The organism is Prevotella sp. S7-1-8, from assembly GCF_000758925.1.
In the GTDB taxonomy this organism is placed as follows: Bacteria; Bacteroidota; Bacteroidia; order Bacteroidales; family Bacteroidaceae; genus Prevotella.
This window is the reverse complement of sequence record NZ_JRNC01000032.1, coordinates 1-108,126: the sequence shown is the minus strand read 5'-3', so window position 1 is coordinate 108,126 and position 108,126 is coordinate 1. Positions and strand designations below refer to the sequence as shown.

Sequence of the window (108,126 nt, the reverse complement as noted above, 5' to 3'; positions counted from 1 at the left end):
CAACCTTTGGACAGCAGAGATTGGTAGGCTGCTTGGACGGATAGCAGCAGACTTTCCAATCTGGCATTCACTTCCACTGCTTCACGACTCTTTCCGTCCATTCTGCTTTCACGGGGATTCCACAAATCGGGGTTGCAAGACAGTTTGCAACTGAACTGTGCAATACTCCTTCCAAGCGTGATACGTCCCATAATGGGAGCCTTACCCGACTTGTCAATGCTGCTCTTTTTGAGGTAGAGCAACACCTTCATCTTTTCTGTTTTCATACGCTTTAATTTTTATGGGCAAAGTTACCCGAATTAAAGCGTTCTTTACTTATGCAGAAAACTGCCGACCAAAGCAACAAACACACGAACCACATAATTTCAGTTACCTATATCTGCATTTCGTTACCTATTCCCAATCTTGGTAATGATTTAGTAACTGAACTTCTGCTTAAATCCGCACTTTCCTGCCTTTTATAAATAGAGCAGTTTTATGCAAATTATTTCGTTTCCTCCTTATTATCAGTAAGTTTGCACAAACTTAGATTTATCTTCATTTTCTTTAATTAGTTGGAGCGCGATTAGGTTCTAAACGGTGCGCCAATGAGTATTAATGGTACGCCGACCGGAAAATAACGCGATCTCCTGCCCTGCCTTTCCGCCCAAAAATCGGAAATCCTGTCGTGGAGCGGTCAATGTTGACGGTTCTTTTTTTATGATTTTTATAATACACCCATGCGTTTGTGGAGCGGTGATATCACGCTTGGTCTTGGCATTTTTTCATGTTTTGCCGCAAAGCGTGGCATGCCCCAACGCAACGCGGAAAAGTTGCGTTGGGTGCGCTTGTGACAAACCAAACATCAGGGCCGCCGAGCCCTATCCATTGTTATTTTTCCATTTTAAGGCCATAAGCTCTTTACTTTTTCGTAACTTTGCGGTATGGATTTAAACGCTAAGGATTTTGAAATCATGGCTCCTGTCGGCTCGCGCGAGTCGCTTGCCGCCGCCATGCAGGCTGGCGCTGGCGCTGTGTATTTTGGCATTGGTCGCCTCAACATGCGGTCGCACAGCGCCAATCATTTTGACATAAACGATTTGCGGGAGATAGCCGACGCTTGTAACGCTCGCGACATCAAGACATATCTCACGGTGAACACCGTGATATACGATGAGGATATCGATTTGATGCGCGAGATAGTGGACGCTGCCAAGTCGGCCGGTATAAGTGCGATCATTGCCTCAGACGTGGCGGTGATGAGCTATTGCCGTGAGGTGGGCGTGGAGGTTCACCTCTCCACCCAGCTCAATATCAGCAATATCGAGGCGCTGAAGTTTTACGCTCAGTTTGCCGACGTGAGCGTGTTGGCGCGCGAGCTGAACCTTGATCAAGTGAAAAAGATACACCAGCAGATAGAGCGGCAGCGCGTTTGCGGACCTATGGGCGGACTGATGCGCATAGAGATGTTTTGCCATGGCGCGCTGTGCATGGCGGTATCGGGCAAGTGTTACCTCAGTTTGCACGCTCAAAACCGATCGGCCAACCGGGGGGCTTGCACGCAGATATGCCGCAGGTCGTACACCGTGACCGACAATGAGACCGACAACCAGCTTGAGATAGACAACAAATATATCATGAGTCCGAGAGACTTGAAGACCATTCGTTTTGTGGATCGCATGATGGACGCTGGCGTGAGGGTGTTCAAGATAGAGGGCAGGGCGCGCGGGCCCGAGTATGTCCATACCGTGGTGACGTGTTACAAGGAGGCCATACAGGCCGTGCTCGACGGCTCGTTCACCGAGGAGAGAAAGGCCGAGTGGGACGAGCGGCTGTCCAAGGTGTTCAACCGTGGCTTTTGGGATGGCTACTATCTCGGGCAGACCATGGGCGAGTGGAACAGGGGCTACGGCTCCATGGCCACGGAGAAAAAGGTGCAAGTGGGCAAGGTGGTGAACTATTTTGCCAAGCTTGGCGTGGCTGAGGTGGCCGTGGAGGCCGCCGATTTCAAGCTCGGAGACCGTTTGCTCATCACCGGCAACACCACTGGCGTGATGTATCTCGACGCCACGGAGATACGTTACGACCTCAAACCGGTGGAGCGCGCGGAGCAAGGTACTCGCGTCTCCATTCCTGTGACAGGCAAGGTGAGACGCAACGACAAATTGTTCAAGCTCGTGAGCGTGACGCCATAAAGACGAGACTATAAGTTTTCCATTATTAATTATACCAAAAATGATGACAAGCAAAAATATTTCAAGCCATGAGACGCCTCGCGCTCGTTCCATCAACGAGATACAAGACGAGGTTGTTGATGAGTTCGCCGATTTGGACGACTGGATGGACAAATACCAAATGCTTATTGACCTTGGAAACGACCTTGAGGCCTTGGACGAGAAGTACAAGAACGAGCAAAATCTCATAGATGGTTGCCAAAGCCGTGTATGGCTGCAATGCGACTACCGAGATGGCGCGCTTTGGTTCACCGCTGACAGCGACGCGCTCATCGTCAAGGGCATCATCGCCTTGCTGCTCAGGGTGGTAAGCGGCCATACGCCGAAGGAAATCATCGACGCCGACCTCTATTTCATTGAGCGCATCGGACTGCGCGAGCACCTGTCGCCCACGCGCAGCAACGGCCTGTTGGCTATGGTCAAGCAGGTGAAAGCCTACGCGTTGGCATACATGGCTAAGGAAAACAACGGATAGACATGCGTAAACTCAAGACCATAGAGATGTCAAGGCTCACCGTGGAGGAGTTTAAGGAGGCCCCAAAACTGCCTTTGGTGGTGGTGCTGGACGATGTAAGAAGCCTTTACAACGTGGGCTCGGTGTTTCGCACGTGCGACGCCTTTCGCGTGGAGGCGGTCTATCTGTGCGGTATCACGGCCACCCCACCCAACGCGGAGATACACAAGACGGCGCTCGGCGGCGAGGATTCAGTGGATTGGAGGTATTTTGAGCATACGGAGAACGCGGTGCGAGAATTGCGCAATCGTGGCTATTTCGTGTATGGTGTGGAGCAAGTGGAAGGCTCGACGAAACTGCAAGATATTCAAAATTCGCAATTGGCTGGCATGAGAGAAGATAGCCATGACGTAAATGGCATAAGCCCATCAAAATTGGAGTGTTCAGCTTTTCGGCCTCATGCAGTGGTCTTTGGCAACGAGGTGAAGGGGGTGAAACAGAGCGTTGTCGACATGTGCGACGGCTGCTTGGAAATACCTCAATTTGGCACCAAGCACTCGTTGAATGTCAGCGTCACCGCGGGCATCGTGATTTGGGAGTTTGCCAAGCAATTCATAAAAGAAGCCTGACCGTTAAAAGTCAGGCTTCTTGTCACTTGTATTTTTGTCAAGTCAATACATATTTTTCTTGTTTTCCCTTGTCGTTTCAAGGCAAGAATTACCGAGATGTGGCTATTTCTATATGTTGGCTCATTTGCCCAACGCCTTTTTCAGCATCTCCGGAATTTCGATTGTCTCCTTGGCCACGGGCACGCCTACGGCCTCAAACGCGGCTACCTTGCCCTCCGCGGAGCCTGAACCGCCCGATATGATTGCTCCGGCGTGGCCCATCTGCTTGCCCTGGGGAGCCTGACGGCCTGAAATAAACACGGCCACTGGCTTGGTGACATGCTCCTTGATGTATTTTGCGGCGCGCTCCTCGGCGTCGCCACCAATCTCGCCAATCAACGCGATGGAATCGGTATCAGGGTCGTCTTGGAACATCTTGAGCAAGTCCTCGAAGTACAATCCAACCACGGGGTCGCCACCGACGCCTACCGCCGTGGATTGGCCAAGGCCCGCCTGCGTGAGGTTGTAAACCACCTCGTAGGTCAGTGTGCCGCTCCTACTGATAACGCCTGTGTGCCCTTTCTTGAACACGTTGGTAGGCATGATGCCCACCATGCTCTCTTCTGGCGAGATAAGTCCAGGGCAGTTGGGGCCAATCACCTGCACGCCCTTTATGCGAGCGTAGCGTTGTGCCTCCACGGCATCTATCGTGGGCACGCCCTCGGTGATGCAAATGAGCAGTTTGATGCCACCGTCTATGGCTTCAAGCATGGCATCTTTGGCAAAGGCAGCGGGCACGAAGATAATAGAAGTGTTGGCTCCGGTGGCCGCCACGGCGTCTTTCACGGTGTTGAACACGGGAATGCCGCCAACTTCTTGGCCGGCCTTGCCGGGCGATGTTCCACCCACTACATTGGTCCCATACTTTTTCATCTTGGAAGCGTGGAAACTTCCATCTCGTCCAGTGATGCCCTGAACGATCAGTTTGGTGTCTTTATTGATTAGAATACTCATCTTTTAATTCACGATTTATAATTCAAAATTTATGATTGATAATACACGAGTTCGCAGCCCACAATTTACGATTGATCAAATCGCTATGGTTTCTTCATGTGGATTGGCCATTATGAATGGCGCGTTACGCATTGTGCTTTAAACTCAGTTCCACGGCGCGATGGCCTGCGTCTGCCATGCTTGATCCCACCTTAAACTGTGTGCCCTCGAGCAGTTTACGACCTTCGGCCTCGTTCGTTCCGGTGAGACGGATGACGATTGGGATGTCTGTCTTCACTATCTTGAACGCTTCTATCAATCCTTTGGCCACGTCGTCGCAACGGGTGATGCCGCCAAATATGTTGATTAGAACCGTGTTGACGTGCTTGTCAGAGAGCAACAGCTTCATGGCTTCCACTATCTTCTCCGGGTTTGAGCTGCCGCCAATGTCAAGGAAATTGGCCGGTTCGCCGCCGTAAAGTTTAATCATGTCCATGGTGGCCATGGCTAATCCGGCTCCGTTCACCATGCATCCTATCTTTCCTCCGAGGTTCACGTAGCTGAAACCTTTGTCCTTGGCTTCGCGCTCCTTGCGCTCCTCCTCGGTAGGTTCGAACAGGGCTGCCACATCAGGATGGCGGAACAGCGCGTTGTCGTCAAACGTCATTTTGGCGTCAATAGCTTTCAACGTGCCGTCCTTGAGTTTTACCAATGGGTTGATCTCGGCCAAAGAGGCATCTTTCTCGATAAAAAGACGGTACAAATTTTTGAACAATGGCACGGCTTGTTTCACCTGGGCCATGTTGTCAAAGAGCTTGAAGGCAGCCTCGCGAGCCAAGAAATCGGTCATGCCTATAACGGGGTCGATGACAATTTTTTCTATTTTCTCTGGCGTTTCCTTGGCCACTTGCTCGATGTCCATGCCACCTTCGCGGCTCAACATCATAAGCGGGCATTTCGATTTGCGGTCTACGAGGATGCTCACGTAGTACTCCGAGTCAATGTCTACGGCCTCGCTCACCAGCACGCGGTTAACAGTAAAACCTTTAATGTCCATGCCAAGTATGGCCTCAGCGTGGCTCTTGATTTCGGCCTCGGAGCCGCCAAGTTTCACGCCGCCGGCCTTGCCACGACCTCCGGTGTGCACTTGAGCCTTGACCACAGCACGATCCACACCCAATTTCTTGTAAGCTTCCACGGCCTCGTCAGGTGTGCTGCACACGATATTGCGATCCACAGGGACACCATAGTCGGCAAAGAAAGCTTTTGCTTGATACTCATGTACCTTCATAGTAAAAATATTTTAAGGGTTTGATAATTGATTGTTTATATTTTACAAATGTACGAATTAATTGAGTACTAAGAAAGAAAACGCTCTTTTTTTTATTTCGTTTTCATATCTATTATTTGTTTTTTTTGTCTCAAGAACAAATAAAACCATACTTTTGCACTATCTTTTTCACGATAAATAGTTACCTTTGCATGTAATACACGCTAATGATTATGGAACAGAATTTATTGATTTACAATACGCTTACACGCAGTAAGGAGCTTTTTAAGCCCCTGCACGCGCCACATGTGGGCATGTATGTGTGCGGTCCTACGGTTTATGGCGACCCGCATCTCGGCCACGCACGGCCAGCCATCACGTTCGATGTGCTCTTCCGCTACCTCAGACATTTGGGTTATAAGGTGCGCTATGTGCGCAATATCACTGACGTGGGCCATCTCGAGCATGACGCGGACGACGGCGACGACAAGATAGAGAAGAAAGCGCGGTTGGAGCAATTGGAGCCCATGGAGATAGCCCAGCATTATACCAACCGTTACCACAAGGCCATGGAAGCCCTCAACGTGCTGCCGCCGAGCATCGAGCCGCATGCCACTGGGCATATCATCGAGCAAGAACAACTGGTCAAGCAGATTATGGATAACGGCTATGCCTACGAGAGCAACGGCTCCATTTATTTTGACGTGGCCAAGTATGACAAGGATCACAAGTACGGCATCCTGTCCGGTAGAAACCTCACTGATATCATCAATAACAGCCGGCAGTTGGCCGGCACGACTGAAAAGAGAAACCAAGCCGACTTCGCGCTGTGGAAAAAAGCCATGCCCGAGCATATCATGCGATGGCCCAGTGAGTGGAGCGAGGGTTTTCCCGGTTGGCACTGCGAGTGCACCGCGATGGGGCGTAAGTATTTGGGCAGCCACTTTGACATACACGGTGGCGGCATGGATTTGGTGTTTCCGCACCACGAGTGTGAGATAGCGCAGGCCGTGGCAAGCCAAGGTGACCAGATGGTTCGTTACTGGATGCACAACAACATGATTACCATCAATGGCCAGAAGATGGGTAAATCGCTCGGGAACTTCATCACATTGGAACAGTTTTTCAATGGATCGCACGCATCGTTGGACAGCGCGTACTCGCCCATGACCATCAGGTTTTTCATTTTGTCGGCCCATTACAGGGGCACGGTAGATTTTTCAAATGATGCGCTCAAGGCCGCTAAAAAAGGCTATGACCGTCTGATGAATGGCATGGCCGATCTTTCTCGTGTACAGGCCGCTAAGGAAAGTTCGTCTGAAATATCAGAGTTCGTGGGGGCTTTGCGCCAACGTCTCTACGACGCCATGAACGATGACTTGCAAACACCACTTGTCATCGGCGCGCTATTTGAGGCTTGCCACATGGTGAACATGCTTGTGGACCACAAGGCCAATATATCCGCGGCAGACCTTCAGGAGTTGGGCGATGCCATGCGTCTATTCGCGTTTGACCTGCTCGGACTGAGAGACGAGAAAGGACAGAGCGACGAGGCTCGCGAGGAGGCTTACGGCAAGGTGGTGGAGATGGTGCTCAAGTTGCGCCAGCAAGCCAAGCAAACCAAGGATTGGGCTACCAGCGACCAGATCCGTGACGCTCTCGCCGAGGCAGGTTTTGAGATAAAAGATACCAAGGATGGGGCCACGTGGAAGCTCAACATATAAGTTGAGTTTCTGGATTGCAGGTCAGTACGGCAAACGCCCAACGCGAACTTCGCGTTGGGCGTCATAGTCAAACAGCAACAATAAATTTTCGAAATAAGTTCATAAAACACATGTATTTGATGTTTTCGAACTTTTGTTTTTCCTTTCGTAGCCTCAAATCAAGAAGAAAAGAGACACGCCTACCACGGAGATAATGGCTCCGACAATGCCCTTGAGCGTGATTTTCTCATGAAAGAAATAGTGGGCTGGAAGCAATATCATGATAGGGCTTGTGGCCATTAGCGTGCTCGCGATGCCTGCCGCGGTGTATTGCACGGCCATGAGCGAGAAGCCCACGCCAATCACCGGACCAGAGAATACGGCGATGAGCAGTGCCCACAGTGCCTTGGTGTCGTGTGCGCTTTGTCTCAATTTTTGTCCTTGCCCAGTCACTACGAGAAACACTCCCCAGCAAATTAGGCCGGAGACGCACCTGATAAGGTTGGCGCTGAAGGGCAGATAGCTTTCCATATCGGCCACCATCGTTTGTGGAATGTCGGCCGTGTAGTTGTCCAAGCCTATCTTGCTGAGCACCAATCCCAATCCCTGTCCTAACCCTGCGCCGATGCCAAAGAGTACGCCTTTGACTGGCAATTGCAGCGAAAGAAAACGCCCTTTGTTCTCACCCTTGCTCAGTACGGATATGGCTATGCCAAGCATGGTCACCATCATGGCTATCAAACTGCCCACGCTCATCACTTGTCCGAGCATGGCCCAAGCCGAGATGGCGGTGAACATGGGCGCAAGTGTCATAAAGAGTTGGCCGTAGCGCGACCCAATGCTTATATAGCTGTTGAACAAACACCAGTCGCCGAGAAAATATCCCACCATGCCCGAGGCCATGAGCCACGCCCAACTGGTCGCACTTGCATGCGTGGGCCATGCCTCGCCCGTAAACCACCACATCATGAGCAGCGAGAAAATGAGTGCCAACGCCATGCGCCACACATTGGTGACGGTGACGCCTATGCGCTTGCTGGCCACCTCGCATGTCATGGCAGCGATGGTCCATGAGAAGGCTACGCCCAAGGAAATGATTTCGCCTAAATATTGTATGTGCATGATATATGTTATGTTGTGCCCTGTTGTGAGTTGTCAAATTGCAACGTCGGCTATTGGTACGCGTGCCAATGATGGTGATGTCAAGTGGAAGCGCAGCCCATTTTAAGATTTTGCAAAATTACAACAAATAAGCGTAATAAAATCTCTTTCTACTTATTTTTTTGACCTTGGTTTACCGCGCTATCGACCTGCCGCACGCGGATTGTTTCTGTGCGACACCCCGGCCCCTTTTCATGGCAAGCTTGCGGTTTTATTTTCCGTAATCGCGGAATGTGAGGCAGGGATGCTATTTGGTAAACGTTGGTAGGCGATCATTTCATGCCGAGGCCATACCCAAATAGAGAACGCAGTTTTGACATTAAAGCAAAAAACGTATTGTGTGCGTACACAAACCGTTGATTTAGGTCAAGAAAAGGTTTGTTTCGTGGATTATGGGTTTAAAATATTTGTGGCGTCCCATATTTCGGCCTACCTTTGCAATGTCAAAAGGAGACAAGGTCTCTGTGAAGAGATGTTCCTTCGGCAATTTATTCAATAGGTTTAAAGTTAGTAGATTGTTTCATATAGGTTTTTAGTTTTTAGGTTTAAGATTAGATTTTTAGGTTTTTCAATTAGGTTGTTAGTTATTTGAGGTAATTTTAAAGATTAGTTTTTAGGTTAGCACAAATCCCCATCTCCGCATAGGAGAGTTGGGAATTTGTGTTTTTATATACCCCATGTTCTTTGTGAGCCAAACACGAACAAAGGTGGCATGCGCAAAAATAGAGCTATCGTGCCGCTCGCCGCGGGGTGTCGTTTCCGATTGTTTTGGCGGGCTATGGTGGCTCCACGCGTTGCCATGTGGATTATTTCGCGTTGCCATGTGGCTTATTTTTCTTTGGCTATGACAAAGTCGAGCTGCCTTTTTTGCATGTTTGCGCTGGCCACTTGTATGCGAATGGGGTCGCCAAGTTGGTACTTGTGGCGATGCCTTCTTCCACGCAGCACAAAGTTTTTCTCGTCGAAGTCGTAGTAGTCGTCATCAAGATCGCGCATTGGCACCATGCCCTCGCAGTGATTTTCGTCTATCTCGGTGTAAATGCCATAGCTGGTAATGCCGCTGATGTGCGCGTCATAACATTCGCCTATCTTGTCGCCCATAAACTCCACCATCTTGTATTTGATAGAGTCGCGTTCGGCGTTTTGCGCTATTTGTTCCATGTCAGAGCAGTGCTCGCACAATTCTTCGTATCGTTTCTCGTTGGCAGAGCGTCCCCCGGCTTGGTATCTTGTGAGCAAACGGTGCACCATGGTGTCTGGATAGCGACGTATGGGCGATGTGAAATGCGTGTAGTAATCAAACGCAAGTCCAAAGTGCCCAATATTATGTACGCTGTATTTAGCTTTCATCATGGCGCGTAGAGCCACGCTTTGGATGACCTTTTCCTCTCGCTTGCCTTCGCAACTGTCCATCAGTTTGTTAATGCTTCGAGCCATGGCGGCTTTGGTGCCATCGGTTTTCACCTTGTAGCCAAACTTGGCTATAAACTCGCGAAGGTTTTCCATCTTCTGTGGGTCGGGGTTGTCGTGCACGCGATAAGGTAGCGTTTTGGCAGCTTTGCCTTTTGTTTTTTTGCCAAAAGTCTCCGCCACGGTCTTATTGGCCAATAGCATGAACTCCTCGACGAGCTTGTTGGCGTCTTTAGAACGCTTATAGTAAGCGCGGGTGGGATGTCCCGCTTGGTCAATGTCGAAATGCAGTTCCTCAGAGTCGAACTTCACCGATCCGTTCTTGAAACGGCGTTCTCGCAGTTGCTTGGCCAATCTGTCAAGCATGCACAATTGCCATCCGTTTTCGCCTTTGTAGCCTCGGTTTTTAGGGTCTGGAGCTGGCTTGCCAGTGCCATCCACCACACCGTTGTCTTCTAAGATTTGTTGTACTTCTTCGTAGGCATAACGTCTATTGGAGCGAATGATAGCGTGCACCAATCGAAAATTTCGCACGTATGCGTCCTCGTCAAGGTCAAACACGGCGCTATAGGTGAGTTTGTCCTCTTCCGGGCGTAGTGAGCAGATGAAATTGCACAGTCGCTCGGGCAGCATGGGGATAGTGCGGTCTACGAGATAAACCGACGTGCCTCGGTTAGCGGCTTCTTTGTCAATGACACTTCCCTCCTTCACATAGTGCGAGACATCGGCGATATGCACGCCCACCTCCCATAACCCATTGTCCAATTTTTTGATGGACAGCGCGTCGTCAAAGTCTTTGGCGTCGGCCGGGTCTATGGTGCAAGTCCACGTTTCACGAAAATCCTCGCGCTCGGCCACGTCTTGAGGCGTGATTTCCGCCTTGATTTGCTCGGCCGCCCGCTCTACTTTCTTGGGGTATTTGTAGGGCAATCCGAATTGGGCGAGGATGGTGTTCATCTCCACATCGTTGTCACCGCTCGCGCCGAGCACGTCTATCACCTCACCCACGATATTGCGATGATCCTCGTCTGGCCATTGCGTTATCTTCACCATAGCCTTGTCATTGGTCTTGCCTCCCTTGAGCTTGTTTTTGGGAATAAGTATGTCGTGCACGAAAACCCCACTTTGAGGATTGAGAAACGCGATATCCTTGCTCACGGTCAGTTTGCCCACGAATACGTCCTTGGCGCGTTCGAGTATCTCGATCACCTGCGCCTCCTTGATGTGTTTCTGCCTTCGGGCATTGAACGATACGCGCACACGGTCGCCCGTGAGAGCCGACATCGAGTTGCGCTCGGCCACGAAGATAGGTTCCTCGTCGCCATCAGGTATGAACGAGTTCTTGCCGTTGGCCTTGCGTATAAACTTGCCTTCCTGCACCTGCCCTTTGGTATTGAGCGTGTAAGAGTTTTCTGACACTTTATTGATATAGTCGTCCCATGCCATCTCCTCCATGATATCAATGGCCAGCATCTTCATGGGGTGAGTGGAAAGATGCAGGCTACGAAATATCTCTTTGAACGATAGCGTCTTTCCCGGTCGCGCCGAGAAAAACTCTTCGAGCATGGCAGCCAATTGCTTCTTGGACAATCTCTTGATGTTTTTTTTTCCTTTTGCCATAGTTTGCCTTTTTAAAATTGTCATGGGTTTAGGCCGTATGGGGTATCTGCTAATACGCTTGGCTTCACGTCTCAAAATCTTTTGGGAGGCACCGATATCCTCAATTCTTGGCGTAAAGCGTCAAATTGATAGGCCTCAAATCGTAAACGGCTGCTGTATTAGCGTCTACACTGTCAGTGTGCCTGACAAAACCTCGTTATTATATATGCAAATTAACAAAAAATAATTGAGGAAACCTAATTTCATTTTGATTATTTTGCAAATCATTCGATTTGTATTAACTTTGTAACCTGATAATTATGAAAATATTAATAACTGGTGCCAGTGGGTTCATTGGCAGTTTTATTGTGGAAGAAGCGCTGCGCCAGGGCTTTGAAACATGGGTTGGCGTTCGCCCTACCAGCTCGCGCCAATATCTGCAAGACGCGCGCATCCACTTCTTGGAGCTTGACTTTAGCTCGGAAGATATGCTCGTGCGGCAGCTTGATGGGTATGCGTTCGACTATATAGTGCATGCCGCCGGAATCACCAAATGTCTGCATGCCGATGATTTTTTCAAGATAAACTATGAGGGGACGGCCAATTTCGTGCATGCCATCTTGAGGTCTCGCATGCCTCTCAAACGTTTTGTCTATATCAGTACGCTCGGTGTTTATGGAGCCATTCATGAGGAGATGCCTTATCAGGAAATAAAAGAAGATGATACTCCCAAGCCCAATACGGCTTATGGCAAGAGCAAACTGATGGCCGAGCGTTTCTTGGACAGCATAGGCAACGATTTCAATTATATCATCCTCAGGCCCACTGGCGTGTACGGGCCGCGCGAGAAGGATTATTATTTAATGGCCAAAACCATCAAGAGGCACTTGGATTTCAGTGTTGGTTATAAGCGACAGGATATCACGTTCGTGTATGTCAAGGATGTGGTCCAGGCCGTTTTCTTGGCGCTGGACCGTGGCATGTCGGGGCGAAAATATTTCCTTGCCGATGGCAAGGTATATCAAAGCAGCACTTTCAGCGACTATCTGCGCGAGGAGCTCGGCAACCATTGGTGGGTCAGGATAAGGGTTCCGGTATGGGCGCTCAGGCTCGTCACGGCTTGTGGCGAGTGGATAGGTCGCATGACTGGTACGGTATCGACTTTGAACAACGACAAGTACAATATAATGAAACAACGTAATTGGCGTTGCGACATCGAGCCCGCGTGCGACGAGTTGGGCTATCATCCGCATTATGACTTGAGCAAGGGAGTCAAGGAGACGGTGGCTTGGTATAAAAAAAATAAATGGCTATAACAGCCTTTACATAGCATGAAACTAAAAAAATACTTTATATTGGAGAAGAAACCCGCCCGTGGGTTAATGCCGTTAGAGTGGGTAGTGCTCACCTACATGGCGTTCACGTTGCTCGTGGTGCTCTTTGGCAGGACAAGCCTTGAAAATCCAGACGCTGCCATTTGGAGCCGCATGCGTGTGGGAGCCACTACCGTGGGTATATGGATGGTTTACAGGCTCATTCCTTGCAGGGCCACTCGCCTGCTCCGTGTGGCGGTGCAGATGGCGTTGTTGAGCTGGTGGTACACAGACACTTACCTGCTCAATTGCCTCTTTCCCAATCTCGACCACGTCTTTATTCGTGCCGAGCAGGCGGTCTTCGGGTGCCAACCGGCTCTCCTCTTTGCCCAGCTTTACCCGCAACTGTTTTTCAGTGAGCTCATGGACATGGCCTACGTGAGCTATTTTCCCATCATAACCACGGTCATTTTATATTATTTTTTTAAGCGGTACAACGATTTCGAGCATGCCTCGTTTGTCATTCTTGCTTCGTTCTTCGCTTTCTATGTCATTTACGACTTGGTTCCCGTCACTGGGCCAATGTATTATTACCACGCCGTCGGGCTTGACCAAATCGCCAAGGGGGTATTCCCCAATTTAGGCTATTATTTCCGCACCCATCTCGACATGATGCAGTCGCCGGGATACAAAAATGGCATATTCTACAACCTTCTCACCATGGCCCACGATTCGGGCGAGCGGCCCACGGCCGCCTTCCCCAGCTCGCATGTGGGTATTTCGGTGGTTTGTATGTTGTTGGCTTGGCGCACGGGCAGTCGCAAGTTGTTTTTCACGCTCCTGCCTTTCGCCATGCTCATTTGCCTTGCCACGATGTATGTGCGTGCCCATTATGCCATCGACGTGCTGGCTGGGCTGGTGGTCGGTTTGGCGTTTTATTGTGGGTGGTCGCGTGTGTCCAAACGTTTTCACGCCATTCGCGGATGATTACCCACGGTTTTGAGGGTAAAAAAACGTCACGCTATTCTATTTTGGCGCAAGGTTGCGAATAAGAATGATATTATTCGTAACTTTGCACACCATAACGTTTTACGATAATGACAAAGAAACTATATATCGAAACTTACGGCTGTCAGATGAACGTGGCCGACTCGGAGGTTGTGGCCTCGGTGATGCAAATGGCCGGTTACACTCTCACTGACAACGAGGCAGAGGCAGACGCCATCTTCCTGAATACATGCTCTATACGCGAGAACGCGGAGAACAAAATTTATCATCGTCTCGACGCCTTGCACGCCGAGCAGCGCAAGCATGCGGCCGCCCAGCCCGACACATTGGCGCCGCGCCCCATTCTTGGCGTGTTGGGCTGCATGGCGGAGCGCGTCAAGGACGATTTGATGAAGAACCACCACGCCAATTTGGTGTGTGGGCCAGACGCTTACCTCAACCTTCCGGAGATGATCGCGGCCGTGGAGGTGGGCCAACCGGCCATAGACGTGCAGCTATCCACCACCGAGACGTATCGCGACGTGATGCCCCGACGTATCGGTGGCAACCGAGTAAGCGCCTTCGTGAGCATCATGCGAGGTTGCAACAACTTTTGCCATTACTGCATCGTGCCCTTTACACGGGGGCGAGAGCGCAGCCGTGATGTGGATAGCATACTGCGCGAGGTCAGCGACTTGCGCGACAAGGGGTTCAAAGAAGTGACACTGTTGGGACAAAATGTGAACAGTTATGGCCTGCTTCCTAATGGCAAGCGACCGGACAACGGCACGTCTTTTGCGCAATTGCTGCGACAAGTGGCGCGCGAGGTGCCCGACATGCGAGTGCGTTTCACCACCTCAAACCCGGAAGACATGACCGAGGACATACTCCATGCCGTGGCCGATGAGCCAAATCTGTGCAACCATATACATTTCCCGGCACAGAGTGGGAGCAGCAAGGTGCTCAAGCTCATGAACCGCAAGTACACACGAGAAGACTATTTGGAAAAGGTAGCGGCTATCAAGCGCGTCATACCCGACTGCGGACTGACTACGGATATTTTCGTGGGCTACCACGACGAGACGGAGGACGACTACCAGCAGACGCTCAGTTTGGTGCGCGAGGTGGGCTTCGACTCGGCCTTCATGTTCAAGTATAGCGAGCGGCCGGGCACATATGCGGCCAAGCATTTGCCAGACAATGTGCCCGAGGAGGAGAAGGTGAGACGCTTGAACGAGCTTATCAAGCTGCAAACAGAGATCAGCGCCGAGCAGAACAAGAAAGACGAGGGCAAAGAGTTTGAGATACTCGTTGAGCGTTTCGGTAAGCGCAGCCATGACCAGCTCATGGGTCGCACGCCGCAAAACAAGGCCGTCATCATACCTCGGGGCCGTCACCACATAGGCCAACGAGTGCGTGTGCGCGTCACACGCTCAACCTCTGCCACGCTCATTGGTGAGCCGTTGGAGTGACCCATGCTTGGGCATCGGTGTCATCAGCCGCGCGCGCCACGTCGTTTAGCTCATAGCCGCGCGCCACGGTTGAGTGCGTTTCTCACTCTTGAAAACTTTTGACAAAGTATCGCTCATGGCTCGCGTTTTTGCAAACGAATGCCCCTTTGGCAGCAAATACGCGAATTATGAGCGTTTTTTATAATAAGCTAAAATACAACATTTTATACCTTTATAGTATTTTTTTGCATCCAAAAAAATGCCATATAGTTTGCCATTGTTACCTATTCGTATGGCGATTAGGCCTTCATCGCGCTCCCATTGACAACCCATCGCGTTGCCTTTACGACCTAAAGGCACAGCCATTAGCTACTCATCGCGTTGTGTTGCCCAAATAAATCGCCGGGCGTAATGGGGCGAAGCCAAAATCATCTGTATTTTCTCTCTGTAACGACACTTTCCGAAGGCCCTGTTTTTGTGATTTTTTCCCGACAATATTTGTTTTCTGTCATATCATAGCGGCTTGTTGGTTATATCCAAGTATTTTTGCAACACCAACAACGATATGATGCGCTCGCGTCGCCCATCCTTGAATTGCGCTACAAATTCGTGCGCGTGCTCTATGATGCGTTGGGCCTCGTCAGGGTGCGCTATGTAGTGGTTGAGCTGTTCTGTCAGGTCTGAGAAGTCGGCTTTCACCTCAATGTAGTGATAGTTTGGGATGAGCTTGCCCTCCATGAACCATGTCTCACACGTTGGGCGCGGCATCACGGCGATGGAGTTTGACGACATAATCCATTTCAGGTTGGTGGCCACGTCGTTGCCCTCGAGGGCCATGACAAATTTATAGTCCAAGTGTTTGCGCAAGCTAATCTTGGGCTTGTGCCACTCCTTGAAGCGCACATCCACCACGCCCGCGTCCACCATGGGATGCCCAAAGTATTTTCGTATGAAATCGTATCGGTTTTGCTTGATGCAGTCTCCCTCTTTCTGCCCTATCTCTCCACGAAATATCACCATGTCTTTTTTTTCCTCAAAACGCTTGCTGTCGTTCACGAAGATGAAATGGCGCACCCTGTCCAGTTTCATGAGCACGGAGTTGGCGTTGTCGCCTCCAATGGGCCTACTTTTGGTGATGGAGGGCAACGTGGGCACGTTGGTGATGTCGCCGGGCAACAATAGCCATTTGAGCGCAGGGTCGAAAGCCTTGGCGTATCGGTAGGAGTCAAGGTAATACACTTTGGGTCGCACCACGGGCTGCCGGCCGATGGGCGTGGCCTGCCGGCTGAAAGCCTGATGGTCTATGGGCGTTAGGTTGGTGAGCCGGTTATAATAGCTCACTCTCTCGTGGATATAGGTTTGGTCCTTGCGCTTGGCCAAAGCTTTCATGTCGCGTGCCAAGAGCTGTCGCAGCACGGCGTGTGGCATGGCTATCTGTGAGTATGCCGTGGCGTAATAGGCCAACTTGGAGTTTTTGTCACGATGAAACAATCCGTTGATATTTTGCCGCAAATGGGTCATGGTGGGTTGTTTGTGTTATGATGTGAGTGTGTCGTAGAAGCGCAGATAGTCTCGCGCTATCTTTTGGGGGGAGAAACGGCGTGTCACGTCTTGCCTGAGCGCGGTCCTGTCGTATGATTTTTGCATGGCTTGCCCAATGCCCTCGATTAGCGCCTCTGTGCTGAAATCGGCGTATCTGACGCCATTCTCAGGGGTGATTAGCTCGTCTGAGCCGCTACATGGGCTCATGATGACGGGTGTGCCGCATGCCAACGCCTCGAGTGGGGCCTGTGCAAAATCCTCTTTTAGGCTGGGCAGGCAGAAGAAATCGGCTGCTGATAGTATTTGCGATATTTTTCCCGGGTCGGTGTGAAAGCCCATCTCCATGACGTTTGGCCACGACTTTTTGCCACGATTTTTGCCAATGGCCAATATGCGATATTGTGGGTTCATGCGCGTGAGGGCCTCTGACAATTGTCCCAAACCCTTGCGCGGGTCGCCGATGGCGTAGGCGCAAAAGCCGAACAGCTTGGTGTCGGGCAGTGTCAACGCCCGTCGAGCGTAGGCTCGGTCGTATGGCTTGAATAGCGAGCAATCCACCAAGTTGTGTATGATGGTTTTGTGGGCGCGCGCCAGCATCTCGTGGTCGTGATACTCATCGTAGATGGCTTTTGACAAGAACACCACACCCAATCGCTCTATATCTCGCGTGTATGACAGTTTGAGACGGTAGTATTTTTGTTCGAGCGGATGGTCTCGCAGGCATTGGTCTTTCACGCTCGCGATGCCATGAAGCATGCTCTCGTCGTGCAGCGTGAAGACGATGGTTTTGTGGCTGTATGCCTTGAAAAACGAGGGATAGTCTATCAATCCGCCTATCCAGTGCAGGTGTATCACGTCGGCCGACGCTATCAGTGGGTTGTGGGTTAGGTCTATGGGCGATATGGGCAGGGTATAAGTGGCTTGGCGCTGCCGTCCCAATTCTCTGCAGGTGTTGATCTCGTCAGGCATTCCGAGCAGTTTTTTCACCTTTCGGCGGGCGCTTTGCAAGAAATATGCCACGGCACCAACCTGATGCACGAAGTTGTCAGTGTGCGTTCGGTGCGTCACTATGAGGTGAGCGTCCATGCCCAAGTCGCGTTGTGCCTTGCAGATGCGATAGGCGCAAAGCCCTGCCCCACCCGTGTCGGCTGTGCTGATGTGCACTATTTTTTTCATGTTGGATAGGTGTTAAGAGTTTTTCGGGTTATTTTCCTCGTAGCTTGCATAGCAAGTAGACGAAGCACAAGCGCGGTAACAGCCTGATTTGTGTTTGTATGTCGTCCACTTCGGCTATCACTCGCATGTTGTCTTTGAGGCCCATGGAGCGTTTGCGGTTGGATATACCTCCGGTGTCGAACACCGCGATGGGGAAATGTAGTTGTTTGAACCGTTTGCGCTCGCGATACATTTGCTTGAAAAATTTGAAGTCGGCGGATAGTTTGTGTGTCGTGTCGAAGGGTGTTTGCAGCAGGCACGAGCGGCGGGTGAGGCAGCTTTGGTGGCAAAAGAACATGCGGTGCGCGACGTGCGGTGGCTCGGCCTCCTTGACGATGCCGTCTTTTACCACGTCTCCATAGACGATGTCTGCCTGAATGTCATGCTCGAAAATACGCCGCAACACGTCTTCGTTGGCAAACTCGTCGCCAGCGTTCAAAAACATGACCCATTCTCCTGAGGCTTGGCGCGCGCCTTTGTTCATGGCGTCGTATATGCCATTGTCTGGCTCTGAGACCCAATGGTCCACCTTGTTTGCGCTCTGTTTGATTAGCTCCACGCTGCCATCTGTGGACGCGCCGTCCACGATGACATATTCCAAGGCATCGTATCGTTGCGCGAAGACGCTGCGCATGGTGGTCTTGAGCGCTTCTTTGGCGTTGTAGCACACGGTGATGACCGTAACCGTGGGTAATGAATGATGGTTCATGGGTGATATGATCTTTAGCAGTGTATGCCGGCTTGGCGTAAAGAGCGGTAGGCCTCCAACACTTGGTTGGCCACGTCAGCGTTCTCGAAACGGCGCACGTAGGCTTGGCTTTGGGCTATGCGCTCGTCTCTTCCGGGGCTGCCTTGGAGCGATGCCGCTATGGCTTGGGCCAAGGCTTCCTCATCGTCAGGGTGCACGTATAGGCTGTTAGGGCCTCCCGCCTCTTCCAAGCACGACCCTGTGCAAGCCACCACGGGCAATCCGCTCTGTATGGCCTCAATGATGGGAATGCCGAAACCCTCGTACCGTGAGGGGTATACGAAGCATTCCGCTTGCTGGTAAATGGCCGGCAACTCATCGTTGCCCACGTCGTGAAGCATGCGGACGCGAGGCTCAAGCCCGTGGGCATGGATGTATTTTCTCACTTTTTGAAGATATGGCGTGGCCCTACCCACGGCTACGAGCGACACGTCTGTCGGTAGGTGTCGCACGGCCTTGACGGCCAAGAGCAGGTTTTTCCGTTCCTCGATGGAGCCAACGTAGAGTACGTATCGTTGGGGCAAGTGGTGCGTTTGCCGAGCGCTTTGCAGGTGGTCGGCGCTGGCTGGTTGTTTGAAATGGGTTCCGCAGGCTTGGTATATTACCTTGATTTGACGCTCCGGATAGTTGGAGAAGGCCATGATGTCGCGCTTGGTGCATTCGCTGATGGCTATGATTTGGTCAGCCTCGCGGCATGTGGCGAGAAATTTTCGTTTGTAGAGATAAGCGTCTATGCGCTTGTAATATTCTGGATGGCGCATGAAGATGAGGTCGTGTATGGTCACGACGCTTTTGATGCCGCTATTTTTGATGCCTACGGGCAGTTCGCCGGAGAGGCCATGGAAGATGCCCACGCCGTCGGATACGAGTTGCTTCGTGATGCCACGATGTCGCCACCAGTCTTTTTGCAGGCGGCAACGCGCGTTTTCTGGATAGCAAAACGTGACGTTGTCGGCCTTGCTTAGCTGTGCTCGCAGGTCTTCATGTCCACTGTCGGGGGCATACAACTTGAGGTTAAGGTGTGGGTTACCGTCGGCGAGCGCATTGACAAGCGTGCGCCCATAGTTGCCCAGGCCCGTGTAGTTGCTCACGATGCGCTTGGCGTCAAAACCAATGGTGGTATGGTTTGGGTTGTCGGTCATGTTGGTGGGTGGTGTTTGTTGATGATCCATCTTCTATGAATGGCGAGAAGAAAATCGTTGGCCGGCTATTCGGGCGCGATGCCATATCGCCGGTTATACTCCTCGCGTGTGCGTTTCCAACGATTGTGACTCCACAGCCATAGTGCCGGTTGGCGGCGTATGGTTTGTTCCAAGAGGGCAAAATAGCGGTTGGTGAGTTCCCACCGCGCGCAGTCTTTGGGGTGGCGGGAGATGAGCTGCATGCGGCAAACGTAGTGCCCGCGCCCCACTCTACGCAAGTCGCCGTAGAAGCACGCTTGGTCCATGTGCCTGATGATGCGCTCGGTACCGGTAAGGACGGGCGTGTCGTGGTTCAGAAAATCTACCCAATGGTGAATGTTGTTCCACATTGGCACTTGGTCGGCTATGTAGCCCACCACCACCGTTTGGTGCTTGCGTTGCAGGTCTATAATCTTTCTGATAGACTCCTGCATGGGTATGCATCGGGCGTCGCGCAGCTCTCTGACATGCTTGAAGAGCCGGTCGAAGCTCTCGTTTTCCAAAGGATGGTATAGCTGGCAACATTGTGCCGAGGAGTCTATCCAATAGGGCAAGGATGTTATCCACTCCCAATTGCAGTAGTGCCCGAGGTAAATGCCACATGATTGGCCTTCGGCAAGCACTTTGTTAAACTCGTCCATGCCCTCAAACTGGATGTGCTTCTTGAGTTGCTGTTGGCTCATGGTCATCAGTTTGATGGTCTCCACGATGTAGTCGCAGAACCAATGGTAAAACTCCTTGGCTATCGCTTGTATCTCGGGTGCGGTTTTCTCAGGGAAACTTGAGGTTAGGTTTTGGAGAATAATGTCGCGTCTGTATCTCACCACGTGGGTGATGAGCCAATATAAAATGTCTGACAACACGTACAGCGCCCGTAGTGGTAACAGTGACAAGGCGTACCATAATGCGTAGCCCAGGGCGTACGCGGTGTTGCGTAACAGTTTTTTCATGGCTGCGGTTTGTGGGTTGAGTTGGCTTGGTGGCCCTGTGGTTGGAGTTTGTCGTTCGCCATGCGGTACATGTATTGGTAGATAATGGCTTTCAGCTCGCGCTCCATTTGGGCTTGCTGGCCTATTTTTCCTATCAGGTTATGTTGCATCAAGCGGTCGTCCAAAGCGTAGATGGCACGCGTGCGCTGTCCGTCAAACTGCAACACATAGCCGTATTTGCAATATTGATAGATACCGTTGAGATAGTTCACGGCGTAAGTTTGGTTTGTCGGAGTGGTTAGCAAGTCGCAACCAAACGAGAGGAATGGCTTGTCGTAACCCAGCGCGCTGAGCACCGTGGGCAACACGTCTATTTGCTGTGCGATGCCGTCGCGCATGCCCGGTTTGATCTCTCCGCTTGGGTCGAAGAGGATGAACGGCGAGGAAAAGCCACCTATGTCTGTTTGATATTCGGCGTGGTCACTTTGGTTGGTGTGGTCACTGAGGATGACGAAGATGGTGTTTTTGTACCAAGGTTGTTTGCTGGCGGTTTCAAAAAATCGGCCTATGGCCATGTCGGTGTACCTGATGCACTTGTGTATGGGGAGTTTTTCCTCTGGATAGACGGCTTTGTATTTGTCTGGAATGACAAACGGCGTGTGGCTCGACACCGTGAAACATGCGGTCATGAAAGGCTGCCGCATCTCGCCTATCTTGGTGGCCCAGTACTGCAAGAATGGCTCGTCCCAAATTCCCCAATGGCCATCGAAATCGGCGTCGCCCCCAAAACGCGGGTCTTGGGCATAGTCTTGCCGGCCATAGTAGTGCTCGAACCCTATCTTGTTGGCCAACGCGAGAAATCCCATGCTTCCCCTGTTGGCCCCATGGAAGAAAGCCGTGGAGTAGCCCTCGGCGCGCAACAGTCCGGCTATCCCTGTGTAATCGTTCATGGAGGCCGACGTGAGGACGAATGGTTCCTTGAACATTGGAATGCCGCATAACACCGATGGCATGCCGTCTATGCTCTTACGGCCGTTGCAAAACGAGTGTTTGAACACCATGCTTTTACCGATGAGGCTGTCCACATGGGGAGTGTAGCCCTTGTATTGCCCATTCTCCAACCAATGGTTGAAAGCGCCGATATATTCCCGTCCGAAACTCTCCACGATGAGTATCACCACGTTTTTGCGTTTAAAAGCGTGCGTGGGCTTGGGCTGATGGATGGGTGAGAACACGCGCTCGGCGGACGACAAGCTCGCGTAATAGTTAGGAATGTCAAACACATTCTTGCCAATGGTCCGGATAAGCGAGAACGGGGTGTTGAGCACCAAGGCGCACTCGGTGGGATGTTGCACGTATTGGTTGGCGTTGTTGATTGTGATGGGCCTGATGCCTGAGCTGAGACCACCCCGGCAAGCGCCTATGCACAGTGGCGCAATGAGCGCCAATATCACTATCTGCGAGACAGCGAACCGCACGCGATGGCGCGTGGAGCTAAACTGCTCGTGGCTCAAACGGGGTATGCGATACAACCTGCACGTCAAGCCGATTACCACGATGGCCAAGAGCAGCAAATACCAATGGTTTAGTGTCTGGGTGAGGAATATGTCGGCTAAATTACTCTCATGGCTGAACTCGCTGAACACATTCGTGGTGGTGCGGCGCAGGGTGAATGGGAAATAAACGGCGTCACAGAGATTAATGACCAATGCCAAGCCGTTAACAATGACAAACAACCACTTGCAGAATAAATGGTAACCCCTCCGCTCTTTCAACCATAACGGAAAGAGCATGAGCACGATGTACAGTGCGTTTGTGTAGACGATGGCCGATCGGTCGAAGATGTAGCCACCGTAAAAAAGGGTGGATAGGTGTCTGAAAGACAGGTCGTGGGCAAAGTAATCCCAGTTTTCGAGGAGAAAAGCGAGGCGTGCGATGGCGTAGATGGCAAAGGCCACGCAGATGTTGATGAGCGTGGTCCATGCCGGCTCGAGGTATCTCGCGAGTGAATTACGGTAAATTTTCATCAGTCTTTAAGATTTCCTTAGTCCCTCTTGGTTTCTTTTTCTCATGGATATCATACCTCTTGCATGTCGTGAAGTCTCTTGTAATAGCCGTCCAAGGCCAACAGTTGGTCGTGCGTGCCGCTCTCCACTATTTTGCCTTCATGCAGCACGAATATCTCGTCGGCGTGCTTGATGGTGGAAAGGCGGTGCGCTATGGCCACGGTGGTGCGTGTGCTCATCAGTCGTTCCAAGGCGTCTTGTACCAATCGCTCGCTCTCCGTGTCAAGGGCGCTGGTGGCCTCGTCGAGTATCAGTATGGGCGGATTTTTGAGAATGGCGCGCGCTATCGACACGCGTTGACGCTGCCCGCCGCTTAGTCTGCCGCCCCGGTCGCCAATGCAGGTGTCCATGCCACGCTCCGATTCCATGATGAAGTCGTAGGCGTTGGCTATCTTCATGGCGCGCTCCACTTGCTCGTTGGTGGCTCGCTCCACCCCGAAGGTGATGTTGTTGAAGAAGGTGTCGTTGAACAAGATGGCTTCTTGGTTGACGTTTCCTATCAGCTGTCGCAGGTCGTGGATGCCTATTTGGCGCACGTCCACGCCGTCCACGAGCACCGCTCCCTCCTGAACGTCGTAATATCTCGGTATGAGGTCGACCAAAGTAGACTTGCCGCTGCCGCTCTGTCCCACAAGGGCGATGGTTTTTCCCTTGGGTATTGTCAGGTTGATATGGCGCAATACCCACTGGTCCTTGTACTTGAACGACACGTCCTTGAACTCTATTTGGTGCTCGAACGACTTGATATGGACGGGCGAGGAGCTCTCCTTGATATTGTTCTCGGCATTTAATATCATGTCCACGCGCTCTATGGAGGCCAACCCTTTCATAATGCTGTACCCGGCCTTGGACAGCTCTTTGAGCGGGTTGATGATGCTGTAGAGTATCACCAAGTAATAGATAAAAGTGGGGCCGCTTAGCGCTTGGCCGTTCAGCACCAACGATCCGCCGAACCACAGCACGATAACAATCATGACGGTACCGAGAAATTCGCTCATCGGATGGGCCATCTGCTGCCTCATGTTAACTTTTAGGATGATGTCTCGGTAGTCGTCGTTAATCTTGCTAAAGCGCTTGTTCATCTTCTCCTCGGCACAAAAGGCCTTGATAATGCGCAGCCCACCCAATGTCTCCTCTACTTGGCTCATCGTGTCGCTCCATGTGCTTTGCGCTTTTATGCTGCCCCGTTTCAGGTTCTTTCCTACCAATCCCATGATCCATCCGAACAGGGGCACGAAGAGAATGGTGAACAATGTAAGCTCCCAAGAGATGCAAAGCAGCGTGATGAAATAGACAATGACCAATATTGGGTTCTTGAACAGCATGTCTATGGATGCCATGATAGATCCCTCTATCTCCTGCACGTCGCCGCTCATACGCGCGATGATGTCGCCTTTGCGCTCCTCGGAGAAGAAACTCAGCGGCAAACTTGTTATCTTATGGTACAATTGGTTGCGCATGTCGCGCACGATACCTGTGCGTATGGGTATGATGCTGGCTGACCCCAAGAAATAAGCGGATATCTTAAAAAAGGTCATCACGGCTAAAAACAAGCCGATAAGTAGCAGCGACACGCTCTCTCCATATTGCGCTATCATCTCTTGTACATAATAATTGGCGTTGTTTGCCAGCATGTTCGGCACGTCTTTTAGCGAAGCCGGCCATGGCATGAGCGTCTTTACCGTGGCGGTACTGACATTGAAAAGGATGTTAAGAATGGGGATGATGGCCGCGAATGAGAATATATTTAGTAGCGATGACAGCAAATTGAATATCACCGCAAAGCCGATATAACGCTTATATGGAGGAATATAGCGCCGCAATACTTGTAGAAACTCTTTCATTTTATGATTATTGTGTGACGCAAGCCAAGAATTGATGTTATATGTACGCTATGCTTGTTATTCCTTTCTTACGCTCGTTACATATCTATTGCAAAGGTAATTCGAATTATTAAGAAATGGTCATCTTGGCTATATATTTTTTGTTCTCTTAATGTTCATATTACGAAAATATATATACTTTATATCCAATAGGTCAAAAAAAGGTGTTAATTTTGCAACACCCATGAAAAGTTTAATACATATATTCACACGATTAGCATGATAAAAGTTTCGGTTTTGGTACCTGTATATGGGGTAGAGACATATATAAAAGAGTGCGCGGAGAGTTTGTTCGCGCAGACTTATCCATGCGTTGAGTTTATATTTGTGGACGATTGTAGTCCTGACTGCAGCATGGAGATATTGCAACGGTGCGTTGACGCGCATCCGTTGGTGGCCTCGAAAGTGAGGATTGTGCGCCATGAGGTTAACCGTGGGCTTGGCGCCGCGCGGCAAACAGGGCTTGACGCCGCTACGGGCGATGCCGTTTGTTTCGTGGACAGTGACGATCTCATGCCATCGGATGCCATCGAGGCATTGGTGGAAAAGATGGAAGAGACGGGCGCTTGTATTGTGTCAGGTGCCAGCGAACATATCTTTGACGACCGGACGGTGGTGTCACCGCCACGGCATTGGTCCAATGAACTGTTGATAAAACATATTCTTTGGCATAAGGCGGCAGGTCATATTTGGGCTAAACTGTATCGTCGCGAGTTGTTTACAAGCTATGGAATAAGGTTTAAGGAGGGCGTTGACTACGGTGAGGACTATGCCACGACACCTCGTTTGTTGCTTGTGGGCAGGCGCGTGTGGACAGACAGGGTTGTTTATTCGTACAGGGCCATAAGGCCAGAGTCGTACTGTGCGAGCATATCTTTGAAATCGTTGAGGTCGCTGACAAAGGCAAACAAGGTGTTGGAAAAGTTTTTTCAAGAGCGCGACACCAAGGGTGTCTATGCCAAATACCGCAACTTGGGCATGCTTGACGCGCTTACCTATGGCTATAAATTCAAGCTGCCGCGTGAGCAAATGGCTGAGATAGACGCACTGTTGGACTATCATCCCATCAACTTGATGGCCGCGTTGATATACCGTTTGTACCAAAAAGACTATCAATCCAAATGGGCGACGAAGCTGTATAATCTGTATAGGCGCTCCGTGCTACGCAAGGACAAGATAAAATATGCTTTAGCCCAATGGCTGTAATTGTTCGGAAGACGCTTTTGCTATCAAGAAAAGGCATAGCCATTGTGTTTTTTAGGGATTGGCAGAGGGCTATTTGGCGATGGCCTGAATGTCTCTCAGCGTGAGGTCTCCGGTAATACTGATGATTTGCAGCTCGCCTTTCTCTGTGGTGTAAAGAGCGTATTCGTATTTGCCATTGCCTATCGTTCGCATATATATATAGGTGTTACCGCTGTTCTCCCGATAGCTCATCACTTCCTCCCATGGCTTTTTGCCGTATATATAGACGGCGTCTTTGTTGATTTTCGCGTTCAGAACTTGTCGTTCGCAAGACAATATTTGCAGGTGGTCTATTTTGGATGCTATCTTCTTGAGATTCTTGTTGCCCACTTTCATGGTTGGCATCATGCGAAACATTGCCTTTGAAACGGTCACGATGCTCACGCCTTGGGTGTTCTCATACTTTTTGAACAGTGTGCTTTGAGCGTGTCCGAGGGTGGTCATGGCCACCATGATGGCTACGAGAAAATATTTTTTCATTGCCTTAATATTTTTTTGTGTTGTCTATTTTACGCAATCCTTTGTTAATGGCTGTAGAGAATTTGGTGAGCGCTCGCTCCGTCTCCGCGGCTGCGTCATCCACGTTTTCGTAGGTCTCCATCAAGTTGCCTGCGTATGGTTGAGGCTTCATTTTCGGCTGATTATAGTAATTGCCTATACCGAACAGTAACAACAGGCCAGCCGCCACGCCAACAGTCCATCGCATATTCATTGTTCGAGCTTTGTGCGCTACTGCTGCCTCTAAGGTGTTCCAGCGGTCCATGTCTCGTTCAATGCGTTTGCTCATGTCTTGTGGAACTGCTGGGACGGTGGCATTTAGAGTGTCGAACAGTGCCCTATCCACTTCAAATCCTTCGGGCACGGCGTTATCCTTGAAGAGCTTTTTCAGTTTGGACTCTTCTTCCGCTGTGCTTTCAGCGTTATAAAATTTATCCAGCAATTCTTTGAAATCATTTGTTGTCATGGCAAAATGGTCATTCTTTATTGTTGTCTGATGGCTTGTAGCTTTTCTCTAACAGCCTTTCTGGCTCTACTCAGTGTAACCCTGATATTGACCGCGTTGAGGCCCGTTTGTTTTTCTATTTCCTCGTAACTCAGTTCGTCTATATCGTGAAGTGTGATAATGAGCCGTTGATTTTCGGGCAAATCATTAATGCACTGTTGCGTCATCATCATTTCTTGCTTCACGGCTAATGCGTCGCTGGCATCGTGTTCTGTGCGCAACTGATGGTCTTTAGGCTCTTCATCGTTCTGCTTCAGCTGTTTCTTGCGGTGTTGATCATAAAAAAGATTGCGAAGTGTTGTTACTGCAAAGGCTTCTGCATTATCGGGCTTTTCTATGTTTTTGCGTTTTATCCATAGTCGCGTCATAGCGTCTTGAACGAGGTCTTCAGCCTCTTGCTGATTGCCTGTCAGTCGCCACGCCGCGGTGTACATTCGGCGGTGGCAGGGAAGAAAAATCTGTTTGAAATCGGAGGCATTCATCCTTGTTCTATTCGTTAGACGTGGCTTTTAGGGTTTTGTTACAATGTTTTTTACTATTTTGCCAGGTTTTTGTCGCTAAAAGAGTATGGTTGGGATGGCACAAACACAAACCGTCTCTAACCCATAACCCATGTAGATGTGAGCGGAACTTGGTTTTTTCTTTTCACCGCCAAACTCTATCTACTATGTTAAAATGGTTTGGCCTACGCGCATTTCATGTTTTTTCCAACTGCCCTACACCGTTGGCGCCCACCCAAACACTTGTGACGCCAGCTTGGTGGAGTGTCCATGCCAATGCCATTTCGGCCACTGTCTCGCCCCTGTAGGCCGCCTCCTTGTTCAGTTCGGGCGGTTGTGCCAAAAGCTCTGGTGTGAGTTTGTCATGTGTCAAGCTCTTGTTTTTTGGCCATTCTCGAGTGTTTTGGTATGCTGTCGAGATATGTCAATGTAGAGACCCTTGCCGTGTCGCACTATGTCGGCCAATGTTTATAACGTCTCTTCCAAGGGTATGTCTGGATCGAAACGGTGCCCATAAAACAAGTCCACGTAGTCCAAGTGTATGCGTCGAAGGCTTTGCTCGATGCTGGCCATGAGATATTTTTTGAGCCCTAATTGCCACAGGCCTCAGGGCGCATGTCGTATCTGGCTTTCGTCGATATGAAGAAAGGCTCTCGAGCGTTCGTATGGGTCAATGCCTCCAAAGTTATGCCAAAATCCTAAACTCACTTTCGGGAGCATTACGCCAGATTTACCGCAGCGTGTGTACAAGTTGTCGGCATCGTCGTACCTATTTGTCGAGGGCGAATAAACGCCTTTGAAATCCGTTTGCTTGATAGTAAGTCTTTGCATGATTTCAATTATTTAGAGTTGTGTTGGTTGGTGACCGAAGAATGCTTGAGAACAAACTGGTATACGATGGGGTTTGCTGGCCAATGCTATCCATTCCGCGACCTATCCGCATTGATAAGTTGAAGCAGTTTTTCCACGGCTTGTTCCTCTGGAATGTTGTGTTCCACACATATTTGCTTGCGATAGAGTGACACCTTGTTGGGCCCCGCCCCTACGTATCCATAATCTGCGTCGTTCATCTCTCCGGGTCCGTTTACGATGCATCCCATGATACCTATCTTCAGTCCTTTGAGGTCTTGGGTGGCGGCTTTGATTTTCGCGATGGTCTCGCGCAAGTCGTAGAGCGTTCGCCCACACCCCGGGCAGCTGATATATTCTGTCTTGGTGGTGCGTAGCCGCGCGGCCTGCAAGATGCCGAAAGCGGTATCCTCGATGTCGTCAAAGGCAATGGCTCCCTCGTTCATGAGCCACACGCCGTCGGTCAATCCGTCCATCATCAGCGCGCCCATATCAGCCGCCGCTCTGAGCTGGAACTCCGCCTTGTCGTCGAGTTGGTACATTTGGGCGAAGACCAAGGGATTTTTCAGCCCTGCCGCCATCATCTCGTGCGCCAACGCTCGCTGTTCACCCAGTCGGTTTTGATGGTTGGAGGTGCATACCACCACCACTTCTGGATGATGCTTCAAGCATGCGATGTATTCCTCAGCGGGAGTTCCAAACTTCAAGACCAAGAATTTCACGTCGGCCTTGATCATGGCGATGAATGGCATGGCCGACACTGGGAAGATGGGGTAAACGTTCTCGTTGCCACTCCCCTGCCCTGTTTTTTTGTCAGCTTGAAGCTGTGCGTAAACTTGAAAGTCAACGATATACCCTTGGTCTTGCTCCCTGTTTGGAGGCAGCTTGCCACCTATGTATATATAGTCGGCCTTGGGTTTGTCCGTCCTATGTTTGCCCGAAGCTGGGGCGTCGGTGTTGGGGTGAGTTTTGGGGGAGAGTGCTTCTCCCTTTTCGGCCGCATCTTTTTGTGTCGCGATGACCACCGGTGGGCGTTCGCCGCCAATGTTTCCAGCTGGCGTGGTCTCCCTTCTCGTGGGGTGAAGCCAGTCGAAACCGTCGAACGGCTCTCCCGGAATGACGAGTTGTCCCGCTTTCGTGCCTATGTAATCCACCAAATGTCGTGCCACGGGTATCTCGTCTTCGGGTGCTTCAGACAGCGAGACTCTGATGGTGTCGCCTATTCCATCGGCAAGCAGCGAGCCTATGCCGACGGCGCTTTTGATACGCCCATCCTCTCCCTCTCCGGCTTCTGTAACGCCGAGGTGCAACGGATAGCGCATGCCCTCCCGCTCCATCTCCTCAACCAATAGGCGTACCGACCGTACCATCACCACCGTGTTGCTCGACTTGATGGATATGACCACATCGTCAAAATGCTCTTTCTTGCACACGCGCAGAAATTCCATGCAACTCTCCACGATGCCCTCTGGCGTGTCGCCATAGCGGTTACGTATGCGGTCTGATAACGACCCGTGGTTTACGCCTATGCGAATGGCCGTGTGGTTGGCCTTGCAAATGTTTAGGAATGGCACTAAGCGCGCTTCAATTTTTTGCAACTCATGGGCGTATTCCTCGTCCGTATATTCCATTTTGACGAACTTTCGGGCTGGGTCCACATAGTTGCCGGGATTGATACGCACCTTTTCCACATGGCGCGCGGCCACGTCGGCCACTTTCGGGTTGAAGTGCACGTCGGCCACCAAGGGTGTGTCATATCCCTTGGCGCGTATGCCCGCTTTGATGTTCTGAAGGTTCTCGGCCTCCCTGACACCTTGCGTGGTGAGACGAACCAGTTCTCCCCCTGCCTTGATGATGCGCTCGGCCTGGGCCACGCAAGCTTTCGTGTCGTTGGTGTCTGTGGTGGTCATCGACTGCACGCGCACCGGATTGTCGCCGCCCATGTTGAGGGCGCCGACCCGTACCTCAGTGGTGGCGCGTCGATGATAGTTGAAAAGGTCTATCATAGTTCCCCTACCTTTCAGTTACATTTATACTCATAGTCTTTGATGGCGGCCAGGTCGGCGTTGGCTTTCTCTATTTTTTTTCCAAGTCCGGCTTTCCAATTGTCAATTTTCCGGGCCATGTCCTCATCGCCAAGGGCTATCATTTCCGCCGCGAGGATGGCGGCGTTTTGCGCGCCATTGACGCCAACGGTGGCCACGGGGATGCCGGGGGGCATTTGCACAATGCTCAGCATGGCGTCAAGGCCATCGAGCATTCCCTTGATTGGCACGCCGATTACGGGCAGCGGCGTGCACGCCGCGATGACGCCGGGCAACGCGGCGGACATGCCGGCACCGGCTATAACGACTTTGATGCCGCGTCCCTTGGCCTCCTTGGCAAAGGTTTCCACGGCGTCGGGGGTGCGATGAGCCGACAACGCGTTGACCTCAAAGGGTATCTTTTGGTCGTTTAACCACTTGCAAGCTTTTTCCATAATGGGCAAATCGCTTGTCGAACCCATGATAATACTGATAATTGGCTTCATATTGTTTATGTTTTATAATATGTACATTTTATTGTATGCTTGTTGCCAACATGAGGGGCAGGCACTTGATAGGCGTTCTCAAATGATCATCCAAAAAGCCGTGACTACGCCCACCAAGAAACCGACCACCACTTGGGCCAGTGAGTGTTGGCGCAAAATCATACGACTGGTGCCCACCATGCCGGCTATGATCATGTTGGCGCAAAACCATCCTAAGGGGTTAAACGAGAAAAGGATGGAGAATGCCAACAGTCCACCCACAAACCCTCCAATGCCAGCGGTATGCGTGGATATCTTCCACCAAACGTTGATGACGGCGCAAATCACCTGTATCATCAGCGCCGCCACGAGAATGTTGGCCATGAACTGGGGTATGCGCATCACGCTCATGACATAGTAACAGGCAAAATAGCACAGTATGGCCATGATGTATGGCATCATGCGACGCTCTTTCTTGCCTATCTCGGCCGGTGACCATCCTTGGTACCTACGATAGGCGTGGATGAGCAGCGTGGGCAACAAGATGGTAAAAAAATATACCATCGTGAGTACCATCAGCTTGTATTGCCACGGCATCATGCTCATATAGCTGAAGATGAAGAGTGCCACAAGTCCCACCAATGACAAATAGAACGGCGTGAAGACCATGCTGATCACACGCGCTGTCAATATGATGTTTTTCGCTACCATGTTTTATTGTTCTTTATAAAGCTATTGCTCTCTTCTCAGTCGGGCCACCGGAATGTTCAATTGATCGCGATATTTGGCTATCGTCCGGCGAGCGATGGGAAACCCTTTTTTTCTCATCTCGACGGTCAGCGCGTCGTCGCTCAGGGGCTTTTGCTTGTTCTCCCGTTCTATTACCTCTTTTAATGCCAACTTGATCTTGCGCGTGGACATTTCCTCTCCGTCCTCGGTGACATAACTGTCCGTGAAGAAGAACCGCAGCGGGAACGTGCCCCAGCGTGTCTGTGCGTATTTGATGTTGCTCACGCGAGATATGGTCGATATATCCAGCCCGGTCTTTTCGGCTATGTCTTTGAGTATCATAGGTTTGAGATCAGACTCGTCACCGTCTTGAAAAAATCTTTTCTGCCAGTTGACGATAGCTTTCATCGTGGCATAGAGTGTGTGTCTGCGCTGCTTGATGGCCTCGATATAGCCTTGCGCCTTGTCTACTTTGTCCTTGGCGTAAAGCAGGGCTTCCTTCTCCTGTCTATTCATTTGGCGCTTGTTGGCCTTGTAATTGTCCACCATCTCATTGAACAATGGCGAAACTTTCAGCTCTGGTACGCGTCCACGGTTGATGGTGAAGGTTACGTTGCCCGCCTCGTCCGTGTCTACGATAAAGTCGGGGGTGATCTGCTGGGTGTTTCGCCCGAGCGTCTCGCCCAGCGCCGTTCCGGGTTTGGGGTTGAGCTTGCGCAACTCCTCGTGCACTACGTCGGTTTGTTGTTGGGTGAGCAGGAGGCTTTGCGCTATCTTGTCCCAATGCTTCTTGGTGAACTCGTCGAAATGATTTTCAACGACCTCCCGCATCAGCTCTTTCAGTTGGCCGTCTTCCTTTCGGTCTATTTGCAGCAATAGACATTCTTGTAACGAACGCGCGCCTATGCCTGCGGGATCGAACGTTTGCAACAGGCGCAGCGTGTCTTCTACATACCTTTCGGGTACGTCGATGTTGTGATAGATGGCCAATTCGTCGGCTATGCTGTCTAAAGGTTTTCTCAACAGTCCATCGTCGTCCAATGAGCCGATGAGATATTCCATCACGTCGCGTTGCCGCTCGGTTAGCTCGAGCATGCCCATTTGCTCTTTTAGCTTGTCGTAAAACGAGGTGGTGTCGCCCCATACCATCTCCTCGTAGTCGGCGTTGGTATTGGCTTGTGAGCCAGCGTAAGTGTTGGGCTCGGGTAGCTCGTCGTCGCTTCCAAGGCTCTCGAGCGCCGTGTCAAGTGCCTCTTCGCGCTCCTCTCGCTCTGTCTTGGCCTCGAAAGGCTCGTCCTCATGTGGCGCGTCGGGTTCCATTTCCGCGTCGCTCTCGTCACCATGAGAGTCGAGGTCGTCTCGCTTTTCTTCTAAAGCTGGGTTCTCGTCAAGCTCGGTCTGGATGTTTTCTTCCAATTCTGGCAATGGCATCTCAAGCAGCCGCACCTGCAACAACTGCTGTTGCGAGAGGCGTTGCTGCTGAACTTGCTGCTGTGTCTGGGCTTGAATTAATTTTTGTGCCATATAGCGTGAGGGTGTTTTGAGCCTTTATTTCCAATAATCCTTGAGCTGCGCGGCCAGCGCGGTGAGCTTTTGGGGGTCTTTGTTGCCAAATCGTTGCCACACTTGCATGCACGGCGTGACTAACGGGTGGAGCGTAAGGTCTTCTTTGGAGAGCAGTGGATCGCAGAAGCGAAACACCTCCATCACCTTAGACACCTCCTTGGGCGAGGAATGGATGAGCTTGGCCAATTGTCGCACCTCGGGCGTTTGTGGCACCATGGTATGAGGGACGAGCCTGAAATAGAGGTCGAGTATCATGATGAGTTTCACGGGCGACAGTGAGTTGTCGCCCTTGGACGCATCCAAAGGCTTGAAGTCTGTCTCCCACGTTTCGTTCAGTTTTACACCCGAGTAGAATGCCTTGAAATTGCCAAAACCTTTCATGCCGCGTACCAGCTTGGCCTCTTTTTTGAGTTTTTGGGGGCAGTGGGCGTAAGTGTCCCATAGCTGTTGCATGCTCGGGGTGTCTATCTGCCTGAGCTTTAACAGTTGCCGGTATAGAAATTCGGGGGCTATGTGCAGCTCGAGGGCAAGGTTCACCACATCTTTGCTGTACATGGGTTTTACGCCTTGCGGTCGCTTCAGATAGAGCTGCATGAGCAATAGCCAATACTCATCATGCCATAACGTGTGTGTTGCCATAACGTGTCGCCTTAGGTCTTTTTCCTGCAAGTGTGACAGGAGCCAAGCCCAACTACATAGTGTGTGTGTGGCCTGTGTGCCCACTATTTTTTACAAAGGTAGTGCAAAAATCCGATATGGTTTAGTTTTTCGTGTTTTTTTATTGCCATTTTTTTTGTTTTCATATTTGGGTCAACGTGTATTTTTGTAATGAATAAATACCAAAAATAGCTCGGTTCGAATGGCCTGTTTTAGAAAGTGGCAAAGGGAGAGAATACGATGAATTTGTTGTTTTCACCCATTTCTTTTATCATCATGTTCCCATTGGCGCTCAATGGCGTAGCGTTTAGGCGCTCATGATGTGCCGATTAGGCCGAGATGATGGCGGCATTGGGCTTTAATCAAGGTGCGATTAGGGCTTATACGCAGGCCGTGGAGAAAACTTTTTTGACGTGATGGGCTTGAAAAGTGCAGAAAATGCTGATTTATAGGCATTTGATAAAAACCCTGAAAAATCGCGTATTTGCGAGCAATGTGAGAGCTGTTTGCTTATACGCGAATTTTCAGGATGCTTTTGTCAGATCTTTTCAACGGTTTTCCTTTGTGGTGGTAGATCGTTGGTCAAGATGTGGGTAGTGTGTCAAGGTTGGGTGGGAGCTGCCATGTAAGGGTTGGCCATCACCATCTTTTTGGTGTCCCACGGGGCGGGCGCGCCGCCGAGATAGGTGTGGAACCACTCTAAATGCGCGTTGTAGTATAGTGGCATGGACTTTAGTCCGCTTGGCCAGTGCCCGTCATTGTCGAAGATGATGAGGCGGCTGGGAATGCCAAGTGTTTGCAAGGTGGTGAAATATTGCAGGCTCTGATTGTATGACACGCGGTAGTCGCGCTCGCCGGTGATGATGAGCGTGGGCGTGGCAAAGCGCGAGGTGAACTCAGACGGGCTCCATTTCTTGTACAGTGGGGAGTTCCATGGTTGGCCTCGCAGGTCAAAATTGGGGAACCACAGTTCCTCTGTGGTGCCCCACATGGACTCGAGATCGAATAGCCCCATCATTGAGGCCAGGCACTTAAAACGCTTGGTCTGGCCCTGTAGCCAGTTCATGAAGTAGCCGCCATAGCTCCATCCCATGGCTCCCATGCGCGTGGAGTCCACGTATTGGAGCGTTGCCAGCTTGTCGGTCACCGCCATCACGTCCTCGTATGGCATGCCGCCCCAAGAGCCGCTGATGTCTCGGCAATACCGCTGTCCGTACCCCGTGGAGCCGTGTGGGTTGGGGTATGCCACCACGTATCCGGCCCCGGGGTACACCTGCCAATCCGCCCTGTACGAGTCCATCCATTGCATTTGAGGGCCGCCGTGCACGTTGATGACCAATGGGTATCGCTTGTTGGGGTCGAAACCGTGTGGCTTGACGATGAAAACGTGTACGCTGTCGCCTTTGGCGCCACGCACCCACAGCTGTTCAGACGGCCTGAAGTCTACGGCTCGCAGTAGGCTGTCGTTGAGCGTGGTGAGCCTTTGCTCATCGAGCGCGGCTTTGGCGCGTCTACGCTTGGCTGCGCTAATGGTGGCTTGGTAAAGTTCGGTAGGTCGCCCAGTGGACGACCATGTGTAGTAGACGTGCCCCTGCCCGTCAATGTCGAAACTTGAGATGGCGCGCCTTGCGATTATTTTTGTGATGGCGCGTGTTTTGACGTCCACTTGGAAGAGCGGCTCATATCCTCTCTCCTCGCCAAGGAAATAGATGCTTTTGGAGTTGGGCGCCCATTTGAAATCGTCCACCCAGTTGTCGAATTTCTCGGTCAACGCGCGTTTCTCGCCAGTCTTCCTGTCGTAAATGGCGAGTGTGAAGCGGTCGCTCTCGTAGCTTGGCGTGCGCTGGAATCGGTAGGCTATGTAGCGGCCGTCGGGTGAGTATTGTGGCGAACCGTCCCACGCGGGGTTGTCGGCGGTGATGTTTCGGGCCTCGCCTCCGGTCGCGGGCACGACCCAAAGGTCGCAGTTGGTGGATGCCTCGGGGTGTTTATCGTGGTTGCTTGTGTAGCATATCTCCTTGGAGTCGGGCGAGAAGACGAAACCGGTGGGGCCGGAGGGCGAGAACACCGGGCTGTGATAACGCCCGGGCGTGACGTCGGTGTAGGTGCCTCGGGCTATGTCGTACACGATGATGTGCCAATATTTGCCATCGCCATATTCTGTCCAATGGCGGAAAAGCAATTCGTCTGCCACGTGCGCTTGTATGGGGTTCTTTTTCTTCTGGTCCATGGCCGCTTTGTTGGCTTTGCCGTCCGAGCCGCCAATCTCAGGGAAAACCTCCGCCGCGAAAGCTATGAGTTTGCCGTCTGGCGAGAGCGTTGGACCTTGGATGCCGAGCGCGTAGTCGGTGATTTTCTTTGTTGAGCCATTGGCGTATCGGTACACTTGCGGCGTGCCATCGGCGTAGGAGAGATAGTAGAGGGTCTTGCCATCCTGCGACCAAAAGGGCGAGTAGCTGCTGTTGTCTGTTGTGAGCTGTTTGGTTTGGCCTTTTGGCAAACCGGCGAATCTGCCGCTTTGAGGCGCTTTCAGCACGATGTTGTTGTACGAGCGTTGGGCTTTGAGGTCCTGGCGCGAAACACTATAGGCCAATACGCCGTCTTTGTTTACGGTGGGTGAGGACACGCGCTTGACGCGATACACGTCTTCTATGGTGAAAGCGCGCTTTTGCGCGCAGGCTGGTAGCATGGCCAACAGCATGGCGGAGAGCATTAGTTTCTTTTTCATGATTGTGTTGTGGTTTTGTGCAAAGATATGTTTTTTTGCAGATAAAGCTTTCGCGGAATGCTTTTTTTGTTCAAAATTTGAAAACAAAGCGTGCGTGCCATGTAAGAGTGTGGTGTTTTTGATGGACCAAAATTTGGCAAATCACTTGCCAAAACGTTTGTTCTCTTGTCACGATGACGACATGTCTCAATCGTGAAATAAGCGAAGTGCGACAAAAAAGTGTAAAGTATTATCTGAATAAAATTATTTTGTTTTTATACATATAATGATTTATAAACTAATATATTATAGTTGTTCAGGTTGGCCTCTTGCCCTTTCTTCTATGTCAATTAAACAGAATTATTTTTCAATGTTCGCGCCTTTGTCTTTCCAAAGGTATGAGGACGTTTCATTTTGAGCCGCTAACATGCTGGTGGGGTGGGGTGCTGGATTGATAGATTGAAGAGTTTGCAGTCGCTTTTGAAGGCTAAACGCGCCGAAAATAAAGTTGGCAAGGACGTGCTTTGGGGTTCTGCCTGTCTTTGGATAGATGGTTTGGATATTAACGAAAGGGTAGGTAGCACCGTTTGAAAATGTGCTACCTACGAGTGTTTGTTTTATAGTTTGTTTTGTTTTAATAAGTCTATGAACTCTCGCATGCCTTCCGAAGCTCCTTTTTGTATGTGCGTGAGATAGGGCATGCGGTAGTTGTCCATGTCGTCGGGGTCTATCAAATAGATGGGGCATTGCCGTTTGGTGTAGTTCACTAAGCCTGCGGCAGGGTAGACTATCAATGACGTGCCGATGATGACGAATATGTCGGCCGTCATCGCCTCCCTCGCTGCAGGCTCGAGCATAGGCACACTTTCGCCAAAAAAGACAATGAACGGGCGGAGCAACGAGCCGTCCCCCGCTTTGGTTCCGGGTTTTATCTCGCTATTCTCCGGCGTGAGCCGCTGTATAAATCGCTCGTTGTAGGGATCGTCCGCGGAGCACGCCTTGGACAGCTCGCCGTGCAGGTGTATTACTTTTGATGAGCCGGCCCGCTCGTGCAAGTCGTCTACATTCTGTGTAAGCACGGCCACTTCATAGTCTTTTTCCAGTTCGGCTATGAGGCGATGGCCCTCGTTGGGCTGTGCGTTCCACAGCTTTTTTCTCAACATGTTGTAAAAGTTTGTTACGAGCGTAGGGTCGGCGAGCCAACCCTCGTGTGACGCAACCTGCCGCACGGGATAATTTTCCCACAGCCCGTCGTTGCCTCGAAATGTTTTGAAGCCACTTTCCACAGACATTCCCGCGCCTGTCAGAAACACGATTTTCTTCTTCATGCCCAATCGATTTAAATACTCATTAGAGACGCAAATAGGGCGAGCCGGCCGCGATCAAGTTTGGCTTGAATTGCCAAGGCGACGCCTATTTTCCACAAAAATAATATTTTTTCGGGAATAATTCTGTTGCGAACAATTAAAAATAAGTATCTTTGCACATTATCATTAATAAGACAATAATTGGAATGGATAAAATAAGCTACGCATTAGGTATGAGCATAGGCCACCAGCTTATGCATATGAACGCGACCGAGCTGAATGTGGAAGATTTCGCAACGGCTGTCAAAGATGTTTTCGCCGGCAAGGCATCAATGTCTGACGCTGACGCTCAGGCGTTGGTTCAATCGTTCTTTGAGCGCAAGACGGAGGAACAATCCAAGGTCGCGAAGGCCGAGGGCGAGAATTTCTTAGCCGAGAATGGTTGCAAGGAGGGTGTCGTAACGCTGCCATCGGGATTGCAATATCAAGTGCTGCGAGAGGGAAACGGCCGTAAACCAAAGGCTACGGACCAAGTGGAGTGTCACTATGAGGGCACGCTCATCAACGGCCAGGTGTTTGACAGCAGCTACCGTCGCGGCGAGACAGCCACTTTCGGGTTGAACCAAGTGATTGCCGGCTGGACAGAAGGATTGCAGCTAATGCAGGAGGGAGCCAAGTACCGGTTCTTCATCCCATACACACTCGGGTATGGTGAGCGAGGCGCGGGACAGTCCATTCCACCTTACGCCACACTTGTTTTTGACGTGGAGCTGATAAAAGTGAAATAAATAAGTTAAGATAAAAAGTAAAATTGAACAGATGAAAAGTTTGAAAATCGTGGCCGTTATGGCCATCACGGCCGCAACGTTCAGTGCGTGCGGTAATTCGTCAACACCAAAAGCTGACTTGAAATCAGACGTGGACACCATGAGTTATGCCATTGGTTTGGCGCAGTCACAGTACGTTCGCCAAGCCATTCAGCAAGGACAGGTCATAGACACGGCATATATTGATGAGTTCATCAAAGGTATCAACGAAGGAGCAAACGCAGGTGATGACAAGAAGAAAAATGCTTATATCATGGGTTTGCAGGTAGGACAGCAGTTGGCTACACAGCTTGTTAAGGGTATCAACCATGAGGTTTATGGTAGCGACTCGACAAAGACCATTTCCTTGAAAAACCTTTTGGCGGGCTTCATTACGGGAGCCAAGGGAAAGTCAGGACTGTTCACTCCTGATGCCGCCAATCAGATAGCCCAGGCCAAAATGGAAGCCATCAAGAGCAAGACCATGCTTAAAGAGTACGGTCCCAACAAAGTGGCGGGAGAGAAATTCCTTGCCGCCAACAAGAAAAAAGCGGGCGTTGTGACGCTGCCTTCGGGCTTGCAGTATAAGGTAATCAAGGAGGGAAAGGGCGCCATTCCTACCGATACCACTACCGTTAAGGTGAACTACGAAGGTCGTACCATAGATGGCAAGGTGTTCGAAAGCTCGTACACAAACGGCCAAGGCCCCGTCACAATTCAGCCCAAGCAATTTATTCCGGGCTGGACGGAAGCGTTGACGCGCATGCCGGAGGGTTCCGTTTGGGAAGTTTACATACCCCAAAACCTCGCCTACAAAGAGCGTCAGGCTGGCAACATCAAGCCATTCTCAACGCTTATCTTTAAGATAGAGCTTATCAAGGTAGGAAAATAATAATATCCTTATATAACGACAACCCCTCCTCGAGGCCATGTACGGCACGTCAGGAGGGGTGTTTTTTGATTGCCACCGTGCCAAGACCAATTTTGACGAGGCCGTGTTAAAATGATTGCACCAATACATTTGTCCAACGACATAAACGTTTTGGGAAAAATTTTTATATAAGTCAAAACAGCGTTTTCATATTTTTTACATAAAATCATATCATTAAAATAATAACAAATGAAGAGGATTGCCATTATGTCGATGGCCATATTGATGGCCGCGTTGGTTCCTGTCTCAAGCTTGGCGAGCGATAAAGACAAGAAAAAGAAAAAAGAAAAAAGTGAGATTGCCAAGCAAGTGCGCTTGGTTACGAGCGCCGACAGTTTGAGCTATGCGGCTGGTTACAGGGCCACGCAGGGACTTTTGAACTACCTTCAAAACCAGTTGCATGTTGACACCACGTATATGTCCGAGTTTGTGCGTGGCTACAAGGAGGTCATAGAAAAAGGAGAGGATCCTGCGTTCACGGCGTACATCGTCGGCACGCAGATAGCCAACCAAGCGAAAAACCAGATTTTTCCCGGTATGAACAAGTCGCTCGAGGGCACTGCCGACTCTCTCCGCGCGGCGTGTTTCCACGAGGGATTTCTGGCCGGAGTGGCCGAGGACACCACCGTCTACAGCATGGCATCAGCGTCAGAGCTTTTCGATGTGCGTATGCAGGCTATCACCGCGCGCAGGAACGCAGCTTACAAGGCAGAGAACGAGGCATGGCTAAAAGCCAACTCCACCAAGCAAGGAGTTGTCGTCTTGCCCTCAGGGCTGCAATATAAGGTGCTCAAGAACGGAACGGGCGCCAAGCCCACGGTTGACCAGACTGTAGAAGTGATATACGAGGGAAAAACCATTGACGGCCATGTTTTTGACGCCACGTCCAGGCATTCCGGCCAAAAGACGGACAGTTTCCGTTGCAATCAGGTTATCAAAGGGTGGACAGAGGCATTGACCAATATGCCAGTGGGCAGCAAATGGGAGATTTACATCCCGCAGAATTTGGGCTATGGCGGTCGCGAGGCAGGCCAAATCAAGCCATTTTCCACACTGATTTTCACCGTGGAGCTCGTCTCGATACAGCCAGAGGAGAAAGCGTCTAAAAAATCAAAATAGCCCAACCGGCATGCGCTGGTATTTGTTAGGTTGGCGCGCCAATCAGGGCGCAAACCATCAAATATACAAGTCCAACACCCCAAATCATCTTTTTAATGTAACAAAATGCACGAGTAATTTAATTTATTCGTGCATTTTGTTGTTAGTATCACATATTTTACCTATTTTTGCTCAAACAATATCAACAATCTGTTAATGCTTAAACATGGAGAGAATAGACAATTTAGACAAGAAAATCCTTTTAATTCTATCGAAAAACGCACGTATACCTTTTAAGGATGTGGCCGCCGAGTGTGGTGTGTCGAGAGCCGCTATCCACCAGCGCGTGCAACGACTGATGGAGGCTGGCGTTATCACTGGCAGCAGTTTCGACGTCAATCCCAAAAGCCTTGGCTATACCACTTGCACTTATGTGGGGCTGAATTTGGAGCGTGGCTCCATGTACAAGAATGTGGTAAAGCGCATTGTTGACATCCCCGAGATTGTGGAATGCCACTTCACTACAGGCCCTTACACCATGCTCATCAAGGCTTACGCCCGCGACAACGAGCAGCTCATGGACTTGCTCAACAATAGGCTTCAGACCATACCCGGTGTGGTTTCCACCGAGACGCTCATCTCCTTGGAGCAAAGCGTGAAACGTGAAATCACCGTTAGCGTAAACGAATAATGAACAAATTTGATATCGAGGCGTACCTGAACGATTTTTACGCGACTTTCCCCGAGGCCAATAATCAGCCGATTATTGGCATCACTTCTAATTACTCTGATGGCGACGCGACCTTGCGCGAGCGTTATTACAAACAAGTGGTCAAGGCAGGAGGCGTCCCAATCATCATTCCGCCCATGCCCGACAGGGGCGCCATCATCAACACCCTCGACCATATTGACGGATTGATACTTACTGGCGGAGGTGATTTTAATCCACTTTGGTGCGGCGAGGAGCCGTCTCCACGATTGGCCAATATCAATGCCACGCGCGACCTGCCCGAGCTGCTCATCACGCGATTGGCCTACAACAGGCAGATACCCATGCTTGGCATTTGCCGTGGCATGCAAACCTTGGCGATAGCGTTGGGCGGAAAAGTAGCGCAAGACATTAGCGACGGCTTGAATACAGAGGGCAAAATTGTCGCTCCGTCAGCTTGCGTCAAGCATTCGCAAGATGCCGACAAATCTGAGCCTACACATACGGTCAAGTTGAGCGCGGGCTCTTTTCTGGCTGACATATACACCGCGGGCGCGCCCACTTACGTCGTGGACACGCCACGGGATGGGGTAGAGGAGGTCTCCATCGCGGTCAACTCTTTTCACCATCAGGCCGTCAGCGCTACCGGCAAACGGTTCAGGGTGTCGGCGATAGCTCCCGATGGCATCATAGAGGGCATGGAGAGCGCGGAGCTAAAGCCCATCATGGGCGTGCAATGGCATCCAGAGTGGATGGGCGAAGAAGGGCTGAGGATATTTAAGTGGCTGGTGGCGCACGCCCGCAATTTCCTTTCGGCCAAGCAGCTTCACGCTCGCATGCTCACCCTCGACAGCCATTGCGACACCCCTATGTTTTTCCCACAGGGCGTTGAGTTCAGCCGTCGCGACCCACGCGTGCTTTACGACCTGCACAAAATGACCGATGGCAGGCAAGACGCCGTCATCATGGTGGCCTATCTTCCGCAGCCAAAAATGGGCGAGAAATTCTCGCAAACGGTGGATATTGCTGGCATCATCAAGCACAATCCCTACTTGAAAGACATTTCCACGAGCCTCTCTCCAACAGAGTACGCCAACCTGATCTTTGACAAGATAGAGCGTATCGTGGACCAAAACAGCCAATACGTCAGCATTGCACGCACGCCTGCCGACCTTTACGAGGACAAGCGAAAGGGGCGCAAGAGCATCATGATGGGCATAGAGAATGGGCTTGCTCTCAATCACGACATTGCCAACGTGCGCCACTTCGCCCAGCGAGGCGTGGTGTATATCACATTGTGTCACAATGGAGACAACGATATTTGCGACAGCGCCCGTGGATGTAACACGCACGATGGTGTGTCCCAATTTGGCGAGAAGGTCATCCGCAAGATGAACGACGAGGGTGTAATGGTCGACTTGAGTCACGGTAGTGAGCGGTCGTTCTATGACGCGTTGGATATCAGCCGCGTGCCTATAGTGTGTTCGCACAGTAATTGTAGAGCTCTCTGTGACGTGCCGCGCAATCTCACTGACGACCAAATGCGCGCCCTTGCTCACAAGGGAGGGGTTATGCAAGTCACACTTTACCACGGCTTCTTGCGACAGGATGGCGAGGCTACCTTGCTGCATGCCTTGGAGCATTTGGAGCACGCCATCGAGGTGATGGGCATCGATCACGTGGGCATAGGCACCGATTTTGATGGCGATGGCACCGTGTTGGGCTGCGCCGACGCCTCAGAGCTTATCAATATCACCCTCCATCTATTGCGTCGCGAGTATAGCGAACGCGACATAGCTAAGATTTGGGGTGGCAATTGGCTGCGCGTCATGTCGATGGCGCAAGCTGCCAAACGATAGGTGGAATGGTTTTCGCATGTGCCAAAGAGATCTCTTCAGACCATATAGCTCAAGTTTAAAAACAGAAACATGACAAAAAAACAAAAAAGATATATCATAGTGATAGCAGTAGTCTTGTTCGCGGCCGCCGCGTGCCTTGTCTTTTATCCCAATCTGTCAGGCCCTGCCAGCGGAGCTGATGATGCCGAGGAAACGGAAAAGATACAGCCTGTCGGACCGCGGTTTAATGCCGACACGGCTTTCGCGTTTGTCAAGGCGCAGTGCGATTTTGGCCCAAGGGCCATGAACACCGCGGGACACGAGCGATGCTTGGATTGGATCGTCGCTAAATTTAAGCAGTATGGCTGCGAGGTAAAACCCCAAAAGGCCGACCTCAAAGGCTTTGATGGCACCGTTCTCAAGGCCACCAATATCGTGGCGAGCTACAACCCGACGGCCACCACGCGTATCATGTTTTGCGCCCATTGGGACTCGCGCCCGTGGGCGGACAATGACCCTGACTCCACCAATTGGCGCAAACCTATCCTCGCCGCCAACGACGCTGCCAGTGGAGTGGCCGTGATGTTGGAGTTGGCGAGACTGTTGAGCGAGGCCGACAAGGCAGGGGCCAACTCGCCTAAACCCGCTATCGGCATCGATTTCGTGTGCTTCGACGCGGAGGACTGGGGGGTGCCACAATGGAGCGACGCGGCTGACAGTGGCGACTCTTGGGCGCTCGGCGCGCAGCATTTTGCCGCCAACCTGCCACAAGGCTACGCGCCGAGATACGGCATCTTGTTGGATATGGTGGGTGGACAGGGAGCCAGATTTTATCGCGAGGGCATGTCCATGCAATACGCTCCGGAAATCGTGAAGAAGGTTTGGGGCGCCGCGCGCTCGGCGGGTTATGGCTCTTATTTCCCCCAATCAGATGGTGGCATGATTACGGACGACCACATCCCGCTCAACCAAGTGGCCAAAATACCTTGCGTGGACATCATACCTTATTACCCGGACTGCGCCCAAAGCTCTTTCGGCCCAACTTGGCACACCCTCGCCGACAATTTGGAGCATATAGACAAGAGCGCGCTCAAGGCCGTGGGACAAACCATGGTGCAGGTGATTTACACCGAAAAATAGTTGTCCACGCTGGTGGATAAAGTCCTTTTCGTTATGTTGGAAAAAGACTTTTTGGCTATGTTCACAGCTTCAAAATATAGGTAAGAGGGTGGGAGAGAGGCTCGTCTTTGTCAAAAAAAATATGAGAAAACAGCACTTTCTCACCTTGGTGAAACAGAGAGTTTTCAGACGACGTGAAGCCAACGCGGACCAGTTGAAATGTCGTTTAATCGTATTTTTCAAGCCCGCGAAATGTGCCCGTTTTGCCATTGGTATTTCAAGGGCTTGCCATCAGTGCCCAATGGCATCGTGTTTCATCGTTATTCGCCATGCGTTTAAGCCTCAATCACATCGCGATTGGCCCTTGAACGCATGCGTTCCACGATGCCACCAACGTGCATCCTAATGCCGTTTCCTTGTAAGTTGTTGACAGATAGTGCTTTGTGAGACGTGCTTAATTTTGGCGTATTTTTGCCGTTGGTGTTCGAATTTTCGTGCGCGCGATGTACGAAGGGGTTGTTGTCAGAATATTTCATAATGATATTTGTATAGCCGTCCATATTGGCATTATATATTAATAACGCTGCGGCACTGTCCGTTACCAATCTTTTTAGTAACTTTGCATGTCAGAATATAAACGTTTATCATTAGACATGTCATTAAAATGTGGTATCGTGGGCCTTCCCAACGTAGGGAAGTCTACCCTTTTCAACTGCCTTTCGAGTGCCAAAGCACAGGCAGCCAACTTTCCCTTTTGTACAATAGAGCCCAACCTTGGCGTGATAACGGTTCCGGACGAGCGGCTCACGCGGCTTGCCGAGATAGTGCATCCGGGGCGTATCGTGCCAGCCACCTGTGAGATAGTGGACATCGCCGGTTTGGTAAAGGGCGCCTCCAAGGGCGAGGGGTTGGGCAACAAGTTTCTTGGAAACATTCGCGAGTGTGACGCCATCATCCACGTGGTGCGTTGTTTTGATGACGACAACGTGGTGCGCGAGGGTGGCATGGCGGTTGATCCCATTGCCGACAAGGAAATCATCGACACGGAGTTGCAGCTCAAAGACCTTGAGACCATCGACGCTCAGTTGTCAAAAACAGAGAAGGCCGCTGCCGCCGGCAACAAGGAGGCCAAGGTGTTGGTGACTGTGTTGCAGGCCTACAAGGAAGTGTTGGACAAGGGGCAGAACGCTCGCGGGGTGACATTCGACACCCGTGAGGAGGAGAAAGCCGCCCACGACCTGTTCTTGTTGACCACCAAGCCCGTGCTATACGTGTGCAACGTGGATGAGAACAGTGCCAAGACGGGCAACGCGTACAGCAAGAAAATAGAGGAGGTGGCCGCAGCCGAGGGCGCGGAAGCCATGGTTATCGCTGCCAAGACGGAGGAGGACATCGCATCGCTCGAGAGCTATGAGGACAAGCGTTTGTTCTTGGACGAGCTTGGATTGGAGGAGAGTGGGGTAAACAGGCTCATCAAAAAAGCCTACAGCCTGCTCAACTTGCAAACCTTTATCACGGCCGGCGAGATGGAGGTGAAAGCATGGACATTTCACAAAGGGTGGAAAGCCCCACAGTGCGCTGGCGTGATTCATACCGACTTCGAGAAAGGGTTTATCCGCGCCGAGGTCATCAAATACGCTGATTATATCGAGTATGGCTCAGAGGCCGCCGTTCGCGAGGCTGGCAAGTTGGGTATCGAGGGCAAGGACTATGTGGCGCAAGATGGCGACATCATGCACTTCAGGTTTAATGTCTGACCGTTGTCATGTTCCTAAACCATGTTTCCGCGCTGTCTTTGCAAGGGATCTTTCATGGCATGTGGCGCGCCAAATATTAAATTTTGAATTATGAATTTTGATTTGTTATTCGTTTATTGGAACCCGAGCGAGATCATGTTCCATATCGGGAGTTTTGGTGTCAGGTGGTACTCCATGTGCTGGTTGGTGGGCCTTCTCTTGGGCTATCTGCTTATGCAGCGGCTCTATAAGGAGCAAAAGATACCCGACGAGAAGTTTGAACCGCTGTTTCTCTATATCTTTTTGAGCGTGCTTATTGGCGCGCGTTTGGGTCATTGTTTGTTCTACCAGCCCGAATATTTCCTTGGGTCGTGGGAGCATTTCATAGAGATGATCGTCCCTATGCACCACATGCCCGATGGCAGTTGGAAGTTCGTGGGCTATGAGGGCTTGGCGTCGCATGGTGGTGTTATAGGTATGCTCATAGCCATCTGGCTGTATAGCAGGCGCGCCAAAGTGCCCGTGTGGGTTGTGTTGGACAATATGGGTATTTGCTCTTGCGTCACGGCCACGTTCATAAGGCTTGGAAACCTCATGAACTCGGAGATTATAGGCAAGGTGACAGATGTTCCATGGGCGTTCATCTTTGAGCGAGTGGACCAGTATCCACGCCATCCCGGACAGCTCTATGAGGCCTTGTCTTACGCTTGTTTCTTCTTTGTCATCTTCTTGGCGTATCGCAAAAACAGACAGAAGGTGGGCACCGGGTACTTCTTTGGCATGTGCTTGGCATTGGTGTTCGTGGCTCGTTTTTTCATAGAGTACACCAAAGACATACAAGTGGACTTTGAGGCAGGCATGCTCCTTGACATGGGGCAGTTGCTCTCCATTCCCTTTATCATCCTTGGCGTGGCCGTGATGATAGGCGGAAACTGGATGAAAAAACTCGGCGCGAGGGTAGACCCCAAGTAGCGACTTGTAGTTGTCGCGCTCCCGACACCATGTAAACAGGCCATCCCCCACTGTTTGTCAGTGCGGATATGGCCTGTTGCCGTATTGGTATTGGTAATGTCTGGAATGTTCGGTCAGCTTCTTCCCGTCACTATTTTCTTGATATCGTTGAGTTTGTTGAGCGCCTCCACTGGCGTGAGGTTGTTGACATCCAAGCCCAATATCTCGTCGCGCACTTGCGAAAGGACGGGGTCGTCCAGTTGGAATATGCTGAGTTGCATGCCGTCTCGTGTGCCAGCCAGCCGCTCCACCGATGGCTTTCCCACGTTGCCCACTTCCGAGTTGTCGGCCTCGAGCTGTTTCAAGATGATGTTGGCGCGCCTTACTATAGACCTCGGCATGCCAGCGACCTCGGCCACGTGGATGCCAAACGAGTGCTCGGATCCGCCCGGTGACAGCTTGCGCAAGAAGATTACCTTGCCGTCTACTTCCTTGACGGAGACGTTGAAGTTCTTGATCCGGGCGAAATTTTTTTCCATTTCGTTTAGCTCGTGGTAGTGCGTCGCGAAGAGAGTGCGCGCCCGAGCCTTGGGCTGCTCGTGCAAATACTCCACGATGGCCCACGCTATTGATATGCCATCGTAGGTGGACGTGCCTCGCCCCAGCTCGTCAAAGAGCACCAACGAGCGTGGCGTCACGTTGTTGAGAATGTTCGCGGCCTCGGTCATCTCGACCATAAAGGTGGACTCTCCCAAAGAAAGGTTGTCGCTTGCGCCCACGCGAGTGAATATCTTGTCCACCAAACCTATTCTCGCTCGCTCTGCCGGCACGAAACATCCAGTCTGGGCCAATAGCGCGATCAGGGCCGTTTGGCGCAGCAGAGCCGATTTGCCGGCCATGTTAGGACCCGTTATCATCATCACCTGTTGCTTCTTGGTGTCGAGATACACGTCGTTTGGCACGTATTGTTCGCCTAATGGCATTTGGGTCTCTATGACGGGATGGCGTCCTTGCCGAATGTCTATGACGTCGGTCTCGTCTACCGTAGGGCGCACATACATGTTGCTCTCGGACACCTTGGCGAACGAAAGTAGGCAGTCTATGCGTGCCAGCAGGTTGGCGTTGGCCTGTATGTCGGCGATGTATCGCTGCATATCAGCCACAAGCTCGTTGAACAATTGTGTTTCCAACTCGATTATTTTCTCGTCAGCGCCCAATATCTTTTGCTCGTATTCTTTCAGCTCGGGCGTGATGTATCGCTCCGCTTGGGCCAGTGTCTGCTTCCTTGTCCATGTGTCTGGAACCTTGTCCTTGAAAGTGTTGCGCACTTCAAGGTAATATCCAAACACGTTGTTGAAGCCCACTTTGAGTGACGTTATGCCCGTTCGCTCGGTCTCTTGCCGCTGTATTTCGAGCAGGCTGTCCTTGCCATGACTTGATATTTGTCGCAGCTCGTCAAGTTCTGCGCAGTATCCCTCGGCAATGACATTGCCCCTGTTGACCAACAAGGGTGGGTCGGGCTGTATTTCGGCGGCGATGCGGTCACGTAGGGTCTCGCATAGGTTCAGCCGCTGCCCTAAGCGTTTCAGGCTGTCGTTGTTGGCGTACAGGCAAGCCGACCTGATGGGCTGGGTGGCTATGAGCGCGTTTTTGAGCTGTATCACCTCGCGTGGCGACACCCTTCCCACGGCCACTTTGGATATGATGCGTTCCAAGTCGCCCACGCGGTGCAGCTGCTCATCGACCACTTGCCTGAAGTCTGGCTGCCTAAAAAAGTACTCCACGATGTCTTGCCGGTCAGTAATTAGGGCCACATCCCTGAGCGGAAAAACCATCCATCGCCTTAGCAGTCGGCCTCCCATGGGGGTCACGGTGTGGTCCACCACGCTCAGAAGCGAGCGTCCCTCGTCTTGCATGGCTCCAAGAAGCTCCAACGACCGAATGGTAAACTTGTCCAATCGGACGTATTTTTCCTCCTCGATGCGTTGTAATGAGGTGATATGGTTGATGCTTGTGTGCTGGGTAATCTCAAGGTATTGCATGATAGCCCCGGCCGCGATAACGCCCTCGCGCAGGTGCTCCACGCCAAACCCTTTTAAGTTTTTGGTGCCAAAATGCTTAAGGAGTTTCTGGCGTGCGCTTTGTTCCGTGAACACCCAGTCGTCCATCTCGAACGTGCAATGGCGTGTGCCGAAATAGCGCTCGAAGTCTTTTTTGCGTTCGTGGTCGTGCAGCACCTCTTTCGGGGAGAAGCTGCCAAGGAGTTTTTCGACGTAGTCATAGGTGCCCTGTCCGGTGAGAAACTCGCCTGTGGAGATGTCGAGGAAACTCACGCCGCAGGCCGTTTTCCCGAAGTGTATGGCCGCGAGAAAATTGTTTTCCTTGTAGTTCAGCACGTTGTCGCTCATCGCCACGCCCGGTGTCACAAGCTCCGTGATGCCCCTCTTGACCATTTTGTCCATCTCCGTGAGCCCCTTTTTGCCTTTGATGGCTTGTCGTTTCTTCTTCGGATCCTCCAGTTGGTCGCATATTGCGACACGTTTTCCAGCCCTGATTAGTTTGGGCAGGTAGGTGTCCAAGGCGTGGTGGGGAAAGCCGGCCATGGCTGTCTCTCCCGTTGCTCCGCCGTTGTTACGTTTGGTGAGCGTTATGCCGAGGATACCGGATGCTGTCACTGCGTCGTCGCCGTAGGTCTCGTAGAAGTCGCCGCAGCGAAAGAGCAGCACCGCGTCAGGGTGCTTTGCCTTCATGGAGAAGAACTGTCGCATCATCGGTGTCATATCATTGTCTTTTTTTGCCATGCTCTATTTGTGTATTTAGGGGTTTTTGTTGTCCAAGAATGAGCCATGGACGACTTGGTTTTTCGGTGCGTTGGCTCACATGTAATCCACCTTGATAACCACCACCCTGATGTTTTGGTCGTTCTTGTCGGTTTTCACTTTGGCGATGTGCCAGTCGTCGGGGAAGAAGATGAAGAATTTTGACGCGTCTCCATCATGGAATTTCGCTTTGCTCGCGTCGTATGAGTAGTTTACCACATCGGGCCGATAGGGCACGCTCACCTTGCTTGAATAGTGGTCTACCAAGCCGAATCGCTCACATCCTCTCACCACGTATTGGAAATCGATGTGCCGTACATGGCTTTCCGGTTTTAGTGTTCGCAGGTCTCGGTTGTGGTCATCCTCCACGCTTGCCACCATTGTTGTGCCGGGGATGGGTACGCGTCCTTTGGGCAATGCAGCGAGATCGGTGTTTTGACACCATTCGAATAGTTTTTTCCACTGCTCTGGATTTTTTTTGTATTGCGTGTAAAATTCCACGGCGTTTACCGTCTCATGAGCGTCGGCCTTGGTGAATCCGTTTCGCCATTCGCCCTTCTTGAGCCATGCTTGGGCTTGCTTTCGCAGCTGCTTGTCGGCGCAATACTTGGTGTAATAACCTTGCGCGTTGAGGTTTAATGATATTGACAATGTTGCCAATGCGAGCAATGTGCCTTTTTTCAGGGCACCCATGTGTGTGGCGAGATGTCTCGTGCCAAGTGTGATAGTGATATGTCTCATCGTTGTTTGTTTAAAAAATATTGCTGTTTATAGATGTTTTTATTTATTTTTTCACGAGGTTTCCCAGTCCGGACAGCAATGCCTTTGCCAATGGGTTGTTGTCCAGTCCATCCTTGTCCGGGGTTTGCGGCTCTTCCACGAAATCGAGTTTACGCGGGTCTTTCTCTATCACCTTGTAACAAGAACGGCCGTGTATGCGGCTCCGCGCGAAGCCAGCCTCCTGCAACGCGAACCCCACATCTTGGTTGACGTGCTCTCCCGGCGTCCAATAGGGATACTCTTTCATCAGCCTGTCCACGATGGTGTCAATGTCCTTGGCTTTCACTCGCTTGCCCTTGGGAGGGGTGGCGTAGAGCATTGTTACCATTTTCACCAAGTTGTCGGCCTCTTGGAATGGTGAGTTTTGCACCGCCATAGCCTCCCTTTCCTCATCGGTAAGGCCGTAGTCCACGCCGTTCTCCACCTCGGCCAAAAGTTGTGCGTAAAGTTGTTCGTAGGGCACTGGAGTGGCGATATCTATGCGATGCTGTATCTCCACGCACACCAAGTGGGCCGCTCCGGCTGCGTCGGTCATGGGATGCAGGTTCCCCGTGTTGGCGACAAATGCCGAGTAGTTGGTCCGCGGTTCCTCAGTGACGCCGTAAGATGCTCTGAATACCGGTGTGCTTCGAGAGAAAAGATAGCGCGACAGCACCTCTTGTTCGGTGTTTTCTTGGTAAAACTCGTCGATGCAAGTCAATAGGTTGGTGGTGACAACGCGATGCACCTCGGATGTGGAGCGCAAGCGCACTTGGTCCGTATAGTATCTGCGCAAGTCGGGCGGAAGGATGATGTTGCAGAATGACGACTTGCCATAACCGTACTGTCCCACTATGGTGGGCACCAACACGTCGCGTTGGGCCACCTCGTATCCTATCCATCGGGCCACCATTTGCAGCATCCACTTGTGGAAACGCTGTGGCCAATCGGGGTTGGTGGTGATGATACGGTCTGCCAATGCGGCCACGTGGTCGGTCCCATCCCATTCGTCCAAGCTGTGTAGCCAAGCCTCGGCCGGGTTCCACGGCGCTATGAGCGTGGACTCGGCGTATCGTCTCAGCAAGCCCTCCGAAAGTCCGACGCCCTCGCGCCCAGCCTCCAAAATGAGCGTGTTGATGGCCTCGCGCGAGAGCGGCAGGTACTCGTCCGAGTTAGGGATGGCGTACAGCGTCTCGCCCGTGAGAACGTTTCGGCGCAGTTGGCAGCGCGATTCAAGGTAAGTCAAGGCATCCATAAGCTTAAATGTTGATAATTGCAAAGATATGAAAAAGACAGGAACCTCGAAAGAAAAAATCATAGTTTTTGCGTCATGTAGGGCGCATTTTTCAACAAATTGCGCCCTGTTTTTGTTTCTTCCGTGTTTCTTGGCTCAATGTATATGGTGGGGAGCGCGCGCAAGCCATGCCCGTCGCCCCGCTGTTTCGTGGTGTTGTCTATTGCTTTTAAACGCTTTTCCACATTCGTTTTCATGATGGTTAATGTAGAAATAAGTGTGCTTGGCCGTTTTTTCGCTCGTTTTTGTCTTGGTTGTATGGCATTTTTTCATAATTTTGCGGCATTAAACACGTTGCAATCTCGCCCATTGCCAATTGTGGCGATGGTAAGCCGGGATGATGCCTTGTAGCGTTACATTGCGAGAACATATGAACATAGCAGAACAAAAAAAGCCGCGCGCGCGGTCGATATACCGTGTGACCATCATTGGAGGCATGGTCAACGCCATGCTGTTGGCGATCAAATTCGCGGCTGGCATATTGGGAGGCTCGGCTGCCATGATTGCCGACGCAGTGCATTCGGCGTCTGATTTTGTTACCGACATCATCGTATTGGTTTTTGTACGGCTAAGCAACAAGCCCATAGACCATGACCACGACTATGGGCATGGCAAGTATGAGACGTTGGCCACCGCTTTTATCGGGTTGGCGTTGTTGGCCGTGGGCCTGATGGTATGCTTCGATGGCATAGCCAAGGTGTGGCAGGCCATACAAGGTGTGCCATTGGAGGCTCCGGGCTGGATTGCCTTTGTGGTAGCCGTGGCAAGCGTCGTGTCAAAGGAATGGCTTTTCCAATACACCATTCGTGTGGGCAGGCGAGTAGGCTCGCAAGTCGTGGAGGCCAACGCGTGGCATCATCGTACCGACTCGTTTTCGTCCATTGGCGCGTCTATAGGCATAGGCGGAGCCATCATTTTGGGGCATCGGTGGGCCGTGCTCGACCCATTGGCGGCCATCGTGGTGAGCTATTTCATATTGAGGGCGGCTTGCGATTTGATCAAGAAGTCGTCGAGCGAGCTGTTGGATGCCAGCCTGCCTGACGAGCTTGAGGAGCGGATCGTGGCTACCGTCAAGTCCGACCCATTGGTGAGCGACGTGCACAACTTGCGCACGCGACGCATTGGCAACGGTATCGCCATGGAGTTACACTTTCGCATGCCGGGCGCGATGACACTCTACGATGCCCATTTGCATGCCACCGAGATAGAGCGGCGATTGCGCGAGCTGCTTGGCCAAGACTCGCTCATCACGCTGCATTTCGAGCCGTTGAAAGTCAACGGCAAGTATGTGCCGCCCCAAATGGAACGAAGGGTCTAATGACTTGCGATGTTCTAAATAATGTTGAAATATGCGGACAAAAGGTCTCTCATATTTCGTTTATTTTCAATTGAAGAGTGCTTTGCTCTCAAATATGCGAAACATGAGCGTTTTTGGCAACTCGCTGTCAGCCATCGTTTTACGGAGTTTTGGCTTTTTCCCGTTCTAAAAAGCTTGATTTTTGTCTTGCCTTTAATGCCTGTTCATGGCGTGAATAGGCACTGTTCATGTTGCCGTTGAGCCTTGTTCGGCTTGCGTTTAAGCGCTCAACGTATGGCGAATGGATAGTTGTCGCGCCGCGTCGCAATGACATCCTGCGCGCGATGGTATACAAGTTGTATTTTCTTGCCTGTTTTTTCCGTGGAATGATTGTTTCCGAAGGTTCTGTTTTTGTGATTATTTCAGGACATATTTTGCGCGCGTGTCATTTGGCGTGACCAATGGAGCGCGGCTTGAGGGATATTGAAAAATTGCGTTGTATAGTAAAGAGTGCGTTTTCTTCGGAGTGACTGTAATGTGGCTTTCTTGCTTATAGATGAAAATAAATAAGTCACATTAGGTATGTTTTTGAATATTATAGTGTATTTTTGCATTCGGATTGGCTCATGCCATTCTGTCTTTATTGGTTAAATTAGCATTTGCTGTTTATTTCGAATACATTCCGGAAACTTGGCGGTAGAACGAATGTGACAACGGAAATGAATGAGTGGATGCCTGCGATAAGTCGTGGGCATTTCCTCTTATCTGTTGTCATAGGTTTCGCCAAGTACCTCGGAATGTGGATAAGTGGACTGTCCACGACTCTGCGTTTCGTTTCCAAAGGTACTTGGCTTTTCCTTTATATTAAAATCTATGGCATTGCTACAATTGGTGTATTATGTCTAAGGATCAGTCAGTGATACTTAAGGGTGTCGCTATCCTCATGATGCTATGGTTGCATCTGTTCTCCAATCCCGCGTTTTCCGATATCTCAAGTCCTGTGTTGTGGATTGGCGACTTGCCTTTTGCCACAGTCTTCGCGCGCGCTTGCGGTCCCGTTGGTTTCTTCTTGGTGTGCAGTGGCTACGGTTTGGCTTACAAACGCTTGCATGGCAGGTTGAGCTATGGTTCTCAGTTGAAACGTGTGGCGAGGCTTTATCTAAACTATTGGCTAATATTAATATTGCTTGTAGGTTGCGGCGTGGCTTTCTGTCCGGAGTTCCGTTTGGGAGGCTTGCGAGTGGTGATAGAAAATTTTGCGGGTTGGAATGTTGACGCTTACGATCATCCAGCTTGGTTTTTGTTGCCTTATTGCTTGCTGTGTTTGTCCGCGCCATTGATATTTGGGGTTATGGATAGAGTGGGGATTTGGCGTGCGCTCGGCGTTTCATTGGCGTTGTCCGTGTTGAGTATGTATGTTATCAGTCGTTACATTGCTCCGGCCAAGGCTCATCATGAGTGGTATGCGATATTGTTTACGTATTTCGACTTGTTGTTCTCTTTCGTCCTGGGCGCGCTTGTATGTTACCGCAATATGCGCTCCTCTTGGACAATAGAGTGGCTGCACAGCAGGCAATGGTTGGTTCGCGCGCTTTTCTTGGCATGGTTTGGGCTGCATCTTCTCACGGGATCGGCCTTGTGGGACGTGCTTTTCTTGTGTCTCTTCATGTTGCTGTTTTTGAACTTGGAGATACGTGGTAGAGTCCGTCGAACGTTGTTGGAGTTGGGCTCCAAGTCCATGACCATGTGGCTTGTTCACGCCTTTGTTTACGGTACGTTTTTCCATGACCAAATCTATGGGTTGAGATTTCCACCACTTATCTTCTTGGGGTTGGTGTTCGCGAGTTACGTTTTGTCCATTCCCATCATGTGGTTGGCTCGCGTTTCGATAGGGAGGATAGGTTGGCTCGCCACAAAATAAGAGATGCGCCGAATGTTCGGCGCATCTCTTATTTTGTGGCTCTCCGTGCGGTTTTTAGTGCGCCTCCAGCCAGTTGTCGCCCCATCCGGCATCGGCTATGAGCGGCACGGATAGCGGGTAGGCGTTTTGCATCTCCTCGATGACAATGCTTTGCACGCGCTCGGCTTCGTCCGGATAGACTGAGAAGTTTAGCTCGTCGTGCACTTGGAGTATCATCTTGGATTTTATATTTTCTTTTTTGAACCTGTTCCAAATGCGCGTCATGGCGAGTTTGATGATGTCTGCCTCGGAGCCTTGTATGGGGGCGTTGATGGCATTGCGCTCGTCAAAACCGCGCACGGTGCCGTTTTTGGAATTGATGTTGGGCAGGTAGCGCCTCCTTCCGAACAGTGTTTCCACGTATCCATGTTCTCGGGCGTAGCGCTTGGCTTGTTCCATATACTCGTGTACTTTGGGGAACGTGTCGAAATAGTCGTCTATGAGCTTGCGCGCCTCGCCGTTGGGAATGCCCATGCGCTGTGCCAAGCCAAAGGCGGTGATGCCGTATATGATGCCGAAATTGGCCTGCTTGGCCTGCTTGCGCTGGCTGTCGGTGACGGCCTCGGGAGCTATTTTCCATATTTTGGCGGCTGTGGCGCGATGTATGTCTTGCCCTTGGCGAAAAGCCTCTGTCATGTGCTCGTCGGCGCTGAGGTGTGCCATGATGCGCAATTCTATCTGGCTGTAGTCCGCGGAGAAGAACTTGCATCCCGGCTCCGGGACGAAACATTTGCGTATCTCCTTGCCATCATCGTCGCGCACGGGTATGTTTTGCAGGTTGGGATTGCTCGAGGAGAGCCGTCCCGTGGCTGTGATGGCTTGGTTGAACGAGGTGTGTATGCGGCCGGTGCGACTGTTGATGAGCTTGGGCAGGGCCTCGATGTAGGTGCTGAGCAGCTTTTTCATGCCACGATAGTTGAGGATGTCCTCGACGATGGGCGATTTGTCTTTGAGCTGTAGCAGTGTATCCTCGGATGTCACGTACTGCCCCGTGCGGGTCTTTTTGGGCTTGTCTACAATCTTCATCTTGTCAAAGAGGATCTCGCCCACCTGCTTGGGACTGTTGATGTTAAACTCACCGCCTGCCAATTCGTACGCGTGGCGCTCGTAATGGGCCATTCGAGCGGTGAACGCGCGGTTGGTTTCGTCGAGCTGCTTGGTGTCTAATCGCACGCCGGCGAGCTCCATGTCGGCCAGCACCCTGACCAATGGCATCTCAATATCCCAAAACAACGGCTCGGCTCCTACCTCTTTAAGTTTGGGCTCCAATGCGTTTTTCAATCTCAAAGTGATGTCGGCATCCTCGGCGGCGTACTCGAAAACCTCTCCCGGTTCAAGGTCGCGCATGTTCTTTTGGCCTTTTCCGCCGGGACCTATAAGCTCTTCTATATGGATGGTGCGATAGTGGAGCAGGGTCTCTGCCATGTAGTCCATGTTGTGACGCTGCTCGGGCTGGATGAGGTAGTGGGCCAGCATGGTGTCGAACATCTTGCCTTTGATGTCCACTCCGTAGCCTCGCAGCACCTCGTAGTCGTATTTGATGTTTTGTCCCACCTTGAGAATGGTGGGGTCTTCGTATAGTGGTTTGAAAATGTTGACGATTTGGATGGCTTGCGCGCGCTCCTTGGGGATGGCCACGTAAAAAGCCTCTTTTTCTTGAACGGCAAAGCTCAATCCCACCAACTCGGCGTCAATGGCGTTGGCGGAAGTGGTCTCCGTGTCTAAACTTAAAATCTTTTTTGTCCGTAAAAAGTCATAAAGTTTGATACAATCGTCTTGATTTTCAATAAGTTTGTAGTTTTTATACGTGGTTTTTAGCGTCTCAAAATTTGAATTTTCGGCGTCGCCTGTCCCTTCGGTCGGATTTGGAGCGAATAAATCCAATTGTAAATTTTGATCCGTTGATGATTTTTTGCTTTTGTTAATAAAGTCGTCTGCCAACTTCCTAAATTCCAATTCGGCAAATATTTCGCGCAGTTTGGTCTCGTCGGGTGTCTTGAGTTTCATCTCGTCCAAGTCGAGCTTGATGGGTACATCTGTCTTGATGGTGGCGAGAAACTTTGATATCTTGATATCATCGATGGCGTTTTCCACTTTCTCGCGCATCTTGCCTTTCAGCCTGTCGGTGTTGGCAATGAGGTTTTCGCAGGTGCCAAACTCCTTGATTAGTTTTGCGGCGGTTTTCTCCCCAACGCCAGGACAGCCCGGGAAGTTGTCTGCCGAGTCGCCCATTAGAGCCAGCAGGTCCACCACTTGGCTTGCCGTCTCAACGCCATACTTATCTTTTATTTCGTTTTCGCCGATTTTCTCATATCCCCCGCCGTGTTTGGGACGGAACATGAAGACGTTGGGTCGCACCAACTGCCCATAGTCTTTGTCGGGTGTGAGCATGTAAGTTTCTATGCCTTCTTGCCCGGTTTTGAGGGCTAAAGTGCCGATGACATCGTCGGCCTCGAACCCTTTGGCCTCCAAAATGGGTATGCGCATGGCCTTGAGTATGCTCTTGATGTATGGCACGGCGGTGTTGATATCCTCGGGCGTGGCCTCTCTTTGTGCCTTGTAGGGTGGGTAGGCGTCGTGTCGGAAAGTCTTGCCACAGTCGAAAGCCACTGCGATGTGAGTGGGGCTTTGCTTTTTAACAATCTCGTTCAGGGTGTTGCAAAATCCCAATATGGGCGAGGTGTTCTGGCCTTTGTGGTTTCGGGTGGGTCGGTTTATGAAAGCGTAATACGACCGGAATATAATGGCGTAGGCGTCAAGGAGAAATAATTTGTCCATGTTTATATTGATTTAAGCGTAAAATTACTAAATTTTTGCCACAATATCCGATAAAAACAGTAATTTTGTAACAAAATATACACGAGTTCATGGATTATTTGTCAACCATCAAGCAACCCATCTTATCGGAGTTGAGCGATTTTGATGATTTGTTCACAAAATCGCTATCGCACCAAAACGGCCTGTTGGGGCAGGCGTTGGAACATGTGCGCCAAAGCAGTGGCAAGCGCATGCGCCCCATGTTTATCCTGCTAATGGCCAAAAACTATGGCAAGGTTAACGAGGTGACGCAGCATGCGGCGGTGGGGTTGGAACTGTTGCACACGGCCTCGTTGGTGCACGATGACGTGGTGGACGAGAGCAGGGAACGTCGTGGGCAAAGCTCGGTCAACGCTGTCTACAATAACAAAGTGGCCGTGTTGGTGGGCGACTATATCCTTTCGACGGCATTGCTGCACGTTAATTACACGCGTAATCAGGAAATTGTCAACACATTGGCCGAACTGGGACGAACGCTCTCAAATGGTGAGATATTGCAGTTGTCGAATATCCAAAACAAGGAAATCTCGGAGGCGGTTTATTACCAAGTGATTAAACAAAAGACCGCCGCGTTCTTCGAGGCTTGCGCATGTTTGGGCGCGATGTCTGTCGGAGCGGACAGGGCGGATATTGAGTTGGCCAGAAAGTTTGGCCAAAATATTGGCGTTATCTTTCAGATACGCGACGATATTTTTGACTATTATGACAAGGAGGAGATAGGAAAGCCCACCGGAAATGATATGGCAGAGGGTAAATTGACGCTTCCGGCGATCCATGCGCTAAACTCAACGGCCGACGAGGCCATGCTCGCGGTGGCTCGAAAGGTGAAGGCTGGCACGGTAACAACCGATGAAATCGGGCGATTGGTGGCTTTTACCAAGGCTCATGGCGGTATAGAGTATGCGGAGGAACGCATGTGGAAGTTGCATGCCGAGTCGCTCGATTTCTTGGAATCCGAGGTGGATGACGATTCGGTGAAGAAAGGATTGAGAGCGTATCTCGATTTCGTGATAGAACGCCAAAAGTGATTTTTTCGTGGTGACGGGTGTTCATGGCTCGTCGAAAAACGCGACATGCAGCCATTGTCGCAGTCCACACGTTTAGATTGTCGCATGTGAAAAAGCGGATATTTTATGCCAGAAGGTTAAAATATCCGCTTTTATTGGTATATGCCAATAGGTGTTGAAAATGGTTTCTATGGGCTACTCATGTATTTTTTGCGTTCCGTTTATTGTGTTTTCAACGCATTGAATGGTGGTTTAGAAGAACTTGACTTGCCGGCCCAGAATTTCGCTTAGCAGCATGTTGGTAAGTCTGCTCGTGCCGAGGCGAAACCACTGGTTGGTGAGCCATTTCTCGCCGAGCACCTCTTTGACGATGGTGTAGAATGTCACGGCGTCCATCACGGAGTTAATGCCGCCCGCTGGTTTCAAGCCTATCTGTATGCCTGTTTCGTCGTAGTACTCCTTGATGGCTTGGCACATGATGTAAACGTCTTGCGCTGTAGCGCCGCCTTTGTCCTTGCCTGTGGATGTTTTAATATAGTCGGCGCCTGCGTACATGGAGAGAATAGCCGCTTTTTTCACGTTGGAAAGGGTGCCCAAGAGGCAGTTTTCGAGTATGACTTTCATGGGAACGTTGCCGCATGTCTGTTTCAACTCGTTGATATCCTCGCACAAGCCCTCGTAGTCTCCGCAAAGAAACTTGCCCACTGGCATCACGATGTCCACGTTTGTGGCTCCGTCTTTGATGGCCAGCGCGGTCTCTGCCACCTTGACCTCAAGGAACGTTTGCGAGGAAGGGAACGCTCCCGAAACCACGGCGATGTCAACTCCGTCTACTTCCAGGGTGTCTTTCACCACCTCGGCGAAGTTGGGGTACACGCAGATGGTGGCCACGTGGGGTAGGTCGGGGTACGCGGTGTCAAACTGGTTGACTTTCTCTACCATGGCCATGATGTTTACATCATTGTCCGACGCGCTTAGCGAGGTGAGCTCCACGCTGCCCAAGAGAAATTTCTTAACCTCGGCGGTGTCGTTCTCGGGCACTTTCTCAACGATGATTTTTTTCAACGCCTTGCCTATCTCGGCCTCGTCAACGTCGCAGTTGTATTTGTCGAGCGCTTGCTCGTACTTGCTCTTTTTCTGTGTTTCGTCCGCGCGACTTGCGTTCACTTGAGCTTTGATGCCACCATTTTTTTTGGTGGGCTGGATGTCTTTGGTGTATGCCATGTTGTTTATTGTTTAATCGATTGGTTTTATTTGTGATAAGATATGGTGTTTGCCCATTGGCGATAAGGTGCATGCATGTGTCAGGGGCTGTGGTTGATGTTTGGGGCGATGGTGATGTGCGCCATATTCCGTGACGTGCGCTCCGCTGGTTTGGCGTCAGGCTTTGAGTTTGGGATTGTTCTTGTGCCTGTTGGCGTCGCGCAGGGTTTTCTTCTCGACGCTTTTCCTAAACTCTTGGGTAAGGTCCACGCCCGTTTGGTTGGCAAGGCAGCACAGCACCCAAAGTATGTCCGCCATCTCCTCGCCCAAGTTGTCTTTCTCACCGGCTTTAAAGCTCTGGTCGCCGTATTTTCGAGCCATTACGCGTGCCAGCTCGCCCACTTCCTCGGTCAAGACGGCCATGTTTGTCAGTTCGCTGAAATATCTCACGCCAAAGGTTTTGACCCATTGGTCCACGGTTTTTTGCGCTTCTTGTATAGTCATTTTTAGCGGTGCGGTTTACGGGTTTCTTTTATTGTGGATATATTCTAATTTTTTAAACAGCATGAATCCGCCCGTGGCAAGTGCGGACGTGACAAGATGACCCCACCAATCCACTTTTGCTCCATTGGCCAAATCTAACGCTGCCAGGCACAGGAAGAGCGCGAACATGAATGTTATAGCGGCTATTTTTATATTGGTCGTTTTCATTCCTTGTTCTTTGAGTCTATGCAAATGGTCACTGGGCCATCGTTGACGAGCTGCACTTTCATGTCGGCGCCAAACTCGCCGGTGCCAATCGGTTTGCCCAACTCATGTGTAAGCGCTTGGCAAAAATACTCGTAGAGTGGGATGGAGATGTCGTGCGGAGCCGCCTTTATCCAGCTTGGGCGGTTGCCCTTTTTGGTGCTCGCCATGAGCGTGAATTGCGAAACCACGATGATGTCGCCGTCTACGTCCCTGACGCTGAGGTTCATCACGCCGTCAGGGTCGTCAAACACGCGCAGGGAGCAGGTCTTTTTGACGAGCCAGTTGGCATCTTCCTTTGTGTCGTCGCTGCCTATCCCTAACAAGACAACGTAGCCTTGGCCAATGGCGGATTTGGTCTTGCCCGCTATGGTGACTGACGCTTGGCTCACTCGCTGGATGACAATTCGCATGATATACGCTAATGTTGGTGTTGTTATTTGACATCACAAAGATAGCAAAAAGATGATATTTACGCAATGATTGGCTTATTATTTTTGTCTCGCCAAGTTTGTTTTTCTGTTTTGTGTTTGTGTTTCTTTGGCATTTTATCATTTTAAGGATACCCTTTTCATGATGATAGCCAAGTTATATTTCATGGTGTTGATAGCTTGAATGGTAAGACGGCGCCATGTTCCCTTGTTTGCTTGCGCCGCTTTTTATGTATGTGAAAATACTTGACAGGTTGTCGTTTGTAGTTCGACTGTTTACGTACTTGCACACCTTTGTTTGCAAATAAGCTCTATATGTAAAACTTTTGTAAGTTGTTGTGTGTTATGTTGTTATGTTGTTTTCTGCTCGTTTTCCGAATTTTTGTTTAATGTTTTGTCTGCGTTTAAGGCTTATTCGCATGTCGATTAGACGCTAAACGCAATCCGATTGCTGTCTAATCGCTTTGTGTTTAAGGCTTTAATGTAGGATGAATAGATACTAATGGGAGAGAGTGTCGTTTTTTATGGTTGCAAGATGGAGGTTTTGCCGTTTAGAAACGCCAATTTTTAGCTGTAGATTACGGTTTGGAAACGTACCTTTTTTTGTGATTAAAATTAGACAAATACTATGATTGTGTGCAATCGTCCGGACATGGCTCGTCATGTTGTCATGTTTTCGTCGCTTGCGGATATTTGTGTTTCCGCGTTTGTTTTGTTTTGGCTTTCAAAGTGTTTTATTATTGTTTCGGCCTTTGATGGACCAACGATGGTAGCAAGTTGCTCAAGTGTTGCTACCTTGATTTTACTAACTGATTTAAAGCTTTTTATAAGTGATTTCTTTGTTTGTGGGCCTATTCCTTTTATGTCATCAAGCTCGGAGTGCAGCGCATGTTTTGATCTCTTGTCTCGATGGAATGTTATTGCGTATCGGTGCACTTCGTCTTGTATTTGTGTCAAGGCGTGAAACAGCTCCGAATCTGGCTTTAATCCAATCACCTTGGGAGGCCATCCATACAGCAACTCGTTGGTGCGATGGTGGTCGTCTTTAGCCAATCCGGCGATGGGGATGTCCAGTTTAAGTTCTTTTTCAACCACATCTCTCACCACGTCCATTTGGCCTTTGCCACCATCGGTGATGATGAGGTCGGGCAGGGCGGCCTCTTCGGCTATCATTCTGCTGTATCTGCGGCGTACCACTTCTTGCATGGAAGCGTAGTCGTCAGGTCCTGTCACTGTCTTGATGTTGTATTTACGGTAGTCTTTTTTGGATGGTTTCATGCCCTTGTAAACCACGCATCCTGCTACGGCGTCGGTTCCGGAGATGTTAGAGTTGTCAAAACATTCTATATGGTATGGCAGTTTGGGTAGTTCCAATTTCTCTTGCAATTCTTTCATTAAGCGGGTTTGCTTCTGCTCAACGTTTAGTTTTTCCACGCGTTTCAGACGGTCGAACTTATACTGTTTCGCGTTCATTTGCGACAGGTCCAGCAAGTGTTTTTTGTCTCCTCGTTGTGGTACGAACAAGTCTGCGTCTTTGATTTTCCATTCCATCTCAAAGGGCACGACTATCTCTTTGGCCTTGCTGTCAAATCTATAGCGTATCTCTGGAATGGCCTGCGTGAGAATGTCCTCGTCTGTTTCGTCTAATTTGCGTTTGTACTCATAGGTGAAACTTTGGTTGATGGTGCCATTTTTTACGTGCAGATAGTTTACGAAGGCTATTTTTTTGCTGTCGTCCTCGGTTACGGTAAAGACGTCCACGTCTTGTATGGTATAGCTTACCACCTCCACCTTGGCTACAAATTCTTTCAAGAGCAGGTAGCGTTGTTTTAGTCGGTCGGCCTCTTCAAATTTTAGTTCCGACGCTTTTTCCATCATTTTTTCATATACCCAGTCGCTTAATTGCCTTGTATTTCCTTTTAAAACCTCTTTGGCTTGCCTGATGTTTTCATTGTACTCTTCATGGCTTTGTTTGCCGATACAGCATGCGTCGCAGTTGTGTATGTGATATTCTAAGCATGGGCGATACCTGTTTTCCTTTATACCTTCGGGCAAGATGGGTTGTTTGCATCGTCTGGGCTTAAACACTTTGTTGATGAGTTCGAGCACGTTGTACATGGCAGTGATGTGTGGATATGGGCCGAAAAACGTGCCATGCTTACGGTTTATGGTTCGCGTTTTGAAGATTCTTGGGAAGTGTTCTTTTGTGACACAAATGCTGGGGTAGGTTTTGCCGTCTTTCAACAGCACGTTATACCGAGGGTTGTATTTTTTGATAAGTGAGTTTTCGAGTAGCAAGGCATCTTCCTCGGAGTTGACAACGGTGTATGATATGTCATGTATCTTGCTTACAAGGACCTTGGTTTTAAATCTGTCCACCTCTTTGTGGAAGTAGGTTGACACTCTGCTTTTAAGTTTTTTGGCTTTGCCTACATATATGATGACATGTTCTTTGTCGTAGAATTGATAGCTGCCAGGTAGCTCCGGCATGTTCAGTACCACGCTCTTTAGATAGTTCAAACGCTTTTCATTTTCTTCCCTTGTCATATCCTTGCTTTCCTTTTATACACTGCTGTTGTCGTGAAAATTGTTTCACGTGGAACGTCTTTGCCTTTTGTGTTTTTGCAAATCTTTCTTTATGTTTTTCTAATGTGTTTTTAGCTTGCCCAAATCTGAATCGTCTTGACATGCAAATATAGCTATAATGTATTCTCTTTGCAATGTTTTGGCTGTTATAATTTTATAAAATTGAGAAATGCGTGGCGGTGGAACTCTATCGCAAGGACATGTTTTTATACGTTTAACGGAAATGTACTTGTAAGAGCTTGTTTTGCCTAAGGCATGCCGTTTGAGAAATGTAGGAGCTTTGTGCAAATGAAAAACCCCACGGTTCAAATTGGCCGTGGGGATTGGTTTACCTTTTTGTGGGGTGGGGTGCGCGTCCTTGAATGGTTAGAATTTTAGAAGACTGGTTATCTCTATGTCAGGGTCAAAGCTGTCGCGCGCGTCGGGAAACTCTGTTTTAAGCTCTATGATGAAATTGCAATAAATTTTCTTTGGATGGAATTTTTTTACTAACTTACATGCCGCTTTCATTGTTCCGCCCGTTGCTAAAAGGTCGTCGTGCAGTAATATCACATCATCTTCCGTTATGGCGTCTTTATGAATTTCGATCGTGTCTATACCGTATTCTTTGGCGTAGCTTTCCTGAATGGTCTCGCAAGGCAGCTTCCCAGGCTTGCGGCAAAGCACTACTCCGGCGTTCAAATGGTAGGCTACGGCCGAGCTCATCACAAAACCCCGACTCTCAATGCCAACAATTTGGGTGATGCCTTTGTCCTTATAGATGTTTACCAATTCATCACTCATGAGTTTTAAGCACTGCTGATTTTTAAACAATGTGCTTACATCTCTAAAAAATACGCCTTTGATTGGCCAATCTGGAATGCATCTCAGATGATTTAATAAAATTTGATTATTCACGTTTATCGTTCTTTTTATATTTTAATTCGTTGCTTGATAAGGGCTTAATCGTATCTTTGTTTCACGTGAAACCATGCTGTCCGCTTGTTGTCGACAGCTTGAACTTTACTTAATGATTTAATGACAATCTATCGAAAAATCGTATATTTTCCATCAATATGGGTTAGTGTAGGGAACAAAACGTTGATGTTTGTTCGTGATTGCGGTTCGCCGTTGGTTGCTCCATTCTCAAAAGACTTCATCGCCCCAGCAGTACCAATAACACGTTAATGTCACTTGGAGACACGCCCGGTATTCGGCTGGCCTGTCCTAATGTGTCAGGATTTATATGCTCAAGTTTTTGCCTTCCTTCGGTGCTAATCTCCTTGAGCTGGCTATAGTCGAAATGCCCTTTTATCTTTATGTCTTCCAATCGGTGCATCTTGTCCGCGATCACGCGCTCTCGCTCAATGTAGCCTTTGTATTTGATTCGTATTTCCGCTCCCTCGCTAATCTCTTCTTTCCTGTTTTCCGGCTCGTTCACCATCTCCTTTAGTGGGGGAATGATGGTTGAAAGCATTGCCATCGTGATTTGTGGCCGGCCTATCAAGTCGGATATTTTACATCCCATGCGTAGTGGGGCGGTGCCGATTGCTTCTAATGCCGAGTTTATTTCTTTTGGTTTTACCGATGTCTCGTCGCAAAATTTGACGAGTCTTCCAATGGCTTTTTTCTTTTGCAACCACCAGTTTAAGCGTTCTTGTGTGGCCAATCCGATGTTGTAGGCTTTTTCCGTGAGTCTCGCGTCGGCGTCGTCTTGGCGTAAAAGTATGCGATATTCCGCTCTCGAGGTGAACATTCTGTATGGTTCGTCCACGCCTTTTGTAACGAGGTCATCGATTAAGACACCGATATAGCTCTCGTCTCTTTTCATTATGAAAGGATCGTTTCCCGAACAAAACATTGCGGCGTTAATACCTGCAACTATTCCCTGTCCGCCCGCCTCTTCGTATCCCGTGGTCCCATTCACTTGGCCGGCCATGAATAACCCTTTTATAATTTTTGACTCAAGCGAGTGCTTTAGTTGGGTAGGGTCAAAATAATCGTATTCTATCGCGTAGCCCGGGCGATAAATCTTGGCGTCCCGCAAGGCGGGTATTTTGTGCAAGGCTCTAAGTTGTGTCTCGATGGGCATGGACGAAGAGAAGCCGTTGAGGTACATCTCGTTGGTGTCTTCGCCTTCTGGTTCTATAAAAAGAGGGTGTTGGTCTTTGTCGGGGAAGGTTACAAGCTTTGTCTCGATAGATGGGCAATAACGTGGCCCGGTGGACTGTATTTGCCCGTTGTATAAAGGAGAGTTGGCGAGGTCTGCACGCAAAATTTCATGCACGGCGCTGTTGGTGTCGCATGTCCAGCATGGGAGTTGCTTCAAGGTGGGGGGCATGCCAAGGTAGCTGAATGTGTGAAACTCGTTATCCCCGGGCTGCATCGCCGTGTCTTCAAAGTGGATGCTTCGTTTGTCAAGCCTTAAAGGGGTTCCTGTTTTCATGCGGGCGGAGCGTATTCCCCAATGGGATATTGATTCTGAAAAATGTGGAACGGCAGGCTCCGCACATCTTCCTCCGGGATATTTATGATGCCCAATATGCATCAATCCGTTAAGAAAAGTGCCAGCCGTGACAACTATTGCCTTGGCCATTATGCTTGCGCCCCATATTGTTTTTACGCCGATTGCCTCACCGTTTTTCACTAACAGTTGGTCTGCTTGGTCTTGCCAGATGTCAAGATTGGGGGTTCGGTCGAGTACGCGTCGCCACTCTACGATAAATCTTTCTCGGTCGCATTGAGCTCGTGGCGACCATACGGCAGGTCCCTTTCCTTTGTTGAGCATCCTGAATTGTATGGTGGTTGCGTCGGTAACCTTGCCCATGTTGCCTCCCAAGGCGTCTATTTCTCTTACGATTTGACCTTTGGCGATACCACCGACGGCAGGGTTGCAACTCATCTGCGCGACCTTGTTCATGTCCATGGTGACCAAGCACGTCTTGGCTCCCATGTTTGCGGCTGCCGTGGCGGCCTCGCAACCCGCGTGCCCACCCCCTATGACGATGACGTCATAATCAAACTTCATTCTTGTCTTTGCTTTTTCTGCAAAAGTACATAATATTCCTGATTTTTTAACTCTTTTACTTTGATTTATCACTAAAATATAGTATTTTTGCGGTCTAAACGTGCGTGTAGGATACCTAAAAGACGGTATTTGTCTCATCGTGACGGTTAGGGAAAGAACTATCTGCGTAATCATTCCTGAGCGAAATCTAACAGTTAAATATTTAAAAATCAATCATTTATGTGGTTAATCAATTCTCCAATTGGTAGAAAGGTAGTGATGTCGTTGACCGGCATTTGCCTTATTCTATTCCTGACTTTCCACTGTTGCATGAACATTGCGGCTTTTTTTTCGGGAGAAGCCTATAATATGGTATGTGAATTTTTGGGAAGTAACTGGTATGCGGTTGTTGGGACAGTGGCTCTCGCCGCCTTGGCCGTATGCCATATAATTTACGCTTTCATCCTCACGATGCAAAACCGGCGCGCCCGTGGCAATCAGCGCTATGAGGTGACAAGCCGCCGTCCAGAGGTCAGTTGGGCGTCTCAGAACATGCTTGTGTTAGGGCTGATCATCTTTCTGGGGCTTTTGCTTCACATGTACAATTTCTGGGGCCACATGATGTTCGCCGAATTGGCAGACATTCAAGTGGCGCACGATCCTGCCGATGGCTTCGCTTGGATACAGGAGACGTTCTCCGATCCGATTTACTCCATTCTTTATCTTGTATGGTTCGCGGCTCTTTGGTTCCACCTTGCTCATGGCTTTTGGAGCTCTATGCAGACGCTTGGCCTTAGTGGCAAGGTTTGGTTGAAGCGCTGGCAGTGCATAGGCCTTGTTTATGTAAGCGTCCTTATGGCTGTGTTCGCGTTTCTCGTGCTCTCTTTTTGGTTAGGATTTGCCCCCAGCATGTGCTGCGCTTGACCTCCAATTTACATTCCATAATTAAATATAGACGATTGATTATGTCACCAATAGATTCTAAAATTCCGGATGGCCCATTGGCCGAGAAATGGACAAATTATAAAGCTCATCAGAAATTGGTCAACCCGACCAACAAGCGTAAGCTCGATATCATCGTGGTTGGAACCGGTCTTGCTGGCGCCAGCGCCGCTGCGTCACTTGGCGAGATGGGCTTTCACGTTATCAACCTATGCATTCAAGACAGCCCTCGTCGCGCGCACTCTATCGCGGCGCAGGGTGGTATCAACGCGGCAAAAAACTATCAAAATGATGGCGACGCCGTTTACCGCCTGTTCTATGACACCATCAAGGGTGGCGATTACCGTGCTCGCGAAGCCAATGTTTATCGTTTGGCCGAGGTTAGTGCGGCCATCATCGACCAATGTGTAGCTCAGGGCGTGCCTTTCGCCCGTGAGTATGGCGGCATGCTTGCCAACCGCTCTTTTGGAGGTGTGCAGGTAAGTCGTACTTTCTATGCCAAGGGACAGACGGGGCAGCAGCTACTCCTTGGAGCCTATTCGTCATTGATGAAAGAGGTCAACAATGGCACTGTGGAGCTTCACACCCGCACAGAGATGGAAGACATTGTTGTCATAGAAGGCCGCGCGCGAGGCATTATCGCCAAAAATTTGGTAACTGGCAAGCTCGAACGCTATGCCGGTCATGCCGTGTGCCTTGCCACCGGTGGGTACGGAAACGCCTATTTCCTCTCCACTAACGCCATGGGTTGCAACGCCACCGCTGCCGTTCAGGCCTACCGAAAAGGCGCTTATTTTGCCAACCCGTGCTTCGTTCAGATACACCCCACGTGCATTCCCGTGCATGGAGACAAGCAGAGTAAGCTAACGTTGATGTCTGAGTCGCTGCGCAACGATGGCCGTATTTGGGTGCCAAAAAAGATAGAAGACGCTAAGAAATTGCAGAGCGGAGAGCTTCAGGGGCGCGACATTCCTGAAGAAGACCGTGATTATTATTTGGAGCGCAGGTACCCGGCGTTTGGTAACTTGGTGCCTCGCGACGTGGCGTCACGTGCCGCCAAGGAGCGCACGGACCATGGTTTTGGCGTTAACAACACAGGCTTGGCCGTGTTCCTCGATTTCGCGGAGGCCATCGAGCGTCTTGGCAGGGATCGCGTGGCCGAGCGTTACGGAAACCTATTTGACATGTACGAGGAGATCGTGAACGTCAATCCATACGAGAACCCGATGATGATCTATCCTGCCATCCATTATACCATGGGCGGCCTTTGGGTTGATTATGAATTGCAGACCTCCATCAAGGGGTTGTTCGCGCTTGGAGAATGCAACTTCTCCGACCACGGAGCCAACCGCTTAGGGGCGTCGGCATTGATGCAAGGACTTAGCGACGGTTACTTCGTCATTCCTTATACTATGCAAAATTACTTGTCAGACCAGATTACCGTTCCACGTTTCAGCACCAACCTTCCAGAGTTCGAGGAGGCGGAAAAGGGCGTTGAGGCTGAGATCGATCGTTTGATGAACAGCAAGTATCATGATGAGAGCGTCGATTCGCTCCATAAGCGTCTTTATAAAATCCTATGGAATTATGTCGGCATGGCACGTACAGCCGAGGGACTTAAGAAGGCCATCGAGATGCTCAAGCAGATGCGCGTGGAGTTTAATGAGCACGTGCGCATTCCCGGATCCAAAGAGGGTCTTAACGTCGAGCTTGACAAAGCCATCCACCTTCGCGACTTTATCACCATGGGCGAACTTATCGCATATGACGCGTTGCACCGCAACGAGAGCTGTGGCGGACACTTCCGCGAGGAGAGCAAAACCGAGGAAGGCGAGGCCAAGCGCGATGACGAAAACTTCATGTACGTTGGTTGTTGGAAATATGGAGGCTCTGATGATGTGGCCCCCGAGCTGATCAAAGAACCCCTGAACTACGAGTATATCAAAGTTCAGACCAGAAACTACAAATCATAAATTAAGGAATCAAGACAATGGATAAAAATATTTCATTCACGTTGAAAGTATGGCGTCAAAACGGTCCCACCGCAGAGGGACATTTTGACTCATTCGAAATGAAGGATATCTCCGGTGGAACATCCTTCCTCGAAATGTTGGACATCCTCAATGAGCAGCTTATCGAAGACAACAAGGAGCCGTTCGTCTTTGATCACGACTGCCGCGAGGGCATCTGTGGCATGTGTTCTCTCTATATCAATGGGCATCCCCACGGACTTGCCCAGGGAGCCACCACTTGCCAGCTTTACATGCGCCGGTTTAACGATGGCGACGTTATCACCGTGGAACCATGGCGCTCGGCCGCGTTCCCTATCATCAAAGATTGCATGGTAGACCGTTCTGCTTTCGACAAGATTATCGCCGCGGGTGGATACACCACCGTGCGCACGGGGCAGGCCCAAGACGCCAACAATATCCTTATATCCAAGCAAGACGCCGACGAGGCTATGGATTGCGCCTCTTGCATAGGTTGCGGCGCATGTGTCGCCGCCTGCAAGAATGGCTCGGCCATGCTTTTCTTGAGTTCCAAGGTCAGCCAGCTGGCGCTTCTTCCACAAGGCCGCCCAGAGGCCGCCCGTCGTGCCAAGAACATGATCGCGAAGATGGAAGAGCTTGGATTTGGCAACTGTACCAATACCCGCGCTTGCGAGGCCGAGTGCCCCAAAAACGAGTCTATAGCCAATATAGCCCGTCTTAACCGCGAGTATATTTGCGCCAAGTTGGCCGATTAGTTTGACGAGGCTCTTTTAAAGAGATTTTCCCGCTATATCAATATAACCGCAAGAGGATCGCTCTTGCGGTTATTTGTTTTTCAAAAGACGCCTTCGCGGCCAACTCAAGTAAGCGTTTCCCATGCCATGTCGCCCCTAATTGGCTTCATGCGCAAAAAAAAAAGAAAAAGGATGTGCCATCTGTGGCGCATCCTTTTCCATATAAGCGCGGAAAGCAGCCGCCTTGGGTCCATCTTCTATTAGAAGTCTTGAGTGGGCGCTATAGGATCGCTATCATAAGTGCCAAGCCTCTCCACCCATTTCCTCGGTAGGGTTGGTGTCCGGCTCATTGGCAAGAAATTCTCGCTCTTCGTGGACACCCGCTAAGTCTTTAGGATCTTTTTTCATTCTGGGGTGCATTTAATTGATTGTTAACCAAGGTCTTTCTACCATCACAAATATAATCATAACATTTTGAATATCCAAACAAAAAGCTGACACATTAGTTGCAATCTGACATAAAAAACGTTAATCTCTTAATATTTTCGTTTATTTATAAGTAACTTTGTCATGTATGAAAGAGATAGACACCCATACATTCATCACGCTTCATCGTGGTGATGACGTGCGCCGTTTGGCCTTCATGGCCGACAAGTTCCCAAACGTGAACATGAGCTATGCCTTGGTCCAGATACAAGGATGGCAGATGGCTCGCTCCAAGTTGCCCACATGGGCCACGATCGACGGTATAGTCTATCCGCCACATCTCAATATGGAACAATGCAGCTCTGAGGTCACCGCCATATACAAACAGCGCATCTTGGCTCGCCTTTTGGGCAGTTTCTTGGATCAATCCACGCTAATCGATCTCACTGGTGGCTTTGGTGTCGACTTCTCGTTTATGTCTCGCGGTTTTCGCAAATCTATTTACGTGGAGCGCGATCCGGCCTTGTGCGCGGTGGCCCGGCACAATTTCGAACTGCTCGGCCTGCCGCATGCCGAGGTGATATGTGACGATGGGGTGGAGTGGCTACACCGTCAATCCAAGCCAGACACGGCCGCACCCATTGTCATATATATGGATCCCGCTCGTCGCGATGCCCACGGGCAGAAAGTTGTTGCCTTGGGCGATTGTACCCCCGATGTCGTGGCCTTTCGCGACGAGCTGATGCGCAAGGCCGATTATGTCATCCTCAAACTCTCGCCCATGCTCGATTGGCATGCCGCTGTCGCGGCTATGGACACGGGAGGCAACGTCTCAGAGGTACATATCATAGCCGTAGGCAACGAGTGCAAGGAGCTTTTGCTCGTGCTTGCCCATGGCCGCCACGACCTGCGTGTGGTCTGTTCCAACGACGCGGACATTTTCGCGTTTCACCCACGGTTAACCAATGCGGGTAGCGGCAATTTGCCTACTGCTACCATCTCTGTCTCGCCCACGGGCACGCTCCTTGTCCCTAATGCCGCCGTCATGAAGTCAGGCTGCTTCGCAGAGCTCGCCATGCGTTTTGACGTGCGCCCCATAGACGCCAACTCCCATTTGTTCGTCTCTCCCCATACCGTCCCTAATTTCCCCGGTCGGCAATTTCGTATTCTTGCTGTAAGCACGCTTGGCAAGCGAGAACTTAGGCAAAATCTCCACGGGCTACGGCAGGCCAATATTTCCGTTCGCAACTTCCCACTGTCGGTAGCCGAGCTTCGCAAGCGGCTAAAATTGCAAGATGGTGGCTCCGTCTATATATTCGCAACCACATGGCAAGGGCGGCACGTACTTGTCATCACCTCCAAGACATCCGTTTCACAAGACTAACGCTCAAGTCTTCGCAATTCTTTCAATGAAGTGGCGTTCTTGTTTTTTGTTAAGAAAACATCACAAAAACCTTCCCTCTTTTTTGTAGTGAAATAGCGTCCATTTTTGAGGGGTTAAGCGTATGGCCCATCTTTTTTCCGCAAAAAAATCATTTTATCATGACCATTTGTCACACGTCAATTGCCCATTAAGGCTTAATCGCGTGCCCAATAGGTTTTATTCATGCTTCGTTTACGGCCCAATCATGATGCGTTCAGGCACAAAACGCCATGCCATTAGTGCCTAAACGTGTCTTCTTGAGAGTGGCTTGTCGTTGGCAAAATGATGATATTTTTGCAACATGTTGACTTATAGCAGATTATCCAAGTGTCTATATTTTTCGTTTATTTTCAACCAAGTCGGCGTAATTTTCAAATAAGCCAAGCGTGCGAGGGGTTTTGTCAGATATTTTCGAGTTTTTATTTTGGCAATACGGCGCATGGTGACAAGGTGTTTGTCGGTTTCCTTTTCATTCTTGTGGGCAAACCGCGAAGTGTGCCATCTCTTTTTTTGACAGGAAGCGAACAGGCAATGGATAGCCGCGGAAATCATCAACCTGTATGGCGTAAAAAGTAAATGTATGTTGAGCGTTGTCATATTCGCTTATCCACTCACGTCAAAACTCGTGCTTGTTCAGCAACGGGACATGCCGCGCTCCATCCCCCGTCTTGTATTTTGAGCATGAAGACACGCTCAAAATACGACAAGACCGTTTTTTAGGTCCTGTCTTATAATTTTGGCGTTTCTTTTTGCTCAATGTGTTTAAAATTGCTACTTTTGCATATTAAAACGTTTTAACATCATATTATTATATTATCAATGGCGATAGAAATAAAGAAAGTTGAGACCAAAAAAGACCTCAAGGCTTTCATAGAGTTTCATTACAAACTTTACGAGGATTGCCCTTACGACGTGCCATCTCTCTATAGTGACGAGATAAACGCGCTGAGCAAGGATAAAAACGCGGCATTCGATTTTTGCGAGGCAGAGTATTTTTTAGCCTACAAAGATGGCCGTTTGGTGGGCAGGGTGGCTGCTATCATCAATCATCGCGCCAACGATCGGTGGGACAATAAAGACGTGCGTTTCGGCTGGTTGGACTTTGTTGACGACATTGACGTGAGCCGCGCGCTCTTTGATGCCGTGGCCGGTTATGGCCGCCGCAAGGGCATGACCCACATGATAGGGCCTCTTGGTTTCTCGGATATGGACCGCGAGGGCATGCTTACCTTTGGTTTCGACCGTTTGAGCACGGCCGCCACGCTCTATAATTATCCATACTATCCGCGGCACATAGAGCGTCTTGGAGGGTTTGAGAAAGACAATGACTATGTGGAATACCTCATCCACGTGCCTGATAAAGTGCCCGAAAAATTGGTCAAGATTTCTGAGATGATAGAGAACCGGTACAATCTCCATGTCAAAAAGGTCACTCCGCGTGAGGTGCGCGAGGGTTACGCGCGCAAGCTGTTCCATATCATCAACGCCACCTATGTAGACCTTTACGGTTTCGTGAGCCTTACAGACAAGCAGATAGACCAATACGTCAAAATGTTCTTGCCCGTAATCGATTTTGATTTGGTAACGGTCGTCGTGGATGGCAATGACAATGACAAGGAGGTGGGCATAGCCATCACCATTCCCTCTATATCAAAAGCCCTGAAGAAGTGCCGTCGCGGCCGCCTGCTTCCCTTTGGCTGGTGGCATCTTTTGCGCGCCGTCAAGTTCCATAAGACTGAGGGGTTGGACCTGCTGCTAATAGGCGTGCTGCCTGAATATCGCTCAAAAGGCGCCAACGCCCTGATGTTTAACGACCTCATCCCACGCTACATCAAGTATGGTTTCAAGTGGGGAGAAAGTCAGGTGGAGATGGTAACCAACACTGGTGTGCAGGGACAGTGGGAAATGTTCGAGCACGAAAACCACAAGGCTCGTCGTTGCTATCGCAAGAAAATATAGTTCCGCGCGCCAACTTCACTTTGCTGTTCGGGGACGATGCCACGGTGCTCTATTTGTGCGTGCGTCTCACTGTGCGGTCTTGGTGGCGTTGTTTCTTTTATTTTTGTTAGTTTAATTTTTAATATTCCGTTTTTCTCGATAAATACCAGAAAGGTCAATAATGATGACAGATGACAATCTTTTGAAGGCCAACCAGTCCGGACAAACCTCGGCCCAAGGGTCGGTGGAGTACACAGACGATAACATTCGCCATCTTAGCGACATGGAGCATGTGCGTACGCGACCTGGTATGTATATCGGAAGGTTGGGAGATGGCAGTCTGCCCGAGGACGGAATTTACGTGCTTCTCAAAGAGGTTGTCGACAATTCCATTGACGAGTTCAAGATGAACGCTGGCGACCGCATAGAGGTAGACATGGACGACAACCTGCGCGTGACCGTTCGCGACTATGGTCGTGGCATACCGCAGGGCAAGCTGGTAGAGGCTGTGTCCATGCTCAACACGGGCGGAAAGTACGACTCCAAGGCTTTCAAGAAGAGCGTGGGGCTCAATGGCGTGGGCGTCAAGGCGGTCAACGCGCTGAGCTCCCATTTTGAGGTGAGGAGCTATCGCGACGGCAAGGTGCGCGAGCTTGTGTTTGAGAGAGGAACGCTCAAGAGCGATGTCACCAAGAAAAACAATGATGAGAATGGCACGTTCATCTTTTTTGAGCCTGACGACACGTTGTTCAAGAATTATCGTTTCCGCGACGAGTACGTGGAAACCATGCTTCGCAACTACACTTATCTCAACGCCGGGCTTACCATTATGTACAACGGTCGGCGTATCAAGAGTCGCAACGGCTTGGAAGATTTGCTCAACGACAACATGACCGTCGATGGCCTTTATCCCATCGTGCACATCAAGGGAGAAGACATTGAGATAGCTTTCACGCACACCAACCAGTACGGAGAAGAGTACCACAGCTTCGTAAATGGGCAGCATACCACACAGGGAGGTACTCATCAGAGTGCGTTCAAGGAGCACATTGCCAAGACTATCAAGGAGTTTTACGACAAGAACTATGAGTACACCGACATCCGTAACGGTATCGTCGCGGCCATTGCCATCAACGTGGAGGAACCTGTTTTTGAGAGCCAAACCAAGATAAAGCTCGGTTCCACTGTCATGGAGCCTAACGGAGACACCATCAACAAATATGTGGGCGACTTTATTAAGCGAGAGGTGGACAACTACCTCCACATTCACAAAGAAGACGTGGCGGATGTTTTGGAGGCCAAGATCAAGGAGAGCGAGCGCGAGCGCAAGTCGATGGCGGGCATAACCAAGTTGGCGCGTGAGCGTGCCAAGAAAGCCAATTTGCACAATCGCAAGTTGCGCGACTGCCGTGTGCACTTCTCCGACGCTAAAGATGACCGCAAGGAGGAAGCCTCCATCTTTATCACCGAGGGCGACTCGGCCAGTGGAAGCATCACCAAGAGCCGCGACGTCAACACGCAGGCGGTGTTCTCGTTGCGTGGCAAACCACTCAACTCTTTTGGCTTGACAAAAAAGGTTGTCTACGAGAACGAGGAGTTCAATCTGCTCCAAGCCGCGTTGGACATAGAGGATGGTTTGGACAATTTGCGTTACAACAAAGTGATAGTGGCCACGGACGCCGACGTGGACGGTATGCATATACGATTGCTCATCATCACGTTTTTCTTGCAGTTCTATCCTGAGCTTATTAAGAAAGGACATGTGTTTGTGCTTCAGACGCCTCTCTTCAGGGTGCGAAATCGCCGTTCTAAAATCAAGAACAAGAAGGTTATAGCCGAGACAGACGCCCGGTTGGCCAAGGGAGAGAAAAAAAGTGACTTCATCACTCGCTATTGCTATACCGACGAAGAACGCTTGGAGGCCATCAGCGCGTTAGGCCCAGACCCGGAGATCACTCGCTTCAAAGGGCTTGGAGAGATCTCGCCCGATGAATTTGTCCATTTCATCGGCCCGGACATGCGGTTGGAGCAGGTCACCCTTCACAAGAACGACCAAGTACAAAAACTTCTCGAGTACTATATGGGTAAAAACACCATGGAGCGCCAAAACTTCATCATAGACAACCTTGTGGTAGAGGATAACAGCGTCGATGATGATAACGAGCAATTAAACTAATCAACCACCATACCGACAAATGCCAACAAATATCATTAGGAGATGCGCCAAGCCTGTGTGCTTGGCTGTATTGGCGCTTTTAGCTCTCTCACCCGCCAACGCGCAATTACGGCTGAATTTTGGCAGCAAGTCACCTTTCAGAAAGTTGCAAATAGCCGAGATGGCCATCACCAACATGTATGTAGATTCTGTCGATGAGCAGAAATTGGTGGAGGATGGCATTCGCGGCATGCTTGAGAAGCTCGACCCTCACTCCTCGTACACCACCGCCAAGGAGACCAAGCTCATGCAAGAATCGCTTAATGGGTCGTTTGATGGCATCGGCATACAGTTCAACATGCAGCAAGACACGCTGCTCGTCATACAGACCATCGTTAACGGACCATCTGAGAAAGCTGGCATCTTGCCTGGCGACCGCATCGTGATGGTCAACGATACAGCCATTGCTGGCGTCAAGATGCCACGTGAGGAGATATTGCGAAAGCTGCGTGGCCGCAAAGGCACCAAGGTGCGTTTGGGCGTGGTGCGGCGTGGTATCAAAGATACGTTGAGTTTTACGGTGACGCGCGACAAAATCCCCATGAAGACCATAGACGGCTATTACATGATACGGCCTGGTATAGGCTACATTCGCATAGGAAGCTTCGGGGCCACCACTTATAAAGAGTTCATGTCGTGCGTCAAATCTTTGCAGGCTCGGGGCATGCGCCATTTGATACTCGATTTGCAGGATAACGGTGGTGGTTACCTGCAGGCGGCCGTTGCCATTGCCAATGAGTTTTTGCGCCATGACGACCTGATAGTCTATACACGGGGCCGTAAGTCTCGCGTCCAAGAATACAGAGCGCAAGGCAATGGCTCTTTGCTCCAAGGAAAGGTGGCGGTCCTTATCAACGAGTTTTCAGCTTCTGCCGCGGAGATAGTGACCGGGGCCATACAAGACCAAGACCGAGGCGTGGTGATTGGACGGCGTAGTTTTGGAAAAGGATTGGTGCAACGCCCCGTCGATTTTCCCGATGGCAGCATGCTGAGGCTTACCATCGCCCATTACTACACGCCATCCGGTCGATGCATACAGAAACCTTACACCAAGGGAGACCGCAAGGATTATGACCGAGAGTTGGACGAACGGTTCAAGCACGGAGAACTGTATTCGTCTGACAGCGTACATTTTGCTGACAGCCTGAAATATTACACCCTGGGTCTCCACCGCCCGGTTTATGGTGGAGGTGGTATCATGCCCGACATCTTTGTGCCCCTCGACACTACGCAGTTCACTTCTATGCATAGGCAGTTGGCGGCCAAGGGCATCATTGTCAGCGCCAATTTGAGGTATGTTGACGAGTGTCGCAAACAGTTGAAAAAGCAGTATCCCGACTTCCCCACGTTCAATGGCAAGTTTGAAATCCCGCAAAAAGTCATCGACGAAATCATCGCCGAGGGCAAGAAACAAAACGTCACGCCCAAGGACAACGCGGAACTGGTGGCCACGTTGCTTTCTCTGCGCATACAGCTCAAAGCCCTGGTGGCTCGCGATTTGTGGGATATGACCGAGTATTTTCAAGTGATGAACGAGCAAAACCACATTGTCATGCGTGCCGTGGACGAGTTGATGAAATAGGCGCCTGCCTTTCCTTCCTTACGTTTTGTGTTCGCGCCCTCGCTCCCATGCCCGTTTTTCTTCATGGCAAGAATATTCGGCACACTCCTCGTTGTGCGGACGGGAAGCCCCCCTTTGTGGCTTGTCTGGCGCGGACAGCGTGTCGCTATCCTGCGAAAGAGGCGGTGGATAACGACTGTATAAATGTCATCAATACATTGTCAGAGCGTGCGCGCGTGTTATCCTCGCCTCGCTTTTAGCAGCGCGAGGGCTTTCTCTTCGTTTGCCTCCATGATTTCGCGCTCGCCCGGCCCTTTGTCGTTGATGCCGCAAAGGTGCAATACGCCGTGAATGATGACACGGTACAGCTCGTCGTCGTAAGACTTGCCATACAGCTTGGCGTTGCTTGCCACCGTGTCTATTGATATGACGATGTCGCCGCTGACAATGTCCCCCTCGTCATAGTCGAAGGTGATGACATCGGTGTAGTAGTCGTGTCCCAAGTACTGCCTGTTCGTTTCCAAGATTTTTTCGTCGTTCACGAACATGTAGCCGATGTCGCCTACCCGTCTGTTATAGGTGGCGGCAACCGCCCTTATCCATGTGGTTATTTCGCGATGTTTTATTTTCGGCATTTCCACGCCGTCTGCTTGATACGTTATCATCTGTTGATATAGGTTAGGACTTGCTATTGTCACTGTTTCGAGTTGTTGGTCTCGCTGCCATTCTCACGTGCTTGTCCTCCGCGTTTGGGCAGCATCCAATCGGCGTCTTTGTGGAAAAAGACAAGTTGGCGATAGGCCGAGGAGGAGACCGCGGCGAGTTTGGGCTCTGCGTATAGCAGCAGCGTCTCGATATTGCCAAGCCGTTTGTTGAACGCCGCTTGGTCGCGTTCGTACTCAAAATCTTTTACAGAGCGCACGCCTCGCACGAAGAATTGCGCGCCCACTCTGCGCGCCAAGTCTGTCGCCAAGTCTGTGTACAGCTCGACGGTAATGCGTGGCTCGTCGGCGTATAGTTGTCGGATAGCCTCCAGTCGCTCGTCGGCGGAGAAGAGAGTGCGCTTGTCAGGGTTTACGCCCACGCCTATGACAAGCCTGTCCACGAGTGTCAGGGCGCGTTGGGCGATATTGTCGTGCCCGATGGTGAAAGGGTCGAAAGTGCCCACAAAAAGTGCCACGGATGGTCGTCGTTGCTGTCTCATGCGCTTAAACGTTGAGGAATGGTGCTTGGGTGCGTATTGGGTGAATGTGCGAAGGGTCGGGGCTTGCAAGCCTGTCAGTGTCAGAAGAGTTGGGGTTGGTACGCATGGCCTTTCCCCGCGTCTCGGCCGAGGTGCTCGTAGGCGAGCTTTGTGGCCATGCGCCCGCGTGGTGTTCGCTTGACGAAGCCTTCCATGATGAGAAACGGTTCGTAAACCTCCTCCACGGTTCCGGTGTCTTCGCCGATGGCGGTGGCTATGGTGGACAATCCCACTGGGCCGCCGCCGAACTTTTCTATGATGGTCAACAATATCTTGTTGTCAGTCTCGTCAAGTCCGTACTGGTCTATGTTGAGCGCGCCGAGCGCCAATTGGGCTATGTCGGTCGTGATGGTTCCGTTGCCCTTCACCTGAGCGAAGTCTCGCACGCGACGCAGCAGTCCGTTGGCTATACGTGGCGTTCCCCTGCTACGGCGCGCTATCTCGATGGCCGCGTCGCTGTCTATCGCCACTTTCAACAATCGTGCCGAGCGGTTGATGATGCGCTTGAGCGTCTCGGGGTCGTAGTATTCCAAGTGCATGTTGATGCCAAAGCGGGCCCGCAGCGGAGCCGTGAGCATGCCCGACCGAGTGGTCGCTCCCACGAGCGTGAAAGGATTTAGGTCTATCTGTATGCTTCTGGCCGACGGTCCTTTGTCTATCATGATGTCAATGCGATAGTCCTCCATAGCCGAATACAGGTACTCTTCCACCACCGGTTGCAGACGGTGAATCTCGTCGATAAAAAGCACGTCGTTAGGTTCCAACGACGTAAGGATGCCGGCGAGGTCTCCCGGTTTGTCGAGAATTGGGCCCGACGTGAGTTTGAAACCTACGCCAAGCTCGTTGGCGATGATGTTGCTCAGCGTGGTCTTTCCCAATCCGGGGGGGCCGTATAGCAAAGTATGGTCTAAAGGCTCGCCGCGATATTTGGCGGCCTCTACGAAGACTTCAAGATTTTCCACCACCTTGGGCTGGCCGTTAAAGTCGTCAAAATGTAGCGGGCGAAGTGCGTTCTCAAACTCTTTTTCGTTTGAGGACAGTTGCTCGTCCCTTATATCAAAGTCTTCCGTCATTGGCCTCTTTTTGATGCAAAGATATGAAAAAGATTGCATATAGGCATGGCAAATACCATTTTTTTAGGTTGTCGCGCCCCTCCTTTGTCATTTGCAAATCGGCCCTCCAACTGTTGGGCTCCCGATGGGTGCGTCTGCTTAGGCGTGCCATGTGATCCAATGTGGCATACCGTGGACGCGAGGTCCGTCTGACATGAAAGCCCTGTGTCGCTTCGTGAAAAATGTGCGCCAAGCGTGGCTGGCCATCATTTTGTTTATAAAAAGTCATAAAAAATGGCCCTGCTAAACCGGTTGTTCTACAGCGCGAACGCCCATTATTTTCGCTTCCGTTTGCTTTCACGTTGTCTTTCGTCGATGGCACTCGCTGCCGTTCGTATCTATTCATGATGCGTATCGGGCGTAAACGCCATGCCGATAAGGCTTATTGGCCATGCGATTAACGCTTAATCGCCGTGCGAATGAGTGCCAATGCCAAACCACGGAGACAAAAAACACGCCATCAAAACTGATTGTTTGAAGTAATATGCTGTGTGATAGGCGTTTGTAAAGGCGGTCTGTTTTCCGCGTATTTGCGAGCGATGACCTTGTTGTTTCCAAATACTCGAATTTTGAACCACCTTTTGTCATTTATTTTTAATTGTCAAAGGGTTCTCTCCTGACGCTGTGGCGTTGTCGGTCGGCGTTGCCTTTCACCTCGCTTGTGGCAAACTTGTGGCGCGGCGTGTCTCGACAAGCCTTGGCGTTTACAGATGGCACGCGGTTGTCATGGCTTGTCCAAACGTGCCCGCTGTCGGCTCCGGTATTTTGCCACGAGGCAGGGTGGAGGGCAGGAGTGTGCCATTGGGAGAACTTTAAAAAATAAGATTTTTCATATTGGATAACCATTTTCAGATATTTATTTTTACTTTTGCATGACATGGAGTATGCTTTTTTGCGTTTGAGAAGCGCGATTTCGAAACACGTCTTATTAATCTTTTGTCGATGGAGCAACTTTTGCACTATGTTTGGAAACACAAGCTTTTTCCGTTGGGGGGCCTGCGCGCCACCGATGGTCGCCCCGTGGAGGTAATCGATTCAGGACTGCACAACCATGACGCGGGTCCTGATTTTTTTAACGCCAAGGTCAAAATAGGTGACACCATGTGGGTGGGCAACGTCGAGATACACGACAAAGCGTCAGAGTGGTACTTGCATCGCCACCATACGGACGAGCGTTATGACAGCGTAATCCTGCATGTGGCAGGTATCATCGACACCGATGTGCAGACCTGTTCGGGGCAGATACTGCCCCAATTGCAACTTGACGTGCCCGAGACTGTACGCCAAAACTATGACGAGCTGCGCAAGACAGAACGCTATCCGCCTTGCTACCAGATTATTCCTTCAATCTCGCGGCTGGCCATACATGCTTATATGAATGCGCTGCAAACGGAGCGTTTGGAGCAGAAGACAGAGGCTATACGCCGTAGGGTCAAGTTGTGCGACGGGTCGTGGGAGGACGCTTGCTTTGTGACGCTGGCCCGCAACTATGGGTTTGGCATCAATAGCGACGCCTTGGAGCGGTGGGCGCGGAGCGTGCCACTGCAGTGCGTGGCCCACCATAGGGACAATCTCTTGCAGATAGAGGCTATCTTTATGGGCCAAGCGGGGTTGTTGGACCCGTCGGCCATGCCCGAGCGGCATCGCGAGGCGGCTGTCAAAGATGATTATTTCGCGCGGTTGAGAGCGGAGTATCGTTATTTGGCGCATAAGTTCGGCTTGCTGCCGATGGATTGTTCGCAATGGCGATTTTTGAGGTTGAGGCCACAAAATTTTCCGTATATACGCATTGCCCAGCTCGCCAACCTGTACTATCAACGCAAGATGAGCCTGGCCAATCTTGTGGACTGTCACGAGGTGGCCGACGCTGGCGATTTGCTGTGCGCCAACGTGACGCGCTATTGGGAGACGCACTACACTTTTGGCCACGAGAGTCCGAGACGGGAAAAACGCGTGTCGGCAGCCTCGAGAAACGTGCTGCTCGTCAATACCGTCGTGCCGATGCTTTTCGCGTATGGCAGGCACAAGCGTGACGATAGCTTGTGCGAGCGCGCCATCAATTTTCTGGAAGCGCTCAAAGCCGAGGACAATCACATTGTCAGGATGTGGAAAGACTGTGGGTTGAGCGTTGAAAACGCCGGAGATTCGCAGGCCCTCATCCAACTGAAAAACGAATATTGCGACAAGTGCGAGTGCTTGAGATGCCGTTTGGGCTATCACTATTTGTCCAGAGCCAAACAGGATCGCCCTTGAGAGCCGCAGCGCCTGCCATCTCGACAAGGCGCGCTCGCTACATTGGGGACAGACAACAAAAGACAGATACACTTATAAACATGAACGAAGATGACAAAGAAGAAAAACTATTTGTTTGAGACGCGCATGGACGTGCGCGACTATGAATGTGATATTCAGGGGATCGTTAATAACGCCAACTACCTGCACTACACCGAGCACACTCGCCATCGGTTTCTCCGTTCGGTCGGCGTCAGTTTCTCGGAGCTGCACCACAAGGGCGTGGATGCCGTGGTGGCGCGCATGAAACTCAAGTACAGGGCGCCGCTACGGTCTGACGACGAGATGTTGTCGTGCTTGAACTTGCGCAAGGATGGTCTCAAGTACGTGTTCTCGCACGACATATACCGCTCTTCCGACGGCCAGCTATCCTTTCATGCCGACGTGGAATTGGTGACGCTTGTCAACGGCGTGTTGGCGCAAAGCGAAGATTACGACCGTGCTTTCTTGCCCGTAATCGAGGCTTTTGAACGCGAACGGCATACTGTCGACGAATAGGCGGAGCGTGCCTGTCGGCGCGCGACGCCCCATTGCCATAAAACCGCTTTTACGCCCATTCCATCGTATAATCTAAGCTATGATGTCTACAGACGAACTCATTAATACCGCCATCCTCACCCGGTTGAGCTATTATCACCTCAACACCATGGTTCAACTCTACCGTTCGTTAGGGTCGGCAACGGCCATCGTGGAGCGTCGCGACGAGCTGCCCCATCTGTTCGGCGGATTGCCGGCCAAGGTGGTCGAGGCGCTGAAAGACGTGGAGGTGGTGCGCGCCAGATGTGAAGAAGAGTTGGAATATAACGAGGCGCACGGCATAACCTCGCTCTGCCTCAATGACGACGCTTACCCGGCGCGGCTCAAGGAGTGTCCTGACGCGCCGCTGATGCTGTTTTATAAAGGTACGGCCAACCTGAACGCGCGCCGTATTGTCAACATCGTCGGAACCCGTCATTGCACTCCCTATGGCGAGGATTTGGTGCGCCACTTGATTGACGACCTGCGCCTGCGATGCCCCGATGTTGTTGTGGTGAGTGGTTTGGCTTACGGTGTTGACGTGTGCGCCCATCGCAACGCGTTGCGCAATGGCATGTACACCATAGGCGTGTTGGCGCACGGATTGGATAATCTTTATCCCCCTCGGCATCGAGACGTGGCCAATGAGATGGTTCGTCACGGCGGCTTGCTTACGGAGTTTATGACCCACACCAACGCCGACAAGCTCAATTTCGTGCGGCGTAATCGCATCGTCGCGGGCATCTCGGACGCTTGTGTCATTGTGGAGAGTGCCCAAAAGGGAGGCGGCCTTATCACCACGCGCATTTCCAAGGAATACAATCGCGACGTGTTCGCTTTCCCAGGTCCGGTGGGAGCTATTTACAGCGAGGGCTGCAACCGCCTCATTCGTGACAACGGCGCGGGACTTATAACTTCGGCCGACGACTTGCTCAATGCCATGGGATGGGCTGACAGTCGCGAGGCCGCAGGTATAAAACAGGCTGGAATAGCTCTCGACTTGTTTCCAGAATTGTCAGAAAACGAGCGGTTGGTGGTGAAACTGTTGCAAAAACTGAACGATTTGCAACTCAATATCATCAGCGTGAAAACCGGCATCCCTATTGGACAACTGTCTTCGCTGCTTTTCAATTTGGAGATGAAGGGTGTCGTCAAGCCATACGCGGGCGGCACATACCACTTGTTAGGATAGCGAGAAGCCCTTGTTGGGCTAAACGTCGGCATAGGAAACCCACTTGCTTGAAAGACAGGCGGGGCATCAATTTGTATCTCCCACATTGGCGAATACCGTCTAAAAATCGTAACTTTGTGACCAATTATGAAAATAGGTAATACAGAATTTGGAAACCAGCCACTCTTCCTCGCCCCAATGGAAGACGTGACCGATATTGGCTTTCGCAAATTGTGCAAGCGTTTTGGCGCCGACATGATGTACACGGAGTTCGTCTCGGCGGAGGCCGTTGTGCGTAACATAAAGTCCACTTTGGCCAAAATGGCCATTGATGACGATGAAAGGCCTGTGGGAATACAGATTTACGGCCGCGACGTGGCGTCCATGGTGGAGGCCGCGAGGATTGTGGAGACGGTGCGGCCTGACGTCATAGATCTAAACTTTGGGTGTCCCGTGAAGAAAGTAGCGGGCAAAGGCGCTGGCGCTGGGTTGCTTCGAAACATCCCGTTGATGCTTGAGATAACCCGCGCCGTGGTTGACGCGGTGCGGGTTCCGGTAACGGCAAAGACACGGTTGGGATGGGATGGGAACAATATTGTCATTGCCGAATTGGCCGAACGATTGCAAGATTGTGGCATCCAAGCGTTGACCATACACGGTCGGACACGCTCGCAGATGTACACGGGCGACGCTGACTGGACGCTGATAGGCGAGGTGAAACGCAACCCGCGGATGCGCATCCCCATCATAGGCAATGGTGATATTACCACGCCCGAAGAGGCCAAGCGCGCGTTTGAGAGCTATGGCGTGGATGCGGTGATGGTGGGGCGCGCCACCTTTGGCCATCCGTGGATATTCAAGGAGATGCGCGACTGTCTCGACCAAGGTGCGGATGGCGTCTCGGCCGTTGCCCAATCGTTGACTTTGGATGACAAAATTGACATACTTGAGGAACAGCTTCGCATTAACGTGGAGCGTATAGACGAGTATCGCGGTATACTGCATACGCGTCGTCATCTTGCCGCTTCGCCCATCTTTAAGCACATTCCAAACTTCAGGCAAACACGCATCTCCATGCTTAGAGCTGAAACCGTGGACGAGCTTATGGCCATATTGGAAAATTGCCGAGACTTGTTGAGGCAGCGGTCATTTTAGTTTGTACGCCACGCCAACGGTTCCGAATATGGGGTATAGCGTTTGTTCCAAGGTCTTAAAGCGTTTCTTAAATATGCCTGTCACGCCCCAACTGATGTCAGCGTAGACCTCAAGGCGGCGATAGCAGTTCCAATCCGCGCCAATGTCAAAGCCCCATTGCATGTTGCGCATGTCTCCGGAGAAGTCGTAAAAGCCCCTTGAGGTCTCGTCTTCACCAAGAATAACCTTGGCCCCCGTAGGGTCGCCGACGCGCAGGTAGCCGTTATGGGCATAGCCATTGAATTTTTTTGCGGGTACTACGGAGAAGTAAGGACCAACCCGAAAATCTACCTTTGAAATGGGAGACCACACGGCTTGCAGCGGAATGGTGAACATCCATTCTCGCACATAGGTGTTGACGTTGCCGGTAAACCTACCGCTTATCCGCTCGTCGCCACGCACAATCTCCTCGTAATAGTTTTTTACGCGCGCATCAATGTTCATGCCTTTGTTCTCGAGATGCAATCCCATGAGCACGCTCCAATTGTCATTGATTGGACGAATGGCGTCCAAACCGACGCTGAAGTTGGGTTGTAGACGGTATGAGTTAAGCTTGCGAATGGACGGGGGAAGGCCTATCGGCGCCGTGCCGCCAAGGTTGTAGCCCAACCTTGCCTTGAGCGATAGGTCTTGAGGGAAAATGATATCAAAGGCATATGCGTTGGCCACGTGGAAACAAAGGGATATAATGAGTGTTCTTAGCGTTGTCATTATGGTATGATGGATTGTTGAGTGTTCAATTTTTTTTGTTGGAAACGGCTTTTGTCACTTCCTCTTCTTTTTTGCAGATTACACGCACTTTGTCTATGCATAGCTCCGAGCCGACAGCGCCTTCGAAGCTATCTCCGTTTTGACTCGACGAGAAAACGATGGTGAGATTGTATCCGCGGTTGTCCAAGAGCGTATAGTCTATAGGCTCTTTGTAATCGAACGTGAGTTTGAAGGCTGTCCATTGGTTTGTCGCCGGCAGTTTTCCCACATTGGCTATCGCCACTATGTTAGCGTTGGTTTTCACGTCATCGCCATAGAGCGTCACGTGATTGCCGTTGGCGTCAGTGTTGCGATAGAACACCGCATAGATAGCGGGCTCGTCGGTTTTGCCCGGTATGGCTTTGCTGTTTTTGTCGATAACCTTTTTGCCGGGTTTGTATTTGTAATATCCCGTGATAGAAATAGGTTGGCGATCAAAGGGAATGCCAAACTTGGTGGCTTGCATGGGAGCCAACACAGCCTTGCCAAAGTCGAATTCTCCGAGATAGAAATTGCCGGCGGCGATGGGCTTCTTGAACGCTGACCCCAAGAAACCCGTGCTGCGCGTGGTGAGTTTCAGGCCATGCCCATCGTAGCCATCAATGAGTGGGACTGATGGATATTCCTCTGGCTTTGCGGATGGACGAGCCATGGCAAAGCCTTCGTTGCCATTTGTCCATTTGGAGATGGCGGCCTCCTCTTTTGTCGCGCATGTCCAAATATAGTAATGCTTGTTTTTCTTTTCCAGTTCGAAATGCTCAAAATCATAGCTCACGGTTTCTGCGATGGTGCGCAGTAGCGGCACGATGGAGATGGTGTAGTCGCGATGCCAAAGCCCATCCTCGGATGTGACGCGATAGGTGATGTTTCCGCCAGACACAGCGTCTACGGTGTTTTGGCGCAGTGAGGCGCGCGCGCCGGGGGCGAGCGCCAAGTGGGGTATCAGGGCAGTCAGGTCAGATTGGTGATTTCGTTGCACATGAAACGTGACATTGTCTTCTGTCGAGGACACCACCTTCATGGTGTCGGCCGCGGTGAAAAAAGTGGCCGTAGGGTCATCAAGATGAAACCAAATTTGCTCAATGTCGCACTCTGCGTTGAGAGGTTCTTCTTTGATGCAAGACATAAGGGCGCCGCATACGAGTATGGAAAACAATATTTTGATTTTGCTCATAGAATAAAAAAGATTACACAAAAAATAAGAAAATGTGCAAAGCGCATCTTGAATTAGGCCGCAAAATTACCCTTTTTATTTCTCATCGCAAAGATTATACGGTACATTTTCTTTTTGAAACGCAAAAAATGTATGTGCAATCTGTTCTTTTTGAATAATTTAAGGTGCTCTAAAGAGTACATTCATAGTTTTTGGTTACCTTTGCAAAAAGGTTTAATATCGTTACGATTATGAAGATAGCGTTGATAGGCTATGGCAAGATGGGGCGCATGGTAGAGCGTATAGCCTTGTCTCGTGGCCATGAAATAGTGTGTAAGATAGATGTTGACAATCAGCAAGACTTTGATAGCGAGGCTTTCGCGAGCGCTGATGTCGCCATCGAGTTTACCAATCCCACGGCAGCGTTCGACAATTATTGCCGCGCTTTCAAGCACAATGTCAAGGTTGTGAGTGGCTCCACGGGATGGATGAAGGACCATAAAACCGAGGTTGAGCGCATGACGCGAGAGGGTGGGCAAACGCTGTTTTGGGCCTCAAATTTCTCTGTTGGCGTAGCCATTTTCGCTGCGGTCAACAAGTATTTGGCGCGTATTATGAATGGCTTTGCGCAGTATGACGTGCGGATGGAGGAGACACACCATGTCCATAAGCTTGACGCCCCATCTGGTACGGCCATCACTCTGGCGGAGGATATTGTCGCGAACCTCGACCGCAAAACTTCATGGAAACTCGGAACCACTACTTGGGACGACGGCCATGTGGACGGAAACGACGACCATGCGGATCAAGAACTGCTGATTAACAGCATCAGACATGACGAGGTTCCGGGTATTCACAGCGTTGATTATGACTCGGAGGCCGACCAAATCACCATCACGCACAACGCCCACTCGCGTGAAGGCTTCGCCCTTGGAGCTGTGTTGGCTGCCGAGTTCACGAAAAATCGCACCGGCCTTTTGACTATGGGGGATTTGTTTAAGTTTTAAATGTCAAAGACACAGGGCGCTGTTGTTTATTATTTGTTATATTTGACGCGGAGCCGTTTTGTCACCAACTAATCATAACAAACCATGATTGATAAGGAAAAAGCTAAGCTAAACATGAAAAAACAATGGGCCAAGTTCATTGTCGTACTCCTTCTTTATTTGATATTCCTGTACTGGGTGGAGAGCTGGTGGGGCTTGTTGGTCGTGCCGTTCATCTTCGACGTCTACATCACAAAGAAGATAAAGTGGCAGTGGTGGAAAACTTCCGAGGGCCCGGTACGATTTATAATGAGCTGGGTGGATGCCTTGGTGTTCGCCCTTGTGGCTGTCTATTTCATCAATTTGTTCTTCTTCCAGAACTATGTCATTCCCTCAAGCTCTTTGGAAAAAAGCCTTTTGACCGGCGATTACCTGTTCGTAAGCAAGCTGAGCTATGGCCCACGCATACCGCAAACGCCACTCACCATGCCGCTCACGCAGCACACCATGCCGGTGATAAACACTAAAAGCTACATAGAGTTTCCCCATTGGGACTATCGTCGGGTAAGGGGTTTGGGCAAGGTGCGGCTTAATGACATCGTCGTTTTCAACTATCCCGCGGGCGATACCATCGTGACAGAAGAACGCTATCAGGCTTCCGACTACTACGCCATGGTGTATTCTTTTGGTGAACAAATCTATCAAGAGCAATCCACCGATGTGGTAAATCCAGCCAACTTGAACCGAATGGAACAGTATGACTACTTCCGGCGCATGTACGAGATTGGCCGAAACTACATACTTAACAATCCCAACGAGTACGGCTCCATAGACCATCGTCCCACCGATCGCCGCGAAAATTATGTGAAAAGGTGCGTGGGGCTGCCTGGCCAGACCTTGCAAATCAAGAACCGCATTGTCTATTTGGATGGCAAACCCAACAAAGAGCCTGACAATGTGCAGTACTCATACTTCGTGAAGCTCAAGCAGCCCATCCCCGATGACTTGCTCAAGGAGTTGGAGATATCCATGGAAGACCTCACAAGCTTGAACCAAAACGGATACATGCCACTCACCAAGAGAGCGGCAAAAGCCTTGAAAGCTCGTACCGACTTGGTGGAAAGCGTCAAGCTCAACACCACGGCCGTGCCCGGTGGGCTGTATCCTCTCAACGCCGTGACGGGTTGGACGTGTGACAACTATGGCCCAATATGGATACCAAAGCGAGGAGCGACACTCAAATTGACAATGGACAATATCGCCATTTACGAGCGTCCCATAAAGGTTTACGAGAACAATGACCTTGTTGTAAAGAACGGACAAATCTACATCAACGGCAAATTGGCCCATTATTACACTTTCAAGATGGACTATTACTGGATGATGGGTGACAACCGTCACAACTCCGCCGACTCGCGATATTGGGGTTTCGTGCCCGAAGACCATGTGGTTGGTAAACCCATTTTTATATGGTGGAGCTCAGATCCCGACCGCCACGGATTCTCGGGCGTTCGCTGGAGTCGTCTCTTCAGGATGGTTGACAATATTAAATAATTCACAACTCACCATTGTCTATTCGTCATTTGCCATTCGGGACGTGTGTGGCGGTGGCGGTGGAAAAACATAAAAATTTCATTTAGAATTGCCAATGCGGAGCGCGTGTACGTCGCTCGGGTCAAATGATGAATTGGCAATGGTGAGTTGTGGATTGTTCAACCAATGCTCAGCAATCTCGCTCGAGCCAAATTGTGAATTGAAAATCGTGAACTGTGAGTTAGCATGCGTTATTTCCTAAAAACCATATTTGTGCTTGCTGTAGCCTTGGCCGTCTTGCTTGTTGTGCGCTTCTACGCTTTCACCGTGTACGCGGTGCCAACGGACATAGACCAAACGCTGAGACGCGGAGACCGTGTCGTGGTGAACAAGCTGTCGCACGCAGGGTTCAAAAAGGGAGATTTGATGGTTTTCAGATGTTCGCGTGATATTATCGGCAGGGTGGAAGGCGTGCCCGGTGATACCGTCGCCGTGGATTCGGGGCAGTATCTCATTCCACGCATATGCTGTTCGCGGTGCCGCTGTTTAGACTGCAAGTTGTACCTTGTCAATTTGGGTAAGAGCAGAACGTTGGTTTACAGGCATCAGGTATTGGGTCATGCCTATAAACTTTTTCATTTGTCTTTTTAGGCCCATTCTTGTTTTTCATGTGCCAACTATTTGTCGCGCCGATAGTCTTTCCTTATGAACGATACTGATATTTGCATGCTCTCGTCCGCCTATTTTGGACCCATCCAATGGTACCAAAAGCTCAATCGCCACCGCGAGGTGCTGTTGGAACGCCATGATAATTTCCTTAAGCAGACCTTTCGCAACCGTTGTGTCATTGCCACGGCCAACGGGCCGCAAGCGCTCTCCGTGCCCATCGAGCGATATGATGGGCCAAAATGCTGCATGAAAGACATCCGTGTGAGCAATCATGGACGTTGGAGGCATGTACATTGGAACGCTTTGGTGTCTGCCTATGGCGAAAGTCCATTTTTCGAGTTTCTTGCCGATGACATACGTCCGTTTTTCGAAAAGCGATGGGATTACCTCTTCGATTTCAACCTTGAGATAACGCACAAGCTATGCGAGCTGCTTGATATCGAGCCGTCCATAGCCTTGACAACCCATTACGAGGCCAAGCCAAGTTGCCTCGATTTCCGCGAGGCCATCCGTCCCAAGCGTCCTTTGCCCGACAATGACTTTACGCCACGGAGATATTACCAAGTTTACGAGCGGAAACACGGTTTCTTGCCCAACCTTTCCATCCTCGACTTGCTCTTCAACATGGGCAACGAGGCGGTGCTGTACCTTTGACAAGGTGGCGCGTGAGGTTTGGATTGGCAAATGGCCAATCCTTTCGTTTTGACATGACATCCTCTTTGGCAGCCCCCTGAGCGAGCCTAATTTCGTATTGAGGATTTTGAATTTTTGATTAAACTTTGTGGTATATTTCCTCGAGGGGCAGCCGGAAACGCTCTCCTCGCACACCCTCCGGCAGTCGCACACCACACGTTATTACCATGTTGATACCACGATTGTATGGCAGGTGGAGGGCCTTTTTCACCAACCTGCTGTCAAAACCCTCCAACGGGCATGTGTCGTACCCTTTCTCGCTCATGGCCAGCATGAACGTTTGCACGGCCAGCGCGCAACTCTTGTGCACCACCGTGCTCACTTCTCCCTCCGACACTTGGCGCACGATGGGGCGGAAGAGGCCGATGGTTTGTGCCAAGATTTTGTTCAGTAGTCCCTTGATACCAAGAAAGCGTGCGTACTGCATGGGCATGACCCGTTTGTAATAGAGACGTTGCAAGCGTATTCGGCGCGCTTGCTTGTCTTTCGGACTGTTTTTCAATATGTTGTCAATGGCAGCCCGCAACACTTTTTGTGCGTGGTCTCGATACAAGTCTTGACGTGTCACGAACACCACCATCTGTTGGGCTGTCCGTGCGCTTCCTTGGTCCAGGCAGGCGTGGGCCAACTTGCCCAACGTGTCTTTGTCCGTCACATGATAGCACTCCCACAGTTGCATGTTTGAGCTTGACGGGGCCAATGTGGCCATGCGGATACAGTCTTTCACCTTGCTATCTTCCAACGGTTGGTTGGGGTCATACTTCCTGATGGCCCTTCGATGTTCCAAAATGTTTTCTAAAGTCATGTTTGCCAGTTCTTTATTTGTATATGAGTGTGGTTAGGCGCGATTCGTTAAAAATATCGTTGGCCACCTCGTGCAGGTTGTCTGCCGTCAGCTCGTCAATGTTTTTATAGAGCTGGTTGATGTCTTTCTCCCAACCATAGTGCAGGAAACTCTTGCCAAAGTCGAGCGCGAAGCTCTCCCTGTTGTCGCAGGCCACGCCTATTTGCCCTTTCAATTGTTTCTTGGCAGCGTTGAGGCGGGTGGGGCTGATGGGGTTTTGCATAAAGCCGTCAAGCTCTCTTCGCACCAATCGCAGGCATCTGTCAACGTCGTGCGGGTCGCATCCAAAATAGGTGCACCACACGCCCGTGTCGCCATAGCTTACCATGGAGCTTTCCACTGTGTACACCAACCCGTGATGCTCGCGTAGTATGAGGTTCAGGCGCGTGTTCATGCCTGGGCCTCCTATCATGTTGTTGAGCAAGTAAAGGGCCATGCGGCGACGGTCATAGATATCGTAAGCCCTGCTCCCAACCATCACATGGGCTTGATGCGTGCCTTTGCGCACTATTGTTTTTTGTCCTGCCAACTTGTCGAGCCACACGTGCTTGTCGCCGTCATGCGCATCGTTGCCGATGTCTTGGATGCCGCCGCAGCCTGTGTGCAGGCCCTTGTCTTTTTCTGGGCTCGCGTCATCCGCGCGCGCTTTCGGGCCAGCCGTCTCGACCATCTTGGCCTGATGTACGGCGCACAACTTGTTGATGATCCTTTTGAAAGACAAATCTCCGTATACAAAGAAAACGCTGTTGCGTGGCTTGTAAAACCTGTTGGTAAACTCGTGCGCCTTTTTGGTGTCAAAGCCCCGCACGTTGGTGGTCGTGCCTAATATGGCGTGCCCCAATGGATGCCCGTCGAAGACGAGATTTTCAAACTCGTCATATATCAGTTCTGAGGGCGTGTCGTTGTAGCTTTCAATCTCGTCGCATATCACCTCTACCTCTTTGTCTATTTCGCCCTGTGGATAGGTGGAGTGAAACACGATGTCGGTCAGGATATCTATGGCCCTTGATATATCTTGCTTGAGCACCGCGGCATGGTAGGTGGTGTCCTCCTTGGTGGTGAAAGCGTTGAGGTCTCCGCCCACGCTCTCCAAGCAGTTCAGCACGTTCCAAGACCTACGCCGCTCTGTACCCTTGAATGTGGCGTGCTCGCAGAAGTGTGCCAATCCCTCCTCGCCCGGCCTCTCGTTTCTCGAGCCGGCGCGTATGCAGTATCCGCAATAGACCACAGGTGAGGATGATGGCATATGGATGACCCTTAGCCCATTGCTAAGCGTTGCTGTGTTATATTTCATATCAAGCGCAAAAATAGCCAATTTTGTTTTGATATGCGCTTGTTTTTTCGGATATTTGCAAAAGAAATGCAAAGTGAACCCATGCGAAAAGTAATAGGATTAGGCGAGACAGTCTATGATATTGTATTTAAAAACGCGCAGCCCATCGCCGCGTTTCCAGGTGGATCCACGTTCAACGCCATGGTTTCCCTTGGACGGTCGGGCGTGAACTGTATGTTTATTGGCGAGGCCGGAGACGACAGGGTGGGGCGCGACACCGTCGATTTCTTGACACGGAATGATGTGGACGCCCACAATGTGAGTGTTTTCCAAGACGCCAAATCGCCTGTGTCATTGGCGTTTCTCAATGAGCGGGGCGACGCTGATTATCTCTTTTACAAAAATCATCCTAACGACAGGCTTGAGCTTCCCACTCTCAACATACAGCCCGACGACATTGTCCTGATAGGCTCTTTTTATGCCGTGAACCCCGTGATACGCCCACAGGTGCAGGCGCTGCTCGACGAGGCGCGTGCCAATGGGGCCATCATCTATTATGATGTTAACTTTCGCCGTTCCCACCAACATGAGCTTATGAGGGTCACGCCCAACTTGTTGGACAATTTTGGTTACGCTGACATAGTGCGTGGCAGCAGTGACGATTTTGTCAATTTATACAAAACAGACGACGCTGATAAGATATACAGGTCTGAAATATCATTTTATTGCAAACGCTTCATTTGCACTCGCGGCGCCGACCAAGTGGAATTGCGGGCCGAAAACGGTTTGGCGCGCAGCTATCCAGTGCCGCAAGGAGAGGTGTTAAGCACTATTGGCGCGGGTGATAACTTCAACGCAGGTTTTATCTATGAGATGATAAGACAGGGAGTAACCCATGAACAGATGGAGCGTGGGCTTGCTGTCGATGTGTGGGACAAGCTTGTTAAGGGCGCGTTGGAGTTTTCGGCGGACAGCTGTCGGCACTATTACAACTACGTTTCCACGGCGTTTGGAGAGGGAAAAAAAGTTTTGTAATTCACGATTCACAGTTTTCCATGCGCGATTTGGCTTGCGCCGTGGCGCGTTGAAAACCGTGAATTACTTTTTGTTTATTTCGAAATTCCTTGACAAAGCTACGTTCATATTTCGCGTATTTGCAAGTCGTTGGCACTTTGTTCGCAAATACGCCCAAATTTTGGCACTTTGGCAATTGCTTGTAAAACAGTGTTTTGTGGATTTTCCGGTGTAAAGGCAATCAAAATTCTTTTTTTTGAATGTGCGAATGGGTATTAATGGGATTGCGATCAAGGCCCAATCACGCTTCGAATGGGCTTTAAACGCGTTGCGTTTAGCGCTCTCTCGTATGGTGATTGGGTGTTATACGCACGGTGGAATTGATTTACGCGCTCGAAAATCACGATTTTGTCGCCATTGGGATGGTTGTCTTGAAGAGTGGTTTGCCGTTTTGGATGGCTAAAAGCGATGGTTTGCAGGTGCTGTTTCTCGTGATTATGATTTTACATTTTTGGCTTTATGACAATGTGAGAGACGCGCTGTTTTACGCCCTTTTGCCAACGGTCGTCGCGTTCTCGCGAGTGAGTTTCATGCTTATTTGGCATGAGGCGTCATGGTGATAAAAAGAAAAAAAGGAGACAAGCGCCCTTGATGAGCGTTTGTCTCCTGCATGGTTAGGGGTTGAAAGGTTTGGGCCGCGAGGCCGTGGGTTTACTTGCCAAAGGTGTCATCGAGAAAAGTGTAGAAGGCTGGGTCCTCCCCCACGTATGTTTTCACGATTTTTCCGTCGGGTCCCACGAGTATCTTGGTTGGAAAACCGCGCACGCCATACTTCTCCAGCAGTTTGCTGTCGCGCGTGTTATAGACGTGCAACCAAGGCAGGGCGTGGTCTTTCACGGCCTTTCTCCATTTCTCCTCGCGGTCGTTGCAGTCTACGCCCAAAATCTCAAACTTGCCTTTGTATTTCTCGTAGTATTTTTTCATCTCCGGGAAACCCTTGATGCACCAGCCGCACCAACTGCCCCAAAAGTCGAGCACCACGTATTTGCCGCGTAGCGACGACAGCGCCAACGGTTTGCCGTTGATGTCGTTCAGGGTGAAGTCGGGGGCCGTCACGCCGGCCGCTTGTTTTTTTGCGGCCTCGGCCTCGGCCTTGGCTTGGTTTTCCATCTCGCTGATGACGCTTTGGTATATGGGTTTCATCCGCCCGTCGCGCACGGATGGCGAGAGCAGCTTGACAGCTTCTTTCATGTCGTCCAACTGTTCCAATCTGGGGATGATGGCGGCGCAAGCCTCATAGTTGGGGTGCTCCTTGATGAAGGCCATGATGCCATCGAGCATTTGTTTCTTCAAAGCCGGGGCCTTGGCTTGGTACTCGTTCATCAACGCCTCACGCGGCTCGCCGGCCTGCATGCGACTGTTCAGTCCGCTCACGAAGTCGTTGAGCGGCTTGGACGCGGCCTCCATGGCACGGTCGGCCTCGTTGAACTCGTTGTAGAATTTAGACCCCGAGAAGTAGTAAGACTTGGTGAGGTCGCCGCTGAGTTCTGCCGTTTCGCCCGGCACGGCGACAGCTTGGAACCCCACTCTCTCCTCGTGTCGAAGAGTGGCTGGGGTGTAGGCGTAGAGATTGGTGGGCCCGGCCACGCTGACGGTGAAATCAAATTTGCCGTCCTTGACGGCCACCGTGTCTTTGGCTTGGGTTCCGCCTTGTGTGGCATACATCACGATGAGGCTGTCTTTCAGCCCCTTTACATCGCCCTTGAATCGCACGTTCCCATTGTCGGCACTTGCCATTGAGGGCATCATGGCTGTCGCCATGAGCGCCAATGCATAAATAGTCTTTCTCATATAGTGTTTTTTAATTGATGGTGGCGGTATTTGTTCGTAAAGGTACGCATACTTTGCTAAAGTGATGGCCGATGTTAAGAATTAATAACTTTATTGTTTCTTTTTGGGTCTTCTCCGCGCCCATCCCTCCTCACTGAAGTCCGGTTCCTCGCCTTTGAGCTTGAAAGGCGCGCCCTGCATGAGGCTTTTCCAGTCGTCGCGACCACGTCTGCCCCCCTTGTCAAAATCTTGCGGCTCTTCGCGATAGGCGTTGCCACGCTGGCCCCGGCGCGCCGCGCGCCCTCCTTTGTCCGCGTACCGGGAGCCTCTCGCGTTGTTTCGGCCGCCGCGGTCGCCTCGTCTCGCGGTCGCCTTGTTGGCGCCTTCTTGCCCGTTGCCATGAGCGATGGCGCAACGTACCTCGCGCCCATGGTAGCGCGTGCCATTGAGCGACTCGGCCACATAGGCCGCGTCGCGCTCGGGCACCTCCACGTAGCACGATTTCTGTAGCAAGTCTATGTGTCCCACCTCTTGTTTGCCCTCTATGTGCTGGTTGATGTATTGCATGATCTCGCCGGGATAGAAGCCGTCTTTCTTGCCCATGTTGATGGCCAGGCGGCTGTATCCAGTCTCCGCGCCTCTCCGCTTGCCCCGTCGGTTGTCGGCCTTGCCGCCAGCGCCATCCTCTTTTTTGCCGCGCTTGGCGGATGGCTTCTCTATTGCCGGCGCGTTTTTGTAGTAGTCGAGAAAACGGCCAAATGTCACCGTGATCATCTTCTTGATGATGTCCTCCTTGTCAATATATTCAAACTGTCGGTATATCTCCGTCACGTAGGGCGCGATTTGTTCCTCGTCCACGTCGGTCTTCATGATATTGTTCATCACCTTGTAGAGTTGCTTCTTGCAGATCTCTTCGGGTGCCGGCAGCTCGCCGTCTACAAACTCCTTGCCTATGATTTTCTCTATGGCGCGCACTTTGTGTTTCTCGCGCGTGTGAATGATGGCGATGGATGTGCCTTTCTTTCCGGCTCGCCCCGTGCGCCCCGAACGGTGTGTGTAGCTCTCGATGTCGTCGGGCAAGCCGTAGTTGATGACATGCGTCAGGTCGTCAACGTCGAGGCCGCGGGCTGCCACGTCGGTGGCCACAAGCAGTTGGGTGATATGCTTCCTGAACTTTTGCATGGTCAAGTCGCGCTGTTGCTGCGAGAGGTCGCCATGTAGCGACTCGGCGTTGTAGCCGTCTTTGATGAGCTTGTCGGCCACCTCTTGAGTCTCAACCTTGGTGCGACAGAATATGATGCCGTAGATATTGGGGTAGAAATCCACCACGCGCTTGAGCGCCAAGTATTTGTCTTTGGCGTTCACCATGTAGTATATGTGGTTCACGTTCTCCGCTCCCTCGTTGCGAGAGCCTACCACAATCTCCTTGTAGTCGTTGAGGTAGCTTTTGGCTATCTTCTCTATCTCGCGGCTCATGGTGGCCGAGAAGAGCAGCGTGTTGCGGTCGCGGGGCACGCCCTCGAATATGGTGTTGATGCTTTCGGTAAAGCCCATGTTGAGCATTTCGTCGGCTTCGTCCAGCACCACGTTGTTCACGCGCTCGAGTTTGGCCACGCCACGTTTCATCAAGTCTATGAGCCTGCCCGGCGTGGCCACTATAATTTGCACGCCGTGGCGCAACGACCGTATCTGCGTCTCGATGGACGAGCCGCCGTACACGGGCAAGATGTGCATGCCGTCTATGTATTTGGCGAAAGCGTTGAGGTCGTCGGCTATTTGCAAGCACAACTCGCGGGTGGGGCTCAGGATGAGCGCTTGTGTCTCGCGAAGATTGGGGTCGGTGCGCTGTAACAACGGTATGCCAAAGGCTGCGGTCTTTCCGGTGCCGGTCTGCGCCAACGCGATAACGTCATTTCCTTGAGCTAATAAATACGGGATAACTTCTTCTTGAACTGGCATGGGGTTTACAAAGCCCAGTTCGTCAATGGCGCGGCGAATCTCTTCGCTTACGCCTAACTCTTCAAATGTTTTCAAAAATGTAATGTTTAATAATGTAACCGTAGGGACTTCTTGACAACGCCCTACCGTTATTCCTTGTCCCTTTGAACGCCACAAAGTTACGATAATAAAGTGACGGATGAGTGCCAATCGCATATTTTTGCAGTTTTTTTTATGTTTATTAGGTTTTTGCGACGTTCTTTTTGTCTTGGACCTCATTTGCAAGACGAGTTAAAATGATAGCGGAAGAAACGTCTTGACGCTGGCATACACGTCTTGACGCTACGTTTTTCAGACCGAGAAAGCTCTTCCCGGTGTGCTTTGGGACATGGCAAGTTTGGTTATAAATGGCATATTTATGATTTTTTTGCAAGTGGAATCGCTATTTTTTATTATTATTTTCATATCTTTGCGCCACAATTTTTTTTTGTGGTCGCAAACGGCTCGCAATGTGATATGTGAATTGTTGTGGTCACTTCATTAAATAATCAATTAAAAATAAAAAGAAAAAAAACAATGATGAGAATCTTTCACAAAATTCCCATGTTATTGATTGTGCTATGTGCGCAGGTGAATATGACGATGGCCCAAGAAGCCAAACCTGAGGTTGTGCCAGATGTTTGGGGCACTTATGAGGGTGAGGCCACCATGGAGTTGTACGACCGCATGACCGATACCAAGACTCCAAATGGCAAGAAACAAATGGTCATAGAGATAAGCAAGGGCGAGCGTCAGTTCACGGTTTTAACCTTAAAAGACGTTACAATCGGTCAATATGAGTTCGCGTCAGTTCCTTTCAAGGGTTGCTACCTGTTGCCTAATAACAACAAATGGCATGTAGAGGCATACGACAATCTTTATGACGAGGTGGCTACCAAGGACAAACAGCACACGGTATGGCTCTCGGGCAGTGTTGACGAGAAAGAGAGTTGGGTGGATAAGGAAGGCAATTTGGAACTTAGTTTTTTCTTGTCTTTTAAGGATGACTCACATATACAATATGTATTCAAGGGAAAAAAGAAATCAAGGCCCACGGGTATCGACCATGTGAACGCATACAAGAAAACACCAGAGGTGTTCGATTTGCAGGGGCGTCGCGTGAGCAAGATAGGCAAAGGCGTGTATATCGTGAATGGCAAGAAAGTGGTGTTTTGATACATCGATACGCCGTATGAACGGCGATACTGTCGGCGAGGGGTGGCTACGAGGCTGTCCCTCGCTTGTTTTTATGTCATGTCAAAATGTCGTGTGTTTCTTGTTGTGTGCCAATGGCGTGAGGACGAGACGACGAAACGCGGCGCGAGAGGGGTGAAAGCGGCTTAAAAGCGTTGCTCGCCGATATTCTTTTCAAAGTTTTGTGGGTTTTCGAAACGATTTTTTTGCTGTAAAATATAAATAGTGGTAACTTTGCCACTACGTATGGTACTGAATTATATTTGGATAGGTTTTTTCCTTGTGGCCTTTGTCTTCGGAGCCTTTCAGCTCTGCATGGGCGACGCCACTGTTTTCCAGAAGATAGTGGGCTCCACGTTTGACACGTCCAAAACTGCGTTCGAGATTTCGCTCGGCCTTACCGGGGTGCTCGCCCTGTGGCTTGGGATTATGAAGATAGGCGAGCGCGCCGGCGTGGTGAGCGCGCTCGCCAAGGCACTCAGCCCGGTGTTCACGAAGCTCTTTCCGGACATTCCGCGAAACCATCCGGCCATGGGATCAATCTTCATGAACATAGCCTCCAACATGCTTGGGCTTGACAACGCCGCTACTCCAACGGGGCTGAAGGCCATGCAACAAATGCAGGAATTGAACCCCAAGAAAGACACGGCGACCAACCCAATGATAATGTTTTTGGTGCTCAACACCTCCGGGCTGACCATCATTCCAACCACCATTCTTGCTTTTCGCGCCTCGTACGGCGCGGAGACGCCTACCGATGTCTTCATACCCATACTCTTGGCCACCACCGTGGCCACCCTCGCGGGTATCGTGATAACGGCTGCTTGGCAGCGCATCAATATTTTCCAACCCGCGCTTTTGGCCACGATGGGTGGGTTGGTGACGTTTGTCGGGCTGGTGATTTGGGGCTTCTCGCGGATGGATAAAGACACCATGGACACTGTAACGGGCGTGGCCGGCAATCTCATCTTGTTCGGGATTATCATTGTTTTCATTCTCGCCGGTCTTTTTAAAAAGGTGAATGTGTACGAGGCTTTTATCGAAGGGGCTAAAGAGGGTTTCTCCACAGCTGTCCGGATCATTCCCTATCTTGTTGCCATATTGGTGGCCGTGGGCGTGTTTCGGGCCTCGGGAGCTATGAATATGCTCATTGATGGCATAGCGCAGGTGGTGCGAGGTTGTGGCCTTGACGCGGATTTCGTGGGCGCGTTGCCCACCGCACTGATGAAACCTCTGTCCGGAAGCGGGGCCCGGGGGCTCATGCTCGAGGCCATGAAAAACTATGGTCCTGATAGTTTTGTGGGGCGGTTGAGCTGCATATTCCAAGGTAGCACCGACACCACGTTCTATATTCTCGCCGTCTATTTTGGCAGCGTGAGTGTTAAATACACCCGCCATGCGGTGGCTTGTGGCCTGCTTGCCGACCTTGTCGGTGTCTTGGCGGCCATTGGCGTCGCCTATATATTCTTCGAATAAGTGTCCGCTCGTGGACTTGTAGCAATTGTTTCAGCATTATGGCAAACTTGAAATCACTCGTAAAAGACACCGCCATCTATGGTATCAGCAGCATAGCCGGCCGGTTTGTGAACTATCTTTTGGTGCCCATCCAGACCGCCGCGTGGGCCGCGTCGGGTGGACAATACGGCGTAGTGACCAACGTTTACGCTTACACGGCGTTGTTGTTGGTCATCCTTACCTATGGCATGGAAACGTCATTTTTCAGGTTTGCCAACAAGACAGAGGAGAATCCGCGCGTCGTCTACACCACCTCGCTCATAGCGGTGGGCTTCACTTCGCTGCTCTTCATATCCTTGGTGTTGATTTTTCTTGGTCCCATCGCTACATTCATGGGCTATCCATCACACCCCGATTGGGTGGCGGTGATGTTTATATGCGTGGCGATAGACGCGTTCAAATGTATCCCATTCGCCTTTCTGCGATACAACAAACGCCCGGTAAAGTTCGCCGTTATCCAGTTGGCTAACGTTCTTTTGAATGTCCTTCTCAATATCACATACCTGTTTTTGCTGCCTGCCTTACGCGTCAATCCATTCGGATTGTACGATGAGCGTTTCACCTTGGACGTGGGCATGGTGTTCTATATCAATTTGGTTTGCACCGCATTGGTCACTCTCATGTTTTGGAAGGAGCTGTTCACTTTCCGTTATCGTTTAGACTGGGGGTTGCTCAAGCGAATGCTTCGCTATGCTTGGCCGCTGCTCATTCTTGGCATTGCCGGCATTTTGAACCAGACTTTCGACAAGATTGTGTTTCCTTTCCTCTATCGTGGGGCAGATGCCAAGGCAGAGTTGAGTGTGTATGGAGCCACCGTCAAGATTGCCATGATCATGGCCATGATAACCCAAGCCTTCCGTTACGCCTACGAGCCTTTCGTCTTTGGCAAGGCCAAGGCCAAGGATAACCGTGACACTTACGCCAAGGCCATGAAGTATTTTGTTATTTTTACGCTTTTGGCCTTCCTCTTGGTAATGGGTTATATGGATGTCCTTAGATACATCATACCCAACCATGACTATTGGTCCGGATTGCGCGTGGTGCCGATTGTGATGGCCGCCGAGATTATGATGGGTGTGTATTTCAACCTTTCGTTTTGGTACAAGCTCATTGACAAAACCATCTGGGGGGCTTATTTCAGCGGCGCTGGCTGCTTGGTTCTCATAGCTGTCAACGTCATTTTTGTGCCCCAATACAGCTATATGGCATGCGCGTGGGGTGGTTTTGCCGGCTACGGCACGGCCATGACGCTGAGCTATTTGGTAGGCCAGCGGTACTATCCCATCAGCTATCCGCTCAAGGATATATTCGCCTACGTGGCCCTTGCCGTCGTGCTTACCGTATGCATGACGCTCGCCAATAATCATTTGCCAGTCTTGTGGGCCATCGTCACGAACACGATATTGGTGTTAGTCTTTCTTTTTTATCTTGTCAAGAAAGACTTGTCGCTCTCCTCCTTGCCGGTTGTCGGCAAACTGTTCGCGCGCCATCAAGGTCCGGGCAAGACTGCTTGATATTATAACAAAACAGTTCCAAATACGCCAAATTGAGCCAAACGCATGCGTTTGGCTCAATTTTTCTATCTTTTGAACGAATAGTTGCAGCGTTCCTCGGGTTATCAGGGTACATTTGCCAATGTGTTTACCTAACGGCTTTATGTGTTAAAAGAACATGTAGTCATACGTTCACACGGATAGAAACATTAAACATTCTAATTTATAAACCTTTAATTCACAAGCAAATGAAAAGCAACCATGGTCACGGACCAAGGCTATTCGTGATGTCATTAGCTTTGTTAGCAGCAAATCTAACGGCAACTGAGGCCAAGGCTTTGGGCGATATTTCGTCGGGAGTCACAAGCGTGCGACAAGTTACCCAAACCGCACAAGACAACAAAAGAGACATTAAGGGATTTATTGGCGATGAGAATGGCGAGCCCATCATTGGCGCCACGGTAAGGGAACATGGCTCTGCCAACGCTGCCATCACCAACGCAGAGGGAACGTTTGTCATCAAAGCCTCGCCCAACGCTGTCTTGGACGTGGCCTACATAGACTACCAAGACAAAGAGATTAGGCTCAAAGGTCGCACCTTTGTGTCCATATCGATGATTCCCGCGCACAAAGACCTGAAAGAAGTGGTGGTTGTCGGTTTTGGCAAACAGAAGAAAGAATCGTTGGTCGGGGCTGTGCAAGCTGTTAATCCAGACGACTTGAAGATGACTTCAAGCAGCCTTACCACCTCGTTCGCGGGCAACGTGCCCGGCATCATAGCCCGACAAGCAAGTGGAGAGCCCGGTTATGATCACGCCGAGTTCTATATAAGGGGTATCTCCACCTTTGGCGCGAACAAGGCTCCGCTTATCATTCTCGATGGTGTTGAGATTAGTCCCACCATGCTCAACAATATCCCGCCAGAGTCAATCGAGTCTTTCTCGGTGCTCAAGGATGCCACCGCCACATCTTTATATGGCTCGCGTGGCGCCAATGGTGTTATTATCGTGAACACCAAACAGGGCGAGCTGTCCGAGAAAATGCAAGTGAAGGTGCGTTTGGACAACACTTTTTCCTCTCCAACGATGATACAGTCCATGGCCGACGGACCCACTTACATGGAAATGTTCAACGAAGCTGCCTACAACGAGGCTAAGGCTGTGGGCAACGCTTACACTCCTTATTATAGCGAGGAGCGCATTGCCAAGACTCGCGAGGGAGCCAATCCATACCTGTTCCCGAACAACGACTGGTATGGTATGTTGTTCAAAAAGATGACCATGAACCAGAACTTGAACCTCAATGTCAGGGGTGGTAGCAAGATATTGACCTATTTTCTCAATGCGGGCATCTTCTACGAGAACGGTATCATACGCCAACCCAAAGAGGCGCAAGCGTTGGATGTGAGCATGCGAAGCCGCAAGTACTTGTTCCAAAGCAACGTCACGGCCCGTCTTACGCGCACCACAAAGATTGGCCTGAACATGAACACGCAACTGTTCTACTATCACGCGCCGAAAGAACCGGTCAATCGATTGTTCTATTACACCATGACCGTGTCGCCTGTTAGCTTTCCACCTGTGCTTCCCGCGCAGAATGGCGACATGTTCGTGCGATACGGACTGAACGCTCGCCAAGGCGTAGGTGGCTTGCAAACCAACCCATACGCCCGGCTGAGTTCTGGCTATACTGACCGCAACTACGTGTATTCCACGACAGCGTTCAATATAGACCAAGACTTGGACTTTGTCACTCCCGGACTCAAGGCGAGCGGTTTGGTATCATTCTACAATTACAGTTTCAACTGGCTTGACCATTGGAACGTGCCCTTTTATTACAAAGTGGCTGATGATTACACCGTGGACGAGAACGGACAATACCATTTCGACACCACCTCCATTGGAGAACCCGGGCAACCTTACCTGCAATCCAACTCTGGCAGAGACCCCACCACGACCGTATGGTCTATGCAAGGCAAGGTGGACTATCAAAGAATGTTTGGCAAGCACGACGTGAACGCCACTTTGGTGTACCATATGAAAGAGACCAAAAAGGTCAAGAATGGCGGTGGAGAATACGATTTGCTGCCTTATCGAGAGCAGGGCTTGGCCGGCAGGTTGGCTTATAACTATGGCCATCGCTACCTGTTGGAGGCCACGTTCGGCTACAACGGCTCGGAAAACTTTATGAGTGGCCAGCGCTTTGGGTTCTTCCCGGCCGTCGCCGCGGGCTGGACCATCTCCAACGAGGCGTTCTTCAAACCTGTCAAAGCCTATGTACACAACTTGAAGATACGCGGCTCGTATGGCCTTGTGGGAAACGACGCTCTGCAAAACCGTTTCCCATACATCACCACGGTGGACATGTTGTCCAATGGTGGTTGGTGGATAGGCAACAACTATGATAACATCAAAGTGCCCAATATCACCACTTATGGCAACACGTTGGCCACATGGGAGAAATCGAAGAAGCTCAATGTGGGCGTGGATATGAGCCTGATGGGCTGCTTGGACATCACATTTGACTATTTCAACGAGTCGCGCACGGGTATCTTCATGCAGAGAAACGCTGTGATTTCCATGTTGGGCTTCGGCAAGAACAAACCTTGGGCCAATATCGGAGCGGTGCAAAACGAGGGTTTTGACATGAGCCTGGCCTACACCAAAGTGTTCAACAGGGATTTCACCGTCAAGGCAAACGGTAGCCTGACATACGCCCACAATGAGATGACCGACGTGGACGAGCCGCAAAACGTGTCTTCTTACTACTCCCGTTTGGGTCACCCTATCAACAGTATACGCGGCTTTGTGGCCGAGGGCTTGTTCACCTCGCAAGAGGAAATAGACCAAGCGCCCAAGCAAGAGCTTAGCGCGTATACCGTGGGCGACATCAAATACAAGGACCTCAACAATGACAACAAGATAGACCAAAACGACGTGACTACCATCGGATACCCTGAGTTGCCGGAGATAATCTATGGTTTTGGCGCCACCGTCACTTACAAGAAGTGGGACGTGTCGATGATGTTTCAAGGAGCGGCGCGCGTGAGCCTGATGATGAGAGACATCCATCCCTTCGTTGACAAGGAGGGCGACGGACTGGGTATAGCCCAGTATATCGTGAAAAACCACTGGTCAGAGGCCAACAACAACGCCAACGCGGCCTATCCGCGCCTGTCCCAATCGTTTGTGAACAACAACGTGGTGCCAAGCACTTTCTACCTGCGAGACGGCAGCTACTTACGCCTCAAGACCATGGAGGTGGGCTTCACGCCTACCAAGTGGATGCGCGTTTATGTGGCGGGGACCAACCTTCTCACCTTCTCGAAGTTCAAGACGTGGGATCCCGAGATGGGAAGCGGTAACGGTTTGAGTTACCCATTGCAGCGAACCGTCAAGGTTGGCGTACAGTTTCATTATTAATAGCGACAAAAATACATAACGATGAATACCAAATCATACATCAAAATAGCGTTAGCCACCGTTTTGGCGGGAACGCTGTCGGCATGCGACTTTCTCGATGTGGTGCCCACAGGAAACGCCACCGAGGCCGATATTTACAAGACACAAACCCAAGCGGAGCGTATGGTGGTGGGCTGTTATAGCGAGATACCCGACATCATGCAGCCACAAAAGGGCTTCCCCGGCTTGATGGGGTCAGACGAAATGGTGGTGGGCCACCGAGGAACGACACGATGGTTCCACTACAAAAGCCTTATGAACGGCGACGAGTCGTCGTCCAACACCTACTTCGCGATGTGGAGCAACACGGCTGACCATTACCCCACGGACGCCCAAAAGAAAGACATTTGGGGCGCCATTCGCAAGTGTTACAATGTGTTGAACAACCTTGACAAGGTGCCCGACATCACCAATGAGAACAAAAACATGTGGAAAGGAGAGGCCCTTTTCCTCATAGGCTATTATCATCAGTTGTTGTTGGAGTATTACGGCCCGATATTCTTGGCCAAGGAGGAGTACTCGCAGAATGCTGAAAACGGGCAGATGCGCGTGCCATACGATGAGTGCGTGAACTTTATCGCTGAGAAATACGACGAGGCCGCCAAGCTGCTTCCCGCTGTTCGTACCAATGGCGAGAAGAATAGGGCCACTTCGGCCACCGCGCTCGGATTCAAGGCGCGCTTGCTTTTGTACGCCGCGTCGCCCTTGGTAAATGGTAACGCGGAGTTTTACGCCGATTTCAAAAACCCGGATGGCAAACCGTTGATGAACCTGACGTACGACCGGGAGAAGTGGAAGAAGGCCATGGACGCCGCCGAGGATGCCATCAAGCTGTGCGAGGCGAATGGCTACAAGCTGTACGGTGGCAGCACAAGCGACATGTTGCAGGGTGGCAAAAACTATCACGAGGCTTTCGTTGGCCCAAAGACGGGTAACTTTAACAACTGGGACGAGATACTCTTCGGTTTAGCCAACCAAGATGAAATAAAATATTGCATCAAGAATTTCGCGCCGCGCATAGGCTTCAACAAGTATAGTCGCGATGGGTTCAGGGGATACGTGTTCCCCACATGGAGTTGCGTGACCCGATACTTTACATTAAAAGGTTTGCCATGGGAAGACGACCCGGACACGAAGAACCTTCGCCCCACGGACTTGGTGCCCTCTCCTTTCTTTCCTAAAGAGCAGACATCTGCCTACAATGCGTACAGAGAGCCGAGGTTCTATGCCTCTGTCGGTTTCGACCGTGGACCGTTTGAGGTCAACAACGGCGTGACGATGCTGAAGTGTCGCAGGGGTGAGCCTCAACAGGAAGATGGCATAAAGGGCAACGAGTATCAAAGCGACAATGGCTATTACTGCCAAAAATGGGTCTCGTCCAAAGACACTTACAACCCCAGAAACAAGCAGTTCACGTACAACAAGTGGGTTTTCCCTTATATGCGTTTGGCCGAGTTGTACCTGAGTTACGTGGAAGCCGATTTTGAATATAACCATAAGTTGAGCGCCAAGAGCTTGGAATATCTCAACAAGGTGCGCACGCGCAGCGGGCTTCCCACGTTCCAAAAGTCGTGGAGCTACGCCGGAGGCATACCTACCGACGAGGCTAAGCTACGGCAGGTGATACACGACGAGCGGTCCAACGAATTGGCTATGGAGGGTCGTCGTTTCCATGACATTCGTCGATGGAAGATACTTGAGAAGGTGTTGAGGCCCAAGGAAAAAGCGTGGAATACAGCTGGCAAAAGCGCCAAAGACTATTATCGCCTCACCGACATGAACGATGGAGCGTATGTCAACCGCTCTACCATCGTGGCTCCCAAGTGCTACTGGCTTGCCATTCCTATCGACCAGATACAGATAGACCCCAACTTGGTGCAAAATCCGGGCTATTAATCAATCGCTGGCAAATAGGCGCTCAAGGCCAATCGCCATCAAGCTCGCGCCTGTCTTTTTAGAGAGAATACCGCCTTGAAAAAAGAGCGAGACGCGCTTGGCTATCGACATAGCGCGGCCCAATCGCAAAAAAACTGTACGAGGATGGTGGCAAAGCTAAGCGGAAACCATACAGGGGCAAAACGCATGCTTTAA

General features: G+C 50.6%; 88 protein-coding genes. 40 read left to right on the top strand and 48 right to left on the bottom strand.

Annotated features, from left to right (window positions below):
* On the bottom strand, nt 1-266 hold a 266-nt coding region (locus HMPREF1640_RS05350; protein ID WP_036893014.1), incomplete at its 3' end, for an Arm DNA-binding domain-containing protein.
* Nucleotides 267-923: 657 nt separating this feature from the next.
* Here HMPREF1640_RS05350 and HMPREF1640_RS05345 point away from each other — a divergent pair.
* Genes HMPREF1640_RS05345 through HMPREF1640_RS05335 form a run of 3 tightly spaced genes read left to right on the top strand, consistent with a single transcriptional unit; the run spans nt 924 to nt 3,296 of the window.
* Nucleotides 924-2,174, top strand: a complete 1,251-nt coding sequence (locus HMPREF1640_RS05345) for a peptidase U32 family protein (RefSeq protein WP_036893013.1) — start codon at nt 924-926, stop codon at nt 2,172-2,174.
* A gap of 40 nt (nt 2,175-2,214) precedes the next feature.
* Complete coding sequence (locus tag HMPREF1640_RS05340) at nt 2,215-2,688, top strand: SufE family protein (protein WP_231565844.1); 474 nt, start codon at nt 2,215-2,217, stop codon at nt 2,686-2,688.
* 2 nt (nt 2,689-2,690) lie between these two features.
* Nucleotides 2,691-3,296, top strand: a complete 606-nt coding sequence (locus HMPREF1640_RS05335) for an RNA methyltransferase (RefSeq protein ID WP_036893012.1) — start codon at nt 2,691-2,693, stop codon at nt 3,294-3,296.
* Nucleotides 3,297-3,416: 120 nt separating this feature from the next.
* Here HMPREF1640_RS05335 and sucD read toward each other — a convergent pair whose 3' ends face one another.
* Both sucD and sucC read right to left on the bottom strand, forming a co-directional pair.
* Nucleotides 3,417-4,289: a succinate--CoA ligase subunit alpha gene (sucD, locus tag HMPREF1640_RS05330; RefSeq protein WP_036893010.1), complete on the bottom strand. Its 873-nt coding sequence runs from the start codon at nt 4,287-4,289 to the stop codon at nt 3,417-3,419.
* A 124-nt stretch (nt 4,290-4,413) separates the two neighbouring features.
* The gene (gene sucC / locus HMPREF1640_RS05325) at nt 4,414-5,559 is read right to left on the bottom strand and encodes an ADP-forming succinate--CoA ligase subunit beta (RefSeq protein ID WP_036893009.1); all 1,146 of its coding nucleotides are present in this window, start codon (nt 5,557-5,559) and stop codon (nt 4,414-4,416) included.
* Nucleotides 5,560-5,771: 212 nt separating this feature from the next.
* Between sucC and cysS the strand changes: the two genes are divergently transcribed.
* Entirely contained in the window at nt 5,772-7,262 is a 1,491-nt protein-coding gene (gene cysS / locus HMPREF1640_RS05320) for a cysteine--tRNA ligase (RefSeq protein ID WP_036893027.1), read from the top strand.
* Nucleotides 7,263-7,415: 153 nt separating this feature from the next.
* On the opposite strand, the gene HMPREF1640_RS05315 is transcribed toward cysS, so the two are convergent.
* The gene (locus tag HMPREF1640_RS05315) at nt 7,416-8,357 is read right to left on the bottom strand and encodes a DMT family transporter (RefSeq protein WP_036893026.1); all 942 of its coding nucleotides are present in this window, start codon (nt 8,355-8,357) and stop codon (nt 7,416-7,418) included.
* An 873-nt stretch (nt 8,358-9,230) separates the two neighbouring features.
* Nucleotides 9,231-11,432: a ribonuclease R gene (rnr, locus tag HMPREF1640_RS05310; protein WP_036893024.1), complete on the bottom strand. Its 2,202-nt coding sequence runs from the start codon at nt 11,430-11,432 to the stop codon at nt 9,231-9,233.
* Nucleotides 11,433-11,731: 299 nt separating this feature from the next.
* Here rnr and HMPREF1640_RS05300 point away from each other — a divergent pair, with 299 nt between their 5' ends.
* The 3 genes from HMPREF1640_RS05300 to miaB all read left to right on the top strand — a co-directional run bounded on the left by HMPREF1640_RS05300 (nt 11,732) and on the right by miaB (nt 15,183).
* A complete protein-coding gene (locus HMPREF1640_RS05300) occupies nt 11,732-12,727 on the top strand; it encodes an NAD(P)-dependent oxidoreductase (protein WP_036893007.1) in 996 nt (331 codons plus the stop codon).
* Nucleotides 12,728-12,742: 15 nt separating this feature from the next.
* Nucleotides 12,743-13,711 (top strand): phosphatase PAP2 family protein, encoded by a 969-nt coding sequence (locus HMPREF1640_RS05295; protein ID WP_036893006.1) that lies wholly within the window; start codon nt 12,743-12,745, stop codon nt 13,709-13,711.
* 110 nt (nt 13,712-13,821) lie between these two features.
* Nucleotides 13,822-15,183, top strand: a complete 1,362-nt coding sequence (gene miaB / locus HMPREF1640_RS05290; protein ID WP_036893005.1) for a tRNA (N6-isopentenyl adenosine(37)-C2)-methylthiotransferase MiaB — start codon at nt 13,822-13,824, stop codon at nt 15,181-15,183.
* Between the two features lie 492 nt (nt 15,184-15,675).
* On the opposite strand, the gene HMPREF1640_RS05280 is transcribed toward miaB, so the two are convergent.
* From HMPREF1640_RS05280 to HMPREF1640_RS05250, 7 genes are read right to left on the bottom strand one after another with little or no spacing between them, the layout of a single operon-like run.
* Nucleotides 15,676-16,683, bottom strand: coding sequence for a glycosyl transferase family 90 (locus HMPREF1640_RS05280; RefSeq protein WP_052051712.1), 1,008 nt, complete (start codon nt 16,681-16,683; stop codon nt 15,676-15,678).
* Nucleotides 16,684-16,698: 15 nt separating this feature from the next.
* Nucleotides 16,699-17,880, bottom strand: a complete 1,182-nt coding sequence (locus tag HMPREF1640_RS05275) for a glycosyltransferase (RefSeq protein ID WP_036893003.1) — start codon at nt 17,878-17,880, stop codon at nt 16,699-16,701.
* Nucleotides 17,881-17,908: 28 nt separating this feature from the next.
* Nucleotides 17,909-18,628 carry a glycosyltransferase family 2 protein gene (locus tag HMPREF1640_RS05270; RefSeq protein ID WP_036893002.1) on the bottom strand — a complete coding sequence of 240 codons (720 nt, stop codon included), beginning with the start codon at nt 18,626-18,628 and terminating at the stop codon, nt 17,909-17,911.
* Between the two features lie 14 nt (nt 18,629-18,642).
* On the bottom strand, nt 18,643-19,839 hold the full coding sequence (locus HMPREF1640_RS05265) for a glycosyltransferase family 1 protein (RefSeq protein WP_231565843.1): 1,197 nt from the start codon (nt 19,837-19,839) through the stop codon (nt 18,643-18,645).
* 35 nt (nt 19,840-19,874) lie between these two features.
* Nucleotides 19,875-20,798 carry a lysophospholipid acyltransferase family protein gene (locus HMPREF1640_RS05260; protein ID WP_036893000.1) on the bottom strand — a complete coding sequence of 308 codons (924 nt, stop codon included), beginning with the start codon at nt 20,796-20,798 and terminating at the stop codon, nt 19,875-19,877.
* Nucleotides 20,795-22,804, bottom strand: a complete 2,010-nt coding sequence (locus HMPREF1640_RS05255; protein WP_036892998.1) for an LTA synthase family protein — start codon at nt 22,802-22,804, stop codon at nt 20,795-20,797. Before HMPREF1640_RS05255 ends, HMPREF1640_RS05260 begins: the two co-directional genes overlap by 4 nt.
* Nucleotides 22,805-22,854: 50 nt before the next feature.
* Entirely contained in the window at nt 22,855-24,687 is a 1,833-nt protein-coding gene (locus HMPREF1640_RS05250) for an ABC transporter ATP-binding protein (RefSeq protein ID WP_036892996.1), read from the bottom strand.
* 258 nt (nt 24,688-24,945) lie between these two features.
* Between HMPREF1640_RS05250 and HMPREF1640_RS05245 the strand changes: the two genes are divergently transcribed.
* A complete protein-coding gene (locus HMPREF1640_RS05245) occupies nt 24,946-25,932 on the top strand; it encodes a glycosyltransferase family 2 protein (protein WP_052051711.1) in 987 nt (328 codons plus the stop codon).
* Between the two features lie 69 nt (nt 25,933-26,001).
* On the opposite strand, the gene HMPREF1640_RS05240 is transcribed toward HMPREF1640_RS05245, so the two are convergent.
* From HMPREF1640_RS05240 to HMPREF1640_RS05185, 13 genes are all read right to left on the bottom strand, one after another.
* Complete coding sequence (locus HMPREF1640_RS05240; RefSeq protein WP_036892994.1) at nt 26,002-26,451, bottom strand: DUF4252 domain-containing protein; 450 nt, start codon at nt 26,449-26,451, stop codon at nt 26,002-26,004.
* Nucleotides 26,452-26,455: 4 nt separating this feature from the next.
* Entirely contained in the window at nt 26,456-26,935 is a 480-nt protein-coding gene (locus HMPREF1640_RS05235; RefSeq protein WP_036892992.1) for a hypothetical protein, read from the bottom strand.
* Between the two features lie 17 nt (nt 26,936-26,952).
* Nucleotides 26,953-27,456 carry an RNA polymerase sigma factor gene (locus HMPREF1640_RS05230; RefSeq protein ID WP_036892990.1) on the bottom strand — a complete coding sequence of 168 codons (504 nt, stop codon included), beginning with the start codon at nt 27,454-27,456 and terminating at the stop codon, nt 26,953-26,955.
* Between the two features lie 214 nt (nt 27,457-27,670).
* Nucleotides 27,671-27,847, bottom strand: coding sequence for a hypothetical protein (locus HMPREF1640_RS13635; protein ID WP_231565842.1), 177 nt, complete (start codon nt 27,845-27,847; stop codon nt 27,671-27,673).
* A gap of 95 nt (nt 27,848-27,942) precedes the next feature.
* The gene (locus HMPREF1640_RS13630; protein ID WP_231565841.1) at nt 27,943-28,047 is read right to left on the bottom strand and encodes an aldo/keto reductase; all 105 of its coding nucleotides are present in this window, start codon (nt 28,045-28,047) and stop codon (nt 27,943-27,945) included.
* Between the two features lie 33 nt (nt 28,048-28,080).
* A complete protein-coding gene (locus tag HMPREF1640_RS13625) occupies nt 28,081-28,305 on the bottom strand; it encodes a hypothetical protein (protein ID WP_231565840.1) in 225 nt (74 codons plus the stop codon).
* An 86-nt stretch (nt 28,306-28,391) separates the two neighbouring features.
* Nucleotides 28,392-30,329 carry a 4-hydroxy-3-methylbut-2-en-1-yl diphosphate synthase gene (locus HMPREF1640_RS05220; RefSeq protein WP_036892988.1) on the bottom strand — a complete coding sequence of 646 codons (1,938 nt, stop codon included), beginning with the start codon at nt 30,327-30,329 and terminating at the stop codon, nt 28,392-28,394.
* Between the two features lie 14 nt (nt 30,330-30,343).
* Entirely contained in the window at nt 30,344-30,853 is a 510-nt protein-coding gene (purE, locus tag HMPREF1640_RS05215) for a 5-(carboxyamino)imidazole ribonucleotide mutase (protein WP_036892986.1), read from the bottom strand.
* A gap of 78 nt (nt 30,854-30,931) precedes the next feature.
* Nucleotides 30,932-31,543: a hypothetical protein gene (locus HMPREF1640_RS05210; protein ID WP_036892985.1), complete on the bottom strand. Its 612-nt coding sequence runs from the start codon at nt 31,541-31,543 to the stop codon at nt 30,932-30,934.
* Nucleotides 31,544-31,564: 21 nt separating this feature from the next.
* Nucleotides 31,565-33,085: an RNA polymerase factor sigma-54 gene (gene rpoN, locus HMPREF1640_RS05205; RefSeq protein ID WP_036892984.1), complete on the bottom strand. Its 1,521-nt coding sequence runs from the start codon at nt 33,083-33,085 to the stop codon at nt 31,565-31,567.
* A gap of 24 nt (nt 33,086-33,109) precedes the next feature.
* Complete coding sequence (locus HMPREF1640_RS05200) at nt 33,110-33,766, bottom strand: hypothetical protein (RefSeq protein WP_036892983.1); 657 nt, start codon at nt 33,764-33,766, stop codon at nt 33,110-33,112.
* A 619-nt stretch (nt 33,767-34,385) separates the two neighbouring features.
* Nucleotides 34,386-36,512, bottom strand: coding sequence for a S9 family peptidase (locus tag HMPREF1640_RS05195; RefSeq protein ID WP_036892982.1), 2,127 nt, complete (start codon nt 36,510-36,512; stop codon nt 34,386-34,388).
* Nucleotides 36,513-37,108: 596 nt separating this feature from the next.
* Nucleotides 37,109-37,819: a Sir2 family NAD-dependent protein deacetylase gene (locus tag HMPREF1640_RS05185; protein WP_036892980.1), complete on the bottom strand. Its 711-nt coding sequence runs from the start codon at nt 37,817-37,819 to the stop codon at nt 37,109-37,111.
* A gap of 185 nt (nt 37,820-38,004) precedes the next feature.
* Between HMPREF1640_RS05185 and HMPREF1640_RS05180 the strand changes: the two genes are divergently transcribed.
* From HMPREF1640_RS05180 to HMPREF1640_RS05155, 6 genes are all read left to right on the top strand, one after another.
* On the top strand, nt 38,005-38,586 hold the full coding sequence (locus HMPREF1640_RS05180) for an FKBP-type peptidyl-prolyl cis-trans isomerase (RefSeq protein ID WP_036892979.1): 582 nt from the start codon (nt 38,005-38,007) through the stop codon (nt 38,584-38,586).
* 31 nt (nt 38,587-38,617) lie between these two features.
* Complete coding sequence (locus tag HMPREF1640_RS05175) at nt 38,618-39,496, top strand: FKBP-type peptidyl-prolyl cis-trans isomerase (RefSeq protein ID WP_036892978.1); 879 nt, start codon at nt 38,618-38,620, stop codon at nt 39,494-39,496.
* Nucleotides 39,497-39,724: 228 nt separating this feature from the next.
* The gene (locus tag HMPREF1640_RS05170) at nt 39,725-40,654 is read left to right on the top strand and encodes an FKBP-type peptidyl-prolyl cis-trans isomerase (RefSeq protein WP_036892977.1); all 930 of its coding nucleotides are present in this window, start codon (nt 39,725-39,727) and stop codon (nt 40,652-40,654) included.
* 205 nt (nt 40,655-40,859) lie between these two features.
* Nucleotides 40,860-41,324: an Lrp/AsnC family transcriptional regulator gene (locus HMPREF1640_RS05165; protein WP_036892976.1), complete on the top strand. Its 465-nt coding sequence runs from the start codon at nt 40,860-40,862 to the stop codon at nt 41,322-41,324.
* Entirely contained in the window at nt 41,324-43,201 is a 1,878-nt protein-coding gene (locus HMPREF1640_RS05160; protein WP_036892975.1) for a membrane dipeptidase, read from the top strand. Before HMPREF1640_RS05165 ends, HMPREF1640_RS05160 begins: the two co-directional genes overlap by 1 nt.
* 69 nt (nt 43,202-43,270) lie before the next feature.
* Nucleotides 43,271-44,320, top strand: coding sequence for a M28 family peptidase (locus HMPREF1640_RS05155; RefSeq protein WP_036892974.1), 1,050 nt, complete (start codon nt 43,271-43,273; stop codon nt 44,318-44,320).
* A gap of 314 nt (nt 44,321-44,634) precedes the next feature.
* Here HMPREF1640_RS05155 and HMPREF1640_RS05150 read toward each other — a convergent pair whose 3' ends face one another.
* Nucleotides 44,635-44,835: a hypothetical protein gene (locus tag HMPREF1640_RS05150; protein WP_156098718.1), complete on the bottom strand. Its 201-nt coding sequence runs from the start codon at nt 44,833-44,835 to the stop codon at nt 44,635-44,637.
* A 117-nt stretch (nt 44,836-44,952) separates the two neighbouring features.
* Here HMPREF1640_RS05150 and ychF point away from each other — a divergent pair, with 117 nt between their 5' ends.
* Together ychF and lgt are read left to right on the top strand one after the other, a co-directional pair.
* Nucleotides 44,953-46,056 (top strand): redox-regulated ATPase YchF, encoded by a 1,104-nt coding sequence (gene ychF, locus HMPREF1640_RS05145; protein WP_036892970.1) that lies wholly within the window; start codon nt 44,953-44,955, stop codon nt 46,054-46,056.
* 90 nt (nt 46,057-46,146) lie between these two features.
* Entirely contained in the window at nt 46,147-47,007 is an 861-nt protein-coding gene (gene lgt / locus HMPREF1640_RS05140) for a prolipoprotein diacylglyceryl transferase (RefSeq protein WP_036892968.1), read from the top strand.
* Nucleotides 47,008-47,120: 113 nt separating this feature from the next.
* On the opposite strand, the gene mutS is transcribed toward lgt, so the two are convergent.
* The 4 genes from mutS to HMPREF1640_RS13215 all read right to left on the bottom strand — a co-directional run bounded on the left by mutS (nt 47,121) and on the right by HMPREF1640_RS13215 (nt 52,055).
* The gene (mutS, locus tag HMPREF1640_RS05135) at nt 47,121-49,787 is read right to left on the bottom strand and encodes a DNA mismatch repair protein MutS (RefSeq protein WP_036892966.1); all 2,667 of its coding nucleotides are present in this window, start codon (nt 49,785-49,787) and stop codon (nt 47,121-47,123) included.
* A gap of 75 nt (nt 49,788-49,862) precedes the next feature.
* Nucleotides 49,863-50,546, bottom strand: a complete 684-nt coding sequence (locus tag HMPREF1640_RS05130) for a YhcH/YjgK/YiaL family protein (protein ID WP_231565839.1) — start codon at nt 50,544-50,546, stop codon at nt 49,863-49,865.
* A gap of 43 nt (nt 50,547-50,589) precedes the next feature.
* The gene (locus HMPREF1640_RS05125; RefSeq protein WP_036893019.1) at nt 50,590-51,819 is read right to left on the bottom strand and encodes a VapE domain-containing protein; all 1,230 of its coding nucleotides are present in this window, start codon (nt 51,817-51,819) and stop codon (nt 50,590-50,592) included.
* A 59-nt stretch (nt 51,820-51,878) separates the two neighbouring features.
* Nucleotides 51,879-52,055: a hypothetical protein gene (locus HMPREF1640_RS13215; protein WP_156098717.1), complete on the bottom strand. Its 177-nt coding sequence runs from the start codon at nt 52,053-52,055 to the stop codon at nt 51,879-51,881.
* Between the two features lie 173 nt (nt 52,056-52,228).
* Here HMPREF1640_RS13215 and HMPREF1640_RS05120 point away from each other — a divergent pair, with 173 nt between their 5' ends.
* On the top strand, nt 52,229-53,176 hold the full coding sequence (locus tag HMPREF1640_RS05120) for a cation diffusion facilitator family transporter (protein ID WP_036892964.1): 948 nt from the start codon (nt 52,229-52,231) through the stop codon (nt 53,174-53,176).
* An 877-nt stretch (nt 53,177-54,053) separates the two neighbouring features.
* Nucleotides 54,054-55,076, top strand: coding sequence for an acyltransferase (locus HMPREF1640_RS05115; RefSeq protein WP_036892962.1), 1,023 nt, complete (start codon nt 54,054-54,056; stop codon nt 55,074-55,076).
* Between the two features lie 54 nt (nt 55,077-55,130).
* Here the strand turns inward: HMPREF1640_RS05115 and polA are convergent, their stop codons facing one another.
* Nucleotides 55,131-57,893 carry a DNA polymerase I gene (polA, locus tag HMPREF1640_RS05110; protein WP_036892959.1) on the bottom strand — a complete coding sequence of 921 codons (2,763 nt, stop codon included), beginning with the start codon at nt 57,891-57,893 and terminating at the stop codon, nt 55,131-55,133.
* Nucleotides 57,894-57,982: 89 nt separating this feature from the next.
* On the opposite strand from polA, the gene HMPREF1640_RS05105 reads away from it, so the two are divergent.
* On the top strand, nt 57,983-58,960 hold the full coding sequence (locus HMPREF1640_RS05105) for a polyprenyl synthetase family protein (protein WP_036892958.1): 978 nt from the start codon (nt 57,983-57,985) through the stop codon (nt 58,958-58,960).
* 231 nt (nt 58,961-59,191) lie between these two features.
* On the opposite strand, the gene deoC is transcribed toward HMPREF1640_RS05105, so the two are convergent.
* From deoC to mnmG, 7 genes are all read right to left on the bottom strand, one after another.
* The gene (deoC, locus tag HMPREF1640_RS05100) at nt 59,192-60,163 is read right to left on the bottom strand and encodes a deoxyribose-phosphate aldolase (protein ID WP_036892957.1); all 972 of its coding nucleotides are present in this window, start codon (nt 60,161-60,163) and stop codon (nt 59,192-59,194) included.
* Nucleotides 60,164-60,319: 156 nt separating this feature from the next.
* Nucleotides 60,320-60,646: a nucleotide pyrophosphohydrolase gene (locus tag HMPREF1640_RS05095; protein WP_036892956.1), complete on the bottom strand. Its 327-nt coding sequence runs from the start codon at nt 60,644-60,646 to the stop codon at nt 60,320-60,322.
* A gap of 15 nt (nt 60,647-60,661) precedes the next feature.
* Nucleotides 60,662-60,853: a hypothetical protein gene (locus HMPREF1640_RS05090; protein WP_036892955.1), complete on the bottom strand. Its 192-nt coding sequence runs from the start codon at nt 60,851-60,853 to the stop codon at nt 60,662-60,664.
* Nucleotides 60,850-61,302, bottom strand: coding sequence for a D-aminoacyl-tRNA deacylase (gene dtd, locus HMPREF1640_RS05085; RefSeq protein WP_036892953.1), 453 nt, complete (start codon nt 61,300-61,302; stop codon nt 60,850-60,852). Before dtd ends, HMPREF1640_RS05090 begins: the two co-directional genes overlap by 4 nt.
* Before the next feature lie 678 nt (nt 61,303-61,980).
* The gene (gene uvrC, locus HMPREF1640_RS05080) at nt 61,981-63,867 is read right to left on the bottom strand and encodes an excinuclease ABC subunit UvrC (protein WP_036892951.1); all 1,887 of its coding nucleotides are present in this window, start codon (nt 63,865-63,867) and stop codon (nt 61,981-61,983) included.
* A gap of 405 nt (nt 63,868-64,272) precedes the next feature.
* Nucleotides 64,273-64,803 (bottom strand): adenine phosphoribosyltransferase, encoded by a 531-nt coding sequence (locus HMPREF1640_RS05075; RefSeq protein ID WP_036892949.1) that lies wholly within the window; start codon nt 64,801-64,803, stop codon nt 64,273-64,275.
* Nucleotides 64,804-65,041: 238 nt separating this feature from the next.
* Nucleotides 65,042-66,913 (bottom strand): tRNA uridine-5-carboxymethylaminomethyl(34) synthesis enzyme MnmG, encoded by a 1,872-nt coding sequence (gene mnmG, locus HMPREF1640_RS05070; protein WP_036892947.1) that lies wholly within the window; start codon nt 66,911-66,913, stop codon nt 65,042-65,044.
* Nucleotides 66,914-67,132: 219 nt separating this feature from the next.
* On the opposite strand from mnmG, the gene HMPREF1640_RS05065 reads away from it, so the two are divergent.
* The 7 genes from HMPREF1640_RS05065 to HMPREF1640_RS05030 all read left to right on the top strand — a co-directional run bounded on the left by HMPREF1640_RS05065 (nt 67,133) and on the right by HMPREF1640_RS05030 (nt 78,143).
* Nucleotides 67,133-67,816 carry a fumarate reductase gene (locus HMPREF1640_RS05065; protein ID WP_036892944.1) on the top strand — a complete coding sequence of 228 codons (684 nt, stop codon included), beginning with the start codon at nt 67,133-67,135 and terminating at the stop codon, nt 67,814-67,816.
* A gap of 41 nt (nt 67,817-67,857) precedes the next feature.
* Nucleotides 67,858-69,807, top strand: a complete 1,950-nt coding sequence (locus HMPREF1640_RS05060; protein WP_036892942.1) for a fumarate reductase/succinate dehydrogenase flavoprotein subunit — start codon at nt 67,858-67,860, stop codon at nt 69,805-69,807.
* Between the two features lie 17 nt (nt 69,808-69,824).
* Nucleotides 69,825-70,580 (top strand): succinate dehydrogenase/fumarate reductase iron-sulfur subunit, encoded by a 756-nt coding sequence (locus tag HMPREF1640_RS05055; RefSeq protein ID WP_036892940.1) that lies wholly within the window; start codon nt 69,825-69,827, stop codon nt 70,578-70,580.
* A 553-nt stretch (nt 70,581-71,133) separates the two neighbouring features.
* Nucleotides 71,134-72,369, top strand: a complete 1,236-nt coding sequence (locus HMPREF1640_RS05050; protein WP_036892939.1) for a class I SAM-dependent methyltransferase — start codon at nt 71,134-71,136, stop codon at nt 72,367-72,369.
* Between the two features lie 858 nt (nt 72,370-73,227).
* A complete protein-coding gene (locus HMPREF1640_RS05040) occupies nt 73,228-74,367 on the top strand; it encodes a hypothetical protein (RefSeq protein WP_036892936.1) in 1,140 nt (379 codons plus the stop codon).
* Between the two features lie 163 nt (nt 74,368-74,530).
* Nucleotides 74,531-76,522 carry a DNA topoisomerase IV subunit B gene (locus HMPREF1640_RS05035; RefSeq protein WP_036893018.1) on the top strand — a complete coding sequence of 664 codons (1,992 nt, stop codon included), beginning with the start codon at nt 74,531-74,533 and terminating at the stop codon, nt 76,520-76,522.
* A gap of 19 nt (nt 76,523-76,541) precedes the next feature.
* Nucleotides 76,542-78,143, top strand: a complete 1,602-nt coding sequence (locus HMPREF1640_RS05030; protein WP_036892935.1) for a S41 family peptidase — start codon at nt 76,542-76,544, stop codon at nt 78,141-78,143.
* A 218-nt stretch (nt 78,144-78,361) separates the two neighbouring features.
* On the opposite strand, the gene ybeY is transcribed toward HMPREF1640_RS05030, so the two are convergent.
* The 4 genes from ybeY to HMPREF1640_RS05005 form a co-directional block, all read right to left on the bottom strand.
* Nucleotides 78,362-78,787 carry an rRNA maturation RNase YbeY gene (gene ybeY, locus HMPREF1640_RS05025; RefSeq protein ID WP_036892933.1) on the bottom strand — a complete coding sequence of 142 codons (426 nt, stop codon included), beginning with the start codon at nt 78,785-78,787 and terminating at the stop codon, nt 78,362-78,364.
* 29 nt (nt 78,788-78,816) lie between these two features.
* Nucleotides 78,817-79,326 (bottom strand): pantetheine-phosphate adenylyltransferase, encoded by a 510-nt coding sequence (gene coaD / locus HMPREF1640_RS05020; protein WP_036892931.1) that lies wholly within the window; start codon nt 79,324-79,326, stop codon nt 78,817-78,819.
* A gap of 80 nt (nt 79,327-79,406) precedes the next feature.
* On the bottom strand, nt 79,407-80,438 hold the full coding sequence (gene ruvB / locus HMPREF1640_RS05015) for a Holliday junction branch migration DNA helicase RuvB (protein ID WP_036892930.1): 1,032 nt from the start codon (nt 80,436-80,438) through the stop codon (nt 79,407-79,409).
* Nucleotides 80,439-81,071: 633 nt separating this feature from the next.
* The gene (locus HMPREF1640_RS05005) at nt 81,072-81,323 is read right to left on the bottom strand and encodes a hypothetical protein (RefSeq protein ID WP_156098716.1); all 252 of its coding nucleotides are present in this window, start codon (nt 81,321-81,323) and stop codon (nt 81,072-81,074) included.
* Between the two features lie 96 nt (nt 81,324-81,419).
* Here HMPREF1640_RS05005 and HMPREF1640_RS05000 point away from each other — a divergent pair, with 96 nt between their 5' ends.
* The 4 genes from HMPREF1640_RS05000 to dusB all read left to right on the top strand — a co-directional run bounded on the left by HMPREF1640_RS05000 (nt 81,420) and on the right by dusB (nt 85,611).
* On the top strand, nt 81,420-82,730 hold the full coding sequence (locus HMPREF1640_RS05000; RefSeq protein ID WP_036892927.1) for a DUF2851 family protein: 1,311 nt from the start codon (nt 81,420-81,422) through the stop codon (nt 82,728-82,730).
* A gap of 90 nt (nt 82,731-82,820) precedes the next feature.
* Nucleotides 82,821-83,267, top strand: coding sequence for a thioesterase family protein (locus tag HMPREF1640_RS04995; protein ID WP_036892926.1), 447 nt, complete (start codon nt 82,821-82,823; stop codon nt 83,265-83,267).
* Between the two features lie 82 nt (nt 83,268-83,349).
* Entirely contained in the window at nt 83,350-84,477 is a 1,128-nt protein-coding gene (gene dprA / locus HMPREF1640_RS04990) for a DNA-processing protein DprA (RefSeq protein WP_036893017.1), read from the top strand.
* Between the two features lie 126 nt (nt 84,478-84,603).
* Nucleotides 84,604-85,611: a tRNA dihydrouridine synthase DusB gene (dusB, locus tag HMPREF1640_RS04985; protein WP_036892925.1), complete on the top strand. Its 1,008-nt coding sequence runs from the start codon at nt 84,604-84,606 to the stop codon at nt 85,609-85,611.
* Here dusB and HMPREF1640_RS04980 read toward each other — a convergent pair.
* Both HMPREF1640_RS04980 and HMPREF1640_RS04975 read right to left on the bottom strand, forming a co-directional pair.
* A complete protein-coding gene (locus HMPREF1640_RS04980) occupies nt 85,603-86,361 on the bottom strand; it encodes a porin family protein (RefSeq protein ID WP_036892924.1) in 759 nt (252 codons plus the stop codon). The genes dusB and HMPREF1640_RS04980 overlap by 9 nt on opposite strands.
* 25 nt (nt 86,362-86,386) lie before the next feature.
* A complete protein-coding gene (locus tag HMPREF1640_RS04975) occupies nt 86,387-87,574 on the bottom strand; it encodes a PCMD domain-containing protein (RefSeq protein ID WP_036892922.1) in 1,188 nt (395 codons plus the stop codon).
* A 230-nt stretch (nt 87,575-87,804) separates the two neighbouring features.
* On the opposite strand from HMPREF1640_RS04975, the gene dapB reads away from it, so the two are divergent.
* The 4 genes from dapB to HMPREF1640_RS04955 all read left to right on the top strand — a co-directional run bounded on the left by dapB (nt 87,805) and on the right by HMPREF1640_RS04955 (nt 91,395).
* Complete coding sequence (dapB, locus tag HMPREF1640_RS04970; RefSeq protein WP_036892920.1) at nt 87,805-88,560, top strand: 4-hydroxy-tetrahydrodipicolinate reductase; 756 nt, start codon at nt 87,805-87,807, stop codon at nt 88,558-88,560.
* Between the two features lie 84 nt (nt 88,561-88,644).
* Nucleotides 88,645-90,093, top strand: a complete 1,449-nt coding sequence (gene lepB, locus HMPREF1640_RS04965; protein ID WP_036892919.1) for a signal peptidase I — start codon at nt 88,645-88,647, stop codon at nt 90,091-90,093.
* 252 nt (nt 90,094-90,345) lie between these two features.
* Nucleotides 90,346-90,723: a S26 family signal peptidase gene (locus HMPREF1640_RS04960; RefSeq protein WP_197051486.1), complete on the top strand. Its 378-nt coding sequence runs from the start codon at nt 90,346-90,348 to the stop codon at nt 90,721-90,723.
* Nucleotides 90,724-90,777: 54 nt separating this feature from the next.
* Nucleotides 90,778-91,395 carry a WbqC family protein gene (locus HMPREF1640_RS04955; protein ID WP_036892916.1) on the top strand — a complete coding sequence of 206 codons (618 nt, stop codon included), beginning with the start codon at nt 90,778-90,780 and terminating at the stop codon, nt 91,393-91,395.
* Between the two features lie 118 nt (nt 91,396-91,513).
* Here the strand turns inward: HMPREF1640_RS04955 and HMPREF1640_RS04950 are convergent, their stop codons facing one another.
* Both HMPREF1640_RS04950 and HMPREF1640_RS04945 read right to left on the bottom strand, forming a co-directional pair.
* Nucleotides 91,514-92,239 (bottom strand): nitroreductase family protein, encoded by a 726-nt coding sequence (locus HMPREF1640_RS04950; protein ID WP_036892914.1) that lies wholly within the window; start codon nt 92,237-92,239, stop codon nt 91,514-91,516.
* A gap of 13 nt (nt 92,240-92,252) precedes the next feature.
* Nucleotides 92,253-93,572, bottom strand: coding sequence for a pitrilysin family protein (locus HMPREF1640_RS04945; RefSeq protein WP_036893016.1), 1,320 nt, complete (start codon nt 93,570-93,572; stop codon nt 92,253-92,255).
* 81 nt (nt 93,573-93,653) lie between these two features.
* On the opposite strand from HMPREF1640_RS04945, the gene HMPREF1640_RS04940 reads away from it, so the two are divergent.
* Nucleotides 93,654-94,586, top strand: a complete 933-nt coding sequence (locus tag HMPREF1640_RS04940) for a PfkB family carbohydrate kinase (protein ID WP_036893015.1) — start codon at nt 93,654-93,656, stop codon at nt 94,584-94,586.
* 690 nt (nt 94,587-95,276) lie between these two features.
* Here HMPREF1640_RS04940 and HMPREF1640_RS04925 read toward each other — a convergent pair.
* Nucleotides 95,277-96,416 carry a TlpA disulfide reductase family protein gene (locus HMPREF1640_RS04925; protein ID WP_036892911.1) on the bottom strand — a complete coding sequence of 380 codons (1,140 nt, stop codon included), beginning with the start codon at nt 96,414-96,416 and terminating at the stop codon, nt 95,277-95,279.
* A gap of 90 nt (nt 96,417-96,506) precedes the next feature.
* Nucleotides 96,507-98,429 (bottom strand): DEAD/DEAH box helicase, encoded by a 1,923-nt coding sequence (locus tag HMPREF1640_RS04920; protein WP_036892910.1) that lies wholly within the window; start codon nt 98,427-98,429, stop codon nt 96,507-96,509.
* 480 nt (nt 98,430-98,909) lie between these two features.
* On the opposite strand from HMPREF1640_RS04920, the gene HMPREF1640_RS04915 reads away from it, so the two are divergent.
* The 5 genes from HMPREF1640_RS04915 to HMPREF1640_RS04895 all read left to right on the top strand — a co-directional run bounded on the left by HMPREF1640_RS04915 (nt 98,910) and on the right by HMPREF1640_RS04895 (nt 107,931).
* Nucleotides 98,910-99,548, top strand: coding sequence for a hypothetical protein (locus HMPREF1640_RS04915; RefSeq protein WP_036892909.1), 639 nt, complete (start codon nt 98,910-98,912; stop codon nt 99,546-99,548).
* A 264-nt stretch (nt 99,549-99,812) separates the two neighbouring features.
* Nucleotides 99,813-101,042 carry a nucleoside recognition domain-containing protein gene (locus HMPREF1640_RS04910; RefSeq protein ID WP_036892908.1) on the top strand — a complete coding sequence of 410 codons (1,230 nt, stop codon included), beginning with the start codon at nt 99,813-99,815 and terminating at the stop codon, nt 101,040-101,042.
* Nucleotides 101,043-101,080: 38 nt separating this feature from the next.
* A complete protein-coding gene (locus tag HMPREF1640_RS04905) occupies nt 101,081-102,595 on the top strand; it encodes a lipopolysaccharide biosynthesis protein (RefSeq protein ID WP_036892907.1) in 1,515 nt (504 codons plus the stop codon).
* Nucleotides 102,596-102,822: 227 nt separating this feature from the next.
* Entirely contained in the window at nt 102,823-105,996 is a 3,174-nt protein-coding gene (locus tag HMPREF1640_RS04900; RefSeq protein WP_036892906.1) for a TonB-dependent receptor, read from the top strand.
* A gap of 21 nt (nt 105,997-106,017) precedes the next feature.
* Entirely contained in the window at nt 106,018-107,931 is a 1,914-nt protein-coding gene (locus HMPREF1640_RS04895; RefSeq protein ID WP_036892905.1) for a RagB/SusD family nutrient uptake outer membrane protein, read from the top strand.
* Nucleotides 107,932-108,126 lie beyond the last annotated feature (195 nt).

Bases quoted from the DNA above. Each gene is read 5' to 3' on its own strand.
- HMPREF1640_RS05000 (WP_036892927.1), top strand. From the start codon at position 81,420: ATGGAGCAACTTTTGCACTATGTTTGGAAACACAAGCTTTTTCCGTTG.
- ruvB (WP_036892930.1), bottom strand. From the start codon at position 80,438: ATGACGGAAGACTTTGATATAAGGGACGAGCAACTGTCCTCAAACGAA.
- HMPREF1640_RS05255 (WP_036892998.1), bottom strand. From the start codon at position 22,804: ATGAAAATTTACCGTAATTCACTCGCGAGATACCTCGAGCCGGCATGG.
- ybeY (WP_036892933.1), bottom strand. From the start codon at position 78,787: ATGATAACGTATCAAGCAGACGGCGTGGAAATGCCGAAAATAAAACAT.
- HMPREF1640_RS05240 (WP_036892994.1), bottom strand. From the start codon at position 26,451: ATGAAAAAATATTTTCTCGTAGCCATCATGGTGGCCATGACCACCCTC.
- mnmG (WP_036892947.1), bottom strand. From the start codon at position 66,913: ATGAAGTTTGATTATGACGTCATCGTCATAGGGGGTGGGCACGCGGGT.
- HMPREF1640_RS05165 (WP_036892976.1), top strand. From the start codon at position 40,860: ATGGAGAGAATAGACAATTTAGACAAGAAAATCCTTTTAATTCTATCG.
- polA (WP_036892959.1), bottom strand. From the start codon at position 57,893: ATGGACAAATTATTTCTCCTTGACGCCTACGCCATTATATTCCGGTCG.
- HMPREF1640_RS05055 (WP_036892940.1), top strand. From the start codon at position 69,825: ATGGATAAAAATATTTCATTCACGTTGAAAGTATGGCGTCAAAACGGT.
- HMPREF1640_RS05170 (WP_036892977.1), top strand. From the start codon at position 39,725: ATGAAGAGGATTGCCATTATGTCGATGGCCATATTGATGGCCGCGTTG.
- rpoN (WP_036892984.1), bottom strand. From the start codon at position 33,085: ATGGCACAAAAATTAATTCAAGCCCAGACACAGCAGCAAGTTCAGCAG.
- HMPREF1640_RS05270 (WP_036893002.1), bottom strand. From the start codon at position 18,628: ATGAACCATCATTCATTACCCACGGTTACGGTCATCACCGTGTGCTAC.
- lgt (WP_036892968.1), top strand. From the start codon at position 46,147: ATGAATTTTGATTTGTTATTCGTTTATTGGAACCCGAGCGAGATCATG.
- dusB (WP_036892925.1), top strand. From the start codon at position 84,604: ATGAAAATAGGTAATACAGAATTTGGAAACCAGCCACTCTTCCTCGCC.
- HMPREF1640_RS05150 (WP_156098718.1), bottom strand. From the start codon at position 44,835: ATGAAATATTCTGACAACAACCCCTTCGTACATCGCGCGCACGAAAAT.
- HMPREF1640_RS05160 (WP_036892975.1), top strand. From the start codon at position 41,324: ATGAACAAATTTGATATCGAGGCGTACCTGAACGATTTTTACGCGACT.
- HMPREF1640_RS04980 (WP_036892924.1), bottom strand. From the start codon at position 86,361: ATGACAACGCTAAGAACACTCATTATATCCCTTTGTTTCCACGTGGCC.
- HMPREF1640_RS04895 (WP_036892905.1), top strand. From the start codon at position 106,018: ATGAATACCAAATCATACATCAAAATAGCGTTAGCCACCGTTTTGGCG.
- HMPREF1640_RS05095 (WP_036892956.1), bottom strand. From the start codon at position 60,646: ATGACTATACAAGAAGCGCAAAAAACCGTGGACCAATGGGTCAAAACC.
- HMPREF1640_RS05035 (WP_036893018.1), top strand. From the start codon at position 74,531: ATGACAGATGACAATCTTTTGAAGGCCAACCAGTCCGGACAAACCTCG.
- HMPREF1640_RS04955 (WP_036892916.1), top strand. From the start codon at position 90,778: ATGAACGATACTGATATTTGCATGCTCTCGTCCGCCTATTTTGGACCC.
- HMPREF1640_RS05185 (WP_036892980.1), bottom strand. From the start codon at position 37,819: ATGAAGAAGAAAATCGTGTTTCTGACAGGCGCGGGAATGTCTGTGGAA.
- HMPREF1640_RS05180 (WP_036892979.1), top strand. From the start codon at position 38,005: ATGGATAAAATAAGCTACGCATTAGGTATGAGCATAGGCCACCAGCTT.
- lepB (WP_036892919.1), top strand. From the start codon at position 88,645: ATGATTGATAAGGAAAAAGCTAAGCTAAACATGAAAAAACAATGGGCC.
- coaD (WP_036892931.1), bottom strand. From the start codon at position 79,326: ATGAGACAGCAACGACGACCATCCGTGGCACTTTTTGTGGGCACTTTC.
- HMPREF1640_RS05175 (WP_036892978.1), top strand. From the start codon at position 38,618: ATGAAAAGTTTGAAAATCGTGGCCGTTATGGCCATCACGGCCGCAACG.
- HMPREF1640_RS05340 (WP_231565844.1), top strand. From the start codon at position 2,215: ATGATGACAAGCAAAAATATTTCAAGCCATGAGACGCCTCGCGCTCGT.
- HMPREF1640_RS05130 (WP_231565839.1), bottom strand. From the start codon at position 50,546: ATGAGACATATCACTATCACACTTGGCACGAGACATCTCGCCACACAC.
- HMPREF1640_RS04915 (WP_036892909.1), top strand. From the start codon at position 98,910: ATGATGAGAATCTTTCACAAAATTCCCATGTTATTGATTGTGCTATGT.
- HMPREF1640_RS04905 (WP_036892907.1), top strand. From the start codon at position 101,081: ATGGCAAACTTGAAATCACTCGTAAAAGACACCGCCATCTATGGTATC.
- HMPREF1640_RS05200 (WP_036892983.1), bottom strand. From the start codon at position 33,766: ATGGCAACACACACGTTATGGCATGATGAGTATTGGCTATTGCTCATG.
- HMPREF1640_RS05260 (WP_036893000.1), bottom strand. From the start codon at position 20,798: ATGAAAAAACTGTTACGCAACACCGCGTACGCCCTGGGCTACGCATTA.
- HMPREF1640_RS13630 (WP_231565841.1), bottom strand. From the start codon at position 28,047: ATGGCCAGCATCGAGCAAAGCCTTCGACGCATACACTTGGACTACGTG.
- HMPREF1640_RS05060 (WP_036892942.1), top strand. From the start codon at position 67,858: ATGTCACCAATAGATTCTAAAATTCCGGATGGCCCATTGGCCGAGAAA.
- HMPREF1640_RS05210 (WP_036892985.1), bottom strand. From the start codon at position 31,543: ATGGTAGCGAAAAACATCATATTGACAGCGCGTGTGATCAGCATGGTC.
- dtd (WP_036892953.1), bottom strand. From the start codon at position 61,302: ATGCGAATTGTCATCCAGCGAGTGAGCCAAGCGTCAGTCACCATAGCG.
- HMPREF1640_RS05155 (WP_036892974.1), top strand. From the start codon at position 43,271: ATGACAAAAAAACAAAAAAGATATATCATAGTGATAGCAGTAGTCTTG.
- uvrC (WP_036892951.1), bottom strand. From the start codon at position 63,867: ATGACAAGGGAAGAAAATGAAAAGCGTTTGAACTATCTAAAGAGCGTG.
- HMPREF1640_RS05250 (WP_036892996.1), bottom strand. From the start codon at position 24,687: ATGAAAGAGTTTCTACAAGTATTGCGGCGCTATATTCCTCCATATAAG.
- HMPREF1640_RS05295 (WP_036893006.1), top strand. From the start codon at position 12,743: ATGAAACTAAAAAAATACTTTATATTGGAGAAGAAACCCGCCCGTGGG.
- HMPREF1640_RS05195 (WP_036892982.1), bottom strand. From the start codon at position 36,512: ATGAAAAAGAAACTAATGCTCTCCGCCATGCTGTTGGCCATGCTACCA.
- HMPREF1640_RS05115 (WP_036892962.1), top strand. From the start codon at position 54,054: ATGTCTAAGGATCAGTCAGTGATACTTAAGGGTGTCGCTATCCTCATG.
- HMPREF1640_RS05125 (WP_036893019.1), bottom strand. From the start codon at position 51,819: ATGGATGCCTTGACTTACCTTGAATCGCGCTGCCAACTGCGCCGAAAC.
- HMPREF1640_RS05090 (WP_036892955.1), bottom strand. From the start codon at position 60,853: ATGAAAACGACCAATATAAAAATAGCCGCTATAACATTCATGTTCGCG.
- HMPREF1640_RS05120 (WP_036892964.1), top strand. From the start codon at position 52,229: ATGAACATAGCAGAACAAAAAAAGCCGCGCGCGCGGTCGATATACCGT.
- HMPREF1640_RS04950 (WP_036892914.1), bottom strand. From the start codon at position 92,239: ATGACTTTAGAAAACATTTTGGAACATCGAAGGGCCATCAGGAAGTAT.
- rnr (WP_036893024.1), bottom strand. From the start codon at position 11,432: ATGGCAAAAGGAAAAAAAAACATCAAGAGATTGTCCAAGAAGCAATTG.
- HMPREF1640_RS04940 (WP_036893015.1), top strand. From the start codon at position 93,654: ATGCGAAAAGTAATAGGATTAGGCGAGACAGTCTATGATATTGTATTT.
- miaB (WP_036893005.1), top strand. From the start codon at position 13,822: ATGACAAAGAAACTATATATCGAAACTTACGGCTGTCAGATGAACGTG.
- HMPREF1640_RS05280 (WP_052051712.1), bottom strand. From the start codon at position 16,683: ATGACCCATTTGCGGCAAAATATCAACGGATTGTTTCATCGTGACAAA.
- HMPREF1640_RS04900 (WP_036892906.1), top strand. From the start codon at position 102,823: ATGAAAAGCAACCATGGTCACGGACCAAGGCTATTCGTGATGTCATTA.
- HMPREF1640_RS04925 (WP_036892911.1), bottom strand. From the start codon at position 96,416: ATGAGAAAGACTATTTATGCATTGGCGCTCATGGCGACAGCCATGATG.
- sucC (WP_036893009.1), bottom strand. From the start codon at position 5,559: ATGAAGGTACATGAGTATCAAGCAAAAGCTTTCTTTGCCGACTATGGT.
- HMPREF1640_RS05275 (WP_036893003.1), bottom strand. From the start codon at position 17,880: ATGAAAAAAATAGTGCACATCAGCACAGCCGACACGGGTGGGGCAGGG.
- dprA (WP_036893017.1), top strand. From the start codon at position 83,350: ATGTCTACAGACGAACTCATTAATACCGCCATCCTCACCCGGTTGAGC.
- HMPREF1640_RS13215 (WP_156098717.1), bottom strand. From the start codon at position 52,055: ATGAAAACGAATGTGGAAAAGCGTTTAAAAGCAATAGACAACACCACG.
- HMPREF1640_RS13625 (WP_231565840.1), bottom strand. From the start codon at position 28,305: ATGCAAAGACTTACTATCAAGCAAACGGATTTCAAAGGCGTTTATTCG.
- sucD (WP_036893010.1), bottom strand. From the start codon at position 4,289: ATGAGTATTCTAATCAATAAAGACACCAAACTGATCGTTCAGGGCATC.
- HMPREF1640_RS05300 (WP_036893007.1), top strand. From the start codon at position 11,732: ATGAAAATATTAATAACTGGTGCCAGTGGGTTCATTGGCAGTTTTATT.
- ychF (WP_036892970.1), top strand. From the start codon at position 44,953: ATGTCATTAAAATGTGGTATCGTGGGCCTTCCCAACGTAGGGAAGTCT.
- HMPREF1640_RS04975 (WP_036892922.1), bottom strand. From the start codon at position 87,574: ATGAGCAAAATCAAAATATTGTTTTCCATACTCGTATGCGGCGCCCTT.
- HMPREF1640_RS05230 (WP_036892990.1), bottom strand. From the start codon at position 27,456: ATGAATGCCTCCGATTTCAAACAGATTTTTCTTCCCTGCCACCGCCGA.
- HMPREF1640_RS05065 (WP_036892944.1), top strand. From the start codon at position 67,133: ATGTGGTTAATCAATTCTCCAATTGGTAGAAAGGTAGTGATGTCGTTG.
- HMPREF1640_RS05245 (WP_052051711.1), top strand. From the start codon at position 24,946: ATGATAAAAGTTTCGGTTTTGGTACCTGTATATGGGGTAGAGACATAT.
- HMPREF1640_RS05050 (WP_036892939.1), top strand. From the start codon at position 71,134: ATGAAAGAGATAGACACCCATACATTCATCACGCTTCATCGTGGTGAT.
- HMPREF1640_RS05005 (WP_156098716.1), bottom strand. From the start codon at position 81,323: ATGGTTATCCAATATGAAAAATCTTATTTTTTAAAGTTCTCCCAATGG.
- cysS (WP_036893027.1), top strand. From the start codon at position 5,772: ATGGAACAGAATTTATTGATTTACAATACGCTTACACGCAGTAAGGAG.
- purE (WP_036892986.1), bottom strand. From the start codon at position 30,853: ATGAAGCCAATTATCAGTATTATCATGGGTTCGACAAGCGATTTGCCC.
- mutS (WP_036892966.1), bottom strand. From the start codon at position 49,787: ATGGCAAAAAAAGACAATGATATGACACCGATGATGCGACAGTTCTTC.
- HMPREF1640_RS04910 (WP_036892908.1), top strand. From the start codon at position 99,813: ATGGTACTGAATTATATTTGGATAGGTTTTTTCCTTGTGGCCTTTGTC.
- HMPREF1640_RS05335 (WP_036893012.1), top strand. From the start codon at position 2,691: ATGCGTAAACTCAAGACCATAGAGATGTCAAGGCTCACCGTGGAGGAG.
- HMPREF1640_RS04945 (WP_036893016.1), bottom strand. From the start codon at position 93,572: ATGAAATATAACACAGCAACGCTTAGCAATGGGCTAAGGGTCATCCAT.
- HMPREF1640_RS05040 (WP_036892936.1), top strand. From the start codon at position 73,228: ATGGCGATAGAAATAAAGAAAGTTGAGACCAAAAAAGACCTCAAGGCT.
- deoC (WP_036892957.1), bottom strand. From the start codon at position 60,163: ATGGCATACACCAAAGACATCCAGCCCACCAAAAAAAATGGTGGCATC.
- HMPREF1640_RS05345 (WP_036893013.1), top strand. From the start codon at position 924: ATGGATTTAAACGCTAAGGATTTTGAAATCATGGCTCCTGTCGGCTCG.
- HMPREF1640_RS04995 (WP_036892926.1), top strand. From the start codon at position 82,821: ATGACAAAGAAGAAAAACTATTTGTTTGAGACGCGCATGGACGTGCGC.
- HMPREF1640_RS05235 (WP_036892992.1), bottom strand. From the start codon at position 26,935: ATGACAACAAATGATTTCAAAGAATTGCTGGATAAATTTTATAACGCT.
- HMPREF1640_RS05265 (WP_231565843.1), bottom strand. From the start codon at position 19,839: ATGGATCATCAACAAACACCACCCACCAACATGACCGACAACCCAAAC.
- HMPREF1640_RS05220 (WP_036892988.1), bottom strand. From the start codon at position 30,329: ATGATAGACCTTTTCAACTATCATCGACGCGCCACCACTGAGGTACGG.
- dapB (WP_036892920.1), top strand. From the start codon at position 87,805: ATGAAGATAGCGTTGATAGGCTATGGCAAGATGGGGCGCATGGTAGAG.
- HMPREF1640_RS05105 (WP_036892958.1), top strand. From the start codon at position 57,983: ATGGATTATTTGTCAACCATCAAGCAACCCATCTTATCGGAGTTGAGC.
- HMPREF1640_RS05030 (WP_036892935.1), top strand. From the start codon at position 76,542: ATGCCAACAAATATCATTAGGAGATGCGCCAAGCCTGTGTGCTTGGCT.